Origin of the sequence: Pseudomonas zanjanensis (genome assembly GCF_014268745.2) — a bacterium.
Lineage (GTDB): Bacteria > Pseudomonadota > Gammaproteobacteria > Pseudomonadales > Pseudomonadaceae > Aquipseudomonas > Aquipseudomonas zanjanensis.
Map to the genome: position 1 here is coordinate 287,199 of NZ_JABWRB020000003.1, position 115,343 is coordinate 402,541.

Annotated in this window: 89 protein-coding genes, 3 tRNA genes and 4 rRNA genes (1 of these 96 only partly in view); 56 read left to right on the forward strand and 40 right to left on the reverse strand. The window is 60.9% G+C overall.

The window, feature by feature from the left end:
• The 3 genes from HU715_RS21065 to HU715_RS21075 form a co-directional block, all read left to right on the forward strand.
• Positions 1-338 carry the 3' portion of a 5-(carboxyamino)imidazole ribonucleotide synthase gene (locus HU715_RS21065; protein ID WP_186708248.1) on the forward strand. 748 nt of this gene lie to the left of the window's left edge, so the window shows 338 of its 1,086 coding nt (coding positions 749-1,086); its start codon lies off the left edge, out of view; it ends in the stop codon at positions 336-338.
• 102 nt (positions 339-440) lie between these two features.
• Positions 441-686 (forward strand): GlsB/YeaQ/YmgE family stress response membrane protein, encoded by a 246-nt coding sequence (locus HU715_RS21070; protein WP_003187057.1) that lies wholly within the window; start codon positions 441-443, stop codon positions 684-686.
• An 89-nt stretch (positions 687-775) separates the two neighbouring features.
• On the forward strand, positions 776-1,312 hold the full coding sequence (locus tag HU715_RS21075) for a DUF3299 domain-containing protein (protein WP_186708246.1): 537 nt from the start codon (positions 776-778) through the stop codon (positions 1,310-1,312).
• Between the two features lie 124 nt (positions 1,313-1,436).
• On the opposite strand, the gene HU715_RS21080 is transcribed toward HU715_RS21075, so the two are convergent.
• Positions 1,437-2,336 (reverse strand): D-hexose-6-phosphate mutarotase, encoded by a 900-nt coding sequence (locus HU715_RS21080; RefSeq protein WP_186708244.1) that lies wholly within the window; start codon positions 2,334-2,336, stop codon positions 1,437-1,439.
• Between the two features lie 57 nt (positions 2,337-2,393).
• A complete protein-coding gene (locus tag HU715_RS21085) occupies positions 2,394-2,798 on the reverse strand; it encodes an acyl-CoA thioesterase (protein ID WP_003177184.1) in 405 nt (134 codons plus the stop codon).
• A gap of 375 nt (positions 2,799-3,173) precedes the next feature.
• On the opposite strand from HU715_RS21085, the gene HU715_RS21090 reads away from it, so the two are divergent.
• The 8 genes from HU715_RS21090 to HU715_RS21125 all read left to right on the forward strand — a co-directional run bounded on the left by HU715_RS21090 (position 3,174) and on the right by HU715_RS21125 (position 13,970).
• Positions 3,174-4,472, forward strand: a complete 1,299-nt coding sequence (locus HU715_RS21090) for an MFS transporter (RefSeq protein WP_186708242.1) — start codon at positions 3,174-3,176, stop codon at positions 4,470-4,472.
• Between the two features lie 250 nt (positions 4,473-4,722).
• Positions 4,723-5,721, forward strand: coding sequence for a phosphate ABC transporter substrate-binding protein PstS (locus HU715_RS21095; RefSeq protein ID WP_186708240.1), 999 nt, complete (start codon positions 4,723-4,725; stop codon positions 5,719-5,721).
• A gap of 406 nt (positions 5,722-6,127) precedes the next feature.
• A complete protein-coding gene (locus tag HU715_RS21100; protein WP_186708292.1) occupies positions 6,128-8,161 on the forward strand; it encodes an ABC transporter permease subunit in 2,034 nt (677 codons plus the stop codon).
• 15 nt (positions 8,162-8,176) lie between these two features.
• Positions 8,177-9,847, forward strand: a complete 1,671-nt coding sequence (gene pstA / locus HU715_RS21105) for a phosphate ABC transporter permease PstA (RefSeq protein WP_186708238.1) — start codon at positions 8,177-8,179, stop codon at positions 9,845-9,847.
• 164 nt (positions 9,848-10,011) lie between these two features.
• On the forward strand, positions 10,012-10,845 hold the full coding sequence (pstB, locus tag HU715_RS21110) for a phosphate ABC transporter ATP-binding protein PstB (protein ID WP_053127038.1): 834 nt from the start codon (positions 10,012-10,014) through the stop codon (positions 10,843-10,845).
• A gap of 113 nt (positions 10,846-10,958) precedes the next feature.
• On the forward strand, positions 10,959-11,720 hold the full coding sequence (gene phoU / locus HU715_RS21115) for a phosphate signaling complex protein PhoU (protein ID WP_186708236.1): 762 nt from the start codon (positions 10,959-10,961) through the stop codon (positions 11,718-11,720).
• A 168-nt stretch (positions 11,721-11,888) separates the two neighbouring features.
• Entirely contained in the window at positions 11,889-12,836 is a 948-nt protein-coding gene (locus HU715_RS21120) for a response regulator (protein WP_186708234.1), read from the forward strand.
• Positions 12,837-13,073: 237 nt separating this feature from the next.
• Positions 13,074-13,970, forward strand: coding sequence for a peptidoglycan DD-metalloendopeptidase family protein (locus tag HU715_RS21125; protein ID WP_186708232.1), 897 nt, complete (start codon positions 13,074-13,076; stop codon positions 13,968-13,970).
• Positions 13,971-14,123: 153 nt separating this feature from the next.
• Here the strand turns inward: HU715_RS21125 and HU715_RS21130 are convergent, their stop codons facing one another.
• The 3 genes from HU715_RS21130 to phoB form a co-directional block, all read right to left on the reverse strand.
• Positions 14,124-15,464: a hemolysin family protein gene (locus tag HU715_RS21130; RefSeq protein WP_186708230.1), complete on the reverse strand. Its 1,341-nt coding sequence runs from the start codon at positions 15,462-15,464 to the stop codon at positions 14,124-14,126.
• Between the two features lie 113 nt (positions 15,465-15,577).
• A complete protein-coding gene (gene phoR, locus HU715_RS21135; protein WP_189656306.1) occupies positions 15,578-16,864 on the reverse strand; it encodes a phosphate regulon sensor histidine kinase PhoR in 1,287 nt (428 codons plus the stop codon).
• 136 nt (positions 16,865-17,000) lie between these two features.
• A complete protein-coding gene (gene phoB / locus HU715_RS21140; protein ID WP_003177195.1) occupies positions 17,001-17,690 on the reverse strand; it encodes a phosphate regulon transcriptional regulator PhoB in 690 nt (229 codons plus the stop codon).
• A gap of 152 nt (positions 17,691-17,842) precedes the next feature.
• Here phoB and HU715_RS21145 point away from each other — a divergent pair, with 152 nt between their 5' ends.
• The gene (locus HU715_RS21145) at positions 17,843-18,226 is read left to right on the forward strand and encodes a COG4315 family predicted lipoprotein (protein ID WP_186708226.1); all 384 of its coding nucleotides are present in this window, start codon (positions 17,843-17,845) and stop codon (positions 18,224-18,226) included.
• Between the two features lie 180 nt (positions 18,227-18,406).
• Here the strand turns inward: HU715_RS21145 and ubiA are convergent, their stop codons facing one another.
• Together ubiA and HU715_RS21155 are read right to left on the reverse strand one after the other, a co-directional pair.
• On the reverse strand, positions 18,407-19,297 hold the full coding sequence (gene ubiA, locus HU715_RS21150; RefSeq protein WP_186708224.1) for a 4-hydroxybenzoate octaprenyltransferase: 891 nt from the start codon (positions 19,295-19,297) through the stop codon (positions 18,407-18,409).
• Positions 19,297-19,860 (reverse strand): chorismate lyase, encoded by a 564-nt coding sequence (locus HU715_RS21155; RefSeq protein WP_186708222.1) that lies wholly within the window; start codon positions 19,858-19,860, stop codon positions 19,297-19,299. Before HU715_RS21155 ends, ubiA begins: the two co-directional genes overlap by 1 nt.
• Before the next feature lie 175 nt (positions 19,861-20,035).
• Between HU715_RS21155 and HU715_RS21160 the strand changes: the two genes are divergently transcribed.
• From HU715_RS21160 to HU715_RS21170, 3 genes are all read left to right on the forward strand, one after another.
• Positions 20,036-20,203, forward strand: coding sequence for a rubredoxin (locus HU715_RS21160; RefSeq protein ID WP_003177199.1), 168 nt, complete (start codon positions 20,036-20,038; stop codon positions 20,201-20,203).
• A gap of 25 nt (positions 20,204-20,228) precedes the next feature.
• Positions 20,229-21,377, forward strand: coding sequence for an NAD(P)/FAD-dependent oxidoreductase (locus HU715_RS21165; RefSeq protein ID WP_186708220.1), 1,149 nt, complete (start codon positions 20,229-20,231; stop codon positions 21,375-21,377).
• A 191-nt stretch (positions 21,378-21,568) separates the two neighbouring features.
• Positions 21,569-21,844 (forward strand): HU family DNA-binding protein, encoded by a 276-nt coding sequence (locus tag HU715_RS21170; protein ID WP_003177201.1) that lies wholly within the window; start codon positions 21,569-21,571, stop codon positions 21,842-21,844.
• A gap of 269 nt (positions 21,845-22,113) precedes the next feature.
• On the opposite strand, the gene HU715_RS21175 is transcribed toward HU715_RS21170, so the two are convergent.
• Positions 22,114-23,205, reverse strand: a complete 1,092-nt coding sequence (locus HU715_RS21175; protein WP_186708218.1) for an aminopeptidase — start codon at positions 23,203-23,205, stop codon at positions 22,114-22,116.
• 58 nt (positions 23,206-23,263) lie between these two features.
• Between HU715_RS21175 and HU715_RS21180 the strand changes: the two genes are divergently transcribed.
• Positions 23,264-23,677, forward strand: a complete 414-nt coding sequence (locus HU715_RS21180) for a PA0061/PA0062 family lipoprotein (protein ID WP_186708216.1) — start codon at positions 23,264-23,266, stop codon at positions 23,675-23,677.
• Between the two features lie 40 nt (positions 23,678-23,717).
• The gene (locus HU715_RS21185) at positions 23,718-24,143 is read left to right on the forward strand and encodes a PA0061/PA0062 family lipoprotein (RefSeq protein ID WP_186708214.1); all 426 of its coding nucleotides are present in this window, start codon (positions 23,718-23,720) and stop codon (positions 24,141-24,143) included.
• A 6-nt stretch (positions 24,144-24,149) separates the two neighbouring features.
• Here the strand turns inward: HU715_RS21185 and HU715_RS21190 are convergent, their stop codons facing one another.
• Together HU715_RS21190 and HU715_RS21195 are read right to left on the reverse strand one after the other, a co-directional pair.
• Positions 24,150-24,383 (reverse strand): DUF1161 domain-containing protein, encoded by a 234-nt coding sequence (locus HU715_RS21190; RefSeq protein ID WP_186708212.1) that lies wholly within the window; start codon positions 24,381-24,383, stop codon positions 24,150-24,152.
• Between the two features lie 149 nt (positions 24,384-24,532).
• A complete protein-coding gene (locus tag HU715_RS21195) occupies positions 24,533-24,964 on the reverse strand; it encodes an OsmC family protein (protein WP_186708210.1) in 432 nt (143 codons plus the stop codon).
• A gap of 239 nt (positions 24,965-25,203) precedes the next feature.
• On the opposite strand from HU715_RS21195, the gene HU715_RS21200 reads away from it, so the two are divergent.
• On the forward strand, positions 25,204-26,205 hold the full coding sequence (locus tag HU715_RS21200; protein ID WP_186708208.1) for an LLM class flavin-dependent oxidoreductase: 1,002 nt from the start codon (positions 25,204-25,206) through the stop codon (positions 26,203-26,205).
• 54 nt (positions 26,206-26,259) lie between these two features.
• Here HU715_RS21200 and HU715_RS21205 read toward each other — a convergent pair whose 3' ends face one another.
• On the reverse strand, positions 26,260-26,484 hold the full coding sequence (locus tag HU715_RS21205) for a DUF1161 domain-containing protein (protein ID WP_186708206.1): 225 nt from the start codon (positions 26,482-26,484) through the stop codon (positions 26,260-26,262).
• Between the two features lie 113 nt (positions 26,485-26,597).
• A complete protein-coding gene (locus HU715_RS21210; protein ID WP_003177209.1) occupies positions 26,598-26,813 on the reverse strand; it encodes a dodecin in 216 nt (71 codons plus the stop codon).
• Positions 26,814-26,966: 153 nt separating this feature from the next.
• On the opposite strand from HU715_RS21210, the gene HU715_RS21215 reads away from it, so the two are divergent.
• Complete coding sequence (locus HU715_RS21215; protein WP_053127069.1) at positions 26,967-27,293, forward strand: ElaB/YgaM/YqjD family protein; 327 nt, start codon at positions 26,967-26,969, stop codon at positions 27,291-27,293.
• On the opposite strand, the gene HU715_RS21220 is transcribed toward HU715_RS21215, so the two are convergent.
• Positions 27,266-28,183 carry a LysR family transcriptional regulator gene (locus tag HU715_RS21220; protein ID WP_186708204.1) on the reverse strand — a complete coding sequence of 306 codons (918 nt, stop codon included), beginning with the start codon at positions 28,181-28,183 and terminating at the stop codon, positions 27,266-27,268. The two genes, HU715_RS21215 and HU715_RS21220, sit on opposite strands and share 28 nt — an antisense overlap.
• 112 nt (positions 28,184-28,295) lie before the next feature.
• On the opposite strand from HU715_RS21220, the gene trpB reads away from it, so the two are divergent.
• Positions 28,296-29,528, forward strand: a complete 1,233-nt coding sequence (trpB, locus tag HU715_RS21225; RefSeq protein WP_072411224.1) for a tryptophan synthase subunit beta — start codon at positions 28,296-28,298, stop codon at positions 29,526-29,528.
• A complete protein-coding gene (trpA, locus tag HU715_RS21230) occupies positions 29,528-30,340 on the forward strand; it encodes a tryptophan synthase subunit alpha (RefSeq protein ID WP_186708202.1) in 813 nt (270 codons plus the stop codon). The genes trpB and trpA overlap by 1 nt, the downstream gene beginning before the upstream one ends.
• A 226-nt stretch (positions 30,341-30,566) precedes the next feature.
• On the opposite strand, the gene HU715_RS21235 is transcribed toward trpA, so the two are convergent.
• The 10 genes from HU715_RS21235 to HU715_RS21280 all read right to left on the reverse strand — a co-directional run bounded on the left by HU715_RS21235 (position 30,567) and on the right by HU715_RS21280 (position 40,402).
• Complete coding sequence (locus tag HU715_RS21235) at positions 30,567-32,507, reverse strand: DUF7844 domain-containing protein (RefSeq protein ID WP_189656304.1); 1,941 nt, start codon at positions 32,505-32,507, stop codon at positions 30,567-30,569.
• A gap of 17 nt (positions 32,508-32,524) precedes the next feature.
• The gene (locus tag HU715_RS21240; RefSeq protein ID WP_186708198.1) at positions 32,525-32,845 is read right to left on the reverse strand and encodes a DUF2388 domain-containing protein; all 321 of its coding nucleotides are present in this window, start codon (positions 32,843-32,845) and stop codon (positions 32,525-32,527) included.
• A gap of 27 nt (positions 32,846-32,872) precedes the next feature.
• Positions 32,873-33,181 (reverse strand): DUF2388 domain-containing protein, encoded by a 309-nt coding sequence (locus HU715_RS21245; RefSeq protein ID WP_186708196.1) that lies wholly within the window; start codon positions 33,179-33,181, stop codon positions 32,873-32,875.
• A 106-nt stretch (positions 33,182-33,287) separates the two neighbouring features.
• A complete protein-coding gene (locus HU715_RS21250; RefSeq protein WP_186708194.1) occupies positions 33,288-33,605 on the reverse strand; it encodes a DUF2388 domain-containing protein in 318 nt (105 codons plus the stop codon).
• Positions 33,606-33,944: 339 nt separating this feature from the next.
• On the reverse strand, positions 33,945-34,160 hold the full coding sequence (locus tag HU715_RS21255) for a DUF1127 domain-containing protein (protein WP_003187014.1): 216 nt from the start codon (positions 34,158-34,160) through the stop codon (positions 33,945-33,947).
• A 319-nt stretch (positions 34,161-34,479) separates the two neighbouring features.
• Positions 34,480-35,973: a succinyl-CoA:acetate CoA-transferase ScpC gene (gene scpC / locus HU715_RS21260; RefSeq protein WP_186708192.1), complete on the reverse strand. Its 1,494-nt coding sequence runs from the start codon at positions 35,971-35,973 to the stop codon at positions 34,480-34,482.
• A gap of 201 nt (positions 35,974-36,174) precedes the next feature.
• Positions 36,175-37,611, reverse strand: coding sequence for an NAD(P)(+) transhydrogenase (Re/Si-specific) subunit beta (locus HU715_RS21265; protein WP_186708190.1), 1,437 nt, complete (start codon positions 37,609-37,611; stop codon positions 36,175-36,177).
• Positions 37,611-37,934 (reverse strand): NAD(P) transhydrogenase subunit alpha part 2, encoded by a 324-nt coding sequence (locus tag HU715_RS21270; protein WP_003187010.1) that lies wholly within the window; start codon positions 37,932-37,934, stop codon positions 37,611-37,613. Before HU715_RS21270 ends, HU715_RS21265 begins: the two co-directional genes overlap by 1 nt.
• Before the next feature lie 15 nt (positions 37,935-37,949).
• Positions 37,950-39,071 (reverse strand): Re/Si-specific NAD(P)(+) transhydrogenase subunit alpha, encoded by a 1,122-nt coding sequence (locus HU715_RS21275; RefSeq protein ID WP_186708188.1) that lies wholly within the window; start codon positions 39,069-39,071, stop codon positions 37,950-37,952.
• 434 nt (positions 39,072-39,505) lie between these two features.
• Positions 39,506-40,402, reverse strand: coding sequence for a LysR family transcriptional regulator (locus HU715_RS21280; protein ID WP_186708186.1), 897 nt, complete (start codon positions 40,400-40,402; stop codon positions 39,506-39,508).
• 156 nt (positions 40,403-40,558) lie between these two features.
• Here HU715_RS21280 and HU715_RS21285 point away from each other — a divergent pair, with 156 nt between their 5' ends.
• From HU715_RS21285 to pgaD, 14 genes are all read left to right on the forward strand, one after another.
• On the forward strand, positions 40,559-41,740 hold the full coding sequence (locus tag HU715_RS21285) for an acyl-CoA dehydrogenase (RefSeq protein WP_014335919.1): 1,182 nt from the start codon (positions 40,559-40,561) through the stop codon (positions 41,738-41,740).
• A 13-nt stretch (positions 41,741-41,753) separates the two neighbouring features.
• The gene (locus HU715_RS21290; protein WP_186708184.1) at positions 41,754-42,974 is read left to right on the forward strand and encodes a CaiB/BaiF CoA transferase family protein; all 1,221 of its coding nucleotides are present in this window, start codon (positions 41,754-41,756) and stop codon (positions 42,972-42,974) included.
• A gap of 628 nt (positions 42,975-43,602) precedes the next feature.
• A 16S ribosomal RNA gene (locus tag HU715_RS21295) occupies positions 43,603-45,139 on the forward strand.
• A 160-nt stretch (positions 45,140-45,299) separates the two neighbouring features.
• Positions 45,300-45,376: transfer RNA gene (locus HU715_RS21300), tRNA-Ile, on the forward strand.
• A gap of 30 nt (positions 45,377-45,406) precedes the next feature.
• Positions 45,407-45,482 (forward strand) — tRNA-Ala (locus HU715_RS21305).
• 246 nt (positions 45,483-45,728) lie between these two features.
• Positions 45,729-48,620 (forward strand): 23S ribosomal RNA (locus HU715_RS21310).
• A gap of 156 nt (positions 48,621-48,776) precedes the next feature.
• Positions 48,777-48,892: ribosomal RNA gene (rrf, locus tag HU715_RS21315) — 5S ribosomal RNA — on the forward strand.
• Between the two features lie 106 nt (positions 48,893-48,998).
• Positions 48,999-49,114 (forward strand): 5S ribosomal RNA (gene rrf, locus HU715_RS21320).
• Together the 16S, 23S and 5S rRNA genes with 2 tRNA genes alongside form the textbook arrangement of a ribosomal RNA operon.
• A 177-nt stretch (positions 49,115-49,291) precedes the next feature.
• Positions 49,292-49,927, forward strand: a complete 636-nt coding sequence (locus tag HU715_RS21325; RefSeq protein ID WP_186710838.1) for an NADH:ubiquinone oxidoreductase subunit N — start codon at positions 49,292-49,294, stop codon at positions 49,925-49,927.
• 157 nt (positions 49,928-50,084) lie between these two features.
• Positions 50,085-51,593, forward strand: coding sequence for a YdgA family protein (locus HU715_RS21330; RefSeq protein WP_186710840.1), 1,509 nt, complete (start codon positions 50,085-50,087; stop codon positions 51,591-51,593).
• Positions 51,594-51,838: 245 nt separating this feature from the next.
• The gene (pgaA, locus tag HU715_RS21335; RefSeq protein ID WP_186710843.1) at positions 51,839-54,319 is read left to right on the forward strand and encodes a poly-beta-1,6 N-acetyl-D-glucosamine export porin PgaA; all 2,481 of its coding nucleotides are present in this window, start codon (positions 51,839-51,841) and stop codon (positions 54,317-54,319) included.
• 12 nt (positions 54,320-54,331) lie between these two features.
• The gene (gene pgaB, locus HU715_RS21340; RefSeq protein WP_186710845.1) at positions 54,332-56,329 is read left to right on the forward strand and encodes a poly-beta-1,6-N-acetyl-D-glucosamine N-deacetylase PgaB; all 1,998 of its coding nucleotides are present in this window, start codon (positions 54,332-54,334) and stop codon (positions 56,327-56,329) included.
• Position 56,330: 1 nt separating this feature from the next.
• Positions 56,331-57,686 (forward strand): poly-beta-1,6-N-acetyl-D-glucosamine synthase, encoded by a 1,356-nt coding sequence (gene pgaC, locus HU715_RS21345; protein ID WP_122566756.1) that lies wholly within the window; start codon positions 56,331-56,333, stop codon positions 57,684-57,686.
• Positions 57,683-58,189, forward strand: a complete 507-nt coding sequence (pgaD, locus tag HU715_RS21350; RefSeq protein ID WP_186710847.1) for a poly-beta-1,6-N-acetyl-D-glucosamine biosynthesis protein PgaD — start codon at positions 57,683-57,685, stop codon at positions 58,187-58,189. The genes pgaC and pgaD overlap by 4 nt, the downstream gene beginning before the upstream one ends.
• Positions 58,190-58,380: 191 nt before the next feature.
• Here pgaD and HU715_RS21355 read toward each other — a convergent pair whose 3' ends face one another.
• Positions 58,381-59,913, reverse strand: a complete 1,533-nt coding sequence (locus HU715_RS21355; RefSeq protein ID WP_186709967.1) for an FAD-dependent oxidoreductase — start codon at positions 59,911-59,913, stop codon at positions 58,381-58,383.
• Positions 59,914-60,052: 139 nt separating this feature from the next.
• Here HU715_RS21355 and HU715_RS21360 point away from each other — a divergent pair, with 139 nt between their 5' ends.
• The 7 genes from HU715_RS21360 to HU715_RS21390 all read left to right on the forward strand — a co-directional run bounded on the left by HU715_RS21360 (position 60,053) and on the right by HU715_RS21390 (position 66,166).
• The gene (locus tag HU715_RS21360) at positions 60,053-60,613 is read left to right on the forward strand and encodes a YbhB/YbcL family Raf kinase inhibitor-like protein (protein ID WP_186709968.1); all 561 of its coding nucleotides are present in this window, start codon (positions 60,053-60,055) and stop codon (positions 60,611-60,613) included.
• Between the two features lie 143 nt (positions 60,614-60,756).
• Positions 60,757-60,930 (forward strand): hypothetical protein, encoded by a 174-nt coding sequence (locus HU715_RS21365; RefSeq protein ID WP_186709969.1) that lies wholly within the window; start codon positions 60,757-60,759, stop codon positions 60,928-60,930.
• Positions 60,931-60,968: 38 nt separating this feature from the next.
• A complete protein-coding gene (locus HU715_RS21370) occupies positions 60,969-62,282 on the forward strand; it encodes an MFS transporter (protein WP_186709970.1) in 1,314 nt (437 codons plus the stop codon).
• A 114-nt stretch (positions 62,283-62,396) separates the two neighbouring features.
• Positions 62,397-62,978, forward strand: coding sequence for a hypothetical protein (locus tag HU715_RS21375; protein ID WP_186709972.1), 582 nt, complete (start codon positions 62,397-62,399; stop codon positions 62,976-62,978).
• Positions 62,979-63,133: 155 nt separating this feature from the next.
• Entirely contained in the window at positions 63,134-64,810 is a 1,677-nt protein-coding gene (locus HU715_RS21380) for a vWA domain-containing protein (protein WP_186709974.1), read from the forward strand.
• Between the two features lie 169 nt (positions 64,811-64,979).
• Positions 64,980-65,552, forward strand: coding sequence for an RNA polymerase sigma factor (locus HU715_RS21385; RefSeq protein WP_186709975.1), 573 nt, complete (start codon positions 64,980-64,982; stop codon positions 65,550-65,552).
• The gene (locus tag HU715_RS21390; RefSeq protein WP_186709976.1) at positions 65,549-66,166 is read left to right on the forward strand and encodes a hypothetical protein; all 618 of its coding nucleotides are present in this window, start codon (positions 65,549-65,551) and stop codon (positions 66,164-66,166) included. The genes HU715_RS21385 and HU715_RS21390 overlap by 4 nt, the downstream gene beginning before the upstream one ends.
• A 230-nt stretch (positions 66,167-66,396) precedes the next feature.
• Here the strand turns inward: HU715_RS21390 and HU715_RS21395 are convergent.
• Positions 66,397-66,473 (reverse strand) — tRNA-Arg (locus HU715_RS21395).
• A gap of 349 nt (positions 66,474-66,822) precedes the next feature.
• Between HU715_RS21395 and gabD the strand changes: the two genes are divergently transcribed.
• The 3 genes from gabD to HU715_RS21410 all read left to right on the forward strand — a co-directional run bounded on the left by gabD (position 66,823) and on the right by HU715_RS21410 (position 71,062).
• On the forward strand, positions 66,823-68,265 hold the full coding sequence (gene gabD, locus HU715_RS21400) for an NADP-dependent succinate-semialdehyde dehydrogenase (protein WP_186709977.1): 1,443 nt from the start codon (positions 66,823-66,825) through the stop codon (positions 68,263-68,265).
• Positions 68,266-68,436: 171 nt separating this feature from the next.
• Positions 68,437-69,714: a 4-aminobutyrate--2-oxoglutarate transaminase gene (gabT, locus tag HU715_RS21405; RefSeq protein WP_092204970.1), complete on the forward strand. Its 1,278-nt coding sequence runs from the start codon at positions 68,437-68,439 to the stop codon at positions 69,712-69,714.
• Between the two features lie 133 nt (positions 69,715-69,847).
• Positions 69,848-71,062: an HDOD domain-containing protein gene (locus HU715_RS21410; RefSeq protein ID WP_186709978.1), complete on the forward strand. Its 1,215-nt coding sequence runs from the start codon at positions 69,848-69,850 to the stop codon at positions 71,060-71,062.
• Positions 71,063-71,293: 231 nt separating this feature from the next.
• Here HU715_RS21410 and HU715_RS21415 read toward each other — a convergent pair whose 3' ends face one another.
• Together HU715_RS21415 and desA are read right to left on the reverse strand one after the other, a co-directional pair.
• Complete coding sequence (locus HU715_RS21415) at positions 71,294-72,283, reverse strand: GGDEF domain-containing protein (RefSeq protein ID WP_186709979.1); 990 nt, start codon at positions 72,281-72,283, stop codon at positions 71,294-71,296.
• A gap of 327 nt (positions 72,284-72,610) precedes the next feature.
• Positions 72,611-73,795, reverse strand: a complete 1,185-nt coding sequence (gene desA / locus HU715_RS21420) for a delta-9 fatty acid desaturase DesA (protein WP_186709980.1) — start codon at positions 73,793-73,795, stop codon at positions 72,611-72,613.
• Between the two features lie 145 nt (positions 73,796-73,940).
• Here desA and dibA point away from each other — a divergent pair, with 145 nt between their 5' ends.
• Positions 73,941-75,848 (forward strand): phosphodiesterase DibA, encoded by a 1,908-nt coding sequence (gene dibA / locus HU715_RS21425; protein ID WP_186709982.1) that lies wholly within the window; start codon positions 73,941-73,943, stop codon positions 75,846-75,848.
• Positions 75,849-76,142: 294 nt separating this feature from the next.
• On the opposite strand, the gene HU715_RS21430 is transcribed toward dibA, so the two are convergent.
• Positions 76,143-76,526 (reverse strand): DUF6124 family protein, encoded by a 384-nt coding sequence (locus HU715_RS21430; protein WP_186730671.1) that lies wholly within the window; start codon positions 76,524-76,526, stop codon positions 76,143-76,145.
• A gap of 488 nt (positions 76,527-77,014) precedes the next feature.
• Here HU715_RS21430 and oscA point away from each other — a divergent pair, with 488 nt between their 5' ends.
• The 5 genes from oscA to HU715_RS21455 all read left to right on the forward strand — a co-directional run bounded on the left by oscA (position 77,015) and on the right by HU715_RS21455 (position 81,214).
• Positions 77,015-77,197, forward strand: a complete 183-nt coding sequence (oscA, locus tag HU715_RS21435) for a sulfur starvation response protein OscA (RefSeq protein ID WP_003186967.1) — start codon at positions 77,015-77,017, stop codon at positions 77,195-77,197.
• A 136-nt stretch (positions 77,198-77,333) separates the two neighbouring features.
• Positions 77,334-78,347, forward strand: a complete 1,014-nt coding sequence (locus HU715_RS21440) for a sulfate ABC transporter substrate-binding protein (RefSeq protein WP_186709986.1) — start codon at positions 77,334-77,336, stop codon at positions 78,345-78,347.
• 172 nt (positions 78,348-78,519) lie between these two features.
• Entirely contained in the window at positions 78,520-79,338 is an 819-nt protein-coding gene (gene cysT, locus HU715_RS21445; RefSeq protein ID WP_013692011.1) for a sulfate ABC transporter permease subunit CysT, read from the forward strand.
• 13 nt (positions 79,339-79,351) lie between these two features.
• A complete protein-coding gene (gene cysW / locus HU715_RS21450; protein WP_024618577.1) occupies positions 79,352-80,221 on the forward strand; it encodes a sulfate ABC transporter permease subunit CysW in 870 nt (289 codons plus the stop codon).
• 3 nt (positions 80,222-80,224) lie between these two features.
• Positions 80,225-81,214 (forward strand): sulfate/molybdate ABC transporter ATP-binding protein, encoded by a 990-nt coding sequence (locus tag HU715_RS21455; protein WP_047700099.1) that lies wholly within the window; start codon positions 80,225-80,227, stop codon positions 81,212-81,214.
• 290 nt (positions 81,215-81,504) lie between these two features.
• Here HU715_RS21455 and HU715_RS21460 read toward each other — a convergent pair whose 3' ends face one another.
• Positions 81,505-82,029: an Mpo1 family 2-hydroxy fatty acid dioxygenase gene (locus tag HU715_RS21460; RefSeq protein WP_186709988.1), complete on the reverse strand. Its 525-nt coding sequence runs from the start codon at positions 82,027-82,029 to the stop codon at positions 81,505-81,507.
• An 87-nt stretch (positions 82,030-82,116) separates the two neighbouring features.
• Between HU715_RS21460 and HU715_RS21465 the strand changes: the two genes are divergently transcribed.
• Positions 82,117-82,803, forward strand: coding sequence for a Crp/Fnr family transcriptional regulator (locus HU715_RS21465; RefSeq protein WP_186709990.1), 687 nt, complete (start codon positions 82,117-82,119; stop codon positions 82,801-82,803).
• A 283-nt stretch (positions 82,804-83,086) separates the two neighbouring features.
• On the opposite strand, the gene HU715_RS21470 is transcribed toward HU715_RS21465, so the two are convergent.
• The gene (locus HU715_RS21470) at positions 83,087-84,091 is read right to left on the reverse strand and encodes an AraC family transcriptional regulator (protein WP_186709992.1); all 1,005 of its coding nucleotides are present in this window, start codon (positions 84,089-84,091) and stop codon (positions 83,087-83,089) included.
• A gap of 99 nt (positions 84,092-84,190) precedes the next feature.
• Between HU715_RS21470 and HU715_RS21475 the strand changes: the two genes are divergently transcribed.
• Positions 84,191-85,264 carry a fatty acid desaturase gene (locus HU715_RS21475; RefSeq protein WP_186709994.1) on the forward strand — a complete coding sequence of 358 codons (1,074 nt, stop codon included), beginning with the start codon at positions 84,191-84,193 and terminating at the stop codon, positions 85,262-85,264.
• A gap of 138 nt (positions 85,265-85,402) precedes the next feature.
• Here HU715_RS21475 and HU715_RS21480 read toward each other — a convergent pair whose 3' ends face one another.
• The 3 genes from HU715_RS21480 to HU715_RS21490 all read right to left on the reverse strand — a co-directional run bounded on the left by HU715_RS21480 (position 85,403) and on the right by HU715_RS21490 (position 89,483).
• Positions 85,403-87,907 carry a TonB-dependent siderophore receptor gene (locus HU715_RS21480; RefSeq protein ID WP_186709996.1) on the reverse strand — a complete coding sequence of 835 codons (2,505 nt, stop codon included), beginning with the start codon at positions 87,905-87,907 and terminating at the stop codon, positions 85,403-85,405.
• A gap of 84 nt (positions 87,908-87,991) precedes the next feature.
• A complete protein-coding gene (locus tag HU715_RS21485; RefSeq protein WP_186709997.1) occupies positions 87,992-88,993 on the reverse strand; it encodes a FecR domain-containing protein in 1,002 nt (333 codons plus the stop codon).
• Positions 88,983-89,483: a sigma-70 family RNA polymerase sigma factor gene (locus HU715_RS21490; RefSeq protein WP_186710005.1), complete on the reverse strand. Its 501-nt coding sequence runs from the start codon at positions 89,481-89,483 to the stop codon at positions 88,983-88,985. Before HU715_RS21490 ends, HU715_RS21485 begins: the two co-directional genes overlap by 11 nt.
• Positions 89,484-89,737: 254 nt before the next feature.
• Here HU715_RS21490 and HU715_RS21495 point away from each other — a divergent pair, with 254 nt between their 5' ends.
• Complete coding sequence (locus tag HU715_RS21495) at positions 89,738-91,618, forward strand: methyl-accepting chemotaxis protein (RefSeq protein ID WP_186709998.1); 1,881 nt, start codon at positions 89,738-89,740, stop codon at positions 91,616-91,618.
• A 530-nt stretch (positions 91,619-92,148) separates the two neighbouring features.
• On the opposite strand, the gene HU715_RS21500 is transcribed toward HU715_RS21495, so the two are convergent.
• The 5 genes from HU715_RS21500 to HU715_RS21520 form a co-directional block, all read right to left on the reverse strand.
• Entirely contained in the window at positions 92,149-92,613 is a 465-nt protein-coding gene (locus tag HU715_RS21500; protein ID WP_186709999.1) for an SRPBCC family protein, read from the reverse strand.
• Positions 92,614-92,645: 32 nt separating this feature from the next.
• Positions 92,646-96,215, reverse strand: coding sequence for a non-ribosomal peptide synthetase (locus HU715_RS21505; protein ID WP_186710000.1), 3,570 nt, complete (start codon positions 96,213-96,215; stop codon positions 92,646-92,648).
• Between the two features lie 10 nt (positions 96,216-96,225).
• Positions 96,226-97,158 (reverse strand): diiron oxygenase, encoded by a 933-nt coding sequence (locus HU715_RS21510; protein WP_186710001.1) that lies wholly within the window; start codon positions 97,156-97,158, stop codon positions 96,226-96,228.
• Positions 97,155-97,931, reverse strand: coding sequence for a DUF3050 domain-containing protein (locus tag HU715_RS21515; protein ID WP_158457536.1), 777 nt, complete (start codon positions 97,929-97,931; stop codon positions 97,155-97,157). Before HU715_RS21515 ends, HU715_RS21510 begins: the two co-directional genes overlap by 4 nt.
• 683 nt (positions 97,932-98,614) lie before the next feature.
• Positions 98,615-99,307: a GntR family transcriptional regulator gene (locus tag HU715_RS21520; RefSeq protein ID WP_186710002.1), complete on the reverse strand. Its 693-nt coding sequence runs from the start codon at positions 99,305-99,307 to the stop codon at positions 98,615-98,617.
• A gap of 202 nt (positions 99,308-99,509) precedes the next feature.
• Between HU715_RS21520 and lapG the strand changes: the two genes are divergently transcribed.
• A complete protein-coding gene (gene lapG, locus HU715_RS21525) occupies positions 99,510-100,202 on the forward strand; it encodes a cysteine protease LapG (protein ID WP_186710003.1) in 693 nt (230 codons plus the stop codon).
• A gap of 14 nt (positions 100,203-100,216) precedes the next feature.
• Positions 100,217-102,163, forward strand: coding sequence for a cyclic di-GMP receptor LapD (gene lapD / locus HU715_RS21530; RefSeq protein WP_186710004.1), 1,947 nt, complete (start codon positions 100,217-100,219; stop codon positions 102,161-102,163).
• Positions 102,164-103,034: 871 nt separating this feature from the next.
• Here the strand turns inward: lapD and HU715_RS21535 are convergent.
• Positions 103,035-103,373 (reverse strand): hypothetical protein, encoded by a 339-nt coding sequence (locus tag HU715_RS21535; protein ID WP_014335964.1) that lies wholly within the window; start codon positions 103,371-103,373, stop codon positions 103,035-103,037.
• 181 nt (positions 103,374-103,554) lie between these two features.
• Entirely contained in the window at positions 103,555-115,266 is an 11,712-nt protein-coding gene (locus HU715_RS21540) for a retention module-containing protein (protein ID WP_217884351.1), read from the reverse strand.
• Positions 115,267-115,343 lie beyond the last annotated feature (77 nt).

Consider the following 115,343-nt stretch of genomic DNA (forward strand, 5'->3'; position numbering starts at 1 on the left):
GCGGCCTCAAGGCCAACGAAATCGCACCGCGGGTCCACAACTCCGGGCATTGGACTACGGAAGGCGCCGAGTGCAGCCAGTTCGAAAACCACCTGCGGGCGGTGGCCGGACTGCCGCTGGGGTCGACCGCCAAGATCGGCGAAAGCGCGATGCTCAACTTTATCGGCAAGGTGCCGGACACCGAGAAAGTCCTGTCGATCGCCGACTGCCATCTGCATCACTATGGCAAGGCGTTCAAGGTCGGGCGCAAGGTCGGCCACGCCAACCTGCGCTGCGCTGATCGGGCCACGCTGGCCCAGCAGATCATCAAGGTCGAGACGCTGATCGCCGAGCAATAATCTGTCATACCGTTGGAACCATTCGTCGGCTAACCTCTCTCATGGCTAAGTGCCAAAACCTGATCGGGCTTTGGCTTAGCGACTCAATGAGAGGGGAATGCCATGGGAATCATCGGAACCATTTTTATCGGCTTGATCGTTGGCCTGCTGGCACGCTTCCTGAAACCGGGCGATGACAGCATGGGCTGGATCATGACCATCCTGCTCGGTATCGGCGGTTCGTTGGCAGCCACTTACGGCGGCCAGGCCCTGGGCATCTACCAGGCCGGCCAAGGCGCGGGTTTCATCGGGGCCCTGGTGGGCGCGATCGTGCTGCTGGTGATCTACGGCCTGATCAAAAGAAACTGACCCAAATGCATCAAGGCCCCCTCTGCGTCGCGAGCTGAGGGGGCTAGAATGCTCGGCGTTTCACTTTTCATTCATTGCCGAGCCCTTTCATGCGCCGTCTAGTATTGACCCTTCTTCTGCTGGGCAGCGGCCTGGCCCATGCCGCCGAGCTGCCGGAAACCGACTGGCTCGAACTGATGCCCAAGTCGGACCAGAAAGCCCTCGAGGCCATGCCCGACATCGACCACAACTCCCCGGAAGCCAACGGCACCTTCACCGAAAAAGGTGGCCTGAAGCAAAGCAAGGGCTTGCCGGCGGTGATGTATTCGACCAAGACCGTGGCGGCGATGAACGACAAGCACATCCGCATCGGCGGTTACCCGGTGCCGCTGGAAACCGACGCCAAGGGCCACAGCACGCTGTTCTTCCTGGTGCCCTACCCTGGCGCCTGCATCCACGTCCCGCCACCGCCGCCTAACCAACTGGTGCTGGTGCGTTACCCCAAGGGCCTGAAGCTGGATGACATCTACACGCCGCTCTGGGTGACGGGCACGCTGAAGATCGAAAAGGTCGATAACGACCTGGCGAGCGCGGCGTATGCGTTGGAGGCGGAGAAGGTGAGGGTGGTGCAGGAGGCGGATCTATAAGCTTGGCGCGGACCCTTGTGGGAGCGGGCTTGCTCGCGAAGGCGGTGTGTCAGTCGATATGTATGTTGGCTGACACACCGCCTTCGCGAGCAAGCCCGCTCCCACAGGTTTCTTGTGGTGTGGCTTAGAGCGGCTTGCTGCAAATGCTCACACCCAGGGTATGGCTGGCGTCCGGCAACAACGTCACCACATCCTCCATCACATTCGCCGTCTCGATGCACAGCATGCGCTGCCAGCCATCGTCGGCCATGTCGCTGAAGGCCTTGGCGCGTTCGATCCAGGGGTTCCAGATCACCGCCGAGCGCGAACCGCTGCTGGTCAGCTCGATCCGTCGTTGCCACTGCGGATCAACGATGCTCAGCGTCGGCGGGGTGTCGAGGTAGATACGGTCGGTCTCGCCGGTGAAATGCAGGTCGCCGGCCTGGGTGTGGGTGTTCCAGTCGTCGAGGGTCTCGATGTAGTTCAAGCCATCGACGCCTTCGACCTGCACGTTGCGCACGTCGCTCACGGCGAAGTAGCTGTGCAGCGCCTGGCTGAGGCTGACGGTTTCGCTGCCACGGTTATGGCTGGTGAGGCGGATGTGCAGTTGCGCGTCCATCACGATGGCCAGCGTCAGGTCGACCTGATGAGGCCAGCCCGCAAGGCCGTTTTCGGGATAAGGCAGCATGAATTCGATTTTCAGGCTTTCGCCTTCGGCCTCGATGCCCTTCAGTTCCCAATCCATCGCCCGCACCAGGCCGTGGGCGGTGGCCGGGTCATTGCTCACGCGCATGGCCTGCACGCTGTCGGGGTTGCGCGTCAGGTTGCCGAACCACGGCCAGCACACCGGCACGCCCGCGCGGATGCTCTTGCCGGCCTTGAATGTGGCCTGGTCGTTGAGCCAGATCAGTGGCGGCTGGCCGTCCACTTGATAACTGAGGATGTGCGCGCCTTGCTGGGCCACCAGCAACTCGGCCTGACCGTGGCGGATGCGCCAGGCGTTCAGTTCATCCAGTTTGACCGCGTCGACGTTGGGCGTAGGCATGTTGCAAATCTCGTTCGGTGACAGGGACTGCAATGGACCGCAAAACGGTCGCCGTGTTTAACGGGCGCGCGGCGGAACCGAGCGGGTACGACCGCTGCCGTCGATGGCGACGAAGACGAATACCGCCTCGGTCACCTTGCGCCATTCACTGGACAGCGGGTCATCGCTCCAGACCTCGACCATCATCTGGATCGAGCTGCGGCCGATTTCCAGCGCCTGGGTATAGAAGGACAACTGCGCGCCCACCGCCACCGGCACCAGGAACGCCATGCGATCGATCGCCACGGTGGCCACGCGTCCGCCGGCCACTTTGCTGGCCATGGCGGTGCCGGCCAAGTCCATCTGGGACACCAGCCAGCCGCCGAAAATATCGCCGAAGCCGTTGGTCTCCCGTGGGAGCGCGGTGATTTGCAGGGCCAGGTCGCCTTGCGGGATGGGATCTTCTTGTTCGAGCTCTATCATGCCGGGGGTGCCTCTGACCCGTAACGCTGTCTGGTACTTCAGGTGAATAGCCGTCTTCGTAAAAAACGATTCAGCCCGAACATACTGCGTTCGTCACGTTTTTCGTAAAGGCGTGCCAAAGGGAAACTCTGCGAAACCGGCTGATCTTGTACTACATCACCAACGACGTTTTCGCACAGCAACCCCTTACAGAGTACTGCAAAGTTGCGAGTATATCGGGCGATAGACGTCGAGACGACCACTCGGTTCTGATTTCGACTGTCAAATACGCGCCTCTATGTGCTTTTTCGAACAATTTGCTATCGTGCCGAACCTGCCCAGGCCCCAACCCGAGTTGCCAGGGTTGCAGAACCGACTATAAGAGAAGCCCTTGCCATGACCACTGCACCTTCGAGCACGGCGACGCCCGCACAACCGGCACGTCCATTGACCCGCAACGATTACAAGACCCTGTCGCTTTCAGCTCTGGGCGGTGCGCTGGAGTTCTACGATTTCATCATTTTCGTGTTCTTTGCCACCGTGGTCGGCAAATTGTTTTTCCCGGCCGAAATGCCCGAGTGGCTGCGCCTGATGCAGACGTTCGGCATTTTTGCCGCCGGTTACCTGGCCCGGCCGCTGGGCGGGATCATCATGGCCCACTTCGGCGACCTGCTGGGGCGCAAGAAAATGTTCACCCTGAGCATCTTCATGATGGCCGTTCCGACCCTGATCATGGGGCTGTTGCCGACTTATGCACAGATCGGCATGTGGGCACCGATCCTGTTGTTGCTGATGCGGGTGATCCAAGGCGCGGCCATCGGCGGGGAAGTGCCGGGCGCCTGGGTCTTCGTTTCCGAACACGTTCCGGCGCGCCACATCGGCTATGCCTGTGGCACGCTGACCTGCGGCCTGACGGCGGGGATCCTGTTGGGGTCGCTGGTGGCAACGGCGATCAACAGCATTTATACACCGGTGGAAGTGGCCGATTACGCCTGGCGGATCCCGTTCCTGCTGGGTGGCGTGTTCGGGCTGTTTTCGGTGTACTTGCGCCGCTGGCTGCACGAAACCCCGGTGTTCGCCGAACTGCAACTGCGCAAGGCCCTGGCCGAGGAAGTGCCGCTGCGGGCCGTGCTGCGTGATCATCGCGGCGCCATCGCCATTTCCATGCTGCTGACCTGGCTGCTGTCGGCGGGCGTCATCGTGGTTATCCTGATGACACCGACCGTGCTGCAGACGGTGTACCACTTCAGCCCGACCGTCGCGCTGCAGGCCAACAGCCTGGCGATCGTGTTCCTGAGCTTGGGTTGCATTGGTGCGGGTGTGCTGGCCGACCGTTTTGGTGCCGGCCGGGTGTTTGTCTTCGGCAGTGGTTTGCTGTTGATCACCTTCTGGACGTTCTATCACTGCTTGTTCGACCACCCCGAGTGGCTGTTCCCGCTGTATGCCCTGAGTGGCTTGCTGGTAGGCACCATCGGCGCGGTGCCTTATGTCATGGTCAACGCCTTCCCGGCCGTGGTGCGCTTCAGCGGCCTGTCGTTTTCCTACAACTTGGCCTACGCGATTTTTGGCGGGTTGACGCCGATGATCGTGACCCTGTTGCTGAAAGAGAGCTCGATGGGGCCGGCATATTATGTGGCGGCCATCTGTGGGATCGGGATTGTGGTGGGCGGGTATCTCTGGAAGCAGGGGCGCTAGGCGGCGCTGCCCACCTAAGGCGGGTGTGTTCATTGTGGCGAGGGAGCTTGCTCCCGCTGGATTGCGCAGCGACACCCCGTTTTTGTGAGTGCTGCGCACTCAAGCGGGAGCAAGCTCCCTCGCCACAAGAATCATCCTGCAAAACTCAATGCTGGCCTTTCATCCAATTGTCATATTTCAGCCATAGAGTGTTCATACGGCTTACCGATACTTTGCCGACTTAACACACCCTATCTGCTAGGAGTAAGGCATGAAACTGAAGCGTTTGATGGCGGCAATGACGTTTGTCGCTGCTGGCGTTGCGACTGCCAACGCGGTTGCCGCTGTTGACCCTGCGATCCCGAGCTACACCAAGACCACTGGTGTATCGGGCAACCTCTCCAGCGTCGGCTCCGATACCCTGGCCAACCTGATGACCTTGTGGGCCGAGAACTACAAGAAAGAATATCCGAACGTAAACATCCAGATTCAGGCCGCCGGTTCCTCCACCGCGCCACCCGCACTCACCGAAGGCACCGCCAACCTGGGCCCGATGAGCCGCAAGATGAAGGACAACGAGCTGCAGGCCTTCGAAACCAAATACGGCTACAAGCCAACCGCTATCCCGGTAGCCGTGGACGCCCTGGCCGTATTCGTGCACAAGGACAACCCGATCAAGCACCTGACCATGGCTCAGGTCGATGCGATCTTCTCCTCGACTCGCCTGTGCGGCGCCAAGGCTGACGTCAAGACCTGGGGCGACCTGGGCGTGACCGGCGACCTGGCCAACAAGCCAGTGCAACTGTTCGGTCGTAACTCGGTATCCGGCACCTACGGCTACTTCAAGGAAGAAGCCCTGTGCAAAGGCGACTACAAGCCAAACGTCAACGAACAGCCTGGTTCGGCTTCGGTTGTGCAGTCGATCAGCAGCTCGCTTAACGGCGTCGGCTACTCGGGTATCGGCTACAAGACCGCCAGCGTGAAAACCGTTGCCCTGGCCAAGAAAGAAGGCGGCGAGTTCGTCGAGGACACCGAAGAAAACGCCCTGAACGGCAAGTACCCGCTGTCGCGTTTCCTCTACGTGTACGTCAACAAGGCGCCGAACAAGCCTCTGGCCCCGCTGGAAGCCGAGTTCGTGAAGCTGATCCTGTCCAAGCAAGGCCAGGAAGTCGTAGTCAAGGACGGCTACATCCCACTGCCAGCCAAAGTAGCCGCCAAGGCACTGGCTGACCTGGGTCTGTCGGAAGGCGGCAGCGTCGCCAAGAAGTAATACCTGAGTCCGGGCCAACGCCCGGGCTGCGGTGGGAGTGGACACCACTGCCACCGCCCAATTTTCCCATCCGCTGCCGCTTCTAGCTGGCGGCGGATTTGTTGCGTCACTTCACTGTCATCTTTCTGTCATACAGGATCGCTAGGGTGTGCGCATGAATGATCTGGCCAACTCCACAATGACTACGACTTCCCCTCCCAAGCGCATTGACTTCAATACGCCTGAGCTGCAACGCAAGCGGCGCATCCGCGCGCTCAAGGATCGCCTGACGCGCTGGTATGTGCTGGTCGGCGGTCTCGCCGTCCTGGCAGCCATCACGCTGATTTTCTTTTTCCTGGCCTACGTGGTGCTGCCCCTGTTCCAGGGCGCGGACCTGACCGCCAAGGATTCGATCACCCCGGCCTGGATGCAAGACGCCGGCAAACCGCTGATGATCGCCATCGAAGAACAGAACCAAGTGGCCATGCGCGTTTCCGACAAGGGCCAGGCACTGTTCTACGAACTCGACAGCGGCGCCGAACTGCGCCGTGTCGACCTGCCGGTTCCTGCCGGCGCCACTGTGGTCTCCATCGCGGAAGACCAACCCGGCAGCCCACTGGTGGCGATCGGCCTGTCCAACGGCCAGGCCCTGGTGTTCCGCCACACCTATAAAGTCAGCTATCCCGACGGCAAGAAAACCATTTCGCCCGCCATCGAATACCCTTACGGCGAGGCGCCGATAGCGTTGAACGAGCAGGGCGCGCCTTTGGAGCACGTCAGCCTCAACGCCACCGATTCGACCCTGTTGCTGGCCGGCTCCAGCGGCGCCCAGCTGTATGTACTGTCGCTCACCAGCGAAGAAAACATGATGACCGGTGAAGTCACCAGCGAGCAGACGCGTATCGATCTGCCGCAGATGACCGAGCCAGTGAAGAATATTTTCGTCGACCCGCGCCAGCAATGGTTGTACGTGGTCAACGGTCGCGCCCAGGCCGATGTGTTCAGCCTGCGGGACAAGAGCCTCAACGGTCGCTATAAACTGCTGGAGAACGGCGAGGCCCAAGTCACCGCCGCCGCCCAGTTGGTCGGCGGGATCTCGCTGATCATCGGCGACTCCAAGGGCGGCCTGGCCCAGTGGTTCATGGCTCGCGACCCGGACGGCGAGCTGCGCTTCAAACAGATTCGTACCTTCCAGATGGGCAGCGCGCCCATCGTCGAGATCAGCGCCGAAGAACGTCGCAAGGGGTTTGTGGCGCTCGACGCCGCCGGCAAGCTGGGCGTGTTCCACAGCACCGCCCACCGCACTCTGCTGGTGGACCAAGTGGTCGACGGCCAAGGCTTGTTCGGCCTGTCGCCACGGGCCAACCGCCTGATCGTCGAACAGGGTGGCAAGCTGCAACCGTTGACGCTGGAAAACCCGCACCCGGAAGTGTCGTGGAGCGCGTTGTGGAGCAAGGTCTGGTACGAAAACTACGACGAACCTAAATACGTCTGGCAATCGACCGCCGCCAACACCGACTTCGAACCCAAGCTGAGCCTTTCGCCGCTGACCTTCGGTACCCTGAAAGCGGCGTTCTACGCGATGCTCCTGGCCGCGCCGCTGGCGGTGGCCGCGGCGATCTACACCGCCTACTTCATGGCCCCGGGCATGCGTCGCAAGGTCAAGCCGGTGATCGAGCTGATGGAAGCGATGCCGACGGTGATCCTCGGTTTCTTCGCCGGCCTGTTCCTGGCGCCGTACGTCGAAGGGCACCTGCCGGGCATCTTCAGTCTGCTGATGTTGCTGCCCATCGGCATCCTGGTCGCCGGTTTCACCTTCAGTCGCCTGCCGGAATCCATTCGCTTGCGAGTGCCGGACGGTTGGGAAAGCGCCCTCTTGATCCCGGTGATCCTGTTCGTGGGCTGGCTCTCGCTGTACATGAGCCCGTACATGGAAACCTGGTTCTTCGGCGGCGACATGCGCATGTGGATCTCCCATGACCTGGGCATCACCTACGACCAGCGCAACGCTTTGGTGGTCGGCCTGGCGATGGGCTTCGCGGTGATCCCGAACATCTACTCCATCGCCGAAGACGCCGTGTTCAGCGTGCCGCGCGGCCTGACCCTGGGCTCCCTGGCCCTCGGTGCCACGCCATGGCAGACCATGACTCGCGTGGTGATCCTCACCGCCAGCCCGGGCATTTTCTCGGCGTTGATGATCGGCATGGGCCGTGCAGTGGGCGAGACCATGATCGTGTTGATGGCCACCGGTAACACGCCGGTCATGGAAATGAACCTGTTCGAAGGCCTGCGCACCTTGGCGGCCAACGTGGCGGTGGAGATGCCGGAATCCGAAGTCGGCGGCAGCCATTACCGCGTGCTGTTCCTGTCGGCCCTGGTGCTGCTGTTGTTCACCTTCGTCATGAACACCCTCGCCGAGCTGATCCGTCAGCGTCTGCGCAAGAAATATTCGTCGCTTTAAGAAAGGTAGAAGTCTGTGAAACAGAACTCCCTGAAAGGATGGTTCAAGAGCGGCGCCCCCGGCGTCTGGATCAGCGGTGGCGCAGTGTCCATCGCGGTCATCATGACCATTGGCCTGCTGGCGGTGATCGCCGTGCGCGGCCTGGGCCACTTCTGGCCGGCGGACCTGATCCACGCCAGCTACAACGTACCGGGCTTGCCTGCGCACCTGGTGGTCGGCGAAGTCGTACAGAAAGAAGAAGTGCCTCGTGAGCGCCTGAAAAGCGCCGGCCTGCCGGTGCCGGACGAAGGCCCCGAGTTCATGACCCGCGAACTGATCAAGGTCGGCAACCGCGACCTGAACGGCACCGACTTCACCTGGATCGTCGGCGATTGGCTGACCAACCAGACGACGCCGCCGGAACTGATGGCCATCGAGCGTCGTGAGTGGGGCAATTTCTACGGCTACCTGGTCAACGTCAAGGAAGGCGGCAAGGTCATCGCCGAAGGCGAGGCCGCCTGGCCGCAACTGCAGGCTCGGGTACAGCGCGTCAACCAGTTGGCCGCCGAGCTCAAGACCCTGGAAAAAGTCGACATCGGCGCCATCAACGCCGGCCTGGAGCGTATCCGCCTGCACGGTCGTAAATTGGAACTGGACGGCAAGCTCGACGCCGCCGCCCAGGCCGACCTGGAAAGCGAACGCGCCGAACTCAACGCCCGCTACAAGGACATCGAAGCGCGCCTGGCCGACCTGCATGCGCAGTTCAACCGCGACAGCCTGACGGCCCGCGATGCCAACGGCAAGGAAGTGGAAATCGAAATCGGCAAAGTGGTGCACGCCTACCAGCCAAACGGCATGGGCACGTTCACCAAGATGGGTTTCTATTTCAGCAAGGTCTGGGAATTCCTCAGCGACGACCCGCGTGAAGCCAACACCGAAGGTGGCATCTTCCCGGCGATTTTCGGCACCGTGATGATGACCCTGATCATGGCGATGATCGTCACGCCGTTCGGCGTGCTGGCAGCTGTCTACCTGCGTGAATATGCCCGCCAAGGCACGATGACCCGCTTGATCCGCATCGCGGTGAACAACCTCGCCGGCGTTCCGGCCATTGTCTACGGTGTGTTCGGCCTGGGTTTCTTCGTCTATGTGCTGGGCGGTTCGGTCGACCGTTTGTTCTTCCCCGAAGCCTTGCCGGCGCCGACCTTCGGCACCCCGGGCCTGCTCTGGGCGTCCCTGACCCTGGCGCTGCTGGCGGTGCCGGTGGTGATCGTGGCCACTGAAGAAGGCCTGGCGCGGATCCCGCGCACCGTGCGCGAAGGCTCCCTGGCCCTCGGCGCGACCAAGGCCGAGACCTTGTGGAAAATCGTCCTGCCGATGGCGAGCCCGGCGATGATGACCGGGATGATCCTTGCCGTGGCCCGTGCCGCCGGTGAAGTGGCACCGTTGATGCTGGTGGGCGTGGTGAAGCTGGCCCCGTCGCTGCCGCTGGACGGTAACTACCCGTACCTGCACCTGGACCAGAAGATCATGCACCTGGGCTTCCATATCTATGACGTCGGCTTCCAGAGCCCGAACGTCGAGGCAGCGCGGCCGTTGGTCTACGCCACGGCACTGCTGCTGGTGCTGGTGATCGCCACCCTCAACCTGTCGGCGGTGTGGATCCGTAACCACCTGCGCGAAAAATACAAAGCACTGGATAGTTGATTTTCATGTGGGAGCGGGCTTGCTCGCGAAGACGGCGGCACATCCAATAGAGATGCAAGCTGAGACACCGCTTTCGCGAGCAAGCCCGCTCCCACAAATACACAGATTGGCGTGGCCACTCGGGTGGCCAACCAAACCGAATTTGTTAGCACAGGGAGCCTCCCATGCAACACGAAGCACATACACACGGCATCAACATGTCGGCCCTGGGCCGCGACAAGCAGAGCCTGGACCTGGCCCAGGAAACCGTCGCCATCGAAGTGCCCGGCCTGAACCTGTTCTACGGCGAGAAACAGGCACTGTACGACGTCAGCCTGAATATCCCGAAACAGCGCGTCACCGCGTTCATCGGCCCGTCGGGTTGCGGCAAGTCGACCTTGCTGCGCACCTTCAACCGCATGAACGATCTGGTGGACGGCTGCCGCGTCGAAGGTGAAATCAACCTCTACGGCAACAACATCTACCGCAAGGGCGAAGACGTGGCCGAGCTGCGTCGTCGCGTCGGCATGGTGTTCCAGAAGCCTAACCCGTTTCCGAAAACCATCTACGAGAACGTGGTCTACGGCCTGCGCATCCAGGGCATCAACAAAAAGCGCGTCCTCGACGAAGCCGTGGAATGGGCCCTCAAGGGCGCGGCACTGTGGGATGAGGTCAAGGACCGTCTGCATGAGTCGGCCCTGGGCCTGTCCGGTGGTCAGCAGCAGCGCCTGGTGATCGCCCGTACCATCGCCGTGGAGCCGGAAGTGCTGCTGCTCGACGAACCCTGCTCGGCCCTGGACCCGATCTCGACGCTGAAAGTCGAAGAGCTGATCTACGAGCTCAAGTCCAAGTTCACCATCGTCATCGTGACCCACAACATGCAGCAGGCGGCGCGGGTGTCCGACTACACCGCGTTCATGTACATGGGCAAACTGGTGGAATTTGGCGATACCGATACGCTGTTCACCAATCCGGCCAAGAAACAGACCGAAGACTACATCACGGGTCGCTACGGCTAGCCGTAGAGCCGCCAGCGTCAAGCTGCGAGCGGCAAGTAAAAGCGAACCGAGTAACGACACACATCAGCTTGCAGCTTGTAGCTTGCAGCTCACAGCTTTTGCGGAGCAAAACCATGATTTCGAAGGAAGGCCTTACTCACCACATTTCCGCACAGTTCAATGCCGAGCTTGAGGAAGTGCGCAGTCACTTGCTGGCCATGGGCGGGCTGGTGGAAAAGCAGGTCAACGACGCGGTGACCGCGCTGATCGAGGCCGACTCCGGCCTGGCCCAGCAGGTGCGCGAAATCGATGACCAGATCAACCAGATGGAACGCAACATCGACGAAGAGTGCCTGCGTATCCTGGCCCGTCGCCAGCCGGCTGCGTCCGACCTGCGGCTGATCATCAGCATCTCCAAGTCGGTCATCGACCTTGAGCGGATCGGCGACGAAGCCACCAAGATCGCTCGTCGCGCCATCCAGTTGTGCGAAGAAGGCGAAGCGCCGCGTGGTTACGTCGAGGTTCGCCACATTGGCGACCAGGTGCGCAACATGGTTCGCGACGCGCTGGATGCCTTTGCCCGCTTCGACGCCGACCTGGCGTTGTCGGTGGCCCAGTACGACAAGATCATCGATCGCGAATACAAGACCGCCCTGCGCGAGCTGGCGACCTACATGATGGAAGACCCGCGTTCCATCTCCCGGGTGTTGAGCATTATCTGGGTGCTGCGTTCCTTGGAGCGTATCGGCGATCATGCGCGCAACATCTCGGAACTTGTCATCTACCTGGTGCGCGGCACCGATGTGCGCCATATGGGGCTCAAGCGCATGAAGGAAGAAGTTGAGGGCACCCTGTCCGAAACCGCTAATGTTCCGGGCGCAACTGACGATAAGTAAGATTGCCAAGAAAAGCGCCCGGCCTTCTGGTCGGGCTTTTTTTTGGATTTTTTTTCATCGAAAGCAGCACCCCGCGAACGAAAAGTCCCGGCGTGACTGAAGGTTTTTTGGCAATGTGCCATCAGTAAAAGCGGTATGCTTGCCGGGATTTTTTAGAGGTGTATCTGGATGAGTAAGGTCAGTGTGTTGGTCGTGGACGATGCTTCGTTCATTCGTGACCTGGTGAAGAAGTGCCTGCGCAACTACTTCCCGGGCGTGCGTATCGAAGACGCGGTGAACGGCAAGAAAGCCCAGGCCCTGCTGGCTCGCGAGGCGTTCGACCTGGTGCTGTGCGATTGGGAAATGCCGGAAATGTCCGGCCTGGAACTGCTGACCTGGTGCCGCCAGCAGGACAATCTCAAGGGCATGCCGTTCGTGATGGTGACCAGCCGCGGCGACAAGGAAAACGTGGTACAGGCGATCCAGGCCGGCGTTTCCGGCTATGTCAGCAAGCCGTTCACCAACGAGCAGTTGCTGACCAAGGTCAAGCAGGCCCTGCACAAGGTCGGCAAGCTCGACACGCTGATGAACAGCGCTCCGACCAAGATGAACTCGGCGTTCGGCAATGACTCCCTCAGCGCCCTGACGGGCGGCAAGGCTCCGGTGGCGGCGGTTGCGTCGGCGCCAGCGGTAAATCCGTTTGCCAAACCGGCTGCCGCTCCCGCCGCTGCTGCTGCTCCGGCTCGTGGTTTGCTCAACAGCCCACCGGTTAAGGCACCGGTGGCCGCCGCTTCGACGGCCAATCGCGGCCAAGGCCAGTTGCGCCTGTCCAGTGGCACCCAGCAATGCGTGATCAAGGCCCTGAGCCTCAAGGAAGCGCTGCTGGTGGTCAAACGCTCCGACACCCTGCCGCAAGTACTCGAAGGCGCGGTGCTGGACATGGAACAGGGCGACAACGCCGAAACCGCGCGTCTCAACGGCTATTTGCACGCCATCGTCGCCCATGAGCAGACGCCCGACAGCGAATGGCTGCAACTGACGTTCCGCTTCGTCGACAAAGACCCGCAGAAGCTCGACTACATCTCCCGCCTGATCGCCCGCGGCACGGCGCAGAAGCACTTCGTACCGGGCGCCTGATTCGGCGGCGCCCTTCAGGCCGCTATCGCGAGCAGGCTCGCTCCCACAGTGATCTCAGTTGTTCACAAAATTTGTGTCCACAGCAGATCCCCCTGTGGGAGCGAGCCTGCTCGCGATGGGGCCATCAGCTTTAACAGCAATCACTGATCCAATTTTGAAACATCCGTCGACTACGCTGGTCCATCCCAGCTGCTAGGCTGCTGTACAGGCCTTCATTTATCGACAGAATTCTTGCCCATGCTCGTGCCGTTGCTGTTCGCCTGTGGTCTCGTCCTGGCCGCCACCCCGGCCATGGCCATGACCATCTACAAATCCACCGATGCCAATGGCGTGGTGTCCTATAGCGACCGTCCCAGCAGGGGCGCCCAGGTGTTCGTGTTCCGCGACCGCATGGTCGAACGCCTGGAGCGCCAGGTGTTTCTCGATATCAAGAAGCAGAATGGCGCGGACGCGGTGTTCGTGCGCAACGATTTGTACGCGCCGGTGGAGATCGAGTTGAGTTTCGCCGGGCTGCGCAATGTCAGCGGGGCACCGAGCCGGCCGATTCGTCGGGTGCTGCCGGCACGCAGCAACCTGCGCCTGGCGCTGTTGACGGCTACCCGGCCCGGCCGGCCGCTGGTGTATACCCCAAGGTTCGAATATTCCCTGGGCGACCCTGCAGGCGACGCCGAGGCCTATCGATACCCGCTGCCTTGGCGCGGCGGGCCATTCCGGCTGAGCCAAGGCGCCAACGGCCAATATAGCCATTACGGCCCGAAGAACCGCTACGCCATGGACATCGCCATGCCCGTCGGCACGCCGATCATCGCCGCGCGGGGAGGCGTGGTGATCAAGACCGAAAACGAACAGACCGGCCGCGGGGACGACCCAGCGGGCAACTTCGTGCGGGTGCTGCACGACGACGGCACCATGGGCGTCTACCTGCACCTGCAGAAAGGTTCGGTGAGCGTACGGGAAGGGCAGCGGGTCGCGGTGGGCACGCCGTTGGCGTTGTCGGGCAATACCGGCAACAGTTCAGGCCCGCACCTGCATTTCGTGGTGCAGCGCAATACCGGGTTGGGGCTGGTGTCGATCCCCTACCAGTTCAATCAACCGGTGGGCGACTTGCCCAACTTTGCGTTGGGCAAGCAGTAGCGCTATAGATTCGGGAGGCTTTTTGTGGCGAGGGAGCTTGCTCCCGCTCGGCTGCGAAGCAGTCGTCGCTTTTGGGGGCCGCTTCGCGACCCAGCGGGAGCAAGCTCCCTCGCCACAGCGGGTTATGCCTTCAACTTGCGGGAAGTTTGATGCTCAATCGAGCATCAACACCTTCGCCAGGATGATCTTCGGCCCTTTCATCTTCTTGATGATGATCCGCAGGCCTTCGACTTCCAGCACCTCTTCCTCTTCCGGCACGCGCTTGAGGGTTTCATAGACCAGCCCGGCCAGGGTTTCGGCTTCGATGTGGTCCAGGTCGATCCCCAGCAGGCGCTCGACCTTGAACAGCGGCGTGTCGCCACGTACCAGCAGCTTGCCCGGCTGGTAGGCCAGGATCCCGCGTTCGGCCTTGCGGTGTTCGTCCTGGATGTCACCTACCAGCACTTCCAACACGTCTTCCATGGTCAGGTAGCCGATGATGTTGCCGTCGGCTTCCTCGACCACGGCGAAGTGCGAGCCGCCCTTGCGGAACTGCTCCAGCAACTGCGACAGCGGCATGTGCCGCGACACGCGCTCCAGCGGCCGGGTCAGTTCGGCCAGGTTGAACGATTCGGGAATGTGGTCCAGGGCCGCCAGTTCCAGCAGCAGGTCCTTGATGTGCAGCAGGCCGACGAACTCCTGGCGCTCGCTGTCGTACACCGGATAACGGCTGAACTTGTGGCGACGGAACATCGCCAGGATTTCCTTGAGGGGCGCGTTGAACTCCAGCGTCACCAGGTCTTCCCGGGAATTGGCCCAGTCCACCACTTCCAGCTCGCCCATTTCCACGGCCGAGGCCAGCACGCGCATGCCTTGGTCGCTCGGGTCCTGGCCCCGGCTGGAGTGCAGGATCAGCTTCAGTTCTTCGCGGCTGTAATGGTGTTCGTGATGGGGCCCGGGCTCGCCTTGGCCGGCGATGCGCAAGATGGCGTTGGCGCTGGCGTTGAGCAGGTAGATCGCCGGATACATGGCCCAGTAGAACAGGTACAGCGGCACGGCGGTCCACAACGACAGCAGCTCGGGTTTGCGGATGGCCCAGGATTTGGGCGCCAGTTCACCGACCACGATGTGCAGGTACGAAATGATGAAGAACGCGGTGAAGAACGACACGCCTTTGATCACTTCCGGCGACTGCACGCCAATCGCGCCCAGCAACGGCTCGAGGATGTGGGCAAACGCTGGCTCACCGACCCAGCCCAGGCCCAGGGATGCCAGGGTGATACCCAGCTGGCATGCCGACAGGTAAGCGTCGAGCTGGCTGTGGACGGTGCGCAGGATATGCCCGCGCCAGCCGTTCTGCTCGGCGATGGCCTCGACCCGGGTCGAACGCAGCTTGACCATGGCGAATTCGGCCGCAACGAAAAATCCGTTGAGCAGAACCAGGATCAGAGCAAAAAGAATCATGCCGAATTCGGCGAAGAGTGTGACGAGGGACAAGCCAGGGGAAGGGTCCATGATGGGGTTTTGCGGGTTCCGAATAGTCGTAGGAATTGAAAATGAGCGCCTGAAAAGGCAGGCGCAAGTCAGTCAATGTAGCGGCTGACTCGGCGATTGCCTAGGGGGCGCTTTCAATCAGCGGGGCGAGCGAGGTGTGTGCGAACCACTTGGGCCGGGGCGAAATGGCAGGTAAACGTGCTGCCATGGCCGGGCACGCTGCTGATCTCCATGCGGGCGCGATGGCGCAGCAGGACGTGTTTGACAATGGCCAGGCCCAGCCCGGTGCCACCGGTATTGGAGTTGCGGCTGGAGTCGACGCGGTAGAAACGTTCGGTCAGGCGCGGCAGGTGCTTGCTGTCGATGCCGATGCCCGAATCGCGTACGCTCAGGTGCGCGCCTTGCTCGTCGCCCCACCAGCGCACATGGATGCGGCCCTGCTCCGGCGTGTACTTGACCGCGTTGAACACCAGGTTGGAAAACGCGCTGCGCAGTTCCGCCTCGCTGCCTTTGAGCTGCACGGCCGGGTCGGCTTCCAGGGTGATGGTCTGCTGCTTGGAACCGGACAGCTCCTGGGCATCTTCGACAATGATTTGCAGCAGGTCGTCGATCGGCACCGGCTGGTTGTCGGACGGGTAATCGGTGGCTTCCAGCTTCGCCAGCAACAACAAGTCGTTGAGCAGGGTCTGCATGCGCCCGCTTTGCTGGTGCATCTGCTGCAAGGCCCGGCTCCAGCGCGGATTTACCTCCTCGACGTTGTCGAGCAGGGTCTCCAGGTAGCCGCAGATCACCGTCAACGGCGTGCGCAATTCGTGGGAAACGTTGGCGATGAAATCCTTGCGCATCTGTTCCAACTGATGGATACGCGTGACGTCGCGCACCAGCATCAAGTGCTCGTTGTTGCCGTAGCGGGTGATGTACAGCTGGATACGCAACCGGTCATTGGTGGGCGAAGGGATCTCCAGCGGCTCGGCGTAATTGGCTTGCTCGAAATATTCCTTGAAGCGCGGATGGCGCACCAGGTTGGTCACCGGTTGGCCGCTGTCCTGGGGTGTCTTGAGGCCCAACAGGGTCTCGGCAGCGCGGTTCCACCATTCCAGGTTGCCTTCGCTGTCGAGCATGATCACCGCGTCTTTCAGCGCGGCGGTGGATTCCTGGACCCGGTCGATTACCGCCTGCAGGCGCCCGCGAACGCGCTGGTCACGCCGTTGCAGGTGGTAGATGCTGTCGAACACCTCACCCCATAAGCCATAGCCGTCGGGCGGGGCTTCGTCGGGTTGATGCAGGCGCAGCCATTCATGCAGGCGCAGCAATTGCTTGAGTGTCCAGGCCAGGTAAAGCCCCAGGCCCGCGGCCAGGCTCCAGCCGTAATAACCGCTGATCAGGCCGATCAGCAAACAGCCAGTCACCAGCAACAACATGTGGCGAATCAGGGTGCCATGCCAGTTTTGATTCACGGAAAATCCTTGGGAGAAAAGCAGCTCCAAGCTTCAAGCGGCAAGCGAAGAGCTACGCGGCTTTGACTTGCCGCTAGTAGCTGAACGCTTGCAGCTGCTCTCAAGCCTTTGTCGAAAAACGATAACCGGTGCCGCGCACGGTTTGTACCAGATTTTCATAGGCATCGCCGAGGGCCTTGCGCAGGCGTCGGATATGCACGTCCACGGTGCGTTCCTCGACGTAGACGTTACCGCCCCAGACCTGGTCCAACAGTTGGCCGCGGGTGTAGGCACGTTCCTGGTGAGTCATGAAGAATTGCAGCAGACGGTATTCGGTCGGGCCCATCTCGGCGGGTTTGCCGTCGATGGTCACGCGGTGGCTGATCGGGTCGAGCAGCAGGCCACCGACTTCAATCGGCGCTTCGCCATCGGTCGGCCCGGCGCGTCGCAGCACGGCCTTCAGGCGCGCCACCAGCTCCCGTGGGGAGAACGGCTTGGTGATGTAGTCGTCGGCGCCGACTTCCAGGCCTTGGATCTTGTTGTCCTCTTCGCCCTTGGCGGTGAGCATGATGATCGGAATATCACCGGTCAGCTCGTCGCGCTTGAGCCGTCGCGCCAGTTCGATGCCTGACGTGCCGGGCAGCATCCAGTCCAGCAGGATCAGGTCGGGCTTGCGGTCGACGATGATGGCATGGGCCTGTTGAGAGTTTTCTGCTTCCATGCAGTCATAGCCGGCCATCTCCAACGCAACGGCGATCATCTCGCGGATGGGCGCCTCGTCGTCGACGATCAGAATGCTCCTGCCAACCATGGGGTAATCCTCTTGTCATTTAACTGTCTTGCGCCGCATTAGATAACGGAATTATTGCAGTCGTGTGACAGTTATTTCGTCCTGCGGCAAGGGAGGGGATCCTGGACTACGCTTTTCAGTCCGAATCCTGACAACTACAAAGGAAGGTTTCCATGAAACAAATGACTGTTTCTTTCAAAGCCCTGCTGATGGCAGCTGCTCTGGCCCTGCCTGGGGTTGCGATGGCTGCCGATCCTGCAATGGAGAAGGATGGCATGTTCACCGACCATAAGGGCATGACCCTTTACACCTTCGCCAAAGACTCGGCTGGTAAGTCGGCATGCAATGACAAGTGTGCGGCTAACTGGCCACCGCTGATGGCTGAGGCGGGTGATGAATCCAAGGACGACTGGACCGTAATCAAGCGCGATGATGGCTCAATGCAGTGGGCCTATCAGGGCATGCCGCTGTACACCTTCGTGATGGACAAGAAGGCCGGAGACATGACCGGCGACGGCAAAATGGACGGCGCCTGGAAAGTGGCCAAGGCTAAATAACGCGTCCCGCTGAGACGCTTTTTTGTGGCGAGGGAGCTTGCTCCCGCTCGGTTGCGCAGCGACCGCAAAAATCTTGGGCCGCTCCGCAGCCCAGCGGGAGCAAGCTCCCTCGCCACAAAGGCTTTCATAAGCCAAGGTTCAATGCTGGCATGAGCCAAAGTTTAGTGCAGGGGCTCGGTTTCAGCGCAACGCGTAATCCAACACAATCCCCACGAAAATCGCCAAGCCGGCCCAATGGTTGTGCAAGAAAGCCTGGAAGCAGCGCATCCGGTCCCTGCCTCGGGTGTACCAGAATTCCCAGGCGAAGCACGCGGCCGCGGCCACCAGCCCCAGGTGGAACCAGCCACCCAGTTGGAATTTCGACCCGGCCAACAGCAGGCAACCCAAGGCCAGGCCTTGCAGCGTCAGGATGATCACCCGGTCGGCATCGCCAAACAGAATCGCCGTGGACTTCACGCCGATGCGCAGGTCGTCGTCCCGGTCGGTCATGGCGTAATAGGTGTCGTAGCCCACTGTCCACAGCAAATTGGCGATGTACAGCAACCAGGCGGCCGCCGGCAGATGCCCGGTTTCGGCGGTGAACGCCATCGGCATGCCCCAGGAGAACGCCGCCCCCAGCACCACTTGCGGGTAGTAGGTATAACGCTTCATGAACGGGTAACTGAATGCCAGGGCCAGGCCGCCGAGGGACAGCAGGATGGTCGGTGCATTGGTGCACAACACCAGCAGGAAACTCACGCTCATCAGCACGGCGAAGAACACCAGCGCCTCTTTCGAACTGATCTTGCCGCTCACCAGCGGGCGTTGTTCGGTGCGTTTGACGTGGCCGTCCACCTTGCGGTCGGCCCAGTCGTTGATCACGCAGCCGCCAGCACGGGTCAGCACCACACCGAGGATGAAAATCACCACGTTGGCGATGGACGGCGAGCCTTCACCGGCAATCCACAGTGCCCACAACGTCGGCCACAGCAGCAGGTAGATGCCGATGGGCTTGTCCATGCGGGTCAGTTGCACGAAGTCCCATGCCCGTGGGTTCAGGCGATTCAAGGATTTGAGCAGTTGCACATACATCAGCAATTCTCCGAATAGGCGCGGGCGACGGTCCACAAGCGGGGCAGGAAGATTTCCGCCACCAGCACGCTCAACGCACCGCGGTCGAAACGCGAACGGCGACCCCACAGGCCACTGGCGCGTACGTCTTCCGGCAAGCCGGCCTCGGGGTAATGGCAAACCTCGATGGCCCGGCGCTGGAACGCCTGGTCGCAAAACAGCAATTCGCCCAGGGAGCGGCTGCCCAACTCGTCCATCTGCAACCCGTCACCCTGCAAGGCGCTGCGCGCCGCCACGCTGCGGGCGAACACCCAAGGCTGGTCGCGACCGCGTAGATACACCTCGCGTACCCAACCTTCGCTGCCCTCGGTCAGGTCCAGCGCGGCACATTCGTCGGCGCGCAATGGCTGCCAGCCTTCGAACAATGGGGTCACGCTGAAATGGCCGTCCGACAGGCGCGTGAGGCGCCGAGTCAGGGAGCCTTCGTCGAACAACCAATCGAGTACACCGGCATCGGGGCGGGGCGACAGCAGGTGCTGGGGCAGCCATTGGAGTGTAGGAAAAATCGAATTTGTATGCGGCACAGAGGTCTTGAATGGCAGCAAATGAGGCCGCGAGCTTACCATGTCGGTCACGGGTTTTGACCGGCCCGGCCTGCTGCCTGCCGATCGTGCTTGCATCTGGCGCGACCGATCAGTACAAAACGGCCCTGAGCCGGAAAATACCGGCCAAGGCCTGACATCTCGAGGAAGTATTGGAATGAAGAAGTGGCAATGTATCGTCTGCGGCCTGATCTACAACGAAGCTGACGGCTGGCCTGACGATGGCATCGCGCCCGGCACTCGCTGGGAAGATGTACCGGCGGACTGGCTGTGCCCGGACTGCGGTGTCGGCAAAATGGATTTCGAAATGATCGAAATCAACTGATCGTTTCATTTAAATGGAGAGCAACATGAGTGCACCTGTCGTCATCGTCGGTACTGGGCTGGCCGGTTATAACCTGGCCCGGGAGTTTCGCAAGCTCGACAGCGAAACCCCGCTGCTGCTGATCACCGCGGACGACGGTCGTTCATACTCCAAGCCGATGCTCTCCACGGGCTTTGGCAAGAACAAAGATGCCGACGGTTTGAGCATGGCTGAACCGGGGGCCATGGCCGAACAACTCAAGGCCGAGGTGCGCACCCACACCCGCATCAGCGGTATCGATCCGGGCCACAAACGGCTGTGGATCGGCGAGGAGGCGGTGAATTACCGCGACCTGATCCTGGCCTGGGGCGCCGAAACCGTGCGCGTGCCGGTACAGGGCGACGCGGCGGACCTGATCTTTCCCATCAACGACCTGGAAGACTACGCGCGCTTCAGGGCTGCGGCCGTCGGCAAGCGCCGGGTGTTGTTGTTGGGTGCCGGTCTGATTGGCTGCGAGTTCGCCAACGACCTGAGCCTGGGGGGCTACGAAGTCGAGTTGGTGGCGCCGTGCGAGCAAGTCATGCCGACGCTGCTGCATCCGGCCGCTGCGGCAGCGGTCCAGGCCGGGCTGGAAAGCCTCGGTGCGCGCTTCCACTTGGGCCCTGTGCTCAACCGCTTGCAGAAGGTCGCCGATGGGCTGGAGGCGCACCTGTCCGACGGCCAGGTGATCGCCTGCGACCTGGTGGTCTCGGCCATCGGCCTGCGTCCACGCATCGACCTGGCGGCGGCCGCCGGGCTGGTGGTCAACCGCGGCGTCGTGGTCGATCGTCACCTGAAAACCTCCCACGCCAATATCTACGCCCTGGGCGATTGCGCCGAGGTCGACGGCTTGAACCTGCTGTATGTCATGCCGCTGATGAGCTGCGCCCGAGCCTTGGCCCAAACCCTGGCCGGCAACCCGACTGCCGTCAGTTACGGTGCCATGCCGATTACCGTAAAAACCCCGGTGTGCCCATTGGTCGTGTCGCCGCCACCACGAGGCAGCGAAGGCGTGTGGAGCGTCGAAGGGCAGGGCGCGGACATCAAGGCACTGTGCCGAGACGCTCAAGGCAATCTGTTGGGCTACGCGCTGACGGGCACGGCAGTGATGGAGAAACTGGCGCTGAACAAGGAGCTTCCAGCCCTGCTGGCGTAAATACTGGTCGTTCTGTCGCAAAAACCCTACTTTTGGTCCCACAAAGGTCTTCCGGACACTGGCGCGGTTTTCGGCACCGTGCCATCCTCACTCCCGTCTGCCGCAGAGTAGAGCCTGCGGCGCCTTAGGGGCTGTTCCAAAGAGAACAGCACGGACATAACAACAAAAAAACCGTCAAAGGGGCTTCATTCATGCGTAAACCAGAACTCGCCGCCGCCATCGCGGAAAAAGCAGACCTCACCAAAGAACAAGCCAACCGCGTCCTCAACGCCGTTCTCGAAGAAATCACCGGCGCCCTGCACCGCAAGGACAGCGTTACCCTGGTGGGCTTCGGCACTTTCCTGCAACGCCACCGCGGCGCCCGCACTGGCAAGAACCCACAAACCGGTGAGCCAGTGAAGATCAAGGCCAGCAACACCGTTGCCTTCAAACCAGGCAAGTTCTTGAAAGACAGCGTTAACCCATAATTGCGACGAGTACCTCGGCCAGGGGGAAGAAAGCAGCAATCGAAAGGGCATACCGATGAATCGGCATGCCCTTTTTTGTGTGGCTTGCAAGCAGTTTGAGACAGCGATGGCTTGGTGCCCGTTATCCGTGGCGAGGGAGCTTGCTCCCGCTGGGTCGCGAAGCGGCCCCAAAAAAGCGACGACTGCTGCGCAGCCGAGCGGGAGCAAGCTCCCTCGCCACAGGTTGGAGATGCCTAAGTGGGACCGAGCTTGCTCGCGATGGCGCCGGCCTAGTCCGCGGAAGTCTTCGGCTGCGCCAACACCTTCAAGGCCGCCTTGCGCTCGTCGATCGGCAATTTGCCCAGCTGTTCCACCGCCGCGTAAAACCCAACCCAGTCCCCATCCTTCTGCTTGAACAGCGCCACAAACGCCGGCACCCACTGGTCATACAGCCCGAACGGCAGCAATCGTGCATTGTTCAAGGGCGCATAGACCCAGGCGTCGTAGCGTTTGTCGCCTGCCCATTGGGTATCGCGCAGTTGCTCATAGTCGGTGCGCAGGCGTTCGAACTCCGCCGCTTTGCGTTGGCGCATTCCCTCGGCCGGCAAGGGTTGGGCGTAGAGCTTTTCCAGGCGCTGGCGGGTATCGAGGATCAGTTGGATGAACTGGTCGCGCTGGCGCACCTGCTTGCCATTGTCTGGCGTCAGCTCACGACTGGCGCGCCATTGCCGGGTGCCTTCCTGTTCGACGAAGGTGGCGAAGGACTCATTGAATTCAGTGTCGTCCTGTACATAAAACCGTTGGTGCGCCAGTTCATGAAAGATCAGCGTCGCCAGGCGTTCGTCGCCCCAATGCATCATCGAACTCAGGATCGGATCGTCGAACCAGCCCAGCGTCGAATAGGCTTCTACCCCACCAATCGTGACGTCCATGCCCTGCAAGCGCTGCAACGCGGCCTCGCCACGGGCGGCGCCCTGGCTGTAATAGCCGCGATAAGCCACGCAACCGGCAATGGGAAAACAATGGTTGTGCGGTGCCAGGGAAAACTCTGGCGTGGCGAAGACGTTCCAGACTACGAACGGCCGGCCAATATCCGCATACAGGCGATAGCTTCGATTGTCCGGTAGATGCAGGTGATTACTGGCGAACGTCCGTGCCTCACGCGCCTGGGCCAAGTGCGCTTTGAGCTGGGCATCGCGGGCGGGGTCGGCAATGACCTGGTCGATAGGCTCGCGGGCCTGCAACAACCGCAGCTGCCCGCCGACGAGTTGGCTGTAGTAACCGGCGCTAGCGCAACCGTTCAGTAACAAAAGCAGGAGGCCTGGAAACAAAATCTGGAAAACACGGTCGAGTAACCGATGGCTTGAACGCGGCCTGATCAATTGGAATCACCCTGGGAAGTCTGCCCACAAGACTATCTCGCTTGCCTGGAGCTTCGCTATGCGCGTGTTGATGCTGACGAGTGGCCTGTTGTTGCTCACCGGTTGTGCCGGCTTGCCTGACCCCGATCCATCCCAAGCGTGGATCGATCTGGGCAATCAGCAGGACACCGCGCTACAGGCGCTGGAAGTCGATGACAAGATGTCCGTCGACAGACGTTATTTCGAAGTGCAACCCGGCAGCCATGAGTTGACGGTGCGTTACCAGTTTGCCGTCGAACCCGGCAACATCGGCCCGGACGCGGAGCCGCTGTGGCGCGATTGCCGGTTGAACCTGAAATTCAAGGATTTCAACGCAGGCCAACGTTACCAGCTGCAGGCCGGCAGCATTGGTTTCCGGCCATGGGCCAAGCTTTACGATCAGCAGCGCAAGGTGGTGGGGCAAGGTACGCCGGCGGGCTGCCAACAAACGTGATTGGCGCTATGCTCAGGGCCTGGTTTTAAGGAAACTCATCATGCGCTTATCCTTGCTGTTACTGGCCCTGGTCTCTATGAGCGGTTGCGCAACGAGCCCGCTGCCCCAGGTCGACCCGAACATGGCGTGGGTTGATTTTGCTACGCCCATGCCGGGCGGCAAAATGCTGATGGCTGAAAGCCTGGACGGCCAGCGCTTGCGCGACGGACGGTTCTTCCAGGTTTCGCCGGGCAGCCACGAACTGAAAGTGCGCTTCGACTTCGAAGTATTCAGTGGGGGTGGGTTGGGCATGCAGGCCGAACCCCAAGAGCGGATGTGCTACATGCTCGTGCGTTACGACCATTTCGAGGCCGGCCAGCGCTATCGTCTGGAGGCTCGCAACCTGGCATTCACGCCGAGCGCCCGGCTCTATGACGACAAGCGTCAAATCGTCGCCGAGGAACGGCAGATCAATTGCGTTCCGTAGGAATCCCTAGCGGTCGTTCTTCTGGTAGATGATTTTCTTCGTGCCGTTATCGCAACTGCCCACCACCATGTTCTGGTCGTGAACTTCGTCATTGGTGACGATTTCCAGCGTGTAGGACGACACGTTGTTCGCCTGGATCTTCGCTTCGATTTCCCCTTTCAGCTCTTCACAGGATTTGGGAGCCGCAAGGGCTGATGCAGCGAATGCGCAGCCGATGACCACCAGGGCTGATCGTTTCATGTTCGAATTCCTCATGGCAGCACGCACTGCCTGTGCGCTGAAACTGCGGGCTTCATTCGATCATAATTGCGCCAGGGTAAACAGCTCGACCGTGTTCAAGAAATCGCAGCCTTCGACAATGCCTGCGAAGGCTGCGACCCTTTCATGGGTCAGTTCACCAACGTCGCATCCAGGGTAATCTGGGCGTTCAGCACCTTGGAAACCGGGCACCCTTCCTTGGCCTTCTTGCTCAATTCGTCGAATTGCGCCTGGCTCGCGCCGGGGATTTTCGCCTTGAGTATCAGCTTGACCGCCGTGATCGCGAAACCGCCTTCGACCTGATCCAAGGTCACTTCAGCGCTGGTGTCGATGCTGTCGGCCTTGAGGCCGGCGTCGCCGAGGATCATCGAAAAGGCCATGGAAAAGCAGCCAGCGTGGGCCGCGCCGATCAATTCCTCGGGGTTGGTGCCCTTGCCGCCTTCAAACCGCGCCTTGAAGCCATAGGGCGCCTCGCGCAACACGCCGGTTTCCGTGGAAATCGAGCCGATTCCGGTTTTCAGGTCACCTTCCCAATGAGCCGATGCTTTCTTGATGATAGCCATGTCTGCCTCCTGAAGATCCGGCGCGAACGCCGCGCCTGGGTGTTTTTTAACTGTCTGGGTTGTGAGGATAGACCGCCTGGAAAAGTTCACCTTGTCGATTAGCCGACGAATTTAGTAGGAAATTTCGTCGTAACTATTGAAACTCGGGTATATGCCCACATTGCAATGGCACACACCTTTAGAAACGGCAGGCTTTTACCCGTAGGAAAAGCCCGGAACGCCGTTGGAGATCCCGGCCCATGAAACAGCTGTCCGACGTGAAACTCTCAACCCTCGACTTGGTGCCTGTGCGCGCCGATGGCAATGCCGCTCAATCCTTGCACAACTCGCTGGACTTGGCGCAGCACGTGGAAAAATACGGCTACACCCGCTTCTGGGTGGCCGAACACCACAATATGGACGGTATCGCCAGTTCGGCAACTGCGGTGCTGCTGGGTTATCTGGCGGGGGGCACTTCGACCATTCGCGTCGGCTCCGGTGGCGTCATGCTGCCCAATCACGCACCGTTGATCATCGCCGAACAGTTCGGCACGCTGGAAAGCCTCTATCCGGGTCGAATCGATCTGGGGCTGGGGCGCGCGCCAGGTTCCGACCAGATGACCGCCCGGGCGCTGCGTCGCGAGCGCTCCGGCAGCGCGGACGATTTTCCCGAGGATGTGGCCGAGCTGATGCGCTACCTGGGCCCGCGTACCCCGGATCAACGCATCATCGCCATGCCCGGCACCGGCACCAACGTGCCGGTCTGGCTGCTGGGTTCGAGCCTGTTCAGTGCGCAATTGGCCGGTGAACGCGGTTTGCCCTACGCATTCGCCTCCCATTTCGCACCGCGATATATGCACGAGGCGATTCGCATCTACCGCAACCACTTCAAGCCGTCGGCGGTGCTCGACAAGCCCTATGTGATGCTCGGCGTGCCGCTGGTGGCTGCGGATACCGATGAGCAGGCCGATTACCTGGCGACGTCGGTGTACCAGCGGATCCTGGCGTTGATGCGCGGCCAGAGCCTGGTGCAGCGTCCGCCTGTCGAATCCATGAACGGTCTTTGGTTGCCCCATGAGAAGGAGGCGGTCGGCGATTTCCTGGGGCTGGCCATGGTCGGCGGTCCGCAGAAAATTCGCGCCAAGCTGCAAGTGCTGATCGAGCAGACCCAGGCCGATGAGCTGATTTTCACCAGCGACCTGTATGAGCACTCCGATCGCTTGCACTCCTACGAGTTGCTGGCGCAGGTCATGAAGGGCTGAATCGCGGTCAATAAAAAGCCGACGCTGTGCGTCGGCTTTGAACTGAACGCGCTATCAGCCGCGTTTGTAGACGATTTCTTTCGTACCGCCCTCACAGCTGCCAACGATTTTTCCGTCAGTCGCTGTGCCTTTATCGACAATTTCCAGCGAATAACCTGACACGCCCTTGGCGTCCAGCTTCGCTGCGATTTCGCTTTTCAGCTCTTCGCAGGGTTTGCCGGCCGCAAACGCACCACCGGCAAGGCTCAGCAAACCCAGGGCCACCATCAACTTGTTCATCGCTCGCACTCCTTGGTCGGATCAAATAGGGCAGGATTGGAAAACGTAATGCGCAGACCATAGCGCATCGCCACTCCCTATGGCACTCCGCCAGCGTGCAAGTTCAAAGAACCTCAGCTATTGGCAATCCGAAAGCCGACCTTGATCGTCACTTGAAAGTGCGCGGCCCGGCCATTTTCGATGTGGCCGCGGGTTTCCGTGACTTCGAACCATTCCAAGTGCTTGAGGCTTTTGCTGGCTTCGGCCAGGGCGTTGTTGATGGCGTCTTCAATGCTGGTGGGAGAGGAACCGACCAGTTCGACCTTTTTGTACGTATGGTGATCACTCATAACGTTCTCCTTGGTTGTCTTTAACAGCCTAGCAGCGATTTTTCGCCTTACATGTGTGGCCGCTCAAGCGGTGAAAGTTCAGATTTACTGCACTTTCCCAAACCGTCGGAGTCCCAATTCACACACGAACTCAACCACTGCAGGAGAGCCACCATGGCCAGCACTTCGTTACGCAAAGCCTCGTTGCAAAGCATGGAAGCGGAGATCGAAAGTCTGCTCAAGTCGTTGGAAAGTCTGAAGGATGACGCTTCGGACGAGTCGCGCAAAACCCTCAAGTCGCTCAAGGCCAATGCCGAAAACGCGCTGAAACATTCTCGCCATCTGCTCAGCGACGCCTATGAAGAGGTCAAGGTGAAAACCCGTGAAACCGGGATCGCCACGCGAGATTACGCGCAGGAACACCCATGGACCACGGCCGGTGTCGCGGTCGGTGCGCTGGGTTTGCTGGCTGCTTACCTGCTGTGCAAACGCGGTGACTGAACCGGTTGGCCCAGCTCATGCCTGAGCCATTGGGCCAATTGCCGAGCGCGCCCGTCCGCGGCGCGCTTGGGTAGCCACAACGCCAGTCGCGCCGCGGTTTCATCAAAGCCCCACGGCGCGACCAGGCGACCGGCGCGCACGTCCTCGGCCACCAGCGGTTCGGGCGCGATCGCCACGCCTAACCCCGCCACGGCGGCTTCCAGTAAATAATATAAATGCTCGAATCCTTGCCCGAACTTCAATGCCTGGGGTTCAAGGTCGTTTTGCCGTGCCCAGGCCGGCCAAGCCTGTGGACGCGAGGTGGTGTGCAGCAATGGTTCATCGAGCAGCCCGCTGGCTGGTGCACCCTGCAACCGAGCGAATCCGGCGTAGTGCGGGCTCATCACGGGACCGATCCGTTCGCTCACCAGTTCGTACACCTGCATGTCGGCCGGCCAGGGTGGCTCGGCGAATACCAACAAAGCGTCTAATCCCGGTCGCCTGGGGTCCAGGTCGCCTTCGCCGGCGGACAGGTGCAAGCGCAAATCCGGCAGGTCAGCATTGAGCCTGCCCAGGCGAGGAATAAACCAACGCGCCAGCAGGCTTCCCGAACAGCCCAGTACAAACGGGGCGTCCGCCGTCCTTTGTGTCAGCTCCGCGCAAACACCGCGTAAACGCTCGAACGCATCGGTGCTGGCGTCCCGCAGGCGCACGCCGGCATCTGTGAGTTTCAGGCCGCGCCCGTCCTTGATGAACAAGCTGACGCCCAGATGCTCTTCCAACACCTTCAACTGTCGGCTCACGGCCCCATGGGTAACGTGCAGCTGTTCGGCCGCCTGGCTTACGCTGCTCAGGCGGGCGGCGGCCTCAAAGGCGCGCAAGGCGTTGAGGGGGGGCAGGTCGTGGCTCATTTTATTTGTGAGTTTTCCTGACAGGTTGCGGCGATCTTATCGGTTTTCACTGAAGGATGTCAGGGGTAGAGTGAACCTCATTGTCTTTCAACGCATTTGCCTGGAGCGCCCGATGACCCAGCCTACGACCTCTTTCAACCTGCGCAGCGGCCCTGATGCCAACGGCCTGTTCGGCGCATTCGGCGGCCGTTATGTGGCCGAGACCTTGATGCCGCTGATCCTTGATCTGGCCCGTGAGTACGAAGTGGCGAAGGAAGATCCGGCCTTCATCGAGGAATTGGCCTACTTCCAGCGTGACTATGTCGGTCGTCCGAGCCCGCTCTACTTCGCCGAGCGCCTGACCGAATACTGCGGTGGCGCCAAGATCTACCTCAAGCGTGAAGAGCTGAACCACACCGGCGCGCACAAGATCAACAACTGCATCGGCCAGATCCTGCTGGCGCGGCGCATGGGCAAGAAACGCATCATCGCCGAGACCGGCGCGGGTATGCACGGCGTGGCCACCGCCACCGTGGCCGCGCGTTTCGGCCTGGATTGCGTTATCTACATGGGCACCACCGACATCGAGCGCCAGCAGGCCAACGTGTTCCGCATGAAGCTGCTCGGGGCGGAAGTCATCCCGGTGGTCGCCGGCACGGGCACCCTGAAAGACGCCATGAACGAGGCCCTGCGCGACTGGGTCACCAACGTCGATAGCACGTTCTACCTGATCGGCACCGTGGCGGGCCCGCATCCTTATCCTGCGATGGTGCGTGACTTCCAAGCGGTGATCGGCAAGGAAACCCGCGATCAGCTGCAAGCCCAGGAAGGTCGTCTGCCGGATAGCCTGGTGGCATGCATCGGTGGCGGCTCCAACGCCATGGGCCTGTTCCACCCGTTCCTGGACGACAAGAGTGTCGAGATCATCGGCGTCGAAGCCGCAGGCTATGGCATCGAGACCGGTAAGCACGCGGCGAGCCTGAACGGCGGCGTCCCCGGCGTACTGCACGGCAACCGCACCTTCCTGTTGCAGGACGACGACGGCCAGATCATCGACGCCCATTCGATTTCCGCGGGGCTCGACTACCCCGGTATCGGCCCGGAACATGCCTGGTTGCACGACATTGGCCGCGTCCAGTACACCTCGGTCACTGACGCCGAAGCCCTCGAAGCCTTTCACAAATGCTGTCGCCTGGAAGGGATCATTCCTGCACTGGAAAGCGCCCATGCCCTGGCCGAAGTGTTCAAACGCGCACCCAACCTGCCGAAAGATCACCTGATGGTGGTCAACCTGTCTGGTCGTGGCGACAAAGACATGCAAACCGTGATGCACCACATGGAACAGTCCCAGCAGGAGAAACACTGATGAGCCGCCTGCAAACCCGTTTTGCTGAACTCAAGGAACAGAACCGCGCCGCCCTGGTGACTTTCGTCACGGCGGGCGACCCGGACTACGACACGTCGCTGGCGATCCTCAAGGGCCTGCCGGCGGCGGGTGCCGACGTGATCGAGTTGGGCATGCCGTTCACCGACCCGATGGCTGACGGCCCGGCGATCCAGTTGGCGAACATTCGCGCCCTGGGGGCCCAGCAGAATCTTGCGAAAACCCTGCAGATGGTTCGTGAGTTCCGCAAAGACAACACTGAGACACCGCTGGTGTTGATGGGCTACTTCAACCCGATCCACCGTTATGGCGTGCAGCGTTTCATTGGCGAGGCGCTGGACGCTGGCGTGGATGGCCTGATCGTCGTGGACATGCCGCCCGAGCACAACAGCGAACTGTGCGAACCGGCCCAGGCTGCTGGCCTGGATTTCATCCGCCTGACCACGCCGACCACTGACGATGTGCGTTTGCCGACGGTACTCAACGGCAGTTCGGGATTTGTGTACTACGTGTCGGTCGCGGGCGTGACCGGTGCTGGCGCCGCGACGCTGGAGCATGTGGAAGAAGCCGTGGCGCGCCTGCGCCGCCATACCGATCTGCCCATCAGCATTGGTTTTGGTATTCGTACACCGGAGCAGGCGGCGGCCATCGCACGGCTGGCCGACGGGGTGGTGGTCGGCTCGGCGCTGATCGACCATATCGCCAGCGCCGACACATCGGAACAGGCGATCGATGGCGTGTTGAGCTTGTGCGCGGCCCTGGCTGATGGTGTACGCAAGGCGCGTCTGGGCTGATTCCTGGTTCGGCGCTGAGCTAAAAAAAGGGGTTCAGAACTTGGTTCTGAACCCCTTTTTTTGCACCAGGACTGCCCTTGTGGCGAGGGAGCTTGCTCCCGCTGGGTCGCGAAGCGGCCCCAAACAGGTTCATGCAATTTTTTCAGAGAGGGCGCATTGGCTGGTTTACGATTGCTTCGCAGCCGAGCGGGAGCAAGCTCCCTCGCCACAATGACGACCCTGTTCGTCAGGGCAACTCCAACCCGCCCCCGGCCTTGTGCAGCTCGCGCAAATGCTCGCCGATCTCCTTCACGTTGGCCTCGCTTGCAGCAATTTCAGCCGCGCGGCTCGGTTCGAGCAAGGCCCGGACTTCCTTGTCCAGATCGCCTGTCAGCGTTTGCAGTTGCTTTTGCCGCAAACTGCTTTCCGATTCCAGGCGTTGCCACTCGCTGGGTTGCGGCAAGCCGTAGCCGCTGCTGCCCAGCAGTTCGGCCGGGCGGCTGAGGAAACCGCTATTGGCGAGGATCTGCTGCAGCGTCGCGTTAGCCCTTTCCATACCACCGTTCTGCAACTCACGGGCTCCGAGGTAGCGCTGTTTGACTTCATCCTGCGCCAACAACAACTGCCGACGATAACTCGCCTGCTCCAGCAGCAACAACGCCGCGCTGGTGCGCAGGTCCGCCTGGTCGAACCAGACGCGGCGTTCGGGGGCGTCCAGGGCCAGCCAGTCTTCCACCGTCTGTTGCTTGATCGGCAGATACTTCTTCAGCACATCGAACATGGCCTGGTACCGCTCGCGGAATGAGTCGAAGTGGTAGCCCAGGCGCAAGGCTTCCTTGGGGTCATCCAACACGCTGGTATCTGCCAGGCCCCGACCCTTGAGCACTTCCAGCAGGCCGTTGGGCATGATGCTATCCAGGCCGTTGAGCTGCTTGTTGTTGCTGCCGCTGCGCAGCAGTTTCAGGCTCTCCACGGCGCAGTTATTGGACAGGAAGTAATAGTTGCCGTCATAGCTCCAGTGCATTTCGGCGGCGTGCTCGACCGTTTCCTCGATTTCGGTGCGCGACAGGTTCAGCGGCACCGATGCCAGGCTGCGTAGCTCGGTCTTGGTGTATTCATCGATCACCTGGGCCAACGGCAATATGAACAGGCGCGAGGGGTATTTGCCGACCAGCCCGTCCCAACTCGACAATTGCACATCGCCCACGAAGGCGCGGTAGGACAGCACCAAGTGTTGGTCCAGATCCAGCCGGCAGTCTGGACCGCGTGGCCGGCCCGGTGCGCAGATCACCAGCCGGAGCATGCTGTGGCCCCAACGGCTTACCCAGTTCTGATTGGCCTCGGCCAGCAGGTAATCAATGGCATAGACCCGCTCTGGATCGACCTTGCCCAGGGGCGTCTTGGCGAAGTCGTTCCCGGCGTTGAGGAAGGCGAACGATTGGGCGCAGGTATCCTTGGCGGCAGGCGCCCAGCCGAAGTGTTCCCGATAATAGCGATACAGGGCCGGGCGTCGGCAGGCGTAGCTCGGGTCGAGGAGAAAGTACTCCATGTTGACCGCGACGAACTCCTTGGGGCTGCTCGTTTCATAGAGGTCCGGGCTGCGGGCGACCTGGCGGTTGTGCTGTTCCCGCGCGCCGCGACGGCCGACGTATTGCGGCCAGCCGGCGAGGTCCAGCAAGCGCGGATCATCGCTGAGGGTGAAGCGGCGGTCGTTCTGGCCCCGGCATTCATCGGGGAGGCCGATCAGCCCGGCGCTGCCGTTGCGTCGAGTGCAACGCTGGATCAGCGTGCGTTCGGCGTCTGGCCATAGACGCGAGCGGTCGTAGATGTGGGTCAGTTCATGCAAGACCGTGGCGAGCATTTCCCGGCGGACGGTGCCGTGGGGGCGCTGGGTCTTTTGCGTCGCGGCGCTGCCGTCGACAAGGCTGTCGAGCAGGTTGCTGTTGAGGTCCAGTTGCGACACCAACGAGGCCTGGCCGTAGGCATTGGTGGGCATCTGGTCGGTCCAGCCGACATTGATGCGTCGGTCCAGTCGCTCGATGAAGCGCGGCGGCAGGGCCTGCATGGCTTCATCGAGCAGCGCCTGGCTGGCCTGCTGTTGCGCCGGGCTCAGTCCTTCGACGTTGAGGTGCAGTTGCAGGCCGGCCTGGGCCATGCTGGCGGTGAGCAGCAAGACCCCGGCCGCCATCCAGGCGGCGAACCGCCTCACAATGCGAGGATGGCTTCGGCGAGAACCTGGTCACTGGCATCCCGGGCTTCCGGCACGCGGGTGCGCAAGGTGTCGAAGGCGGCCTCGAGATGAGCACCACGAATTTCACCATTGCTGGCGACAAAACTGGCCGCATCGTCATGGGCTTCGCGGACGATTTTCGAATCACGGATGGACGTGGTGGTGTCGGAGGTGAAATCGATCGTGCGCTGGGAGGCGCGAACGATGATGTTACTGGTGGCTACCAGGGTTTGTGCCTGGGCCACATCGGCCAAAACCAACAGGCCGAGGGCGGCAGCAATCAGCGGGCTACGCATGGAACGACTCCGGAAAAATAAGGATAACTATTGGACGAGAATTGCTTGTGCCAGTTCAAGGTCGCTGGCATGAAGTTTTGGCTGGGTCCGGCGCAGGTAGTCCAGGGCCGATTCCAGTTGTGCACCTCGCAACTGCCCGTCGCTGGCAATGAAGGCCGCAGCGTCATCACGAGCGGCGACGATCAGTTTATGGTCGAAGGGCGCGGAGGTCACCATGCTCGTGGCATAGCCGCTGACCACCACTTGCTGGGTAGACACATCGAAGGCATGGGCCGGCACGGACCAGCAAGAAACGACGAAGAAAGACGCGATGAACAGATCTGAGTAAAAACGCATGGGACTCGACGGTTGATGGCGAGCCTGAAGGCTAGCGCAAACCTGCGGGCCAGAGCCAGTGCTGAAACATCGGAACACCAATTGGCGCCCGATGTTTCATGTTGCATCAGATCACCAGGATGGCCTGGGCCAGCTGCGCATCGGTGGCGTTGAGTTGCGGTGCCTGTTGGCGGATGTAATCCAGGGCACTTTCCAGTTTCACACCACGGATGGCGCCTTCGCTGGCTACGAAGCTGGCAGCGTCGTCACGGGCGGCTTGAACGATTTTGTTGTCACGCAATGACGAGGTTGCATCGGAAGTCACGTCGGACGTGGCTTTGAGCGCTCCGACGAGGGAGTCAGTGGTCACAATGAAGCTGCTGGCGTTGGAATGGGCGGCTACGGCCAGGAGAGCAGCTGCGCTGAGCAGGCGAAGACGGATCATGATGAAACTCCTTGAATGAGGGTGATGCCGGTGCGTGTAGCTGGAAGAGGAGACGCATGTTCGACTCGCTTCGCCACGTTCGCCTCGATATTAGGACAGGAACGCGTTGGCTGACAGCCCTTGCGAGTCACTGTAGGACGCTTGCATGGAGTTGTTACGGTTCAAGCATAACTGTACTGGTATGTTTTTGTTTTTATTGGAACTGTTACTTTCCTCCGGGCATCCCTAAAAATCGGGGCCCGGAAACGACAAGACCCGTCGCGGTTACCCGCGACGGGTCTTGTTTGTTCAATTCGGTGCTGGCAGTGGACCCGGTGGGTCAGGGCCAGCGACGCTGAGTTAGCGCCAGAACGGCTTGCTCAGCTCTTCGTAGCGTTGTGCTTCGCTGATACCGGCATCAGCCAGCAGGCGCGAATCCAGACGAGCCAGTTGGTGACGGCTGGCGATGCGGCGCTGCCACAACATCAGGTTGGCGATAACGCGAAGAGGCAGGGAAGCCTGGTTTTTTTCAGCTTTGTCTTCGAAAAACAGCTCGGAACTGAGTGTACGTTCCATGGTTGACATCCTTCCGCTTGTGGCGGGATTAGGTAGTGGTTTAACTGGTGCCCATGATCCTCTCGTTTGGCCAGTCTCTCTAGATACAGTTCACCTGTATTGTGAGAGACCAGTTAACTGTTAAAGAGCGGTGTACTGGTCGATATTGAGGCAACTGTACCTGTCTGCACGTTATTGGTGCAATTTTGTGCATTGCTGGCGGTTTTGAGAGAAAAGACTGTAAGAAAACACCGGTACAGCAGTACAGTTTTTGTCACGAACGAAGCGAATGGCAGGCCGCAACCAAAACTGTATTTGCGATAACGGTGATCCAGCTGTATCAGACGGCCAACATGCGCCCGGTTTCTTCCAGGTTCAGGTGCCAACTCAGTGCATCGCGCAGGATATGCGGGGTATGCCCGCCCAAGGCGCACGCGGCGTCGAAATAGTCATTCAAGGCCTGGCGATAGGAAGGGTGCACGCAATTGTCGATGATCACGCGTGCCCGCTCCCTCGGCGCCAGGCCCCGCAGGTCGGCCAGGCCGATCTCGGTCACCAGGATGTCAACGTCATGTTCGGTATGGTCTACATGGCTGACCATTGGCACGACACTGGAAATGGCGCCGCCCTTGGCAATCGACTTGGTAACGAAGATCGCCAGGTGGGCGTTACGGGCGAAGTCCCCCGAACCGCCGATGCCGTTCATCATCCGCGTGCCGCAGACATGGGTGGAGTTGACGTTGCCGTACAGGTCGAACTCCAGCGCGGTGTTGATACCAATGATGCCCAGGCGGCGCACCACTTCGGGATGGTTGGAAATTTCCTGGGGGCGCAGGACCAGTCTGTCCTTGTACTTCTCCAGGTTCCCGAAGACGTCGGCATTGCGTCGACCCGACAGGGTGATCGAGCTGCCGGAGGCGAAACTCAGCTTGCCGGCGTCGATCAAGTCAAATGTCGAATCCTGCAGGACCTCGGAATACATGGTCAGGTCTTCGAACGGGGAATCGATCAGTCCGCACATCACGGCGTTGGCGATGTTGCCAATTCCGGCCTGCAACGGCCCGAGCTTATTGGTCATGCGTCCAGCCGCGACTTCCTGCTTGAAGAAGTCGATCAGATGATCGGCAATGGCCTGGGTGTCGCTGTCGGGTGGCGCGACGGTCGAAGGCGAGTCCCCCTGGTTGGTAATGACAATGGCAGCAATTTTTTCCGGCGGGATCGGGATCGCGGGACTGCCAATGCGGTCGTCGACTTTCACCAGGGGAATCGGCGTGCGGGTAGGGCGATAGGTCGGGATATAAATGTCGTGCAGCCCTTCCAGGTTCGGGTTGTGGGCCAGGTTGATCTCGATGATCACTTGCCGGGCGAAGATGGCAAAACTGGCCGAGTTACCCACCGACGTGGTCGGTACGATATGCCCTTGCTCGGTGATGGCTACTGCTTCGATCACGGCAATATCGGGCAGCTTGAGCTGGCCGTTGCGCAGTTGTTCGACGGTTTCCGAGAGATGCTGGTCGATGAACATCACCTCGCCCGCGTTGATCGCCTTGCGCAGCGTGCTGTCGACCTGGAACGGCATGCGTCGTGCAAGTACACCGGCTTCGGTGAGCTCCTTGTCGAGGTCGTTGCCCAGGCTTGCGCCGGTCATCAGGCTGATTTTCAACGGCGTGACCTTGGCGCGCTCAGCCAGGGCGTGGGGCACTGCTTTCGCTTCTCCAGCGCGGGTAAAACCGCTCATGCCGACAGTCATGCCGTCCTGAATCAACAAGGCAGCTTCGGCAGCGCTCATCACTTTGTTCAATAACGAAGGCAGGCGGATGCGATCACGGTACATAGGGGTTATCTCGGGCTGGAAGGCAAGATGCGCAGTCTAGTGAATTAGCGCTGTGCCCGACCCGCTACAAAGGTCGCATTTTAGGCGTCTATTACGGGCGTTTCAGGCAAAACATCATTACCGGATCGGTAATATTTTGCCTTGATACAAATCAAAACGCCCCGACAAGTCGGGGCGTTTTTGAGTGAAACAGCGATGGGGTTATTCCACGGCTTTGACCATATCCTCGATGACCTTCTTGGCGTCACCGAACACCATCATGGTCTTGTCGAGGTAGAACAGCTCGTTGTCCAGGCCGGCATAGCCGCTGGCCATGGAGCGCTTGTTGACAATGATGGTCTTCGCCTTGAAGGCTTCGAGGATCGGCATGCCGGCAATCGGCGATTTCGGATCGTTCTTCGCCGCCGGGTTGACCACGTCGTTGGCGCCCAGTACCAGCACCACGTCGGCCTGGCCGAACTCGGAGTTGATATCCTCCATCTCGAACACCTGGTCGTAAGGCACTTCGGCCTCGGCCAGCAGGACGTTCATGTGCCCTGGCATGCGACCGGCCACCGGGTGGATCGCGTATTTCACGGTCACGCCGTGGTGGGTCAGCTTCTCGGTCAGCTCTTTCAACGCGTGCTGCGCCCGAGCCACCGCCAAGCCGTAGCCTGGAACGATAATCACCGTGTCGGCGTTGGTCAGCAGGAAGGTTGCATCGTCAGCCGAGCCGGATTTCACTGGACGGGCCTCCTTCGAGCCTGCCGGGCCAGCAGCATCCGCGGTGTTGCCGAAACCGCCGAGCAGCACGTTGAAGAACGAACGGTTCATCGCCTTGCACATGATGTACGAGAGAATCGCACCGCTCGAACCCACCAGCGAACCGGCAATGATCAGCATCGAGTTGTTCAGCGAGAAGCCGATACCGGCGGCGGCCCAACCGGAATAGCTGTTGAGCATCGAGACCACCACCGGCATGTCCGCGCCGCCGATCGGGATGATGATCAGCACGCCCAGGACAAACGCCAGGGCCAGCATCAGGGCGAACGCGCCGAGGTTGCCGGTAAACATGAAGGTCAGGCCCAGGCCCAGCGTTGCCAGGCCCAGGATCAGGTTGAGCTTGTGCTGGCCACCAAACTGTACCGGTGCGCCCTGGAACAGGCGGAACTTGTACTTGCCCGAGAGCTTGCCGAACGCGATCACCGAACCGGAGAAGGTGATTGCACCGATGGCGGCGCCGAGGAACAGCTCCAGACGGTTACCCGCCGGAATCGAATCCCCCAACTGCTTGACGATGCCCAGCGATTGCGGCTCGACGACCGCCGCGATGGCAATGAACACCGCCGCCAGGCCGATCATGCTGTGCATGAATGCCACCAGCTCCGGCATCTTGGTCATCTCGACGCGCTTGGCCATGATCGAGCCAGCAGTACCGCCGACCAACAGGCCGACGATGACGTAGCCAATGCCGGCGGTTGCCAACTCGGCACCTAGTTTATAGATGAGGCCCACGGTAGTGAGCACCGCCAACGCCATCCCGAGCATGCCGAACAGGTTGCCGCGGCGGGAGGTGGTGGGGTGCGACAGGCCTTTGAGGGCCTGGATGAAGCAGATGGACGCGATCAGGTAGAGCGTCGTTACCAGGTTCATGCTCATTACTTGGGCGCCTCTTCTTTTACGGCTTTCGGGGCTTTTTTCTTGAACATCTCAAGCATGCGGCGCGTCACCAGGAAGCCACCGAACACGTTCACCGCGGCCAGGGCCACGGCGAGGGTGCCCATGGTCTTGCCCAGAGGTGTTACGGTCAGCGCTGCAGCGAGCATGGCGCCGACGATCACGATCGCCGAAATGGCGTTGGTCACCGCCATCAATGGCGTGTGCAGCGCGGGCGTTACGTTCCAGACCACGTGATAACCGACATAAATTGCCAGCACAAAGATGATCAGGTTGTAGATACCGGGGGAGATAAGCTCTTCCATTGTCTGAATCCCTGCTTAGGCGTTTTTGCGGATGACTTGGCCGTCGCGGCACATCAGGCACGCGGCGACAATGTCGTCTTCCAGGTTCACGTCGAACTGACCTTCCTTGGTGAAGACCAGCTTCAGGAAGTCCAGCAGGTTACGGGCGTACAGCGCCGAAGCATCGGCCGCGACTTCACCGGCCAGGTTGGTCGGGCCGGCGATGGTGACGCCGTTCTCGATCACCACCTGATCAGCCACGGTCAGCGGACAGTTGCCACCCTGGGCTGCCGCGAGGTCGATGACCACCGAGCCGGGTTTCATCTGCGCGACGGTTTCAGCACTCAGCAAGGTCGGTGCCTTGCGGCCCGGAATCAATGCGGTGGTGATGACGATGTCGGCCTGCTTGGCGCGCTCATGCACCGCCTGGGCCTGGCGTTGCATCCAGCTGGCCGGCATGGGCCGGGCATAACCGCCGACGCCGACCGCGCATTCACGCTCTTCGTCGGTCTCGTAAGGCACGTCGACGAACTTGGCGCCGAGGGATTCGATTTGCTCCTTCACCGCCGGGCGCACATCCGAAGCCTCGATCACGGCGCCCAGGCGCTTGGCCGTGGCAATCGCCTGCAACCCGGCCACGCCGGCACCGAGAATCAGTACCCGCGCCGCTTTTACGGTGCCCGCTGCCGTCATCAGCATCGGCATGAAGCGCGGATAGTAATGAGCGGCCAGCAGCACCGCTTTGTAGCCGGCAATGTTCGCTTGAGACGACAGCACATCCAGGCTCTGGGCGCGGGACGTACGTGGCGCGGCCTCAAGGGCGAAAGCGGTAATGCCGCGTTCGGCCAGCTTGGCGATGGTTTCGTTGTTGAACGGATTGAGCATGCCCACCAGAACGGTGCCGCTCTTGATCAGCGTCAGTTCGCTGTCGCTGGGAGCGACCACCTTGAGGATCAGCTCGGCCCCGAATGCATCACTGGCGCTGCCAATGGTTGCGCCCGCTGCCTCATAGGCACTGTCGATAACGCTGGCCTTGATACCGGCGCCGCTTTGGACAGTGACTTTATGGCCTTGGCCGATCAACTTCTTGATGGTTTCCGGGGTAGCAGCAACCCGTGTTTCACCCGTTTGGGTTTCGAGGGGAACACCAATGTGCACGTCAAATCTCCTGCGTGATCTTATTGAGTAAACCCAGGCACTTCGGATGGTGCGGCTGGGGCGGCCGATCAGCACGATCCCGCCAAACCAGGCGGGGCGCGGCATTTTGCAGGCGAAAATTCAGCCCTTCAAGGGATTATGACGGGTGACGGAAAATTAACTACAAGTCACCCTGTGACCGAATGTCGCAATTATCGATCGGCAGCCCTTGTGGGCCGTGCTTTCCAAGGATTTAGGTTCAAATTGACAATTTTTCCCATCGGCCAGATGAATAAGCGCTGATGCGCTGCGCGATATGGCTCTAAGCCATGTATTTAGACGCTTTGGAGACTACTGCACGAGTTTCATAACAGATTGACTGAATGCGACATAAACTTATATCTGTAGCGACTTTTGTTAGTTGACTACCTAAGTAGGACTTTTACTTTTCCTTATTAATCAAGCTGATAGCTCGTAGCTTGTTTCACCAGCCAATCACGAAAAGCTCGAAGAGAGGCGGATTCGACCTTTCGCTCTGGAATCATCAGGTAGTAGGCCTTGATGCTCGACAGCGCGTTACGGTTGGCCACGACCAAACGTTGCTCTGCAAGCTCGCGCTGAATCAAAAAGGGCGGAATCAGCGCAACGCCCATGTCGTGCATGGCCGCTTGGGCGAGCATGGAGAATAGTTCATAACGAGGGCCTGTCAGGTCTCGTGCGATGTTCAGGTTCTGAGCGTTGAACCACTGGCGCCACGCATACGGGCGAGTGGTCTGCTGGAGCAAGGGCAAATCGGCAATGGCCTCCGGTGTCAGGCTCTTCCGGTCACCCAGTAAGGCAGGGCTGCATACCGGCATCGGATTTTCGCCCATCAGCTTGTGGGATTCGGTACCGGACCAGTCCGCGTCGCCAAAGTAGATGGCGGCGTCAAACTCTGTGTCCGCAAAGAGAAAGGGGCGTGTGCGGTTGGTCAGGTTGACGGTGACTTCCGGATGCTGCTGCTGGAAGTCCTTGAGACGTGGCAGCAGCCATTGGGTGCCGAAGGTCGGAACCACGGCCAGTTCAATCACGTTCGCGCCGGTGTGCCCCATCACGGAAAGAGTGTCGCGCTCGACGGCATCCAGTTGGGTGGCAACCCGGCGGCTGTAGGAAAGACCCGCTTCGGTCAGTTTGACCCCACGGCGCGAGCGTCGGAAAAGCTCGACGCTGAGGAAATCCTCCAGGCTGGCGATCTGTCGGCAGATAGCGCCTTGCGTGAGGGAAAGCTCCTGTGCCGCCTTGGTGAAGCTTTCATGGCGTGCGGCAGCCTCGAAACTGACCAGGGCGGCGGTACTGGGGATTTTGCGGCGCATGTACGTAAGCCTCACTCAATAACTGCTTAAACAGGGTTTATGGCGTTTACGGAGTGAGAAATTAGCACAGCATAGTGCGTAATCCTCGTTTGCCCTTGTAGGAAACCGCGCCTAGGATCAATCCACGATTTTCATTTAATTGGCGAGGACTCTTTCATGGCCGGCAAAGCGAGCTTCAACTGGATCGATCCATTGTTGCTGGATCAGCAGCTCACCGAAGAAGAACGCATGATTCGCGACACTGCCGAGCAGTTCGCCCAGCAGAAACTGGCACCGCGAGTGCTGGAGGCGTTCCGCCATGAGAAAACCGACCCGGCGATTTTTCGCGAGATGGGTGAAGTGGGCCTGCTGGGGGCAACCATTCCTGAGCAGTACGGCGGCAGCGGGCTGAACTACGTCAGCTACGGCCTGATCGCACGTGAAGTGGAGCGCGTCGATTCCGGCTATCGCTCGATGATGAGCGTGCAGTCCTCGCTGGTCATGGTGCCGATCAATGAATTCGGGACTGAGGCACAAAAGCAGAAGTATTTGCCGAAGCTGGCGTCTGGCGAGTGGATCGGCTGCTTTGGTCTGACCGAGCCGAACCATGGTTCCGACCCAGGCGCGATGATTACTCGTGCGCGCAAAGTGGAAGGTGGCTACAGCCTGACGGGCAGCAAGATGTGGATCACCAACAGTCCGATCGCTGATGTCTTTGTCGTCTGGGGCAAGGACGATGCTGGCGATATCCGCGGTTTCGTTCTTGAAAAAGGCTGGAAGGGGCTGAGCGCACCGGCTATCCATGGCAAAGTCGGGCTGCGCGCTTCAATCACCGGCGAAATCGTCATGGACAATGTATTCGTCCCGGAAGAGAACATTTTCCCCGATGTCCGTGGCCTGAAGGGCCCGTTTACTTGTCTGAACTCCGCGCGCTACGGGATCTCCTGGGGCGCTTTGGGAGCCGCTGAATTCTGCTGGCACACCGCTCGCCAATACACGCTGGATCGCCAGCAGTTCGGTCGTCCGCTCGCGGCCAATCAGTTGATCCAAAAGAAACTGGCCGACATGCAAACTGAAATCACGCTTGCGCTGCAGGGGTGCCTGCGTTTGGGGCGTATGAAAGATGAGGGCACGGCGGCAGTCGAGATTACCTCGATCATGAAGCGCAACTCCTGCGGCAAGTCGTTGGATATTGCTCGGATGGCGCGGGACATGCTGGGCGGCAACGGTATTTCCGATGAATTTGGTATTGCTCGTCATCTCGTAAACCTGGAAGTCGTGAATACCTACGAAGGCACGCACGACGTTCATGCGCTGATCCTGGGGCGTGCGCAAACCGGTATCCAGGCGTTCTATTAATAGGAGAACGGTCATGGGCGCGCTTTCGCATCTGCGGGTATTGGATTTATCGAGGGTCTTGGCCGGGCCTTGGGCTGGGCAGATCCTGGCGGACCTGGGGGCTGACGTCATCAAGGTCGAGCGTCCCGGCAATGGTGACGATACGCGCGCCTGGGGGCCGCCCTTCCTGAAGGATGCCAGAGGTGAGAACACGACCGAAGCTGCCTATTATCTGTCGGCCAATCGCAACAAGCAGTCGGTGACCATCGATTTTACGCGGCCAGAGGGTCAGCGGCTGGTGCGGGAGCTGGCTGCCAAGTCCGATATCCTGATCGAGAATTTCAAGGTGGGCGGCCTGGCCGCGTATGGCCTGGACTATGACTCGCTGAAGGCGATCAATCCGCAATTGATCTACTGCTCGATCACCGGGTTCGGACAGACCGGCCCTTATGCCAAGCGCGCCGGGTATGACTTCATGATCCAGGGGCTGGGGGGCTTGATGAGCCTGACCGGCCGCCCAGAGGGGGATGAGGGCGCGGGGCCGGTGAAGGTGGGGGTTGCGCTGACGGATATCCTCACGGGGTTGTACTCGACGGCTGCCATTTTGGCGGCGCTGGCTCATCGGGATCATGCCGGCGCAGGGCAGTACATCGACATGGCCTTGCTGGATGTCCAAGTGGCTTGCCTGGCTAACCAGGCGATGAACTACCTGACTACAGGCAATGCGCCGAAGCGGCTGGGCAATGCTCATCCGAACATCGTGCCTTATCAGGATTTTCCTACGGCTGACGGCGACTTCATCCTTACTGTGGGTAATGACGGCCAGTTCCGCAAGTTCGCTGAGGTGGCCGGGCAGCCGCAGTGGGCTGATGATCCGCGTTTTGCCACGAACAAGCTGCGGGTCGCAAACCGTGCGGTGTTGATTCCGTTGATCCGCCAGGCCACGGTGTTCAAGACCACCGCTGAGTGGGTGGTCCAGTTGGAGCAGGCAGGTGTACCGTGCGGGCCAATCAACGATCTTGCCCAAGTGTTTGCCGACCCTCAGGTGCAAGCGCGTGGATTGGCAATGGAATTGCCTCATCTATTGGCCGGTAGCGTGCCGCAGGTGGCCAGCCCGATTCGACTGTCCGAGACGCCGGTGGAGTATCGCAATGCGCCCCCTTTATTAGGGGAGCATACGCTGGAGGTATTGCAGCGAGTGTTGGGGTTGGATGAAGCGGCAGTGGCGGCATTCAGGGAGGCTGGGGTTCTTTGAGCGTTCTCTTCTATATAGAGGGGTTTTTAAAGGGCGATTTCCGGTGCTGCGCAACTTATTGATAGAAAAGCGAAATTAAGGGTTGACGGCAGATTCTGGAAGTCTATAATTCGCCCCACTTCCGGCGCAGTCGAAACGGAAAACTCCTTGATACTCAATGAGTTAAGTAGGTTTCGAGGGTGTAGGGCTTCAGTTCATCGAAGCTTGGAAGGAGCAGGTAGAGCGGTGATGTTTGGCTCTATCGGCGGTTCGATCTTCTCGGTCGAAAGCGGTGAAAAAGAGGTGTTGACAGCAGCGAGTAACGCTGTAGAATTCGCCTCCCGCTAACGAGAGATCGGAAGCGCAAGTGGTTGAAGTTGTTGATGTTTCCGAAGCGAAACTTTGAAAGCTTCTTAAAATAACCGCTTGACAGATACACGGGGCGCTGTAGAATGCGCGCCTCGGTTGAGACGAAAGACTCAGCCAGCCGCTCTTTAACAACTGAATCAAGCAATTCGTGTGGGTGCTTGTGGAGTCAGACTGCTAGTCAACAGATTATCAGCATCACAAGTTACTCCGCGAGAAATCAAAGATGTAACCAACGATTGCTGAGCCAAGTTTAGGGTTTTCTCAAAACCCAAAGATGTTTGAACTGAAGAGTTTGATCATGGCTCAGATTGAACGCTGGCGGCAGGCCTAACACATGCAAGTCGAGCGGTAGAGAGGTGCTTGCACCTCTTGAGAGCGGCGGACGGGTGAGTAATGCCTAGGAATCTGCCTGGTAGTGGGGGATAACGCTCGGAAACGGACGCTAATACCGCATACGTCCTACGGGAGAAAGCAGGGGACCTTCGGGCCTTGCGCTATCAGATGAGCCTAGGTCGGATTAGCTAGTTGGTGGGGTAATGGCTCACCAAGGCGACGATCCGTAACTGGTCTGAGAGGATGATCAGTCACACTGGAACTGAGACACGGTCCAGACTCCTACGGGAGGCAGCAGTGGGGAATATTGGACAATGGGCGAAAGCCTGATCCAGCCATGCCGCGTGTGTGAAGAAGGTCTTCGGATTGTAAAGCACTTTAAGTTGGGAGGAAGGGCATTAACCTAATACGTTAGTGTTTTGACGTTACCGACAGAATAAGCACCGGCTAACTCTGTGCCAGCAGCCGCGGTAATACAGAGGGTGCAAGCGTTAATCGGAATTACTGGGCGTAAAGCGCGCGTAGGTGGTTCGTTAAGTTGGATGTGAAAGCCCCGGGCTCAACCTGGGAACTGCATTCAAAACTGTCGAGCTAGAGTATGGTAGAGGGTGGTGGAATTTCCTGTGTAGCGGTGAAATGCGTAGATATAGGAAGGAACACCAGTGGCGAAGGCGACCACCTGGACTGATACTGACACTGAGGTGCGAAAGCGTGGGGAGCAAACAGGATTAGATACCCTGGTAGTCCACGCCGTAAACGATGTCAACTAGCCGTTGGGAGCCTTGAGCTCTTAGTGGCGCAGCTAACGCATTAAGTTGACCGCCTGGGGAGTACGGCCGCAAGGTTAAAACTCAAATGAATTGACGGGGGCCCGCACAAGCGGTGGAGCATGTGGTTTAATTCGAAGCAACGCGAAGAACCTTACCAGGCCTTGACATCCAATGAACTTTCCAGAGATGGATTGGTGCCTTCGGGAACATTGAGACAGGTGCTGCATGGCTGTCGTCAGCTCGTGTCGTGAGATGTTGGGTTAAGTCCCGTAACGAGCGCAACCCTTGTCCTTAGTTACCAGCACGTTATGGTGGGCACTCTAAGGAGACTGCCGGTGACAAACCGGAGGAAGGTGGGGATGACGTCAAGTCATCATGGCCCTTACGGCCTGGGCTACACACGTGCTACAATGGTCGGTACAGAGGGTTGCCAAGCCGCGAGGTGGAGCTAATCCCACAAAACCGATCGTAGTCCGGATCGCAGTCTGCAACTCGACTGCGTGAAGTCGGAATCGCTAGTAATCGCGAATCAGAATGTCGCGGTGAATACGTTCCCGGGCCTTGTACACACCGCCCGTCACACCATGGGAGTGGGTTGCACCAGAAGTAGCTAGTCTAACCTTCGGGAGGACGGTTACCACGGTGTGATTCATGACTGGGGTGAAGTCGTAACAAGGTAGCCGTAGGGGAACCTGCGGCTGGATCACCTCCTTAATCGACGACCGCAGCTGCTCCATGAGCTCCCACACGAATTGCTTGATTCATTGAAGAAGACGAAAGAAGCAGCCAAAAGGGTTGTAGCTTGGTTGGTTAGAGCGCACCCCATGCTCTGTGGTAAAGAGCAGGGTGAGGTCGGCCTTAGTAGCTCGAAATTGGGTCTGTAGCTCAGTTGGTTAGAGCGCACCCCTGATAAGGGTGAGGTCGGCAGTTCGAATCTGCCCAGACCCACCAATTTTGTGTGGGAAACGCCTGTAGAAATACGGGGCCATAGCTCAGCTGGGAGAGCGCCTGCCTTGCACGCAGGAGGTCAGCGGTTCGATCCCGCTTGGCTCCACCACTACTGCTTCGATTGTATAAAGCTTAGAAATGAGCATTCCATCGGTTCGATGGTGAATGTTGATTTCTAGTCTTTGACTAGTTCGTTCTTTAAAAATTTGGGTATGTGATAGAAAGATAGACTGAACGTTACTTTCACTGGTAACGGATCAGGCTAAGGTAAAATTTGTGAGTTCTCTTAGTTGAGAAATTCGAATTTTCGGCGAATGTCGTCTTCACAGTATAACCAGATTGCTTGGGGTTATATGGTCAAGTGAAGAAGCGCATACGGTGGATGCCTTGGCAGTCAGAGGCGATGAAAGACGTGGTAGCCTGCGAAAAGCTTCGGGGAGTCGGCAAACAGACTTTGATCCGGAGATGTCTGAATGGGGGAACCCAGCCATCATAAGATGGTTATCTTGTACTGAATACATAGGTGCAAGAGGCGAACCAGGGGAACTGAAACATCTAAGTACCCTGAGGAAAAGAAATCAACCGAGATTCCCTTAGTAGTGGCGAGCGAACGGGGACTAGCCCTTAAGCTTCTTTGATTTTAGCGGAACGCTCTGGAAAGTGCGGCCATAGTGGGTGATAGCCCTGTACGCGAAAGGATCTTAGAAGTGAAATCGAGTAGGACGGAGCACGAGAAACTTTGTCTGAATATGGGGGGACCATCCTCCAAGGCTAAATACTACTGACTGACCGATAGTGAACTAGTACCGTGAGGGAAAGGCGAAAAGAACCCCGGAGAGGGGAGTGAAATAGATCCTGAAACCGTATGCGTACAAGCAGTGGGAGCCCACTTTGTTGGGTGACTGCGTACCTTTTGTATAATGGGTCAGCGACTTATTTTCAGTGGCGAGCTTAACCGAATAGGGGAGGCGTAGCGAAAGCGAGTCTTAATAGGGCGTCTAGTCGCTGGGAATAGACCCGAAACCGGGCGATCTATCCATGGGCAGGTTGAAGGTTGGGTAACACTAACTGGAGGACCGAACCGACTACCGTTGAAAAGTTAGCGGATGACCTGTGGATCGGAGTGAAAGGCTAATCAAGCTCGGAGATAGCTGGTTCTCCTCGAAAGCTATTTAGGTAGCGCCTCATGTATCACTGTAGGGGGTAGAGCACTGTTTCGGCTAGGGGGTCATCCCGACTTACCAAACCGATGCAAACTCCGAATACCTACAAGTGCCGAGCATGGGAGACACACGGCGGGTGCTAACGTCCGTCGTGAAAAGGGAAACAACCCAGACCGTCAGCTAAGGTCCCAAAGTTATGGTTAAGTGGGAAACGATGTGGGAAGGCTTAGACAGCTAGGAGGTTGGCTTAGAAGCAGCCACCCTTTAAAGAAAGCGTAATAGCTCACTAGTCGAGTCGGCCTGCGCGGAAGATGTAACGGGGCTCAAACCATACACCGAAGCTACGGGTATCACGTAAGTGATGCGGTAGAGGAGCGTTCTGTAAGCCTGTGAAGGTGAGTTGAGAAGCTTGCTGGAGGTATCAGAAGTGCGAATGCTGACATGAGTAACGACAATGGGTGTGAAAAACACCCACGCCGAAAGACCAAGGTTTCCTGCGCAACGTTAATCGACGCAGGGTTAGTCGGTCCCTAAGGCGAGGCTGAAAAGCGTAGTCGATGGAAAACAGGTTAATATTCCTGTACTTCTGGTTATTGCGATGGAGGGACGGAGAAGGCTAGGCCAGCTTGGCGTTGGTTGTCCAAGTTTAAGGTGGTAGGCTGGAATCTTAGGTAAATCCGGGATTCCAAGGCCGAGAGCTGATGACGAGTTACCCTTTGGGTGACGAAGTGGTTGATGCCATGCTTCCAAGAAAAGCTTCTAAGCTTCAGGTAACCAGGAACCGTACCCCAAACCGACACAGGTGGTTGGGTAGAGAATACCAAGGCGCTTGAGAGAACTCGGGTGAAGGAACTAGGCAAAATGGCACCGTAACTTCGGGAGAAGGTGCGCCGGTGAGGGTGAAGCACTTGCTGCGTAAGCCCACGCCGGTCGAAGATACCAGGCCGCTGCGACTGTTTATTAAAAACACAGCACTCTGCAAACACGAAAGTGGACGTATAGGGTGTGACGCCTGCCCGGTGCCGGAAGGTTAATTGATGGGGTTAGCTAACGCGAAGCTCTTGATCGAAGCCCCGGTAAACGGCGGCCGTAACTATAACGGTCCTAAGGTAGCGAAATTCCTTGTCGGGTAAGTTCCGACCTGCACGAATGGCGTAACGATGGCGGCGCTGTCTCCACCCGAGACTCAGTGAAATTGAAATCGCTGTGAAGATGCAGTGTATCCGCGGCTAGACGGAAAGACCCCGTGAACCTTTACTATAGCTTTGCACTGGACTTTGAATTTGCTTGTGTAGGATAGGTGGGAGGCTTTGAAGCGTGGACGCCAGTCTGCGTGGAGCCATCCTTGAAATACCACCCTGGCAACTTTGAGGTTCTAACTCAGGTCCGTTATCCGGATCGAGGACAGTGTATGGTGGGTAGTTTGACTGGGGCGGTCTCCTCCTAAAGAGTAACGGAGGAGTACGAAGGTGCGCTCAGACCGGTCGGAAATCGGTCGTAGAGTATAAAGGCAAAAGCGCGCTTGACTGCGAGACAGACACGTCGAGCAGGTACGAAAGTAGGTCTTAGTGATCCGGTGGTTCTGTATGGAAGGGCCATCGCTCAACGGATAAAAGGTACTCCGGGGATAACAGGCTGATACCGCCCAAGAGTTCATATCGACGGCGGTGTTTGGCACCTCGATGTCGGCTCATCACATCCTGGGGCTGAAGCCGGTCCCAAGGGTATGGCTGTTCGCCATTTAAAGTGGTACGCGAGCTGGGTTTAGAACGTCGTGAGACAGTTCGGTCCCTATCTGCCGTGGACGTTTGAGATTTGAGAGGGGCTGCTCCTAGTACGAGAGGACCGGAGTGGACGAACCTCTGGTGTTCCGGTTGTCACGCCAGTGGCATTGCCGGGTAGCTATGTTCGGGAAAGATAACCGCTGAAAGCATCTAAGCGGGAAACTTGCCTCAAGATGAGATCTCACTGGGACCTTGAGTCCCCTGAAGGGCCGTCGAAGACTACGACGTTGATAGGCAGGGTGTGTAAGCGCTGTGAGGCGTTGAGCTAACCTGTACTAATTGCCCGTGAGGCTTGACCATATAACACCCAAGCAATTTGCTGACTCGAAAGAGCACCAGATTGCGGTGTGTGAAGACGAAACGAACCGAAAGTTCGAATCTCACAAAACACCAACGCTATCACATACCCAATTTGCTGAAGCGAGGCCATCAGACCACGACTCAGTACCCGAATTTCTTGACGACCATAGAGCATTGGAACCACCTGATCCCATCCCGAACTCAGCAGTGAAACGATGCATCGCCGATGGTAGTGTGGGGTTTCCCCATGTGAGAGTAGGTCATCGTCAAGATTAAATTCCGAAACCCCTATCTGCTGATGCAGGTAGGGGTTTTGTTTTAGTAAGAGTCATCGATTTTACCGACACGTTGCTGTTGAACGGGTTGGACACCGAATTTCTTGACGACCATAGAGCATTGGAACCACCTGATCCCATCCCGAACTCAGCAGTGAAACGATGCATCGCCGATGGTAGTGTGGGGTTTCCCCATGTGAGAGTAGGTCATCGTCAAGATTGAATTCCCAGGCCCCCTGTCTGCTGATGCAGACAGGGGTTTTGTCGTTTTTGGGCCGGTAATCGGATCGAGCCTCTGATGCCCCGGCAAACCCCCAATGCCGTTGCTATGCTGTTGTAGTCGGGCTTTGGCGACCCAAAAGCCCGCGACGGTCACTGGTCATGGGGATTCCAATAATGAAAAACCCTTATGCTCCCGGCTTTTGGTGTGCGACTGCGGCATTGCTGCTGCTCTCAGCCACTTATTTCTATGGCGTCATGCTCACTCACCAGATCGACAAGGCGCTCTTGTTCCTCGATAGCGCTGCGGCGTTGATTGGCGTGATATCCATTGCAATCGTGGCCTGGGCATCGCTTCAGGGCCAACGCATCAAGAAAAAACACCTCGAGCAAGGCAAGACCCTGGTGCTGATTTGGGACACCAAAGTGGCGCTGCGCCGTGTCGAAACGGTGTTTGACCGTTATTTCTGGGGCAGCTATTGGCAGCCAGGCCGCACCTTCCAGGAAGTCATGGGCGAGCTCACCGGCACCCCGCTGGAGAAAAGCCTGGAGGCTCTGAAAACCCAATGCGCAGCCTTGGACAAGCAAGTCACCCAAGAAGGCTGGCACTGGCTCAACAACGCCCGTGAATTGTGTGACGTGGCTAACGCCATGGCCCGGGAGCGCTATCAACTGGACTTTTGCGATTCACGCGCAGAGTCATCGGGGGCGGCGGTGATCAATCGCGATTTTGAAGTGCTGGTGTACACCTGGACGGCCCGACTCAAGACTTTCGATCATCAGCTCGACGAAATCGAAGTCCAATATTCGTAGACCACCTCTCAAGAAAACGTTTTTACCCCTATAAACATTGGGCCCGCAAGGGTGCCTGATGGTAATCTCCCCTCCTCTTTACGGCGTCGAGCCACACCCTTCGCGGGTCAGGGAAGACGACGGCTTTCTTCAACCATGGATATCGATCGGGTCACTCATGAATAAATCAGCAAGCGTACTTCTGGGAATCGTTGTGGCTGTCGGAGCTATCAGCGCGGGTGGCGCCTGGTACACCGGAACCAAACTCGAAGGCGTGTTGAAAAATGCTATTGCCGATAGCAATAAGCAGATGCAGACAGCCTTGTCCGGATCCAACAGCACTGCCGCCCTGGAGCTGGTTTCCATGGACCGTGGCACATTCAGCAGCACCGCCCACTACCGCCTCAAAGGCGAAGGCGAGATATTCGGCGGCGAGTCGGTCGAGCTGCTCTTCGTCGACCGGATCGAGCACGGCCCACTACCATTCTCGCGTTTGATTACGCTCAAGTGGCTGCCGGTCATGGCCACCAGTCACACCGCTCTCGAGCGCAATCCACTGACAGACAAGTGGTTCGCTGCCACCAAGGACCAGTCCCCGCTCAAAGGTGTGGTCAACCTGGGTTACGACGAGTCCATCAACGGCACCTATGAGCTGCTGCCATTGGAGACGAAGCTGGATGAGCAGTCCCAACTCACCTTCTCCGGCCTGAAGATCGACGTGGCCGCCAGCGCCCAGGGACAGAAAGTCAAGGCTGACGGCTACATGGACAGCTTCAAGTTGACCACCGTCGCCGAAGACCAGACACCAGTGCAGGTCGAGCTGAACGGCCTGACATTGGCCAGTAACCTGAGCAAAAGCACCTACGGTTACTACATGGGTGACAACACCCTGCTGATGAGCAGCACCAAGGCCACCTTTGGCGAGCCGAAGTCAGTGCTGGGCCTGAAGAACTTCGAAATGAAGAACAGCAGCAGCGAGAACGGCACCAGCGCTTCGGGGCGTGCCGATTACAAGATCGGTGAGTTGTCGTTCAACGACAAGACCATTGGTTCGGCGCAGATGGCGGTCAGCCTGAAGAACCTGGACATCCCGGCCACCATGTCGCTGATGCAGATTTACCAGACCAAGCTGCAACCCTATGAAAAAGCCGCTGCCGAGGCTGCTGCGGCCGGTGAGCCAGCGCCAGAGTTGAGCCTGACCGAAGCCGAGGAAGCCCAGGTCAAGGCCGACCTGGAAAAACTCCTGGCCGGTGCTCCGCAAGTGGCCTTGGAAAACCTGTCGTTCAACACCGCCAACGGTGAAAGCCGTGCCAGCCTGATCGTTGATCTGGCCAAGCCGCAGTCCATGGACTTGCCACCAGATGAATTGGGCCGTCAATTGCTCGCCCTGCTGGATTTCAATCTCAAGGTTTCCAAGCCGATGCTGGTGGACCTGATGACCGTGCAGGCACAGATGGAAGGCCAGACGGATGCCAAGCTGATCGCCGATCAAGCCACCGCCACCAGCGACATGTTCAGTGCGATGGCAGTGGGTACTCAGCTGGCGACCCTTGAAGGCAACGATGTGGTCACCAAGCTGCACTATGCCAACAATCAGGTCGACTTCAACGGCCAGAAAATGACCGTTGAGCAATTCACGGCATTTGTGATGAGCAAGCTGGGTGGTGGTGGCGTCGCCGTCCAGTAACGCGTTCGAGCAGTACCCCAAGCCCGGCCCGTGCATGATGCATGGGCCGGGTTTTTTTATGCCCACCGATCTGCCCTGCGCCGAAATCTGTATCGATTCTGAAGAATTGTGGCGTTCCTGAATATGCCCCGTCCGAGGGTGCAAGACTAGGCCCATTAGAGCTTGGCTGGATTCCTTGATCCGGCTTCCTGTTTGATGGGCAAGGGGGCACTGCGACCCGGCTGGCCATGTAAGGATGCTGACGAATGCCGCGTACTGTGGGTCCTTTTATTCATCGTGGTTTGCGCCCGTTGTTTCGCGTCGCGCTGTGCAGCCAATTGTGCTGGCCGATGCTGGTGCTTGCCGATACCGCCTATGACCAAATGGTGCTCGATGCCCGTGCGGGCCATTACACGCCTGCGCTGACCGCGCTGCGCCAGGTGCCGGCCGACCGGGCCAGCGCCGCGCAGATCAGTGACCACCTGCAAATCGCCAGTTGGGCCGGTCTCGACGCCGAGGTGGTGAACGTCTATGAGGCCCAGGGCCGTTATCGAACGCTGCCCGTCCAGGCGTTGACTGCAACGGCCCGTGCCTATCGCAACCTCAAGCGCTGGGATTCGGCGGCCGAGCTGTACCGCCAGGCCTTGGTGATCGACCCTCAGAATCCTGATTTGCAACTCGGCTTGGCCTTGACCCAGGCCGATGCAGGCCGGCCCGACGAAGCTGTCACGCGCGCCAAGGCCCTGGTGGCTACCAAGCCGACAGATCCGATGCGTCGACTGGCCCTGGGTTATGCCTTGACCCGCGCCGACAGCCCCCACGAAGCGCTGTTTGAATACGACCAAGCCTTCACCCGCGCCGGCAACAGCCCAGAGGTAGCACGCGAATACATCTACGCCCTGCAACGCGCGCGGCTGCCGGAGCCGGCGCTGCGCTTGGCGCGTCTACAGCCGGGGTTGATCGACCGTGGCGTGCAGCGGCGCCTGGAGGGTGACGTCGCGGCCGAACGGGTGCGCCTGGCGGACATGGCCAGCCGCAGCGAACAGGAGCGCTTCGTCATTGCCGACCGCGCCCTGGCCGACTACGACAAGTTGCTCGCCACCTGGACTCCGGTAGCCGAAGCCAAAGACGACGTGCTCCGTTGGCGCATCGATCGCATGGGCGCCCTCAATGCCCGTGCCCGTCGGGCCGAAGTGATTGCCGAATATCAGAAGTTGCTCGCCGAGGCTGTGAGTATTCCTACCTATGCCCTTCGCTGGGTGGCTTCTTCCTATCTGGAGCAGCGGGAGCCGGAGATCGCCGTCGACCTGTACCGCCGGGTCCTGATCGCGCCGGATGCCGATCCTGCGGAGCGCTTTGAAGACAGCACCGCGCTCTACTACGCGCTGTTGGAAAGTGAAAAATCCGAAGAGGCCCGTGCCCTGGCCGAAGACATGGCGAAAGCCCAGCGTCCACGCGTCGAACTCAAGGGCCTGCCGATCGGTAACCCCAACGATGAATGGATGGACGCCCAGCAACTCGCTGCCCAGGCCGGCACCTACGGCGCCGACCTGCCTTCTGCCGAAGCACGCCTGGAAACCTTGGTCAATCAAGGTCCCGGGAACACGGGTATGCGCCTGGCCCAGGCCGATCTGTACCAGGCCCGTGACTGGCCGCGCCGTTCGGAAAGCCTGCTCAAGGAAGTCGAGGCGACGATCCCGCGCAACCGTGATCTGGAAGTCGCCCAGGCGCGTGCTGCCATGGATTTGCAGGAATGGCGGCAGATGGATGCGCTGACCGACGACGTGGTCGCCCGCTACCCGGAAAATGCCCACGTCAAACGCCTGCAACGCCAGCGTGAGGTCCACGACATGGCCGAGCTGCGCATCGAGGCCTATACCGGCAAGAGCTATGGCGGTGGTAGCGGTGACGCCGGTGCAGTCACTGGCAGCCGGGACTTTGGCATCGAAACGCTGCTCTACAGCCCACCCATCGATGAAGACTGGCGGTTGTTCGGCGGTGCCGGCTACGCCACTGGTGATTTCGAGGAAGGCACCGGCCATCACCGTTGGCAGCGCCTGGGTGTGGAGCGTCGCACCCGCGACATGACGCTGGAGGCCGAGGTGTCCAATCACTCTTATGGTTCCGGTGACAAGCAGGGCGCGCGCGTGGCGGTGGCTCGGGACATCGACGATCACTGGCAGTACGGCGGCAGTTTGGATTATCTCTCGGCCAATACCCCGCTGCGGGCCCTCAACAGCGGGATTCGCGCCAATGGCGGTAGCGGCTTCGTCCGGTGGCGTGCCCATGAAAGCCGCGAGTGGCGACTGGCTGTCAGCCCGTCCCATTTCAGCGACGGCAACAACCGCCTCGAAGCCCTGCTGACGGGTCGCGAGGGCATCTACAGCGCGCCGCGCCTGCAAGTGGAACTGGGCCTGGAAGTGGGCGCAAGCCGCAACAGCGGCTCCAACGAAGTGCCTTATTTCAATCCGGAATCGGATTTCAGCGTCATGCCGACCGTGAGCGCCAACCACGTGTTGTACCGCCGCTACGAAACCACGTGGAGCCAGCAATTCCAGGCCGGCGCGGGTACCTACAGCCAGCGCGACTACGGCACTGGGGCCATGGGATTGCTCAGCTACGGTCAGCGTTTCATCTGGAACGACGTACTGGAGGCCGGTGCCGCGCTGAGCTGGCTCAACCGCCCCTACGACGGCGATCGTGAAAGCGATCTGCGCCTGCTTGTCGACCTCACCTATCGCTTCTAGAAGAGTTTGAAGATGCCTGTCATTTCGCGATTCATCCTTCTGCTGGGGGCCTTGCTGATCAGCGCTTGTGCCCAGCAAGCCCCGGCCTTCGCGCCACCTTCGCAGCGTCCGCTGGCGGCCAATGACGCCCCGTGGCCGAAGAACCATGTGCTCGGCATCGCCTACCACGATGTCGACGACCGAGACCCGGACCAGGCACTGGTGGCCGTGCGCACCGAACGCTTGATCGAACAGCTGGCGTGGCTGCGAGAAAACAACTACCAGCCGGTCACGGTGGACCAGATCATCACCGCCCGCAATGGTGGCCCGGAATTGCCGCCGCGTGCGGTGCTGCTCAGCTTCGACGACGGCTACTCGAGCTTCTATACCCGCGTCATGCCCATCCTGCGCGCCTATAACTGGCCGGCGATCCTCGCCCCGGTCGGCAGTTGGGTGGATACGCCGCTGAACCAAACGGTGGATTTCGCCGGGGTGCCGCGCAAGCGTTCCGAGTTCCTGACCTGGGAGCAGATTCGCGAGGTGTCCAAATCGGGCCTGGTGGAAATCGCCGCCCATACCGACGCCAATCACAAGGGCATCCTCGCCAACCCGCAAGGTAACCAGCAACCCGCCGCGACCACCCGGCGCTACGACCCCGCCACCGGTCGTTATGAGACCGAGGCCGATTTCCAGGCCCGCCTGCGCAAGGACGTGGCGGCCATATCCGAGAAGATCCGCAAGGTCGCCGGCTACAGCCCGCGCGTCTGGGTCTGGCCTTACGGTGAAGCCGACGGCACGGCGTTGCAGGTGATTGGCAGCGAGGGTTATCAAATGGCCCTGACCTTGGAAGACGGCCTCGACAGCCTGGATAACCTGATGAGCGGCCCACGCTTCCTGGTGGCGTCCGATCCCGATGGCGCTCATTTCGCCGAAAGCATCGTGTCCGTGCAGACGATGGATCCGATGCGCGTGGTGCATGTCGACCTGGATTACGTCTATGACGCGGACCCGGTGCAGCAGGAAGCCAACGTCGGCAAGCTCGTCCAGCGCATTTCCGACCTGGGCGCCAATACCGTATTTCTCCAAGCCTTCGCCGATCCGAAAGGCGACGGCCTCGTGCATTCGTTGTACTTCCCCAACCGTCACCTGCCGGTACGCGCTGACCTGTTTGACCGGGTTGCCTGGCAGTTGCGTACCCGGGCCAATGCCAACGTTTATGCCTGGATGCCGGTGCTCAGTTTCGCCCTGGACGCGAAACTGCCACGGGTCCAGCGCTGGGACCCGGAAACCGGCAAGATCGGCGTCGCCCCGGACCAATACGTGCGCCTGTCGCCATTTGATCCGAAGGTGCGCCAGATCATCGGCGAAATCTACCAGGACCTGGCGCGGATGAGTTCGTTGGATGGCGTTCTGTACCATGACGACGCGGTGTTCTCCGATTTCGAGGATGCCAGCCCCGCGGCCCTGAAAGTCTATGCCGCCCACGGCTTGCCGACGTCCATCGCCGCCCTGCGGGACGATCCTGCGGCGATGCAGCGCTGGACCCGCTTCAAGAGCCGCTACCTGATCGACTTCACCCATGAGCTGACCGCCAAGGTGCGGGCGATTCGCGGCCCGCAGATCCTGACGGCGCGCAACATCTTTGCCGAACCGATGCTCAATCCGGAAAGCGAAGCCTGGTTCGCCCAAAACCTCGACGACTTCCTCGGCGCCTACGACTGGACGGCACCGATGGCCATGCCACTGATGGAAAAGCAGACCCCCGAACAATCCGGCCCCTGGCTCGAGCGCCTGGTGGACACCGTCAAGGCTCGTCCCGGCGCGCTCAAGCGCACGGTGTTCGAATTGCAGGCCCGTGACTGGCATAGCAAGCCGGCCAGCGACATCGACGGCAAACAACTGGCCGACTGGATGGGACGTCTCAAGCGCAAAGGCGTGACCAGTTTCGGCTACTACCCGGACAACTTCATCGAAGACCAGCCGGCGGTGAAAACCGTGCGGCCGGCGCTCTCCAACAAGTGGAATCCTTGACATGCTCGACAGACTGCTCGCCCTGCTGGTGCTGGCGATCGTCCTTGGGGTGCCCCTGGGCCTGATCTTCCTGGTCACCGGGCAATTCCTGATGGACTTCGTGTTCTTTTACCCGCTGTTCATGTCCGGGCTGTGGATCGCCGGCGGCCTGTATTTCTGGCTGCACTGGGAGCGCCACTGGCCTTGGAAGGACGACACCTTGCCACCGGCCCTGGCAGGCGAGCCGCTGATCAGCATCCTGATCCCGTGCTTCAACGAAGGCGACAACGTCGCCGACACCATTCACGCGGCGCTGGGCCAGCATTATCCGAACATCGAAGTCATCGCCATCAACGACGGCTCCAAAGACAACACCGCCCAGATGCTCGATCAATTGGCGGCCGAAGACCCGCGCCTGCGCGTCCTGCACCTGGCGGAAAACCAGGGCAAGGCCGTGGCCCTGCGCATGGGGGCCATCGCGGCGCGCAGCGAATACCTGGTGTGCATCGACGGTGATGCGCTGCTGGCGCCGAACACCTGTGCCTACCTGGTGGCGCCGATGCTGGACAACGCCCGCCTCGGCGCTGTGACGGGCAACCCGCGCATCCGTACCCGTTCAACGTTGATCGGTCGGGTCCAGGTCGGTGAGTTTTCCTCGATCATCGGCCTGATCAAGCGCACCCAGCGGGTCTTTGGGCGAATCTTCACCGTGTCCGGCGTGATCGTCGCGTTCCGTCGCACGGCCCTGCACCGGGTGGGCTACTGGAGCCCGGACATGATCACCGAAGACATCGACATCAGTTGGAAGCTGCAGTTGGATCACTGGAGCATCTTCTACGAGCCCCGTGCGCTGTGCTGGATTCTCATGCCTGAAACCCTGCGCGGCCTTTGGCGGCAACGGCTGCGCTGGGCCCAGGGCGGCGCCGAGGTGCTGTTCAAGAACATCCGTGGCATCTGGCAATACCGCCACCGCTACCTGTGGCCGTTGCTGTTCGAATACTGCCTGTCCACCGGTTGGGCGTTCACCTTCCTGCTGTCGGTGATCTTCTGGGGCGCCGGTAAATTCGTCGAGATGCCAGCCGCCATTGCCGTGGATCACCTGATGCCGCCGGCGTTCACCGGCCTGTTGCTGGCGGTGGTGTGCCTGCTGCAATTCGCGGTGAGCATCCTGATCGACCGGCGCTACGAAAAAGGCCTGTGGCACATCATGTTCTGGGTGGTCTGGTACCCGTTGGTGTTCTGGCTGATCAGCCTGTTCACCACCCTGGTGAGCTTTCCCAAAGTGCTGTTCGGGCAGCATCAGAAGCGTGCGCGCTGGATCAGTCCGGATCGCGGCATCAAACCGTTCGACGATCAGGAAGAGGAAGTGATCCGATGAAAATTATCAGGACCCGGCAACGGCCTTTTCTGGTGGTCATCGATGCGTTTTTCACCGTGCTGGCGTGGGTGGGGCTTTTGTATTTGCTGGTCAATGGGCTATGGCCGCTGCTCGACAGCCAGGCAGGTCCGCGCCTGGGCGGGTCGCTGTTCGACACCCTGGCTACCTTGCAGGTCTATGGTTGGATTGCGTTGGTCAACGCGGTGCTGTTGATTACCTGGGCCCGTTATCAACAGCGCAAAAGCCGCAGCTTCGCCCAGCGTCGACTGCCGGTGCCGGCGGTGGATGACCAAGGCTTGAGCGCCAGTTTCAAGTTGACCGACGAGCGTCTGGACACCTTGCGCCAGCCTGGCTCGAAGATCATCCACAACAACCAGGAAGGCGACATCAGCCACGTCGTGCCGCATTTCCATCTGCTCAGTCCGGAGTTGCAACCTCCGCCCCTGGCGCCGTTGGAGCGGCCACGGGTGATTCACTTACCGGCGGATCAGTCCGTGCATTGATGCAAGCTGTGCCGACGCTTTCGCGAGCAGGCTCGCTCCCACAGGGGCTTGGGGTTGTGGCGGATAGTTCGGTCCACACAGAACAAAACTGTGGGAGCGGGCTTGCTCGCGAATGCTGCGTGTCAGTCAATATTGATGCGGGCTGACACACCGCTTTCGCGAGCAAGCCCGCTCCCACAGGGGATTTGGAGCTAGGACGAAAAATCCCGGATCAGCCGCCACGCCTCGTCCACCGGCAACGGTTGTTTCATGCGCTGGGCCAGCGCCGCCATCGCCCGGCCTTCATCGCAGGCCACGGCGGCGGCGACTAGGCCGTTCTTGCCCAGCAAGGCGATAAAGGGCGGATGCTCGGGCGTACCCTTGAATTCCACTTCGTCCCAATGCTCGGCGTGACCGAGGTAGTCGTAGCGTTTGCCAAAGTGATACGTCCAGAAAAACGGCACGTCCAGATAGTGCTCGTCGCCCCCGAGCATATTTGCGGCGGCGATGCGCGCCTGTTGCTGGGCCAGGCGCCAATGTTCGATGCGCACAGGCGCGCCGTTCAGGGGGAAGGTCGCGATATCACCCACGGCCCATACGCCATCCGCCACACGCATGCCCGCGTCAACCGACAGCGACTCGTCCTGTTCCCGTGGCAGCTGTGCAAACGGCTCGGTGGCCGGGCGCACGCCGACGCCGATGACCACCAGGTCCGCGGCAAAACGCTGGCCGTTATCCAGCACCACGGCTTCGACCTTGTGCGAGCCCTCGATCCGCGCCGCTTCGCCGTCGGTGTGGTACACCACGCCGTTGGCCCGATGCCGGGCAAGGATGGCCTGGCCGACGCTTTCCCCCAACTGCGCGGCGAACGGCACCGGGTGCCGGGCCAGGACAGTGACGCTCAGCTCGCGCTTGCGCAGGGACGAAGCGACTTCCAGGGCAATGAAACTGTCGCCGATGACCACCGTCCGTTGCCCTGGCCGGACCGCGTCGAGAATCTGGCGGGCGTGGGCGATGGAACGCAGCACGAAGACTTGCGGCAAATCGATGCCAGGCAACGCTAGCGTCTTCGGCTCCCCGCCCGTGGCGATGAGCGCGGCGTCGTAGTCCAGGCGCCGGCCATCGGCGAGGTGGATTTGCCGGGCACCAGGGTCCAAATGGGTGGCCTCGCCATGGAGCCTTTCGATGCGTTGCTGGGTGAAGTAAGTTTCATCGCGCAGCGGCGCCGTCTCGTTGACCGCCATGTCGCCGGCCAACACATATTTGCTCAGCACCGTGCGGTCGTAGCCGGCTTCGGCTTCGCGGTCGATCATCAGGATGCGTCCGCCAAAGCCCCTCTCCCGCAACGCCGCCGCGCAAGCCGTGCCGGCCGCACCGGCACCGATAATGACGAACGTGCGCGCGTCATCGGCCGGCGGGACTTTATCGGCCGGCAGTGGCTGGTCATCGACCCAGACGTCACCGTCCCGCACCTCGACGTGATAGCGCGTCAGGCTGTCGAGGGCCGGCGGCTCGCACAGGGCGCCGTCTTCAGCCCGGAACGCCGCCTTGTGCCATGGGCATATCAGCCGTCCATGACACACCGCGCCCTTCGCCAGAGGGGCGCCGGCATGGGGGCATTTGCCTTGGAAGGCGCGCACCTGATCGCCTGCACGCAGCAGCAGGATAGGGGTGTCGTTGATCTTGACTTCGAGGCCGCGGTCTTCGCGAACGTCGGCAAAACGGGCGACTTGATGCAGAGACATGATCGTTCTCCGGCTGGCGTTTCCCGTTGGAGTCGCAGGGCCGGAACGAGGTTCAGCGCAATTGTCACTGCACCCTTGGCGAAGCTGCGGCTATAGTTCGCAAGCCGTCCATGGCCTGACACGCACAAGGTGCCCCGGTATGACCCGATTGAAGATTCTCACCCCTTGGCTGGCGGCCGTCGCCCTGGTGCTGTGCGCACAAGGGGCTGCCCAGGCCGAGGAGCGTTTTACCCTCAGTATTCCCGGCGTGTCGGACGACCGTCTCTTCACTGCCGCGCAGGCCAGTGACGCCAACACCTGCGGTGGCAAGAACATTTCCCCGGCGCTGAGCTGGAACGCCGGCCCGCCAGGCACCCTCAGCTACGCCATCGTCATGTTGGACCCGGACGGCCAACGGGGCCAGGGTGTCGACCACTGGGTCCACTACGGCATCAAGGCCTCCACGCGGCAGATTCCGACGGGCGCCGGAACCAAGTCCTCGTTGGAAGGCATGAGCGGTATCAACAGCAAGAACACCCACGGCTACATCGGCCCATGCCCGCCTATCGGCGACAGCGCTCACCATTACCTGATCCAGCTCTTCGCCCTCGACCTGCCGCCGGAAGCCTTGCCCGCCGGCCTCACACGGGCCCAACTGATGGAAAAAATCAAAGGTCACGTCTTGCGCAACAGCAGCGTCGTGCGCCGCTACCACCGCTAGACAACGCAACTCCCCGTGGCGAGGGAGCTTGCTCCCGCTGGGCTTCAAAGCAGCCCCATGACGCTGGCCCAGACACAACATTGGCATCACGCGCCAAAAGCGAGCACTATCGAGCCCCTGTTCACTCATGCCGGAGGATGGCGATGACGCAGAAACCCGACGGCATCGCCCGCCTCTTGAACTGCCCCACCAAGGGCGACGAAATACGCCGGGCCATTGCCCAGAGCCGCAAGGATTTCCTGCCTGTCGACGAGGCCGAAGACGCCGAGCCAGGCCAGCCACCGGTTGAACCGGTGGACAATGATCGCGACGACTGAGCCGTCGCCTCTTTCAACCGACTTGTTCAAATCTGCCTATGACTGCTGCCACTGTTCTAACCGGTGATCGATTCAGCCGCTCCGATTACAAAACCCTGGGCCTGGCCGCCTTGGGCGGCGCGCTGGAAATCTACGATTTCATCATCTTCGTCTTTTTCGCCCTGACCCTCAGCCAGTTGTTCTTCCCGCCGGAAATGCCCGATTGGCTGCGCTTGCTGCAAAGCTTCGGGATTTTCGCCACCGGTTACCTGGCCCGGCCCCTGGGCGGCATCCTCATGGCGCACTTTGCCGATCGCCTGGGGCGCAAACGCGTGTTCAGCCTCAGCATCCTGATGATGGCCTTGCCGTGCCTGCTCATCGGGGTGATGCCGACCTACGCGCAAATCGGTTATTTCGCTCCGTTGCTGTTGCTGGCGCTGCGTATTTTGCAGGGCGCGGCGGTGGGCGGCGAGGTGCCCAGCGCCTGGGTGTTCGTGGCCGAACATGCGCCGTTGCATCATCGCGGCTATGCCCTGGGTTTCCTCCAGGCCGGCCTGACCTTCGGCTACTTGCTGGGTGCCTTGACCGCAACGGCGCTGGCGCGGATCTACACGCCGGCGGAGATTCTCGATTACGCCTGGCGTCTTCCGTTCCTGCTGGGGGGCGTCTTCGGGGTGATCGGCGTCTGGTTGCGCCGTTGGTTGAGCGAAACGCCGATCTTCGTGGCCCTGCAAGCCAATCGCGAAGGCGCTGCGGAACTGCCGTTGCGCACGGTCCTGCGCGACCACCGCCAGGCCTTGCTGCCCGCCGCCATCCTGACCTGCGTGCTGACCTCGGCCGTGGTGGTGTTCGTGGTCATCACCCCGACCGTGATGCAAAAAAGCTTCGGCATGACCCCCAGCCACACCTTCGCCCTGAGCAGCCTGGGCATCGTCTTCCTGAACATCGGCTGCGTCCTCGCCGGCCTGATCGTCGACCGCATCGGCGCCTGGCGCACCGTCATGCTCTACAGCCTGCTGCTGCCCCTGGGCATCGCCGTGCTCTACGCCAGCCTGATCAGCGGCAGCGCCTGGCTGGGCCTGGCCTACGCCGTGGCCGGCCTGGGCTGTGGCGTGGTCGGCGCGGTGCCATCGGTGATGGTCAGCCTGTTTCCGCCGAAGATCCGCGTGTCCGGCATCTCGCTCACGTACAACATCGCCTATGCCCTGTGGGCGAGCATGACCCCGTTGATGCTGATCGCCCTGGTGCCGTGGAGCCCGTGGGTGTGCGTGGGGTATTGCGTGGTGATGGGCGCGGTGGGCGTGGCTGCGGCGGCGTATTTTCCCGGGCGGCATGGCAAGGCAGCGCAGCAGTCATTGGCGTGCGAAGCCTAATCGGGATTTTCAATCGGACCGCACTCTGCAAGACCAGACAACTTGAGCGCGCGTTCAAACCCCGTAGAATGCAGCCGCCATTCACGCCGCTACCCCTCAAGGACGAATTCAAACATGCGAGTATTTAGCCTCTTCCTGGCCCTCTGCCTTATGGCAGGCTGCGCTTCCAAGCCCGATTACTACATTTCCCCTGCGCCGGTGGCGATCCCCGAGACCGCCACCTATTGGATCGACACGTTCAACGTTGAAGTCGTCGGCAAAAACGAACGCTTCCTGCCTGACGAAAAAGTTCGCGACAAGTTGCACACCGACCTGATCGTCCGCCTGCTCGACGGCAATCGTTATGCCTCCAGCAAGGAAACCGCGGACTATCTGTTGGATATCAATGCCGTCTATGCGCGCCGTATTCAAGATACCCAAGGTGGCTTCATGAGCAATATCGTTGCCGACGGTACGTATCTGGCCAGTGTCGATTTCAATTATCAGGTCAAGGTGAAGAAGGCCGGTGTCGAGGTGTTGCACTTTGCCCAGGCCCGCCAGGGGCTGATGCCGGGAGGGGCGGTCGGCCAACTTGAGGCCATGAGAGGCATTGCGGGCGCCCTGACGAACAGGGGCAACTCCGATGTCGAAGACTATTACACCGGTCATTTGAGCGGATTCATCGACGACGACCTGCGGGGCATTCCGTCCCGCTAGCAATGCCTGCGTAGCGGGCACCGGGCTGGCCACGTTCAAGGTGGCCAGCCCCGTCTTTGCAGCGCTGGAAAAAATATTTCTTGGTCGTTAACCCGAACCGCGTGTGCCCTGCGTCTGACGCTGTGAACGGATCATTCATTCACGAGGTTCAGCCCATGTCCCGTCCACTTCTTTTTATGCGTCCTGCTGCCCAAGGTTTCGCCGTGACTTTGCTGGTGGCGTTGGCCGGTTGTGGGTTGTCTTCCTCCCGGGAGACGGCCATTCCATCCGAGCCGGTGTCCGTGGCGCCCAGCGTCGTACCGCAAGGCGAGATCGCCGAAGTGCGTCAGTCGACGGTCAAGCGCATGCTCATGAAGCCGGCAGCGATGCCCGCCCCCAGCGTAGCGAGCGATGCCATCGCTGCGGGTTATCGCGCCGAGCCGCGTGAACAGTACGAAAAGCTCCCGGACAACCCGATTCACAGCGTGGCCGAAACACCGGTCTCGACCTTTAGCGTGGATGTCGATACCGGCAGCTATGCCAATGTGCGACGTCTGCTCAACCAAGGCAGCCTGCCACCCGAAGGGGCGGTGCGGCTGGAGGAAATGGTCAATTATTTTCCGTATAGCTACGCCCTGCCCACCGACGGTTCACCCTTTGGCGTGACCACCGAAGTGGCCCCGTCACCGTGGAACCCCCACACCCGCTTGCTGCGCATCGGCATCAAGGCCAGCGACCGCGCCGTGGCGGACCTGGCGCCGGCCAACCTGGTCTTCCTGGTGGACGTTTCCGGCTCCATGGACCGTCGCGAAGGCCTGCCGCTGGTCAAGAGCACGCTGAAACTGCTGGTGGACCAATTGCGTGACCAGGACCGAGTGTCGCTGGTGGTTTATGCCGGTGAATCCCGGGTGGTGCTCAAGCCCACGTCGGGTCGCGACAAGGCGACAATCCGCAACGCCATCGATCAACTCGACGCCGGTGGTTCCACGGCGGGCGCTTCGGGTATCGAGCTGGCCTATCAGATGGCGCGGGAGAGCTTCATCGACAAAGGCATCAACCGCATCCTGCTGGCCACCGATGGCGACTTCAACGTCGGGGTCAGTGATTTCGACAGCCTCAAGCAGATGGCGGTGGACCAGCGCAAAAGCGGGGTATCCCTGACGACGCTGGGCTTCGGTGTGGATAACTACAACGAACACCTGATGGAACAATTGGCCGACGCCGGTGACGGTAACTACGCCTACATCGACAACCTGCTCGAAGCGCGCAAGGTCCTGGTGGACCAACTCAGTTCCACCCTGGCGGTGGTGGCGCGGGACGTGAAGTTGCAGGTGGAATTCAACCCCGCCCAGGTCAGCGAATATCGCCTGTTGGGCTATGAGAATCGCGCATTGAAGCGTGAGGACTTCAACAATGACAAGGTCGACGCGGGCGAGATCGGCGCCGGGCATACGGTGACGGCCTTGTATGAAATCGTTCCGAAGGGTGCGCCGGGCTGGTTGGAGCCGCTGCGCTATGGCAGTACCCCTAAGTCGGAGGGCACCTCGGGTGAATTGGCCATGTTGCGCGTACGCTACAAGCCGGCGGAGGGCGGCAGCAGCCGATTGATCGAGCATCCCATCGCCAGCGTACAGAACGACCGCAAGCCCAGCGATGACCTGCGCTTCTCCGCCGCCGTGGCGGCCTTCGCCCAACAGCTCAAGGGCGATGGGCGCTACACTGGGACGATGACCTTGAAGGACACCGCGCAATTGGCGCGCTCGGCCCGCGGTGACGATCCGTTCGGGCTGCGTGGCGAGTTTGTGCAGTTGGTGGAGCTGGCCCAGAGCCTTGAGCCTGCGGCCAAGCGCTGATCCCGAGCGCAACGCGGATCAAATGTGGGAGCTGGCTTGCCTGCGAAGGCGGGGTGTCAGGCACAGAAGTTTCGCCTGGCGCGCCGCCTTCGCGGGCAAGCCCGGCTCCCACAAGGTCCTCTGCAATTGGCAAGACCGTGTTCTACATCGAAAGGAGTTCGCCCCCCACATGCCCGCTGCGCTTGATCCTCCCAGCGACGAATCGCTGCTGGCCCGCTACCGCAATGGCGACGGGGCTTCTTTCGAAGCGTTGTACGCCCGCCATCGACAAGGGCTTTACCGCTTTCTCGTGTCCTTGAGCAACAAAGCCGAACTGGCCGAGGAAGTGTTCCAGGACACCTGGCTCAGCCTGATCCGCAGCACCACCCAGCCACAAGGCCGGGCGAGTTTTCGCACATGGCTGTTCCAGATCGCCCGCAACCGCTTGATCGACCACTGGCGCAAACACGGCGTCCATAACCCGTTGCACGACAGCTACGACGAGCAACTGCACGTCCAGCCCGACGACACCAGCGGCCCCGAGCAACAGCTGAGCCTGAGTCGCGACCAGGCGCGTCTCGATGCCGCGTTGCAGGCCTTGCCCGAGGACCAGCGCGAAGTCTTCCTGCTGCGCCTGCACGGCGACCTGGAGCTGCCACAGATTGCCGCCCTGACCGGTGCCCCGCTGGAAACGGTCAAGAGCCGCTTGCGTTACGCCCAGCAGAAACTGCAGCGACTGCTGGCCGAGGAGGTACCCGCATGATCGACCCCAAACACACCCCGGACCTCGACGACGAAAGGCTTGTTGAGCATTACCGCCAACACGCCAGCGGCGAGCCGCCGGCCTCCCTGGACGCCTTCATTCTCGCCACCGCCCGTCGCGAAGCCCCCGCGCCTGCGCCCAGCCTGTGGCAACGCTGGCTGCAGATGTGCCAACAGCCGCGCTGGCAGATGGCATTCGCCACGGTCGCCGGCGTGGCGCTGATGATCGGCCTGGTGGTGCGCACCCCAGTGCCCCACGACGAGCTGGCGGCACCCGCGTCGATGGAGTTTTCCGCCGATCGGCAAGCGCCCGCCGTTGCCGCTGCACCGCCGCCGGCCATGCCCGCCCCCGCACCGATCACGCGCATGGCGCCCCAGGGCGAACTGGCCCGGGCGCCGATAAGCCCCGTGCAATCGTTGGCGGAAAAGCCCGCGGCGAAGATGAGCAAATCCGCGCCGGCTGCATTGCCGTCGCTGGAGCAAGGCTTGATGGAAATCCTGCGTTTGCGGCAGGCGGGGGATACCAAGGCCGCAGATGAAAAACTGCTGGCGCTGCACAAGCGTTTTCCCAAGGAAGACTTGCCGGCGCGGTTGGAGGCGTTGCAAAAGCGTTGAAGTTGGCAGCGTCCGTGGCGAGGGAGCTTGCTCCCGCTGGGCTGCGCAGCAGCTCCAGAACCATTCAACAGGGGAGCATCAGGAAACGGCTGTCAGGTTTTTACGACTGCTGCGCAGCCGAGCGGGAGCAAGCTCCCTCGCCACAAGGCAGCAAAAACAAGAAAACCCGCACAAGGCGGGTTTTTGGAGAGACTCGTAGACTGTCCGGGACAGGTCTAGCTTTTTCGATATGGTGCACCAGGCGGGATTCGAACCCACGACCCCTGCCTTCGGAGGGCAGTACTCTATCCAGCTGAGCTACTGGTGCAGCGCGGGCGCCATGATACTCATATGCGTGGCGGGCGTCCATGCTACTGAATCGCCTGCGTTTTCGTGCGGCTCGGCGGCTGTTGGCTACGCTGATCAGAAAAAACGGGCAAATGAGGCTTTTTCGTTCTTTTTTTCGAACAGGCTATTGTCCTTCACCCCTATCGGCCCTAGGATTCGTTTGAGATTTCAAACGCTCTTGTCTGGGTGCTGAACCGCACGTCTGTGCTTATGTGCGTTATTTCTGTGCTTCAGCCCGGTGAATGATTTCCCTGACGGCAGCCCCCGAGGCGCCTTTCTACAACTCTAATTCGCTCCGCGTGCGCGCGGTGCTGTTAAGGAAAGCCGACATGCAGCTTAAAGACACCCAGTTGTTCCGCCAGCAAGCCTTTATCGATGGCGCTTGGGTCGATGCGGACAATGGTCAGACGATCAAGGTCACCAACCCGGCGACGGGCGAAGTACTGGGCACTGTGCCGAAGATGGGCGCCGCCGAAACCCGTCGTGCGATCGAAGCCGCCGACAAGGCGCTGCCGGCCTGGCGTGCGCTGACTGCCAAGGAGCGCGCCAACAAGCTGCGCCGCTGGTATGAATTGCTGATTGAAAACCAGGACGACCTCGGTCGCCTGATGACCCTCGAACAAGGCAAGCCGCTGGCCGAAGCCAAGGGCGAAATCGTCTACGCCGCCTCGTTCATCGAATGGTTCGCCGAGGAAGCCAAGCGCATCTACGGTGACGTGATTCCCGGCCACCAGCCCGACAAGCGCCTGATCGTGATCAAGCAGCCAATCGGCGTGACCGCGGCCATTACCCCGTGGAACTTCCCGGCCGCGATGATCACCCGCAAGGCCGGCCCGGCCCTGGCTGCCGGTTGCACCATGGTCATCAAGCCGGCTTCGCAAACGCCGTTCTCGGCCCTGGCCCTGGTGGAACTGGCGCACCGTGCCGGCATTCCGCAAGGCGTGCTGAGCGTGGTCACCGGCAGCGCCGGCGACATCGGTGGCGAGCTGACCAGCAACCCGATCGTGCGCAAGCTGTCCTTCACCGGCTCGACCGAGATCGGTCGCCAACTGATGGCCGAATGTGCCAAGGACATCAAGAAAGTTTCCCTGGAACTGGGCGGCAACGCGCCGTTCATCGTGTTCGACGACGCGGACCTGGATAAGGCCGTCGAAGGCGCGATCATTTCCAAATACCGCAACAACGGCCAGACCTGCGTTTGCGCCAACCGCCTGTACATCCAGGATTCGGTGTACGACGCGTTCGCTGAAAAACTCAAGGTGGCGGTGGCCAAGCTCAAGATCGGCAACGGCCTGGACGATGGCACCACCACCGGTCCGTTGATTGATGGCAAAGCGGTCGCCAAGGTGCAGGAACACATCGCCGATGCCGTCAGCAAAGGCGCGACCGTGCTGTCGGGCGGTAAGGCGATGGAAGGCAACTTCTTCGAGCCGACCATCCTGACCAACGTACCGAAAAACGCCGCCGTGGCGAAGGAAGAAACCTTCGGCCCGCTGGCGCCGTTGTTCCGCTTCACAGACGAAGCCGAAGTGATCGCGATGTCCAACGACACCGAGTTCGGCCTGGCCTCGTACTTCTATGCCCGCGACCTGGGCCGTGTGTTCCGTGTGGCCGAGGCCCTGGAATATGGCATGGTCGGCGTCAATACTGGGTTGATTTCCAACGAAGTCGCGCCGTTTGGCGGCATCAAGGCTTCGGGTCTGGGCCGTGAAGGCTCCAAATACGGCATCGAGGATTACCTGGAAATCAAATACCTCTGCCTGGGTATCTGATCTGCTTCAAGCGCAAGGGGCACGAGAGCGCTGTCCCCTTGCGCGTTTCACCCGTTCTGTTTCTTGTGGCCGGAACGTTGCGGCAGTCGATCATCGCATGCTGTCGCAGTCGCCTCCCCGCCATGTACGCCTTGAGCTACGCCGACCGATGAGCGGCGAATGAGGACTGTAATGAGCAAGACTAACGCTGACTTGATGGCCCGCCGTACCGCCGCTGTTCCCCGTGGCGTCGGCCAGATTCACCCGATCTTTGCCGAATCGGCGAAGAACGCCACGGTGACCGACGTTGAAGGTCGTGAGTTCATCGACTTCGCCGGCGGCATCGCCGTGCTGAACACCGGCCACGTACACCCGAAAATCATCGCCGCCGTGACCGCACAGCTGAACAAGCTGACCCACACCTGCTTCCAGGTCCTGGCCTATGAGCCGTACGTGGAACTGTGCGAAAAAATCAACGCCAAGGTCCCAGGTGATTTCGCCAAGAAAACCCTGCTCGTGACTACCGGTTCGGAAGCGGTGGAAAACGCCGTGAAAATCGCCCGTGCCGCCACTGGCCGTGCCGGTGTGATCGCGTTCACCGGCGCGTACCACGGTCGTACCATGATGACCCTGGGCCTGACCGGTAAAGTCGTGCCGTACTCGGCCGGCATGGGCCTGATGCCCGGTGGCATCTTCCGCGCCCTGTACCCGAACGAACTGCACGGCGTGAGCATCGACGATTCCATCGCCAGCATCGAGCGCATCTTCAAGAACGACGCCGAGCCCCGTGACATCGCCGCCATCATCATCGAGCCGGTCCAGGGCGAGGGTGGTTTCTATGTGGCGCCGAAAGCATTCATGCAGCGCCTGCGCGCCTTGTGCGACCAGCACGGCATCCTGCTGATCGCTGACGAAGTGCAGACCGGTGCCGGCCGTACCGGCACGTTCTTCGCCATGGAACAGATGGGCGTTGCCGCCGACCTGACCACCTTCGCCAAATCCATCGCCGGCGGCTTCCCGTTGGCCGGTGTGTGCGGCAAGGCCGAGTACATGGACGCCATCGCACCGGGTGGCCTGGGCGGCACCTATGCCGGTAGCCCGATCGCCTGTGCGGCGGCGCTGGCGGTAATGGACGTGTTCGAAGAAGAACACCTGCTGGATCGTTGCAAGGCCGTGGGCGAGCGCCTGGTGACTGGCCTCAAGGCGATCCAGAAGAAGTACCCGGTCATCGGTGAAGTGCGTGCCCTGGGCGCGATGATCGCCGTGGAACTGTTCGAAAACGGCGACACCCACAAACCGAACGCCGCGGCTGTGGCCCAGGTGGTGGCCAAGGCCCGTGACAAGGGCCTGATCCTGCTGTCCTGCGGCACCTACGGCAACGTCCTGCGGGTGCTGGTGCCGCTGACCTCGCCGGACGAGCAATTGGACAAGGGCCTGGCGATTATCGAAGAGTGCTTCTCCGAACTCTGAGTTTGTGCGCTGACCCACAAAAAACCCGCTTCGGCGGGTTTTTTCATATCCGGCATCCGCTCCCTGGCGTTTCGAGCTGTCTGGAACGGCGGTTATTGTCTAAGGTGCATGTATTGCAAGGGAGCGATGCGGCATGACTGCTGTGGATTTACCCGCTGTACCGCGTGTGCTGATCGCCGAGGCCGATCCGGCGTCCAGGGAGTTGCTTGAACAGGTGTTGTCAGGTGTGCGCTGTGATGCCCGGATAGACACGTGCGGCGAAGGGCGGCAGGCCCTTGAGCTGTTGGCCCATAATCCTTACGACCTGGTGATCGCCGATTGGGAGCTGCCAGGTGTCGATGGCCTGAGCATTCTGCGTGGCTTGCGCCAACAGCATCGTACGCCGGCGTTGCCGTTCATCCTTGTGAGCCAGCGTAACGACAGCGCCAGCGTGCGCGAGGTCTTGCCGCTGGCGCCGACGGCCTATCTGACCAAGCCCTTGAACCGGGAGAGCCTGGCCCAACGTTTGCTGGGGCTGCTTCTGAGTGGTGAAGACACTTCCAACGCCGCGCCGATTCCAGGGCCGGGACTGACTTTGCCCACCTTTCTGGAGCGTCGGCGTGACCTGTCCGAAGGCGCGCCCTTGATGACCGATGTGCAAGTGGCGATCAAGCGCAGCCTCAACCCCGGCGGCCTGGATCTGAAACTGCTCGAAGAAGAACTGCGCACCGACCCGCAGATCACCGCGGTGCTGATCGCTGCGGCCAACAGCGCTGCCCAGCATCAGGGCGGCGGTCCGGTGCAGACCGTGGCCCAGGCGCTGCACCAGCTCGGCACCGGGCAAAGCATGAACCTGATCCTCGGCCTGACCCTCAAGCGTTGCGCCCGGCTCAGCGTTCCGTGCCTGGCGGACTATGCCGAGCGTTACTGGGAGCTGTCGCTGCACACCGCCGAGTACGCCCGGACGATGGCCCGCTTGCTGGACCTGGAGCAGGAGCGCTGTTACTGCGCCGGGTTATTGCATCGCCTGGGTGACCTGGCGTTATTGCGCTGCCTGGAGGAATGGAAGCAGGCCGGTGGCGAGCTGGATGAGCCGGAGGAAGTCGGCGACTCGCTGGAAAAATTCGGCGCCAGTTTCGGCTCGGCATTGCGTGCCCGCTGGCGTTTGCCGCTGGAGCTCAGAGAGCTGATCGCGGCGGTCTACGGCCTGGGTGGCGGGGTATATTCCCGTGAAGCCTTGGTGATGAACATGGCGGCGCAGATGGCGCATCTGCCCGCCCATGAAGGCCTTGAAGAACTGGCCCGTGGCCGCACGGCGCGGTTGCTGAAGATCGGCTTGCCGGAATTGATGCGGTTGCGCCGCAAGTAGCCCCACCACCTGACCCTGTGGGAGCGAGCCTGCTCGCGATGGCGCCAGTCCAGACAACCCAGAACCCGTGGCGAGGGAGCTTGCTCCCGCTGGCCTGCGCAGCAGGCCCCCAGCATGCTGACAGGCAGAACGCGTTGTTCGATTTTACGACTGCTGCGCAGCCGAGCGGGAGCAAGCTCCCTCGCCACAGGGTCTGTGGCATGGCTGGATTCAATTGAGCTGCGATTGGCGTCAAGCCGCGATGATGCGGTTCTTCCCCTTGCGCTTGGCCTCGTACATGGCCGCGTCGGCGCGGGCGAACAGGCTGTCGAGGGACTGGTCCTCGGGAGTAATGGCGGTGAGCCCCTGGCTGACGGTAATGCCGAAGGTCTGCTCGCCGCAGCGGAACATCAGCCGCTGGATTTCCCGTTGCAAGCGCTCGGCTACTTGCAAGGCCATGTCGGGGGGGCAGCCGGGGAACACTGCCGCGAACTCTTCGCCACCGATGCGCCCGAACAGGTCACCGCGCCGCAGCACGGATCGGCCGCTTTCGGCGATCTTCTGCAACACGGTATCGCCTTCCTGATGGCCGTAGGTGTCGTTGATTACCTTGAAGTCATCGATGTCCAGCAACAGGAACGCCATGGGCGTCCCTTGTAGCCGCGCCTGCTCGAATTCACGGTTGGCGCATTCGAAGAAATGCCGGCGATTGCTGCTCTGGGTCAGCACATCGGTGGTCGCCAGTCGCTGCAGTTCACTTTCCAGCAGCTTCTTTTCAGTGATGTCTTCGGCGATGCCGACCACGATCACGGGTTGCCCGGGCTCGGCCTGACGGTTGATGAAGCACTTGTCGCTCAGCCAGCGCACCTGGCCGTCGCCGGCGATGATGCGGTATTCACGGTCTTCGACGGCGCCCTTGACCAGCACCTCGGCCAGGCTGCGTTCGGCGTACTCCAGGTCGTCGGGGTAAATTGCGTCGCGCCATTCGTTGTAGTCCGCCAGGACCAGGCCGGCGGGACGGCCGAAGATGCGCTCGTAGGCGGGGCTGACATACAGCACTTGCCGGGTTTCCCAGTTGAACGCCCAAAGCACGGCATTGACGCTGACCAGCAGCGAGCTGAACAGCTGCTCGCGCTCGCTCAGTCGCGCCACTTCACCCTGGGCATGCATCAGCGCCATGAGCGTCTGGGCCGCCTCGGGCCAATGAGGTAGGGAGTAATCCTGCAGGTTCTTGTCGACCATCGGCACAAATCTCAAAGAGCGTGCACTGCTGTGGGTTCGCACGCACTTTTCTCCAAAGCCCGCCTGGATGGCGAAGTGCTCTTTGAGATAGGGGATTTGGGACGAAGTTCCTTTTCAGGCGACGAAGGGCGGGGGATTTAGCGAGTCAGATACCACGTGTTGAACCTGTGGCGAGGGAGCTTGCTCCCGCTGGGCTGCGGAGCAGCCCCAAGACGGTCAATTCAATTGATCTGATGCACCGAGCCAGCGGGTTTCAGGGCTGCTGCGCAGCCCAGCGGGAGCAAGCTCCCTCGCCACAAGAAGCCCTTTCCACATGGCGTTGTCGGGTCAGGCCGTGGCAGGCCGTAGCGAGTAGGTCTTGAGCTGATCGGCAAAGTCGCGCAGGGACTGGATGCCGCTGGCCTCGGCTTCACTGACCCATTCCTTGATGGCAGCGAGCATGTCGTGGCCGTTGCTGCTGGTCTTGACCCAGATCTGCTGCAAGGCCAGGCGTTTCTCGTAGATCACCTTCAGCGCCTGGCTGTGTTCGAGCATGTTCTGGATGCGCACATGGTGACGGTCGTCCAGCAGGCTGGTCTCCCGCGACAGCAGGCGTTTGGCGCGGTGGAACTGATGACGCACCGAGTGATCGACCTTCTCCAGTTCCTGCTTGACCAGCGGCGCAATGACCAGCCGGCGGTACTGCGCCATGATCTGGAAGCGGTTGTTGAGAATCGCCATGGCCGTGTCCATGTCCAGGTGGCCCTTGCCTTCGACCCGGTGGGCGATCGGCGCAACGCGCTGGACCTTGGCCAGGCGCAGGAAACTGAACACCTTGATCCAGGCCCAGCCCAAATCGAATTCCCACTTGCGCACCGACAGCTTGGCCGAGTTGGGGTAGGTGTGGTGGTTGTTGTGCAGTTCTTCACCGCCAATCAGGATGCCCCAGGGCACCAGGTTGGTCGCCGCGTCGCGGCATTCGAAGTTGCGATAGCCCACGGCATGGCCCAGGCCATTGACCACGCCGGCGGCCCAGACGGGGATCCACATCATCTGGATGGCCCAGATGGTGATACCGATGGTGCCGAACAGCAGCAGGTCGATGACGCCCATGATCGCCACGCCCAACAGCGGGAAGCGGCTGTAGAGGTTGCGCTCGATCCAGTCGTCGGGGCAGTTCTTGCCGTAGATGCGCAGGGTTTCGGGATTTTCCGCCTCGGCGCGGTACAGCTCGGCGCCTTTGCGCAACACCGTGGACAAGCCCTTGATGACCGGGCTGTGGGGGTCATCCTCGGTTTCGCATTTGGCGTGGTGCTTGCGGTGGATGGCGGTCCACTCGCGGGTGTTCTGCGCCGTGGTCAACCACAGCCAGAAGCGGAAGAAATGTTTGAGACCGGCGTTGAGCTCCAGGGAGCGATGCGCCGAATAACGGTGCAGGTAGACCGTGACGGCAATGATTGTGACGTGGGTCATCAGCAGGGTGACTGCCACCAGTGACCAGGCCGACAAGCCAAGAAAACCTTCGTACCACATAGGCTGTAGGGCCCTCGATAAAGATAGAAACCGCCGTTGCATTATCACCAGCCCCACAGATAAAACCAGTCGGCCTTTCAGATAAGAGTGGCTGAATGTTTCTTCCTCTATAATCCCATCACTTTGTAGGGACATGGATGGCCGAATGCCTGCCTATCAACGCAGTGCCATGCGCGTAGCGCTGCTTTACCTCGTGCTGTCAGTCACCTGGCTGCAGCTGATTGGTTATTTATTGAGCAGTTTCTTCGATCAATTCGTCGATAGGCAGCGCTGGCTGCTGATCAACGGTTATGCCTGGGTGCTGCTCAGCGCCGGGCTGATCTTCCTGGCCCGGGCGCGAATCTCGCGGTTTTTCGCCAAGGGTGAGCACGGCATCGATCGCGAGCGCCTGCGCCAGGCCGCCGCCGTCTTCGATTGCACCCGCGAAGGGGTGTTGGTGACGGACCGCAATGGCTTGATCGTGCACGTGAACCGGGCGTTCATGGCGATCACCGGTTATGCCCGGGACGAAGTACTGGGGCAGCGCCCCAATCTGTTCAAGTCCGGACGCCATGGGCCGGAGTTCTATCGCGACATGTTTACCACCCTGGCCAGCCAGGGCGAGTGGAGCGGTGAGATCTGGAACCGACGTAAAAGTGGTGAGATCTATCCGCAATGGCAGACGATTCGTGTCATTCACGATGATAACGACCAGGTCAGTCATTACGTCGCGGTGTTTTCGGACATCAGCGCCATCAAGGATTCGGAGCATGAGCTGGCGCACCTGGCCCATCACGACCCGCTGACAGGCTTGCCCAACCGGCTGCTGTTTTCCGATCGCGCGGAGCAAGCCGTGGCGTCGGCGCAGCTTCACAAGCGCGGATGTGCGCTTCTGCTGCTGGATCTGGATCATTTCAAGAACATCAACGACAGCCTTGGGCACAACGTCGGTGACGAGTTGCTCAAAGGCGTGGCCGAGCGTTTTCTCGGGCTGTTTGCGCCGGGTATAACCCTGGCGCGACTAGGCGGTGACGAGTTCGCGGTGCTCGCGGAAAACTGCTCGCAGCCAGGTCAGGCGGCGGCCTTGGCCCGGCGTATCCTCGATGCGCTGAAAGAGCCGGTGCAGCTCGGCGACCAGTCCTTGTTTATCAACGCCAGTATCGGCATCAGCCTGTTCCCCGGTGATGCCCTCAGCGCCGGGCAATTGCTGCGCAACGCCGACTCGGCGCTGTTCAAGGCCAAGAGCGCCGGGCGCGACGGCTACGCCCTGTACACCGAAGAGCTCACCGCCCACGCCCAGCAACGGGTCGAAATTGCCTTCGAACTGCGTCGTGCGCTGCAACAGCAAGAGTTGCGTGTTCATTACCAGCCGGTACACGACCTGGCGAGCAGCCGTTTGATCGGTGTCGAGGCGCTGGTGCGTTGGGAGCATCCGACGCGGGGGCTGGTGTCGCCGGCCGAGTTCATTCCCATCGCCGAGCGTACCGGGCTGATTGCCCAGATCGACGCCTGGGTCATGGACCAGGCCTGTCGGCAGATGTGCCGGTGGCAACAGGCGGGTGTGGCGCTGTCGTTCGTCGCCGTCAACGTATCGAGTCGGTTGTTTGCCCGTCGTGAGTTGTATGACCAGGTCGCCCAGGTGTTGCACGACACGGGCCTGGATCCGGCGTGTCTGGAGCTGGAAGTGACGGAAAGCGCGGTGATGGAAGACCCGGAGGTGGCGCTGGAGCAGATGCATCGCCTGCGGGAGTTGGGCGTGCGGCTGGCCATCGACGATTTTGGCACGGGGTATTCGTCGCTGCTGCGGCTCAAGCGTTTGCCGGTACAGAAGCTCAAGATTGATCAGGGTTTTGTCGCGGGGTTGCCGTGGGATGAGGATGACGCCGCGATCGTCCGGGTGATCATTGCCTTGGCCCATAGCATGGGGATGCAAGTGCACGCCGAAGGAATCGAGCAGCGCGAGCAAGCGGCGTTCTTGCTTGGACTGGCGTGTGAGCTGGGGCAGGGCTACTGGTTTGGCCGGCCCGTCGCGGCGGCGCAGTTGGATTGGGAGCGGGCGCCGGCTATTGCTTGAGCGTCAGTGGTATTGATGTTGGTTGACCCACCGCCATCGCGAGCAAGCTTTGCTCCCACAGTTGTTTTTGGGGTGATCGAAATATCCGCAACACCCCCAATCCCCTGTGGGAGCGGGCTTGCTCGCGAAGGCGTCTGTTCAGTCTGTATCCATGTCGCCTGATACTCCGCTTTCGCGAGCAAGCCCGCTCCCACAATGGTTTTGTGTTGAACTTGAGATTCGGTCCGACACGGAACCCTGTGGGAGCGAGCTTGCTCGCGATGGCGTCGGCTCAGCTTGCATCAGAGCAAAGCGCTACCCCTTGGCCCCAGGTGCCGCCATCTCCTTGGTTTCCAAATGATCCAACGCCCGCTCAACCAGCAACTGAACCCCATCGGCCATGCGACTGATCGCCAGGGCGACGCAGCGGCGTGAGTCATCCACGTCATCAGCCAGGTCGGCGGCGATGGTGCTGATGGAGAGCAGGTCTTCGGAGGCGTTGGCGAGCAGGGTTTCGGTGTCTATGTGGGGGGACACGATGAAGAGTTGGTTTTTGTCGGGTTCGGGCGGTGAGGCGGGCTTGGGCTTGAGGTAGTAGTCGAGGGCGCGGGTGGCGGCGTCATCGAGCTTTTTTTCTTCCTGCGCTTGGACGCGGGATTTGTGGCCGCTTTGCGGCGGGTTCGGCGTAGGTTTGAACATGGGTAGGTTTCCTATAGAGAACCGCCCTGGATCGCTTGCACGCAATGAAGGGTGGCAGCTGTGTGCGAGTGTGCAAGACCGAGCAACCATACCCAAAACTCGGCAGATCCGAAGATCTCCCTAACACAGCCGCCATAAAACACGGGCGCGAACGCGCCACGAATGGCTAGAAGCATTAAGGGTTGGTGTTTTACCCGGACTTGCACGTCCGTGTCACCGTTTTTTGCGATGACGAACAGAGGTTAGCGGCACTCGGAAACGCTGCCTAGTTCATGCACAGCCCTACGTCTTGAAGGAAATCTCCGAGGATTGGGCCGGGAAAAAGTCCCCAATCACTCCTGCCGTAGGACGCCGGCTACTTTCTGTGATTTTGGTTATATAAAAATTCTTAAATAGTCTTTTTAAGAATATCTGCACTTATCTAGTATTGCTCCCACGCCGCAAGCAGTGCCGCCCACTGCCAGGCATTCATTCAAAGGAGCAGCAGCATGAGCGCATCTCTACGTAGCGTTGACGGCCAGGACGAAGCAACCATCTTGCGCGAGATCCAGAGCGCGTTGCGCGACCTGCGTTTTGGGGCAGTGGAAATCACCGTGCACAACGCCCAGGTGGTGCAGATCGAGCGCAAGGAAAAATTCCGCTTGCAGCAACCCAGTCATAAGCCGTCTTGAAAGCCAAAAGATCGCAGCCTTCGGCAGCTCCTACGGGGGGCTTGGCGTAGGAGCTGCCGAAGGCTGCGATCTCTTTCTAAAAGCCAAACGAATTTCCAGAAGCCATAAGAAAATCAGAATTCCAGGAGCTTTCACCATGTCGTCCATTCGTCGTTATGCCCTGGCCGCGCTGGCCAGTGCTGTTTTTGCAGGTTCCGCCGTCGCCAAGGATTACGAGTTGCTCAACGTGTCCTACGACCCGACGCGCGAGCTGTACCAGGATTACAACGCCGAATTCGTCAATTTCTGGAAGAAGGCGCACCCGGACGACAGCGTGAAGATCCAGCAATCCCATGGTGGCTCGGGTAAACAAGGCCGGGCGGTGATCGATGGTCTGCGCGCCGACGTGGTGACCCTGGCCCTGGCCGGTGACATCGATGAAATCGCCAAGCTGGGCAAGTCCCTGCCGGCGGACTGGCAAACACGCCTGCCGGACGCCAGCACGCCCTACACCTCGACCATCGTGTTCCTGGTGCGCAAGGGCAACCCCAAGGGCATCAAGGATTGGGATGACCTGATCAAGAACGACGTGTCGGTCATCACCCCGAACCCGAAAACCTCCGGCGGCGCTCGCTGGAATTTCCTCGCCGCCTGGGCCTATGGCCTAAAGGCCAATGGGGGTGACGAAGCCAAGGCCAAGGAATACGTGCAGGCGCTGTTCAAGCACGTGCCGATCCTCGACACCGGCGCTCGTGGCTCGACCATTACTTTCGTCAACAACGGTCAGGGCGACGTGTTGCTGGCCTGGGAAAACGAAGCCTTCCTGGCGCTGAAAGAAGACGGTGGCGCCGACAAGTTCGACATCGTCGTGCCGTCGCTGTCGATCCTCGCCGAACCGCCGGTGGCGGTGGTGGACAAGAACGCCGAGAAGAAGGGCAATGCCGAGATCGCCGAAGCGTACCTCAAGCATCTCTATAGCCCGGCCGGCCAGGAAATCGCCGCGAAAAACTACTATCGCCCGCGTGACAAGGATGTGGCCGCCAAGTACGCCCGGCAATTTCCAAAGGTGGAGCTGGTGACCATCGACAAGGACTTCGGCGGCTGGAAAACTGCCCAGCCGAAATTCTTCAACGATGGCGGCGTGTTCGACCAGATCTATCAGGCGCAGTAAGCTGGGCTAGTCGGATTCAGGCCGTAATTCATTGTGGCGAGGGAGCTTGCTCCCGCTGGACCGGGCTGGCGCTCCAGTGCGAAGCGCTCCCAGAGTTTTCTGGGGCTACTTCGTAGCCCAGCGGGAGCAAGCTCCCTCGCCACGGTAAGCGCGTTCTCAACCAAGGACCTTTATGTCGCGTCGCATATCCCCCGTCATACCCGGCTTCGGGCTGACGCTGGGCTACACCCTGGTGTACCTCAGCCTGATTGTGCTCATCCCCCTGGCGGCGATGTTCGTGCATGCCGCTCAACTCACCTGGGAACAATTCTGGGCGATCATCTCAGCGCCGCGGGTGCTGGCGGCCTTGAAACTCAGTTTCGGCACCGCCCTGTACGCCGCGATCATCAACGGCGTGATCGGTACGCTGCTGGCCTGGGTGCTGGTGCGCTACACCTTCCCCGGCCGCAAGATCATCGACGCAATGATCGACCTGCCGTTCGCCCTGCCCACCGCCGTGGCCGGTATCGCGCTGACGGCGTTGTACGCGCCGACCGGCCTGGTGGGCCAATTCGCCACTGACCTGGGCTTCAAGATCGCCTACACCCCGCTGGGCATCACCCTGGCGCTGACCTTCGTGACGCTGCCGTTCGTGGTGCGCACGGTGCAGCCGGTGTTGGCCGATATTCCCCGTGAAGTCGAAGAAGCCGCCGCCTGCCTCGGTGCCAAGCCGTGGCAGGTGTTCCGCCACATCCTCGTGCCGGCGCTGTTGCCGGCCTGGCTGACCGGTTTCGCCCTGGCCTTTGCCCGTGGCGTGGGCGAGTACGGTTCGGTGATTTTCATCGCCGGCAACATGCCGATGAAAACCGAGATCCTGCCGTTGCTGATCATGGTCAAGCTCGACCAATACGACTACACCGGCGCCACTTCCATCGGCGTGCTGATGCTGGTGGTTTCCTTCGTCCTGTTGCTGCTGATCAACCTGCTGCAGCGGCGCATCGAAACCCCATAAGGAGGCGCGAATCATGTCCCAATCGTCTATTTCCGCAGCCTCTACCAACGCTGCCCGTCGGGGCAGTGCGACGTCGCGGCGCGTACTGATCGGCCTCGGCTGGCTGATTTTTGCGCTGTTCTTGCTGTTGCCACTGTTCATCGTCGTGTCCCAAGGGCTGAAGCTCGGACTGGGGGCGTTCTTCACCGCGATCTTCGAACCCGACGCGCTGTCGGCGCTGAAGCTCACGGTGATTGCGGTGCTGATCTCAGTGCCGCTGAACCTGGTGTTTGGCGTCAGTGCCGCGTGGTGCGTGAGCAAATATTCGTTCCGCGGCAAGAGCATGCTGGTGACGCTGATCGACCTGCCGTTCTCGGTGTCGCCAGTGATCGCCGGTCTTGTCTACGTGCTGATGTTCGGCGCCCAGGGCCTGTTCGGGCCGTGGCTGTCGGATCACGACATCCAGATCGTGTTTGCGCTGCCGGGCATTGTGCTGGCGACGATCTTCGTTACCGTGCCGTTCGTGGCCCGTGAGCTGATCCCGCTGATGCAGGAACAAGGCACCCAGGAAGAAGAGGCCGCGCGCCTGCTAGGCGCCAATGGCTGGCAGATGTTCTGGCATGTCACCGTGCCGAACATCAAGTGGGGCCTGATCTATGGCGTGGTGCTGTGTACCGCCCGGGCCATGGGTGAGTTCGGCGCGGTGTCGGTGGTCTCCGGGCACATTCGCGGGGTGACCAACACCCTGCCGCTGCACGTCGAGATCCTCTACAACGAATACAACCACGTGGCCGCGTTCGCCGTGGCGAGCCTGTTGCTGATCCTGGCGCTCTTCATCCTGCTGCTCAAGCAGTGGAGCGAAAACCGAATCAACCGCCTGCGCGCCAGCGCCGCGGAGGAATAAGTCATGTCGATCGAAGTCCGTAACGTCAGCAAGAATTTCAACGCCTTCCGGGCCCTGGACGACATCAGCCTGGACATCCAGAGCGGTGAGCTGGTAGCGCTGCTCGGGCCATCCGGTTGCGGCAAGACCACCTTGCTGCGGATCATCGCCGGCCTCGAGACCCCGGACCAAGGCAACATTGTGTTCCACGGCGAGGATGTCTCCGGCCACGACGTGCGTGATCGCAACGTCGGTTTCGTGTTCCAGCACTACGCCTTGTTCCGCCACATGACGGTGTTCGACAACGTTGCTTTCGGCCTGCGCATGAAGCCCAAGGGCCAGCGTCCGAACGAAAGCCAGATCGCGACCAAGGTCCATGAACTGCTGAACATGGTGCAATTGGACTGGCTCGCCGACCGTTACCCGGAGCAGTTGTCCGGCGGCCAGCGCCAGCGTATCGCCCTGGCCCGCGCCTTGGCGGTGGAGCCCAAGGTGCTGTTGCTGGACGAACCGTTTGGCGCCCTCGACGCGAAGGTCCGCAAGGAACTGCGCCGCTGGCTGGCGCGGTTGCACGAGGACATCAACCTGACGTCGGTGTTTGTGACCCACGACCAGGAAGAAGCCATGGAAGTCGCCGACCGCATTGTGGTGATGAACAAGGGCGTGATCGAGCAGATCGGCTCGCCGGGGGATGTCTACGAAAACCCGGCCAGCGACTTTGTGTATCACTTCCTTGGCGACTCGAACCGCCTGCATTTGGGTGAGGACCGGCATGTGCTGTTCCGCCCGCACGAAGTCTCGCTGTCGCGCTCGGAGCTGGAAGACCACCACGCCGCCGAAGTGCGCGACATCCGCCCGCTCGGCGCTACCACTCGGGTGACCCTGAAGGTGGAAGGCCAGAGCGAGCTGATCGAGGCGGAAGTGGTGAAGGACCATGACAGCCTGGTGGGGCTGGCGAAGGGCGAGACGCTGTTCTTCAAGCCGAAGGTCTGGCAGAAAGTCGCCAACCTTTAAAGGCATCCCGAGCCGGGATTTGTGAACGGCGCAGACCTATCGTGGGAGCGGGCTTGCTCGCGAAAGCGGTGGGCCAATTGACGACGATATTGGTTGTGCCGCCGTCTTCGCGAGCAAGCCCGCTCCCACAAGGAGATTTGTGTACGACGCAGATCCATTGTGGGAGCAAGGCTTGCCCGCGATGCAAACACCTCGGTGTAGCTGATAGACCGAGGCGATGCCATCGCGGGCAAGCCTTGCTCCCACAGGTTCGCGCTCCACAAGGGTGGCAGGCTGGTATGGCAGTGTTGTCAGGCCGCCGAACGCTGGTTGCGCAACGCCACCGGCCCGGCGCGCTCTTCGATGGCGCGCTTCAGTTCGCCGCGAAGCCCCAGCAGGAAGCCGGCTTCCACCACCACAAACAGCGGCCCGACAATCAGCCCGGTGAGGTCGTCGACGAACGCCGGCTTGCGGCCTTCGTAATAGTGGCCGACGAATTGGATCACCCAGCCCACCACGAACATGCCCAGGCCACTGCCCAGCCACACCGAGGTGCTTTGCGCGGCAAGTACCTGGCCCAGCCAGACGGCGAGACCCAGCAGCACCGTCATCAGCACGCCTAGGCGTAATTCCAGGCGCAGATAGAACCAGGCGCTGGCCACCGCCACCAGCAGCGCCGGCGACACCAGCACCGGGCCCACTGGCCATCCCGGCCGTGACAGCAGCACGGCGACGGCGACGAAAATCAGCGGGATCCCGATGAAGTGGCTGGCGATGTTGCGCGGGTCGCGATGATACGCGGCGTATTGACTGAGATGATCGACGAGGCTTTTCATTGTTGTTCCTCCTGAGGTGATGCCTGCATGATGCACGGGTATCACCAGGCGTTCTGTCAGTTAGCCGACACTTGTCCCGGAGTTTTCATGAATTCCCATCCCTGGCACGCACACCTGATGGCGGGCCACTGGTACAGCCACCTGACTGCTGAGTTACAGAATAGTCTGCTGGGCATGGCGCGGGTGCGCCATTTGCCGCCGGGCCACCGGCTGTTCCAGCGCGGCGATCCACCCTGCGGGCTGTATGCCGTGCTGGAAGGCGCGGTGCGCGTCGGCGCGGTGAACGAACAGGGCAAGGAGGCGTTGCTGAGCGTCGTGGAAGCGCCTCACTGGTTCGGTGAAATCTGCCTGTTCGATGGCCAGCCACGGACCCATGATGCGGTCGTGGTGGGCCAAGGCGTGCTGCTGCACGTGCCCCAGGCGCCGTTGTTGGCTTTCCTGCAGGAGCAACCGATCCACTGGCGCCATCTTGCCTTGTTGATGAGCCACAAACTGCGCCTGACCTTCATCAACCTCGAACACTTGAGCCTGATGCCCGCCCCGGCCCGCCTGGCCCACCGTCTGCTGATGATCGCCGAAGGCTACGGCGAAACCGAACCGGCCCGACGGATCCTGCAACTGCCTCAGGAACAACTGGCGCTGATGCTCTCGCTGTCACGCCAGACCACCAACCAGATCCTCAAGGACCTGCAGGCCCAGGGCATTCTTCACTTGGGCTACGGCGAGATCGAAATCGTCGACATTGAACGGTTGCGAGCCCTGACCACAATCTAAAAGCCGACGCGGCACCCGTGGCGAGGGAGCTTGCTCCCGCTGGCCTGCGCAGCAGGCCCCAGTAACCTACAGGCGGATCGCATAGGCCGGTTTTGCGGCTGCTGCGCAGCCGAGCGGGAGCAAGCTCCCTCGCCACGGGCTTGGGTTGTCTGGGCGAAAGCCATCGCGAGCAAGCTCGCTCCCACAGGGGTTAGGTGTTGTCGCAGCTATTGCGGTCACACCGCCCCTTCCAATGTGGGAGCGAGCCTGCTCGCGATAGGGCCAGTGCAACCAACCCAAATCCCTACCGCAACCCATCCCGGAACTGCCCCGGCGTCATGCCGGTCCAGCGTTTGAAGGCGCGGCTGAAGCTGCTGGCGTCGGCAAAGCCCAGCAGATAACTGACTTCGCTCAGCGAGCATTGCGGATCGCGCAGGTGCAGCAATGCGAGGTTTTCCCGGCACTCGTTGAGCAGTGCGTCGAAGCGGCAGCCTTCGTCGGCCAGGTGCCGTTGCAGGCTGCGCAGGCTCAGGTGCATGGCCTGGGCGATGCGTTCGGCGCTGGGCTCGCCTTCGGGCAGTTGCGCCTCGATGGCCGCGCGAACCTTGCGCTCCCAGGTCAGTGGCTGGAGCTGGGCGAGGGTGCGTTCGAGCACCGTTTCGTTGTGTTCGGCCAGTTCCGGGTTGGCGTCGTCCAGGTGGCTGTCGAAGTCGCTGAGGTTGAATTCCAGGCAATCCTGGGCGGCGCCAAAATGCACTGGCGAGCGGAACACCTTGTGCCACGGGCTCGGGTCCGTCGGTTCCGGACGCCGCAGGTACACCGCCAGCGGCGCGTAGTCTCGGCCGAGGCGGTTGCGGCAGGTGCGCACGTAAATCGCCGCGAACGCATCGATGGCTTCAAACGCCGGCGCCGGCCGGCCCGGGGGCACATCGAGGCTGAAGCGGTAGCGGTCTTCGCCACGGTTCAATTGCAGGGCCAGGGCATCGCTGACCACCGGGTGATAACGCACGATCCGCTCGAACACTTCCCGCAGGCTGCCACTGGCCACCAGCGCATAACCCAATGCGTGGAAGGTGGTGGGGCTGACGAAGCGCGACACCCGCAGGCCGATGGCCGGGTCGCCGCTGGCCTGCACCGCCAATGCCCACAGGCGCGTGGTGGCCGAGAGCGGGTAGCGGGCGTTCGGGTCGTCCATCCATTGCGGGTCGAGGCCGGCCTCGACGCACAAGGCATGGCTGTCCAGGCCCAGCGCATCGAGCTGTTTGCGCAGGGCGCGGGTCCAGCTGGCGAGGGAAGTCGGTTCCGTCATGACGATTGGCGCTTGCGGTCAACAGGTTGGCGTTTACGGCTACCACCCCGTGGGACAACGCCCGGCAGGATGAGCACATCTCTACAAAGGATGTAAGCCATGCACGGCACTTGCGCAAGCCCCGAGCGATTGAATGCACAACAACGAGCGGCCCATATTCGCCAGGTGGTCCTGGCCCGGGGTGAGGAATTGCGTCAGCGCTACCCGATCCTGCGTCATCAGGATGCGCTGGGTGCGGGCATCCTGGCGTTCGCCCTGGCGGGGATGATCGGTTCGGCGCTGCTCTACCTCAACGGTGACCTGGCCGGCTGGGCGTGCCTGTTGCTCAACGCGTTTTTCGCGACGCTGACTCACGAGCTGGAACACGACCTGATCCACAGCATGTATTTTCGCAAGCAGCGCCTGCCCCACAACTTGATGATGGGCCTGGTGTGGCTGGCGCGGCCGAGCACCATCAACCCGTGGATCCGCCGCCACCTGCACCTCAACCATCACAAGGTGTCCGGCAGCGAGGCTGACATGGAAGAGCGGGCCATCACCAACGGCGAACCTTGGGGGTTGGCGCGGTTGCTGATGGTCGGCGACAACGTGATGTCGGCCTTCATCCGCCTGCTGCGGGCCAAGACCTGGGCGCACAAGCGCAGCATCCTCAAGCGTACGTTGAAGGTTTATTTTCCGCTGGCGCTGCTGCACTGGGGCGCTTGGTATGTGTTCCTCGGTTTCCACGGGGTCAACGGCGTCGCGAGCTTGATGGGAACTTCAATTGACTGGTCGGCAAGCACGCTGGCAACGATGCAGGTGATCGACATCGCGGTGGTGGTGATCATCGGACCGAACGTATTGCGCACCTTTTGCCTGCATTTCGTCAGCTCGAACATGCATTACTACGGCGACATCGAGCCGGGCAATGTCATCCAGCAAACCCAGGTGCTCAACCCGTGGTGGTTGTGGCCGTTGCAGGCGTTCTGCTTCAACTTCGGCAGCAGCCATGGCATTCATCATTTCGTGGTGAAGGAGCCGTTCTACATTCGCCAACTGACGGTGCCGGTGGCCCATAAGGTGATGCGCGAGATGGGCGTGCGGTTCAATGACTTTGGTACGTTCGGGCGGGCGAATCGGTTTGTGCGGGAGGAGGGTGTGGTGCGGGAGGAAGGGGATATGGCCCAGGCCTAAGGACAGGGGCAAGCCTTTGTGGCGAGGGAGCTTGCTCCCGCTGGGCTGCGCAGCAGCCCCAAAATACAAGGGCCGCTACGCGACCCAGCGGCAGCAAGCTCCCTCGCCACAATGGTATGCGTCAAGACCGGGAACAGGTCAGAACTGGTAACTCACGGTCGCCGCCACATTGCGCTCTTCGCCCATGTAGCAATAGCTCAGGCTGGCGCACGAAGCGACGTAGGTTTCGTTCGTCAGGTTGTTCGCGTTCAGGCGCACATCCACGCCTTTCAAACCGACCTTGCCCAGGTCATACCCCACCGAGGCATCGAACAGCGTGTAGGACGGCACCTTCATGGTGTTCTCCGCATCGGCCCAGCTGTAGCCGACATAGCGCACGCCGCCGCCCAGGCGCAGGCCATCGAGAGCGCCGCTGTCGAACTTGTAGTCAGCCCAGAGCGAGGCCATGTGGCGCGGAGCCTGGGTCGGCGAGTTGCCTTTGTTTTCGATGATATTGGTGGGCGTGCTGAGGGTACTGACCATCGATTTCGAGTATTCGATGTCGGTGAAGGTGTAGCTGCCCAGCACCTTGAATTGTTCGGTCAACTGCACGTGCGCTTCCAGTTCCAGGCCTTGGGAGCGTACGGCGCCGACGGCGCGGTAGAAGTTTTCCTGGGGCAGTTTGGTCGCAAGGTTTTCCTGGTCGATGCGGAACAGCGAAGCGGTGTAGAGATCATCGGTACCGGGTGGTTGGTACTTCAGGCCCAGTTCCCATTGTTTGCCATCGGTGGGCGCCAGTGGATTGCCGGCGCTGTCGGCATAGGAGTTCGGGTTGAACGACTCGGAATAGCTGATGTACGGCGCCAGGCCGTTGTCGAACAGGTACAGCGCGCCGACCCGGCCAGTGAGCTTGGTGCGTTTGTCGTTGATCTCGGTGCCTGCCGGGCGACCGAGCTCGGCGATGCGGTTCTCATCCGAGGTTTGGACCCAGTCCTGGCGCAGGCCCAGGGAGAAGCGCCATTTGTCCATTTCGATCAGGTCTTGCAGGTACACGCCGGTCTGCTCCAAGCGCCGCAGGTAGCTGGTGTCATAGCGACCGGTGATGGCCGAGTTGCCATAGACCGGGTCGAAGGCGTTGATCGGCGCGAGGCTGCCGCTGGTCCAGTCGACCACGGTTTTGCGCCGCTGGTAGTCGGCGCCCATCAGCACGGTGTGCTTGGTCGCGCCGGTAAAGAATTCGGCCTGCAGCATGTTGTCGATGATGAAGGCGTGGAGCTTTTCTTCGGCGCCCGTGTAATAGCGGTTCAGCTCGTTGCTGGTGGGGGTGGTCCAGTCGTAGGCATAGACCTGATCGTTGGTGACGTCAGAGTCCAGGTACCGGAAGTTCTGCCGGGCGGTGAAGACGTCGTTGAAGCGATGTTCGAATTGATAGCCGAACGACTGTTGGTCGCGTTCGTAACCGTCGACGCCCGGCTCGCCTTCGAAGAAGTTTTCGGAGATCCGCCGGCCGTTGCGCTGATGCAAGGTGCCATCGGCCGGCATGCCACCGTGGTAGCCGCCGTCGGGGTCATGCTGCAGGTAGGCCTGGAGCGTCAGCGAGGTGTCTTCGCTGAAGTCGATGTTCACCGTGGGCGCGAGGGCGAAGCGCTTTTCCGTGTTGTGGTCGAACTGGGTATCGGACGTGTCCGCCAGGCCGACCAGGCGATAGGTGATGCGTTTGTCGTCATCCACCGGGCCGCTGAAATCGAAGCCCATGCCCCGTTGGCCCTGGGTGCCGACCGTGGCCTGGATCTGGTGATAGGCCTCGTACAGGGGCTTTTTACTGGTCAGCGCCACCAGGCCGCCGGGTGAACTGCGGCCATAGAGCACCGACGACGGCCCCTTGAGGATATCGACTCGCTCGAGGAAATACGGATCGACCTGGATGGAGCTGTAGGTGCCGCTGTCGCCCATGGACTTGAGGCCGTCGAGGTAGATGTTATCCACCGAGCCGTCGTTGAAGCCGCGCATCGCCACGTAGTCGTAGCGATGGGTGGCGCCGTAGGGGTTGGTCAGCACGCCGGGGGTGTAGCGCATGGCCTGGGACACGGTTTGCGCGCCCTGGTCGTCCATTTGCTCGCGGGTCACCACGGAGACGCTCTGGGAAGTTTCGCGCAGGGCGGTACTGGTCTTGGTGGCGACCTGGCTGTGGGTGGCGTTGTAGCCTTCCATGCTGCCCAGCGCATTACCCAGGGCGAAGCCCTTGATGTCGGTGCTCGGCAGTTCCAGGGTGCTGCCAGCGGTCTCGGTTTGCAGCACGTAGCTGCTGCCATCCTGGCTGACGGCAACCAGTCCCGAGCCACTGAGCAACTGGCTCAGGGCCTGGTCGGGCGAGTATTCGCCCTTGAGCCCCGGTGACTGGACGCCGCCGGTTTGCGCCGGGGTGCTGGCCAGGGTGATCCCGGCTTGGCGGGCGAACTGGTTCAGTACATCGCTCAGCGGGCCGGGGGCAATGTTGTAGCTCTGGCGGCTGGCGGTCACGCCGTCTTGTGCGGCCACCGCGAGCATCGGCACCACGCTGACCCCCAGCGCCGTGGAGAATAGCGCGGCATGAATGGCCTGGCGCAACAGGCCCGGTTGCGAAGAGAAGCCGAAGGGGTTCTTGAGAAGTACGCGCTCAGTCATTGTAGGTTCCGTTGGAGTCGCTGAAGGCCGATAAGGGTTGCTTACTGTCCTAGCCGGACGCCGGCCTGAAACCCGCCAAAAAAATCAGGCCAGGCGTTCCACCGTGATCCACCAACGGGTTCGATAGCGGATCTGCACCGGGAGCGTGCGTGGCAGGACGGCGAGCAATTTGTCGGTGTCCTCCAAGCGGAAAACGCCTGACAAGCGCAGGTCGGCAATCGACGCTGCGCAGTTCAAATAGCCTGGGCGGTAGCGGCCTACTTCGTTGAGAAAATCTGCCAGGCGCATGTTGCGCGTGACGATCAACCCGTCTGCCCAAGCCCCTGCGTCCATGTCCAGCGGTGGCGCCAGGGTCGCTGTGGCTGCGGTGATCAAGTAGCTTTGCCCGGCTTCCACCTGGATGGGCGAGCCATCGCTGTTTGGGTGCGAACGGATAACCACCCGCCCGCTGGTGACGCTCAGCCGTGTGCAGTCGCTGTCCTGGCGCACGACGAAACGCCCTTCCAGTCCTTCGAACAGTCCATGGCGGCTTTTCACCAGCAGTGGGCGCCCGGGGTCGCGGCCACAAGTGACCATGATTTCGCCGCGGGCCAGGGTGATCAGGCGCTGCTGGGCGGTGAAATCCAGGTCGGCGGCGCTGTGGGTATTGAGTTCCAGTCGCGTGCCATCTGGCAATTGGTACCCTCGGCGTTCACCGGTGACAGTGGCGAAATCGGCATTCCACGACTGCCAGCCCAGGTCCTTGCCCAGCCACGCCGCGCCGCCCATCAGGGCGACGCCCGACAGCAACTTCAGGGCCTGGCGACGACTGAGGCGCTGGGCGCTGTTTTCCAGGGTGTCCAGGGCGATGTGGGCACCGGGCACGGCCCGCAGGTTCGAGGTTATTTCGCTGTGCAGCGATTGCACCCGTTGCCAGGCCAGCTCGTGTTCAGGGTGGGCGGCACGCCAGGTGTCGCACTGTTGGCGCAGGCTGGGGTGAGTGGCGTGGTTGCGCAGGCGCAGCAGCCAGTTGATCGCCTGCCTCACGACCTGTTGCGACGGGCCGTTGCGGCGGCTCTGCAAGTGATCCGCCGGCTCAGCTTTCATAGCGCAACACGTAGCAGTGGTACAGCGCATCGGCGACGTAGCGCTCCACCGAGCGCAACGAAACGCCCATCTGTTCGGCAATCTGCTTGTACGTCAGGCCTTCGCACTGGGCCAACAGAAAGGCCTTGCGGACTTTCGGCTTGAGGCCTTCGAGCATCCTGGCAATGGCTTCGAGCAATTCCAGGATCAAGGCCTGGGCTTCGGCGCCGGGGGTTTCGGCTTCCGGCAGGTGCGCTATGGTTTGGAGGTAGGCGCGTTCGATTTCTTCCCGCCGCCAATGGTCAATCACCAGGCCTTGGGCGATGGTGCGTAAAAAGGCGCGTGGGGCCCGAAGCTCCGGGCGTTCGCTACGCTGCAACAGGCGTACGAAGGTGTCCTGGGCCAGGTCGGCCGCATCGGCGGCATTGCCCAAGCGGGTGCGCAGCCATGTGTTGAGCCAGCCGTGATGCTGGCTGTAGAGCGCCTGTACTGCAAACTCGGGAGATGACATGGACGCGACGGCCTGGATGTTACGAATGATAACGTGTCGCATTGTCATCAGCCGCCGGCGAATTTGCAACCACCGTTCAACCCGGCGAGCCTCCTGTCGACTATTTGTACAAATGCCTAATTATTTGTACAAGCTTGCCGACAGAGTGAGTATGCGTGCACCAAAGTGGAGCAAGTGACAAGACTGCCCGCGCTGTTACATGGAACGTTGCAACCTGGAATGCACCCCCACTCCTTGCATAAGAAGCCCCATCGATGAATCTAAAGTTCAGCCACAAAATCCTTCTTGCCGCCTCTGGTGTGGTGGTTCTGGCTTTTGCCCTGTTCACGCTCTACAACGATTATTTGCAGCGCAACACCATTGGCAGCAGCCTGGAGTCGTCCATCGAGCAGTCCGGCGACCTGACGGCCAGCAGCATCCAGAACTGGATGAGTGGGCGGATCCTGGTATTGGAAAACCTGGCGCAAAACATCGCGCATCAGGGCACTGCTGCAGATCTGCCGGGGCTGGTGGATCAGCCGGCGCTGACGTCGAACTTCCAATTTACTTATGTGGGCCAGGCCAACGGTGTCTTCACCCAACGCCCGGACGCCAAAATGCCTGACGGCTACGACCCGCGTCAGCGCCCTTGGTACAAACAGGCAGTGAGCGCCGATAAAACCATGTTGACCCCGCCTTACCTGGCGGCGGTGGGTGGCCTGGTGGTGACCGTGGCCCTGCCGGTGAAGCACAACGGCGAATTGCTTGGCGTAGTGGGCGGCGACCTGAGCCTGGAAACCCTGGTGAAAATCATCAACTCCGTGGACTTCGGTGGCATTGGCCATGCGTTCCTGGTCAGTGGCGACGGTCAGGTGATCGTCAGCCCCGACAAGGACCACGTGATGAAAAACCTCAAGGACATCTACCCAGGTACGCCGGTGCGCATCGGCAAGGGTATCCAGGAGGTCGAGCTGAACGGCCAGAACCGTATCCTTTCGTTCACCCCGGTGACCGGCCTGCCGAACGCCGAGTGGTACATCGGCCTGTCGATCGATGAGGCCAAGGCCTACGCGCCGTTGAGCCAGTTCCGTACGTCGGCGCTGATCGCGATGTTTGTCGCGGTGGCGGCCATTGCCTTGCTGCTGAGCCTGTTAATCCAGGTGCTGATGCGCCCGTTGACCACCATGGGCCGAGCCATGCAGGACATCGCCCAGGGCGAAGGCGACTTGACCCGGCGCCTGGTGGTGCAGGGCAAGGATGAGTTCGCGGTGTTGGGGGGGTCGTTCAACCAGTTCGTGGAGCGGATTCACGCCTCGATCGCGGAAGTGTCTTCCGCCACGCGCCAGGTGCATGACCTGTCGCAGCGAGTGATGACCTCGTCCAACGCTTCGCTCGTCGGCTCGGATGAGCAGAGCGCCCGCACCAACAGTGTGGCAGCGGCCATCAACCAGTTGGGCGCCGCCACCCAGGAAATCGCCCGCAATGCCGCCGATGCCTCGCAACAGGCCAGCGGTGCCAGCGAACAGGCCGATGACGGTCGCCAGGTGGTGGAAAAAACCATCCAGGCCATGACCGAGCTGTCGCAGAAGATCAGCCTCTCGTGCACCCAGATCGAAACCCTGAACGCCAGCACCGACAACATCGGGCACATCCTGGACGTGATCAAGGGCATCTCCCAGCAAACCAACCTGCTGGCGCTGAACGCGGCCATTGAAGCGGCTCGTGCCGGTGAAGCCGGACGCGGGTTTGCGGTGGTGGCCGATGAAGTGCGCAACCTGGCGCACCGCACCCAGGAGTCGGCGGAAGAAATCCACAAGATGATCACCTCGCTTCAGGTCGGTTCCCGTGAAGCGGTGACCACGATGAACGCCAGCCAGACCTCCAGCGAAGAAAGCGTGGAAGTGGCCAACCAGGCCGGCCTGCGACTGGTCAGCGTGACACAGCGCATCGGCGAGATCGACGGCATGAACCAGTCGGTTGCAGCCGCGACCGAAGAGCAGACCGCTGTGGTTGAAACCCTCAACATGGACGTCAGCCACATCAATCTGCTGAACCAGCAAAGCGTGGCCAACCTCAATGAAACCCTGAAGGACTGCGATGCCTTGTCCCAACAGGCCAATCGCCTGAAGCAACTGGTGGACAGCTTCAAGATCTGACCTCAGTCGCAAGCCGACCCAATCCCCTGTGGCGAGAGAGCTTGCTCCCTCGCCACGGGTACGGGTTGCCTGGGCTGGCGCCATCGCGAGCAAGCTCAGCTCCCACAGGGGATTGGCGGTGAGCCTGGATCTTGCGTCCACCCCAGAACCAAAACTGTGGGAGCGGGCTTGCTCGCGAAGACGGCAGCCCAGCCAACTGCTTCATTGACTGACCCACCGCTATCGCGAGCAGGCTCGCTCCCACAGGGGATTGGCGGTGAGCCTGGATCTTGCGTCCATCCCAGAACCAAAACTGTGGGAGCGAGCCTGCTCGCGATGACGGCAGTACAGCCAACTTCTCACTGACTGACCCACCGCTTTCGCGAGCAGGCTCGCTCCCACAGGGGATTTGCGGTGAGCCTGGATCTTGCGTCCACCCCAGAACCAAATTGTGGGAGCGGGCTTGCTCGCGAAGACGGCAGCCCAACCAACTGCTTCATTGACTGACCCACCGCTTTCGCGAGCAAGCCCGCTCTCACAAGGGATGGGCGCTACTTGAACATCCCCTGCACATTCCCCATCGCCTCATCGGCAAAGCCCTGGAGGAAATCCCGGAAGCCTGACGGTGTATGGGCGTCGGTGTGGTCGGCGATGATGGTCCAGGTGGCGCGGCAGCGGTTGCCGGCCAAGGGTTCGACGCGCATGGCCGCCCACAGGTTGTCGATGCCCAGGGTGTTGTAGATCAGCGTCCAGGTCATGTGCATGGCCTGGTCGTCACGGCTGTTGAGCTGCTCCACCACCAGGTTCTGCTCATCGACGAAGAACTTCTTGCGCAGGGATCTCACGCCTTCGCCGGTCATTTCGATGTGCTCCAGTGCCGGGATGAACCGGTCGAAGCCGCCAAAATCACCCACCACGTCCCAGACGCGCGCCGCATCGGCCGCGACCTCCACCGAGGTTTCGACCTGGCAGGCTTGTGGGTTTTTGATCAGGGTGTCGGGTTGAAATGCACTCATGGTCTTGCTCCTTGCTTTGGATTAAGGGTGTTTCAGATGAAGTCGATGGCCTTGAGGTAATCGGCGCCGCGGCGCAGCAGGGCCGGGGATTTTTCCGGGTAGCTGGCACCCATCTGCCGCACGCCGGCGCGGGCGTTGTCGTGGCTGATCAGTGAGATGTCGCCGATGTCTTCCTCGAAGCCGTTGAGGTAGAAACCCAGTACGCCAAACAACGCGTTGTCGGCATCGACCCGAGCCAATTGCCGTTGCCACTCGGCGATGCTCACCAGGGAAAATTCCCGGCCGCTGTCACGGAACGACGCCACATAAGCGTCCCAGCTCAACGGTTGCGGGTTATGCAGGTTGAACACCGCTTGGCTGGGCTGGTAGCGGCTGGCGTGGAAGGCGATGAAGCGGGCCAGGAAGTCCACCGGCATCAGGTCGAAATTGAGCGACAGGTCCGGCACCTGGCCGAGCTGGATCGAGCCCTTGAGCATCAGCATCAAGCGATTCTTGTGGGGTTGGCAGACCCCGGTCAGGCTGTTGAAGCTGATGTTGCCGGGGCGGAACAGATTGACCCACACGCCGCGGTCCCGGGCCCGTTGCAGGATCCGTTCGCCGACCCATTTGGACAGGTTGTAGCCGTTCTTGATGTAGATCGGCGGCGTCTCGGCGGCCGGCTGTTCCAGTACCTGACCGTCAGCATCCAGGGCACTGGAGGCAGACAGCGTGGAGACGAAATTGAAGATTTTCTTGCTGCGCCCTTCGCACAGGCGCAGGCACTCGAAAATCGGTTCCACGTTGTCCCGTGCCAACGACTCGTAGTCGAGCACATGGTTGACGTGGGCCGCGTTGTGCACCAGCGCGCCGAAGGTGGCATCGATGCGGGCATAGACGTCGTCCGGCAAACCCAATTGCGGTTGCGTGATGTCGGCGGCGTAGACGCTGACGCGGTCCAGGTCCAGATGGGTCAGGTGATTGTCCCGCAGGGCCTGGGAGAAACGCTCGGCCGCGCTCTGTTCAGCGCTGGCGCGCACCAGGCAGGCGACTTCGGTGGCACCCCAGGCCAGCAGCGCTTCGACGATGTGCACGCCAAGGAAACTGTTGGCGCCAGTCACTACCACCTTGTGCACATCGCCGCATTGGCTGATGGGCAGCGGGTCAAGGTTGAGCTCGGCCTCGGCATCGATGAAGGCCTGGGGGCTGAGGCTCGACGCACTGCCTTGCTCCGGATCGTCCAGCAACTTCGCCAAGGTCATCAGCGTCGGCGCTTCGATGAAGCGGTTGATCGACAGGCTGCGGCCGAATGCCTGGCGAATGCTCAGCAGCAATCGTGACAGCAGGATCGAATGCCCGCCGAGGTTGAAGAAGCTTTCATCGGTGGCGATGTCGTCGACCGGCAGCTCCAGCAGCTCGGCCCACAGGTGCTGCAGTTGTGTCTCCAAGGCGTTCTGCGGCTGCCGGCGTTGGCCGTCGACGTGCACCTGCACCGCCATGGCGAGCAATGCCCGGCGATCGACCTTGCCGTTACTGGTGTAGGGCAGGCTGGGCAATTCGACGTAGGCGGCCGGGTGCATGTAGCTGGGCAAGCTGTTCTGTACATGCTCACGCAAGGCCTGGAGAGCGGCGCCGGGGCGCTCTTGTTCGGGATGAACCAGGAACGCCAGGATCCGCCGCCGTTCATCGACCCCCACCGCCACCTGGCGAAACAACTGGCTTGCCCGCAGGCAGTGTTCGATTTCCTCGGGTTCGACCCGAAAACCACGGATCTTCACTTGGTTATCGCGACGGCCACACAGTTCGATGCCGTTGTCGGTCCACTGGCCGATGTCGCCGGTGCGATAGACCCGCAACGCTTGTCCGGTGGGCAGCGTCAGGTTGAGGTAACGCGCCGCGGTCAGCGCCGGATCATTCAGATAGCCGAGGCCGACGCCCGGGCCGGCGATGTACAGCTCGCCCATAACACCCTGGGGAACCGGTTGCAGTTGTTCGTCCAGGATCAGCACCCGACCGTTGGCGATGGGCACGCCGAGGTTGCGGTTGTTGTCGCCGACGCTGAAGCGCCGGGTGGTCGCCAGCACCGTGGTTTCGGTCGGGCCGTAGATGTTGTGGAACCGGCATTGTGGTGCGAGCTGTTCGATCACGAACGGCTCGCAGACATCGCCACCGGTGATCAGGTGCGCCAGGCCCAACGGCGCCTCCAGGGGCATGACACTCAGCAACGCAGGCGGCAGGAAGGCGTGGCTGACCCGCTGTTGCTGTATCAACGCGACCAATTGTTGCGGATCGCGGCGCTGGTCTTCGCTGGGCACCACCAGCAGGGCGCCGTGGATGAAGGTCGGCAGGATATCCAGCAGCGACGCGTCAAAGTTGATGGTGGAAAACTGCAACGCCCGACTGTCGCGCTGCAACCCGACGTAGTCGCCGTACCAGGCACAGAAATGGCTGAGGTTGCAGTGGCTGAGCAACACGCCTTTGGGCTGGCCAGTGGTGCCGGAGGTGTAGATCGCCACGGCCGGGTCGTCGCCATCCACGGTGCGGCGGATCAACGAGGCCGGAATGCCTGGCTTGGGCGCTGGCAGCTGATGGATGTTCAGCGTTGGCAGCATCAGGTCGCCCAAGTCGCTGTCGCCGTCGTGTAGCAGCAGGTCCGCCTGGGCATTTTCCAGGATAAAGCGCCGACGTTGCGCTGGATGCTGCGGGTCCAGCGGCAGGTACACCGCCCCACAGCCGAGCACTGCCAGGATCGCCGCGTACAGGTGCGCGGATTTGGGCAGGCACACGCCGATTACTTTGTGGGAGCAAGTCCCGTGGGAAGAAGTCCTGTGGGAGGAAGGCTTGCCCCCGATGAACGATGATGCGGTTTGCTTGAGAGCATCGGTGTCTTCATCGCGGGCAAGCCTTGCTCCCACAGGTTCTGCTTTTCTTGCCCCCACAGATTCTCCAACAGCTCCTTCCTCATGTTCTGCTCGGTGCAGTATTTCCAACATCGGCTGCTGCAACCTCAGCGCCAGGCGGCGCAAGGATTTGTAGTCGATCAATTGCCCATCGACCCACAGGGCCGGTTGCGTCGCGTCATCGAGCAGGCGCTGTTCGATGCTGTGCATCACCGGCACGTCGGCGGCGGCCAGCAGCCAGGGCACCGGCGGTCGATTGAGGCCGTGCTCGAAGGCCAGCGGCTCCAGCGCATCGAGCCCGAGCAGGGGTTGGTCAACGGCGTCAGCGTGTACCGTCGGCCAATCATCGAAGCAGGTCTCATCCCGGGACAACTGGCTGACCAGTCGGGCGCCGGTTTCGACCAGCGTCGCCAGCGTACGCAGGCGCAAGGATTGACCATTGCCATCTCGTTGCGGCGCGATCACTTCCTGGCACAACAGCCGCTGCGCCCCGTCGCAAAAGAGGAGCACCGGTTGCGGCAATGCTTCGCCTGCCAGCGTGCGCAGTGCCACGCGGATCTGAAGGCATGAGCGGGCTTCAATGGCGCGCGGTGTCGTACCGTCGTCGATCAACAGGTCGACCGGCGATTGCAGGTCCACCACCGCGTGACCGTGCTGCTCCAATTCCCGGGCCAGTTCGGCCATGGCCTGGCTGGTGCCAGGCACTGCAATGTCGAGGCGTCTCATAGAAAGGTCCTCATGGGGTCAGATAATCAGCGAGGGCATCGCGCACGCAGGGGGACGCGAGCATCGAGCTGCCGCGAAAAAAACGCGTGATGTTGCCCACCAAGGGGTGAAAACGATTGATGGGATACGCCAGCGCACTGGCGTCTTCGCGCAGCGACTGGCGCACCGATTCGTCGACGGGCAGGTGCGCTATCAGCTCGAAGTCGAATGCTTGCTGCAGGTCGCTCGCCAGGTACTGGGCGATGAAACCGGGCATCAGGCGCGCGATCGCCGTGCGGTCCTCTTCGGGGGCGGTGCGCCAGTAGATCTGCACCAGTCGCGTCCAGAAACCGGAGTGCCGGCCCTCGTCGAGCAAGTGATCGGCCATCAGCCCCTTGATCGAGGCCTTGACCGAGTCGTCCCGGGCGAAGGCCGCCACTTCGTTGGTCACGGTGTTCTCGGCAATGGCGATGCAGATCAGCTCCACGGCACTGAGCAGATGCTCTGGCGCCTCGGCCAGGGTCGCCGGTATGGCGCGGCTGAGTTCGATCTGCCCAGGCAACGGGATCGGTTCGATGCCGGTCATGTCGATGGTCTGCTGCATGAAGTCCATCGCCACCAGCGCGTGGTAATCCTCATCCACCACCACGGTCATCGCGTCGTAGCGGCAGGCGAACGGGAACTCGATGCCGAAGCGGTTCTTGGCGATGCGCCGGGCGGTGTGGTCCACCAGTTCGGTCTCGAAAATCACCACGTCATTGATGAATTTGTAGAGGCTCTGCACCAGCACGAAGTCGCGCAATTGCGCACAGTGGCTAAGGAAGGTCTGGCTGTGCACCAGCGGCTGGCGGCTCATGGGGAAGATCAGCTTGTCGTCGTCTTCGACCCGGCGCCGTGGCCGGGTACGGATCGTGGCGCGGCTTTCCCAGGCGTCGGCGAAGGATTGGTATTCGACGGCGTTCATGGCATCACCTGTGCAACCGGCTGGGCCATGCTCTGGCGCAGGCCGTCCCACAAGGCCGCGCGACTGTGAACGGCGGCGAGCGCGGCGGCCAGCACCTCGGTTTCGCGCTGCGGGTCGCCATCGATCAGCCGCGCCAAGAGTTTCTCTGCCGCCGGCCCGTGGTCCTCGGAGTCGACCTCGATGTGCCGTTGCAGGTAGTAGCGAAAGGTCGGAGCCTGATCCAGGCCAATGCCCCAGGCGTCCAACATGCGTTGGAACATCTGTGGGATGACGCTCTCGCGGCCATGCACGAACGCGGCGGCCACGCTGTGGGCCGGGGCGTGCAGGGCGGTGTGCAAGGTCTGGCGGACGAACCGCGCCGCCGCCGGTTCGACCTCGACGCTGTCCAGCGCGGTCTCGGGGCTGACGCCTTCCTGCTGCAGGGTGATGAACTGCTCGATTGCACGGGTATCGGCGCCGATTTCCCGCATGGCGTCCAGGTACAGTTCGAAATGGCTGCAGTAGCCTGCGCCGGGGCGGTCATCCGACTCTTCCCCCAGCACGATTTCATTGATCAAGCGGGCCGCGTGAGGGTCGGCCGGCGGCAGCCAAGGCAGGTGGACACAGGTGAGCTCGCGTTGCAGCCGCTTGGTCAGCGACATGAAGTCCCAGACGGCAAAGACATGGCTTTCCATGAAGCGGCGTAACAGATCGATTGATGTAATCTCGGAAAAAACCGGGTGTTGTCCAAGTTCATGCTTTTTCAGAGATAGTTGTTCTTTGGATGGCTGCATTGGAACGTCCTCATCAATGATGTTATGTCCGGAAGGCGGCTCGTTAGTTAATGAAGACGAGCGGGCGCCTGAACCGGAATCCATGAATTACCCAAGGGGGTGAAGTATTCTCTTTTAATCGTTGTTTCAGCTTTCGATGCCAGTGTTTGCTGGGGTATTGGCGCATCGAAAGGGCCGCTGGTAACGCGGTGAATAAAAAATTAATACATGTAACAAGTAAGCGGCAAGTGTTTTTTTAATTATTTGAAGTTGTAGTTTTACTGGGCGCAAAGAGGCCTTTTAAAACTTTTAATATAAGTTTTATTGGGGCGAAGAAGCTCCTTCCGATTTAGCGAGATCAGAATCGAATAGTTCGAGTGAATGCCTCACTCGGAGCACTTCAGGAATCGGGGAGTAAGAAGTTTTTTGTTAGGGGCAGGACATCGGTCGGACTTCCGATCATCCCGCCGGTTGGACGTCGCTCCTTGCGTATTGGCTTCGATTCGTCTGGCCTCAGCCAGGCGTTGACTTCTTCAGGTCTGTTTTGAATCGACAAGCGCAAGAGTGAGCCCAAATCGATGGCAGTGCCATTGGACTGATGGGGCGACGAAGCGCGGCCACGGTCAGGCCGCGCCGCGCTGGCGACAAGTGAGTCGGAAGGATATGTAAGAAATTTTTACGCCGGACGAAGCGCCGGCGTGGGATCAAGCCTTCGACGGCTGTTCCAGGTACCGGCGCATGGTGATGGAGGCTTTTTCCAGATGCTGCTCCAACAAGGCGACCGCTTTATCGATATCTCTGGCTATCGCGGCCGCGAGGATGGCGCGGTGGTCGTCCTGGGTCAGCTTGCCCAACCCCATGGACGAAAGATGAAAACGCAAAAAGCGTTCTTCTTCATTGAGCTCGTGTTCGATCAGGTCCAGCAGTTTGCCGTTGGGTGCCTTGTGGTAAAGCGACATATGGAACAGCCGATTGAGCTTGGCGATTTCAGCGTGTTGGGTTTGTACCTCCAACTGTTCGATGTACTGGGCTGCCAGCGCAAAATCATCGTCATCGAGCAGGGGGATGGACAAGCGCAAGGCGAAAGCTTCCAGGACCGCGCGCAAGGCGTAGGTCTCGACCGCATTGTTGGTAATCAGCGGGGCCACCACGGCGCCTTTGTGCTGGACGACATTGAGCAACGACTGTGCTTCGAGCTGACGCAACGCCTCACGTACCGGCATGCGGCTCACGCCGAACAGGTCGGCCAGCTCTTGCTGGCGCAGGGCGGTGCCGCTGGGCAGGCGCCCGTCGAGGATGGCCTCGCGCAGGGAACTTTCGATGATCGACCGCGCCTGATCGGCGGGGACGGGACCGTTGACCTGGATAGTGCTGAGCGGTTTGGGCTTCTTTGTCACGACAACACCTGAACGGGTAGTAACGAAAATTGGATCCATGCCAACGTTAGTTACAGATTGCCAAGCCGTCAAAATCTCGCGGCCCCGGTTCCTGAACTAAAGTTTAGTCTGCTTGCGGTGATTGCAACCTGCCATTGTCTTTTGCCCGGCCAGGCTTCACCATCCAACGAATTTCCAACGGCCCTTTTAGGACGTATTTCCCTTGGCTGCACCTTTCCCAGTCCTCAGGTCCTTGCGTTGGCTGTGTTCGGCACTATTGCTGGCCGGCCTGATGCTGGGCGGCCTGCAAGCCGACTGGGACTTTGCGCAGATCAGCCGGCGGGCGCAAGCGTTATATGGGCCACTGGGCGAAGGGCAGCAGCGGATCGACGCGTGGCAGCAACTGCTGGCGACTCAGAAACAGATCCCCGAACTGGAACAGCTCAAGGTGGTGAACCTGTTTTTCAACAAACAGGTGCGCTACGTGGAAGACATCGACCTGTGGCGTGAAGTCGACTATTGGGAGACGCCGATCCAGGCCTTGTGGAAGGGCGCTGGCGACTGTGAAGACTACGCCATCGCCAAGTATTTCAGCCTGCGTCGTCTCGGGGTGTCCAGTGACAAGCTGCGCATCACCTACGTCAAGGCGTTGCGACAGAACCGTGCGCACATGGTGCTCACCTATTACGCCACGCCCGAGGCGATGCCGTTGGTCCTCGACAGCTTGATCGACGGTATCCAGCCGGCCAGCCAGCGAACCGACTTGCTCCCGGTCTACTCTTTCAATGCCGAAGGGCTGTGGCTGCCGGGCGCCAAGGGCAACAAGAAAGTGGGTGACACCAAGCGCCTGTCCCGGTGGCAGGACGTGTTGAAAAAAATGCAGGCCGAAGGTTTTCCGGTCGAGACGACTAACTAGGAGCGCGCGCTCAGATGTCCTTGTTCAAACAGCTGTTGATCGCTATCTGTCTGTTCCTGGTGGTTGCCTTCAGCGGCAGCTTCATGGTCAGCCTGGAAAGCTCGCGGGCCCAATATGTCAACCAGTTGCGCTCCCACGCCCAGGACGCGGCCACGGCGCTGGCGCTGTCGTTGACGCCGAACATCGACGACCCGGCGATGGTGGAATTGATGGTCAGCTCGATCTTCGACAGCGGCTACTACGCCAGCATCCGCGTGGTCGACGTGGCCACCGACAAGACCCTGGTCGAGCGCACCGGTACACCGGACGCCGGCAGCGTGCCGCAATGGTTCGTCAAGCTGATCGGCCTGGAACCGGCCGGTGGCGATGCCATCGTCAGCCGCGGCTGGGAGCAGGCAGCGCGGGTCGAAGTGGTCAGCCACCCGATGTTCGCCCTCGCCAAGCTGTGGCAGAGCGCGTTGGGCAGCCTGGGCTGGCTGTTGCTGTGCGGCGCCGTGAGCGCGGTGCTGGGGGCCTTGCTGCTGCGTCGCCAGCTCAAGCCGCTGGACTACATGGTGCATCAGTCCCACGCCATTGCCCGTCGTGAATTCCTGAGCCTGCCGGAGCTGCCGCGCACGCCTGAACTGCGTCGGGTAGTGCAGGCGATGAACCAGATGGTCGAGAAGCTCAAGGCGCTGTTCCAGGAACAGGCCGAGCGCAGCGAGAAACTGCGGGTCGAGTCCTACCAGGACAACCTCACGGGCCTGGCCAACCGGCGTTATTTCGAAATGCAGCTCAATGCCCGGGTGAGCAACCCGGAGCAGGCCAGTTCCGGTTACCTGCTGCTGTTGCGGGTCAAGGACCTGGCCGGTTTGAACCAGCGGCTGGGCGGCCAGCGTACCGATCAGTTGCTCAAGGCCGTGGGCGAGCAATTGCAGCGTGAGTGCGCCCGCTACCCGGAAACCCACAACCTGGTCACGCGTATTCGCGGCGGCGAGTTCGCGGTGCTGGCCCCGGGGCTGGTGCGTGAGGAAGCGCTGCAATTGGCGCAGAACCTCGAGGCCGCGTTGGCGAGCTTGCACGCCACCGGCGCGACTGACGTGGCCTCGGTGGCCTCCATCGGGCTGGCGCCGTTCGTCCATGGCGACTCGCCGCAAGCGGTGCTGCAGCTCGGCGACCAGGCCCTGGCCCAGGCCGAAAGCCAGGGCGAACCGGGTTGGGCCTGCCTGGATCACAGTGCCTCGGCCAGTGTCGGCGATGATCACCACGCCTGGCACACGCTGCTCGACCAGGCCTTGAGTCATCAGCGCTTCGAGTTGTACTTCCAGCCGGTGGTGGCGGCCCAGGACACTCAGGTAGTGCTGCATTACAAGGTGTTGTCGCGGCTGTTGGACGAGCAGGGCCAGACGATCCCCGCCGGGCGTTTCCTGCCGTGGTTGGAGCGCTTCGGCTGGACTGCGCGGCTGGACCGCTTGATGCTTGAACAGGTGCTCAAGCAGATGGCTGGGCATGAGCAGTCCTTGGCGTTGAACCTGTCCTCCGCCACGCTTGCCGATCCGCAGGCGTTGAACAAGGTCTTTGAAATCCTGCGGGCGCATTCCAACCTTGGGTCGCGCCTGACCCTGGAGATTGGTGAAGAGCAACTGCCGGAGCAAGCGGTGCTGGAGCAATTGACCCGGCAGTTGCGCGAGCTTGGTTTCTCCTTGAGCCTGCAGCGTTTTGGTGGGCGGTTCAGCATGATTGGCAACTTGTCGCGGTTGGGGTTGGCTTATCTGAAGATTGATGGCAGCTACATTCGCGCGATTGATCAGGAAAGTGACAAGCGCCTGTTTATCGAAGCGATACAGCGTGCTGCTCACAGTATCGACTTGCCGTTGATTGCTGAGCGGGTTGAGACGGAGGGGGAGTTGGCGGTGATTCGGGAGATGGGGTTGTTTGGGGTTCAGGGGCAGTTAGTGGGTGAGCCTAAGCGTTGGGGGTGAGGCGGGTTGTGTCCTTTTGACCGCGTATATCCATTCCTGCGATAACGACCACATAGGGTTCCGGGTATGACTCACCCACATGGGTTACATATCAGTTCACGCACATAGGTAACAGTTTTTAACTGGCAGGGCCAGTTTGCGGTGATGTTGGATACCCACACGATATTGGGAACCGCACGGTCCTGTGGCGAGAGAGCTTGCTCCCGCTGGGTCGCGCAGCGGCCCCAAAAAAGCGATGAGCGCTACGCACTCAAGCGGGAGCAAGCTCCCTCGCCACAAAAGCTTTCCCAGCCATCACGGCACAGATTGATCCACGGTAAACACTGTGGGAACGAGCTTGCTCACGCATTAGTGCAAGCAGACCCACCGCCATCGCGAGCAAGCTCGGCTCCCACAGGATCGGCGGTGGACATTGATCTTATAAATGACCAAAACCTGTGTGGGAGCGAGCCTGCTCGCGATGGCGGAGGGTCAGTTTGCGGTGATGTTGGATACCCACACGATATTGGGAACCGCACGGTCCTGTGGCGAGGGAGCTTGCTCCCGCTGGGTCGCGCAGCGGCCCCAAAAAAAACGATGAGCGCTGCGCACTCAAGCGGGAGCAAGCTCCCTCGCCACAAAAGCTTTCCCAGCCATCACGGTACAGATTGATCCACGGTAAACACGGTGGGAACGAGCTTGCTCACGCATTAGTGCAAGCAGACCTACCGCCATCGCGAGCAAGCTCGGCTCCCACAGGATCGGCGGTGGACATTGATCTTATAAATGACCAAAACCTGTGTGGGAGCGAGCCTGCTCGCGATGGCGTCCGCCCAGACAACCCAAAACCCTCGCCACAGGTGCTGTGTACTGCCTGGAACGACGTGGCAGGTTAGATCAACCCCTTCTCATCATCATCGATCAACCGACTCAACCCGCCCAAGGCTTCACGGGCCTGGTTGCGATCCATCAACTTGGCCTGGGCCGCCGGTGGCAGATCGGTGACGCGGATGACGCCCTTGCTGGTCAGCACCTGGATCAAGTCATCGAGCACCCGAATCATTTCCAGGTCGCTTTGCTTGAGTTGCTTGAGGCTGTTTTCCACCGCCTGGTTGGCGAACCAGTCCTGGATCTCGTGGTTGTCGGCCGGCAAGGTCTCGGTGGCCTCGGCGTAGGCGGTGGCTTCTACGCGCACCAGCAGGCCTTGTGCATCGCGTTGCACATAAAACATCGGGCATCCCTCATGTATGAAGCGGCGTCATGCTGGGCAGCATAGGCCAACTTGGGGGGGAGTATGAACACTTATCCCGTGGCGAGGGAGCTTGCTCCCGCTTGAGTGCGCAGCAGCCCTAAAAAAACAGGGGCGCTCCGCGCCCCAGCGGGAGCAAGCTCCCTCGCCACGGGTGTCAGCTTCAGCTGTTGTTGTGATCGATCTTGATGGTCGGGTCGCTGCCGGCGATCAGCGTGTTCAGGTTCATGTTCGACCAGTTGTTGCCCTCAAGCTTGATCGTCACGTCCGGCGTCGCCGCACCGTTGGCCGCATTGAACTGGCCGGTGGTGCTGACTTGCAGGGATGACACGCCATCGACCGTGCTGATTTTCAGGAAGTGGTCGATGGTGCTGCCGGTTTCGCCCTGCAACAGGTCCCGCAGGTCAATCCGGTCACCGTCGGCGACCTTGAAGTCCTTGATCACATCATTGCCGGTGTCGCCGGACTTCCAGACAAAGGTATCGCCCCCCAGGCCACCGATCAGGGTGTCATTGCCCTGGCCGCCGATCAGAGTGTCGTTACCCGTGCCACCCAACAGGATGTCGTTGCCCTTGCCACCGTTGAGCGTGTCGTTGCCGCCCTGGCCGAAGATGATGTCGTTGCCGGCGCCGCCCAGCAGGGTGTCGTTGCCATCGTGGGCACCGGACACATCGAACGCGGTGTAGTGCTCGGTGATGTACTGGTGCACATTGCTGGTGCTGACCTTGCTGGCGTCCACGCCGCTCTGTTTGGCGACGAAGGCCTGGATGGCCTGGTAGCCCTCACCCGCAACACCATTGAAGCTCACCAGGTCGCCGAACAGGATGTCGTTGCCTTCGCCTCCGTTGACCGTATCGGCGCCCGGCAGGGTCGCTTCGGTGTGGCCGATGATGGAGTTGGCCAGGTTGCTCGGGTCGATGTTGGTTTGCGGCTTGCCATCCGAGTCGTAGGGGGCGAGATCGGACAGGGTGACGCCGTTGTTCAGGCCGATGGCTTCAACGCTACTCAGACCTTTGAGCAGCGTGAAGCTGGCCGTTGAGCCGTCTGCTGCCGAGGAGTCGCCCCACCAGCCGCCGGCCTGGTTGGAGAACTCGAACGTGCCATTACCCTCGGCATGCACCGTGCCGACGTAATTTTCGTTCCAATTCTTGCCGTTCTTGATGGACAGGTACATGTCCCCATTTTCTTCGATGATGAATTTGTGTGTGCTGTCGATCGTCTGGGTGTAGTACTTGCCGACGGTGTAGTTGGCCGCGCTCAGGACGTCGTCGAGCTTGACGGTGCCGTACAACACTGGGTTCGGCTGTTCGCCGGACTGGTAGCGCGTTGGCTCACCGTCGGTGATGAAATACGTCAGGTTCTTCGCCCCGGTATTGCTCAGGGCCTGGGTGCTGTTGAAGAAGTTTGCGGTGGTCTTGAACACGTCTTCATAGTTGGTATTGCCGCCGGACACCATCGAGTCGAGCACGTTCTTGAGCAGTGTCAGCGCGTTCGGATCGTTGAGGTTGACCGCAACGTTTTTGTTGACCTGGTTATCGAAGTCCGCCAGGAAAATGTTCACAGTCCCTGAGTTGCTGCCCAGGCTCTGCTTGAGAGTGTTGAACACTTGGGTCAACGAGTTCTTCGCGGCGGCGACGGACGAGTCGCTCATGCTGCCGGAGCTGTCGACCATGAAGGCGATGTTGTAGTTGACCCCTGGCACGACGGTCAGCCCACCGATGTCGGCGACCACGATGTCGTTGCCGTCGGTGCCGGTGACGTTGTCGCTGCCGGACGTGGCGGTGACCGCGTTGTAGGTGGCCGGGTACACGGTGACAGGAATCTGCGCCGTGCTGACCGCCGAGCCGCCAAGGGCTTCGGTGGACGTCGAGGTTACGGTCAGGTTGAACTGGCCGTGGTAGTAGGTCGGTGGGGTCAGGGTGAGGCTGCCCAGGTTCCAGCCGGTGACCGAGGCTTCGCCGTTGCTGCCCACGGTCGCGGTATGGCCGGCGCCGTCGGTCAGTACGCTGCCTTCCGGAATGCCACCGATCTTCACGCTCAGGCTTTCGGAACCGTCGGTGTCGGTCAGGGCGGTGGTGATCTTCGACAGGTGCACGCTGGTGCCTTCGGCGCCTTCGTTGAGCTTGAAGCCGTCGTAGTAGCCTTCGCCGTTGGTGCCGTGCAGGTCGGAGACGGTCACGCCCGCGTTCGCCAGGTCGGTCACACCGGTGTAGAGCGGCACGCCGGCATTGCTCAGGTCCACTGGCGTGCTGCCGTTGACCGACAGGTTCACGTCGTAGCTGCCCGGGCCGGTCTGGTTGTGGTGGTAGATGTCCAGGGTGTAGTAGCCGCTGGTGGTCGGCGTGAACGAACCGTTCAACTGACCGCCCGCACCCCACGTGGTTGCCGCGGCGGTCTTGCCACCGATGGTCACCAGCAGGCTGTCATCGCCCGTGCCGCTGAAGGTGTAGGTCTTGCCGGCCTCGAGGAAAATCAGCCCTGAAGTTTTCGACGCGGTGCCCGGATTGACGTTGCCGTCGTTCTGAACGTTGCTCACATTGGTGCTGCTGTTCGGCGTGCTGGCGGCATCGATCACCGACTTGAGCGTGCCGGACGGCGCGCCGCTGCCATCGGTGCCCAGGCCCGACAGGCCGGTCCAGACTTCCTTGATCAAACCGGTGGAGGTCACGTTGTTGCCGGCCACGTTGAGGCTCGGTGCGTCGGCGACCGGCGTGATGTCGATCTTCACGGTGCCGGTATTGCCCAGCGTCTGGCCGTCGGTTGGCTGGAAGCTGATTTGCGCGTAGTCGGCCTTTTGATTGCCCACGCCGGCCGGGTTGCCGTTGGCACCGGATTCGTTGGCATCGGGGGTGAAGCGCAGCTTGCCAGCGTCGATGTCCGCCTTGGTGAAGGTCTGGTTGTTGGCCACGTCCTTCCAGGTTGCGCCGTCCAGGTACTGCAACTTGCCGTCACCCGGCAGCCCGGTGATTTTCACACCTTGGCTGGCGGCGGCGCTGTCCACGTCGCTGATGCCGAACGTCGACCAGCCGAGGACCAGTGAAGTGTCTTCGGTACCGGTCACCGCGCCACCGGTGGCTACGGGTGCGTCGTTGACCCCGACCACGTTCACGGTGGTGGTCGCCGTGTTGGAATAACTCGTGCCGTCGGTCACCGTCACAGTGATGACGCGCGGTACGGTGCTCGGATCTTCGCTGTTGTTGATGAAGCTGATGTTCTTGATCTGCTGCATGTAGTCGGCCAGCGTTGCATTGCCTGTCAGCGTCAGGACAACTTTGCCGTCGGTGCTGTTGGCGTTGATGCTGATGCCGTTGACGCTATTGCCCAGGTTCAGATGATCGCCAGGCTGACGGTTGGTCAGCACGATGGTGGCGCCGGTCAGCATGGTGCTGTCCGGGTCGGTGATCTTCAGGTCGGTGTCGCCAATCGACACGCCCGGGCCGGTGGTGCCTTCGGTAAAGGTCACCTGGTAATCGGCACCGGTCTTGCCGCTGGAGTTGTTGGCGTCCAGGTCGAGTACCGGCGGTGCATCGTTGTCGATGATCGAGGTGCTGACGCTGCCATTGGTGCCGCTGACCGCCAGGTGCTCGAAGTTGCCACCGGTGGCCGAGTCGATCCTGACCACGAAGTTTTCGGTGCCTTCGGTGATCTTGTCATCCAGCGTCGCCACGTTGAAGGTCGCGCTGGTGGCGTTGGCCGGGATCTTCACGGTGTAGACACCGGTGAAGTCCGTGCCGTCGGCGGCGGTGCCGCTGTAGACGATCTTGAGCGTCACTTCGGTTTGCGCCGGGTTCGTCAGGCTGACGGTGTATGTCGCTGCTTGGCCTTCGGTGACCGATGTGCTGCCGGTGATGCTGACGCTGGTGTTGTCGACAGTGTCGCCCACGGCCGTCGACGCGCCGGTCTTATCGACTGCGATGGCTTCGAGGTTGCCGCCGGAGGCCGATTTGATCGTCTCGGAGATGGACGGCGCGCCGGTGTAGACATCGTTGCCAACGGCTACGTCCAAGATGCCCGAGCTTGCGCCAGCGGCGATGGTGATGGTCTTGCCGCTGTCGAGCGTGACTGTCACCGGACCGTTCTGTGCGGTGACGGGTTTGCCGTCAGGGCCGGTCAGGGTGGCGGTGTAGGTGATCGTGCCGTTTTCATTGACAGTCGGTGTGGCGGTCAACGTCACGGTGGTGGTGTCGTTGACGTCGCTGACCACGGTGCTGACTGGCGCGGTGTTTGGAGCGATGGCTTCGAGGTTGCCGCCGGATGCATCTTTGATCGACTCGGTGACGGTGGTTGGGCCTTGGTACACATCGTTGCCGACCGCCACGTCCAAGATGCCCGAACTTGCGCCGGCTGCGATGGTGATGGTTTTGCCGCTTTCCAACGTCACGGTGACCGGACCGTTTTGCGCGTTGACGGGTTTGCCGTCGGCACCGGTCAGGGTGGCGGTGTAAGTGATGGTGCCGTTTTCGTTCACGGTTGGTGTGGCGGTCAACGTCACGGTGGTGGTGTCGTTGACATCGCTAACCACAGTGCTAACTGGCGTGGTGTTTGGAGCGATGGCTTCCAGGTTACCGCCCGATGCCGAGGCAATCGATTCGGTGACGGTGGTCGGACCTTGGTAAACGTCGTTACCCACAGCGACATCGAGCGTGCCCGAGCTTGCACCGGCGGCGATGGTGATGGTCTTGCCGCTTTCCAACGTCACGGTGACCGGACCGTTTTGCGCAGTAACAGGCTTGCCATCGGCACCGGTCAGGGTGGCGGTGTAGGTGATGGTGCCGTTTTCGTTCACGGTCGGCGTAGCGGTCAACGTCACGGTGGTGGTGTCGTTGACATCGCTAACCACAGTGCTAACTGGCGTGGTGTTTGGAGCGATGGCTTCCAGGTTACCGCCCGATGCCGAGTCAATCGATTCGGTGACGGTGGTCGGACCTTGGTAAACGTCGTTACCCACAGCGACATCGAGCGTGCCCGAGCTTGCACCGGCGGCGATGGTGATGGTCTTGCCGCTTTCCAACGTCACGGTGACCGGACCGTTTTGCGTGGTGACGGGTTTGCCATCGGCACCGGTCAGGGTGGCGGTGTAAGTGATGGTGCCGTTTTCGTTCACGGTCGGCGTGGCGGTCAACGTCACGGTGGTGGTGTCGTCAACATCGCTAACGACAGTGCTGACTGGCGCGGTGTTAGGCGCGATGGCTTCCAGGTTACCGCCCGATGCCGAGTCAATCGATTCGGTGACGGTGGTCGGACCTTGGTAAACGTCGTTACCCACAGCGACATCGAGCGTGCCCGAGCTTGCACCGGCGGCGATGGTGATGGTTTTGCCGCTTTCCAGCGTCACGGTGACCGGACCATTTTGCGCCGTGACGGGTTTGCCATCGGCGCCGGTCAGGGTCGCGGTGTAAGTGATGGTGCCGTTTTCGTTCACGGTTGGTGTGGCGGTCAACGTCACGGTGGTGGTGTCATCGACATCACTGACCACGGTGCTGACCGGAGTCGTGTTCGGAGCGATAGCTTCGAGGTTGCCGCCAGTGGCGGTACTGATGCTTTCGGTGACGGTGGTCGGACCTTGATAAACGTCGTTTCCGACAGCGACATCCAACGCACCCGAGCTAGCGCCGGCGGCGATGGTGATGGTCTTGCCGCTTTCCAACGTCACTGTGACCGGACCGTTTTGCGCGGTGACGGGTTTGCCGTCGGCACCGGTCAGGGTGGCGGTGTAAGTGATGGTGCCGTTTTCGTTCACGGTTGGTGTGGCGGTCAACGTCACGGTAGTGGTGTCGTTGACATCGCTGACCACAGTGCTAACTGGCGTGGTGTTTGGAGCGATGGCTTCCAGGTTACCGCCCGATGCCGAGTCAATCGATTCGGTGACGGTGGTTGGGCCTTGGTACACATCGTTGCCAACCGCGACATCCAACGCACCCGAGCTAGCGCCCGCTGCAATGGTGATGGTTTTGCCGCTTTCCAGCGTCACGGTGACCGGACCATTTTGCGCCGTGACGGGTTTGCCATCGGCGCCGGTCAGGGTCGCGGTGTAAGTGATGGTGCCGTTTTCGTTCACGGTTGGTGTGGCGGTCAACGTCACGGTGGTGGTGTCGTTGACATCGCTGACCACGGTGCTGACTGGCGCGGTGTTCGGGGCAATGGCTTCGAGGTTGCCACCGGATGCATCTTTGATTGACTCAGTGACGGTCGTCGGACCTTGGTACACGTCGTTGCCGACCGCCACGTCCAATTCGCCTGAGCTTGCGCCGGCGGCGATGGTGATGGTCTTGCCGCTTTCCAACGTCACTGTGACCGGACCGTTTTGCGCGGTGACGGGTTTGCCGTCGGCACCGGTCAGGGTGGCGGTATAGGTGATCGTGCCGTTTTCGTTCACGGTTGGTGTGGCGGTCAACGTCACGGTGGTGGTGTCGTTGACATCGCTGACCACGGTGCTAACCGGAGCGGTGTTAGGCGCGATGGCTTCGAGGTTGCCGCCGGATGCATCTTTGATCGACTCAGTGACGGTGGTTGGGCCTTGGTACACATCGTTGCCAACGGCTACATCCAACGCACCCGAGCTTGCGCCCGCTGCAATGGTGATGGTCTTGCCGCTTTCCAACGTCACGGTCACCGGACCGTTTTGCGCAGTAACAGGCTTGCCATCGGCGCCGGTCAGGGTCGCGGTGTAAGTGATGGTGCCGTTTTCGTTCACGGTTGGTGTGGCGGTCAACGTCACGGTGGTGGTGTCGTTGACATCGCTGACCACGGTGCTAACTGGCGTGGTGTTTGGAGCGATGGCTTCCAGGTTACCGCCTGATGCCGAGTCAATCGATTCGGTGACGGTCGTTGGACCTTGATAAACGTCGTTACCCACAGCGATATCGAGCGTACCCGAGCTAGCGCCGGCGGCGATGGTGATGGTCTTGCCGCTTTCCAACGTCACTGTGACCGGACCGTTTTGCGCGGTGACGGGTTTGCCGTCGGCACCGGTCAGGGTGGCGGTGTAAGTGATGGTGCCGTTTTCGTTCACGGTTGGTGTGGCGGTCAACGTCACGGTAGTGGTGTCGTTGACATCGCTGACCACAGTGCTAACTGGCGTGGTGTTTGGCGCGATGGCTTCCAGGTTACCGCCCGATGCCGAGTCAATCGATTCGGTGACGGTGGTTGGGCCTTGGTACACATCGTTGCCAACCGCGACATCCAACGCACCCGAGCTAGCGCCCGCTGCAATGGTGATGGTTTTGCCGCTTTCCAGCGTCACGGTGACCGGACCGTTTTGTGCGGTGACGGGTTTGCCATCGGCGCCGGTCAGGGTCGCGGTGTAAGTGATGGTGCCGTTTTCGTTCACGGTTGGTGTGGCGGTCAACGTCACGGTGGTGGTGTCGTTGACATCGCTGACCACGGTGCTGACTGGCGTGGTGTTTGGAGCGATGGCTTCCAGGTTACCGCCCGATGCCGAGTCAATCGATTCGGTGACGGTCGTTGGACCTTGATAAACGTCGTTACCCACAGCGACATCGAGCGTACCCGAACTTGCACCGGCGCCGATGGTGATGGTTTTACCGCTTTCCAACGTCACGGTGACCGGACCGTTTTGCGCGGTGACGGGTTTGCCGTCGGCACCGGTCAGGGTGGCGGTATAAGTGATGGTTCCGTTTTCATTCACGGTTGGTGTGGCGGTCAACGTCACGGTGGTGGTGTCGTTGACATCGCTGACCACGGTGCTGACTGGCGCGGTGTTCGGGGCAATGGCTTCGAGGTTGCCACCGGATGCATCTTTGATTGACTCAGTGACGGTCGTCGGACCTTGGTACACGTCGTTGCCGACCGCCACGTCCAATTCGCCCGAGCTTGCGCCGGCAACGATGGTGATGGTCTTGCCGCTTTCCAACGTCACGGTGACCGGACCGTTTTGTGCGGTGACGGGTTTGCCGTCTGCACCGGTCAGGGTGGCGGTGTAGGTGATGGTGCCGTTTTCGTTCACGGTCGGCGTAGCAGTCAACGTCACGGTGGTGGTGTCGTCAACATCGCTAACGACAGTGCTGACTGGCGCGGTGTTAGGCGCGATGGCTTCCAGGTTACCGCCCGATGCCGAGTCAATCGATTCGGTGACGGTGGTCGGACCTTGGTAAACGTCGTTACCCACAGCGACATCGAGCGTGCCCGAGCTTGCACCGGCGGCGATGGTGATGGTCTTGCCGCTTTCCAACGTCACTGTGACCGGACCGTTTTGCGCGGTGACGGGTTTGCCGTCGGCACCGGTCAGGGTGGCGGTATAGGTGATCGTGCCGTTTTCGTTCACGGTTGGTGTGGCGGTCAACGTCACGGTGGTGGTGTCGTTGACATCGCTGACCACGGTGCTAACCGGAGCGGTGTTAGGCGCGATGGCTTCGAGGTTGCCGCCGGATGCATCTTTGATCGACTCAGTGACGGTGGTTGGGCCTTGGTACACATCGTTGCCAACGGCTACATCCAACGCACCCGAGCTTGCGCCCGCTGCAATGGTGATGGTCTTGCCGCTTTCCAACGTCACGGTCACCGGACCGTTTTGTGCGGTAACGGGTTTGCCGTCGGCGCCGGTCAGGGTCGCGGTGTAAGTGATGGTGCCGTTTTCGTTCACGGTTGGTGTGGCGGTCAACGTCACGGTAGTGGTGTCGTTGACATCGCTGACCACAGTGCTGACTGGCGCGGTGTTTGGAGCAATGGCTTCGAGGTTACCGCCCGATGCCGAGGCAATCGATTCGGTGACGGTAGTTGGGCCTTGGTACACGTCGTTTCCGACCGCGACATCCAACGCCCCCGAACTTGCGCCGGCTGCAATAGTGATCGTCTTGCCGCTGTCGAGCGTGACCGTCACCGGACCGTTCTGCGCGGTGACCGGATTGCCATTGGCATCGGTCAGGGTCGCGGTGTAAGTGATGGTTCCGTTTTCATTCACGGTTGGTGTAGCAGTCAACGTCACGGTAGTAGTGTCTACCGAGTCGGTAATCGTAGTGACCGCAGGCACAGTGCTCGGCACAAGATTTTCGAAGTTGCCGCCGGTTGCGCCGGTGATGGTGGTGCTGACGGTACTGCCGTTGTTGTAGACGTCGTTGGCGGGTGTATCCACGGCGACGGTGCCGGTGGTCGCACCGGCAGCGATGTTGATCACCGCGCCGTTGCTCAAGGTCACGGTCACCGGGGTCTGGGCCGGGTTGCTCAGCGTCGCCGTGTAGGTGATCTGGCCGCCTTCGGTGATGGTTTCGCTGGCGCTCAGCGTCAGGCCGGTTGTATCGGCCGAATCGGTGATCGTAGTAACGGCAGGTGACGTGCTCGGCACCAGATTCTCGAAGTTACCGCCGGTTGCGCCGGTAATCGTGGTGCTGACCGTGCTGCCGTTGTTATAGACGTCATTAGCCGGTGTCTCGACGTTGACGGTCCCGGTCGTCTGGCCGGCAGCGATGTTGATCACCGCGCCGTTGCTCAAGGTCACGGTCACCGGCGTCTGGGCCGGGTTGGTCAGCGTCGCGGTGTAGGTGATCTGGCCGCCTTCGGTGATGGTGTTGCTGGCGGTCAAGGTCAGGCCAGTGGTATCCGCCGAATCAGTAATCGTGGTGACCGCAGGCGCCGTGCTCGGCACCAGGTTTTCAAAGTTGCCACCGGTCGCACCGGTAATCGTGGTGGTGACGGTGCTGCCGTTGTTGTAGACGTCATTGGCAGGCGTATCAACGTTGACGGTGCCGGTCGTCTGTCCAGCAGCAATGGTGATGACCGAGCCATTGCTCAAGGTCACGGTCACCGGCGTCTGGGCCGGGTTGGTCAAGGTGGCGGTGTAGGTGATCTGGCCACCTTCGGTGATGGTATTGCTGGCCGTCAGCGTCAGGCCCGTGGTGTCGGCCGAGTCAGTGATGGTGGTGACCGCAGGCGCCGTGCTCGGCACCAGGTTTTCAAAGTTGCCACCGGTCGCACCGGTAATGGTGGTGCTGACGGTGCTGCCGTTGTTGTAGACGTCATTGGCAGGCGTATCAACGTTGACAGTGCCGGTGGTTTGGCCAGCAGCAATGGTAATGACCGAGCCATTGCTCAAGGTCACGGTCACCGGAGTCTGGGCCGGGTTGGTCAGGGTGGCGGTGTAGGTAATCTGGCCGCCTTCGGTGATGGTGTTGCTGGCCGTCAGCGTCAGGCCAGTGGTGTCGGCCGAGTCAGTGATGGTGGTGACCGCAGGCGCAGTGCTCGGTACCAGGTTCTCGAAGTTACCGCCGGTTGCGCCGGTAATCGTGGTGCTGACCGTGCTGCCGTTGTTGTAGACGTCATTGGCTGGCGTCTCGACGTTAACGCTGCCGGTCGTCTGGCCAGCAGCAATGGTAATGACCGAGCCATTGCTCAAGGTCACGGTCACTGGGGTCTGGGCCGGGTTGGTCAGGGTGGCGGTGTAAACAATCGCACCGCCTTCGGTGATGGTGTTGCTGGCGGTCAAGGTCAGGCCGGTGGTGTCAACCGAATCGGTAATCGTCGTAACCGCTGGCGTGGTGCTCGGTACCAGGTTTTCGAAGTTGCCACCCGTCGCACCGGCAATGGTGGTGCTGACAGTGCTGCCGTTGCTGTAGACGTCGTTGGCCGGGGTATCCACGGCAACCGTGCCGGTCGTCTGTCCAGCAGCAATGGTGATGACCGAGCCATTGCTCAAGGTCACGGTCACCGGCGTCTGGGCCGGGTTGGTCAGGGTGGCGGTGTAGGTAATCTGGCCGCCTTCGGTGATGGTGTTGCTGGCGGTCAAGGTCAGGCCAGTGGTATCCGCCGAATCAGTAATCGTGGTGACCGCAGGCGCAGTGCTCGGCACCAGGTTCTCGAAGTTGCCACCGGTCGCGCCGGTGATGGTGGTGCTGACGGTACTGCCGTTGTTGTAGACGTCATTGGCTGGCGTATCAACGTTGACAGTGCCGGTGGTTTGGCCTGCAGCAATGGTAATGACCGAGCCATTACTCAAGGTCACGGTCACCGGAGTCTGGGCCGGGTTGGTCAGCGTCGCGGTGTAGGTAATCTGGCCGCCTTCGGTGACAGTATTGCCCGCGCTCAGGGTGACGGTGGTGGTGTCGACGGTGTCGGTGATCTGAGTCACGGCCGGCGTAGTGGGCACGGTCACGGCGATGCCGGTGCCGCCGGTGGTGCCGGTGACGGTCACGCTGATCTGGCTTGGGTCGTTGTAGACCGTGTCGTTCGGCGCCAGCGGTACGTTGACGCTGCCAGTCAGTTGGCCAGCCGGGATCACGATGACCGCGCCGTTGGACAAGGTCACGGTCAGGTTGGTCTGCGGGGCCTGGGTCACGGTCGCGGTGTACACCAGCACGCCGCCGGCCTCGGTCAGGGTCGGCGTGGCGCTCAGGGTCATGGTCGCATTGAGCACGGCGTTGGCGGTCGTATCGGCCGTGGTATCGCCACCCAGGATGTTGTCATCGGTGGCCGCCGCCGCAGCGAGGCCTTCGGTTGGGAAACCGACGGTAGGGTCGACGCTGCCGGCGGTGGCATCCAGCACCACAAAGCTGTGGCCGCCACCGGCGGCGCCCCCCGTACCCGCGGCAGTGGCGCCGGCGGCGGTGGCTTCCAGGGCAGTCGTCGGGTCGACGCCCGCGGCGATGGCTTGTTGCAGTTCTTCTACCGACGGCGCGGCCTGGGCGGTGGCTTGTGCCAGGTCAGTGGACGAGTCCGGAGCATTGGCGCTCCACTGGGTGTCGCGGCCCAGGTCCAGGGTGCGGCCATCGGCCAGCTCCAATGTGACGGCGCCGGCAGGGCCGGTGTCCAACTGGTCGCCTACGTTCAGGCGATCGCCTTCAATGAGTACGCGCCGAATGCCCTCTGGGGATACGACGAAAACCTGACCAACAATGCTTTTGACAACGGCAATAACACTGCTCATTGAAGACTCTCCGGGTGCCACGCTCAGTAGACTTCCATGGACCCGGCGGCTTTTAGGCAGCAGCGGTCTGGACGTTC

Excerpts from the sequence above, each read along its gene's own strand:
- HU715_RS21070 (WP_003187057.1), top strand. The coding sequence starts at position 441 with ATGGGAATCATCGGAACCATTTTTATCGGCTTGATCGTTGGCCTGCTG.
- HU715_RS21075 (WP_186708246.1), top strand. The coding sequence starts at position 776 with ATGCGCCGTCTAGTATTGACCCTTCTTCTGCTGGGCAGCGGCCTGGCC.
- HU715_RS21080 (WP_186708244.1), bottom strand. The coding sequence starts at position 2,336 with ATGCCTACGCCCAACGTCGACGCGGTCAAACTGGATGAACTGAACGCC.
- HU715_RS21085 (WP_003177184.1), bottom strand. The coding sequence starts at position 2,798 with ATGATAGAGCTCGAACAAGAAGATCCCATCCCGCAAGGCGACCTGGCC.
- HU715_RS21090 (WP_186708242.1), top strand. The coding sequence starts at position 3,174 with ATGACCACTGCACCTTCGAGCACGGCGACGCCCGCACAACCGGCACGT.
- HU715_RS21095 (WP_186708240.1), top strand. The coding sequence starts at position 4,723 with ATGAAACTGAAGCGTTTGATGGCGGCAATGACGTTTGTCGCTGCTGGC.
- HU715_RS21100 (WP_186708292.1), top strand. The coding sequence starts at position 6,128 with ATGCAAGACGCCGGCAAACCGCTGATGATCGCCATCGAAGAACAGAAC.
- pstB (WP_053127038.1), top strand. The coding sequence starts at position 10,012 with ATGCAACACGAAGCACATACACACGGCATCAACATGTCGGCCCTGGGC.
- phoU (WP_186708236.1), top strand. The coding sequence starts at position 10,959 with ATGATTTCGAAGGAAGGCCTTACTCACCACATTTCCGCACAGTTCAAT.
- HU715_RS21120 (WP_186708234.1), top strand. The coding sequence starts at position 11,889 with ATGAGTAAGGTCAGTGTGTTGGTCGTGGACGATGCTTCGTTCATTCGT.
- HU715_RS21125 (WP_186708232.1), top strand. The coding sequence starts at position 13,074 with ATGCTCGTGCCGTTGCTGTTCGCCTGTGGTCTCGTCCTGGCCGCCACC.
- HU715_RS21130 (WP_186708230.1), bottom strand. The coding sequence starts at position 15,464 with ATGGACCCTTCCCCTGGCTTGTCCCTCGTCACACTCTTCGCCGAATTC.
- phoR (WP_189656306.1), bottom strand. The coding sequence starts at position 16,864 with ATGTTGTTGCTGGTGACTGGCTGTTTGCTGATCGGCCTGATCAGCGGT.
- phoB (WP_003177195.1), bottom strand. The coding sequence starts at position 17,690 with ATGGTTGGCAGGAGCATTCTGATCGTCGACGACGAGGCGCCCATCCGC.
- HU715_RS21145 (WP_186708226.1), top strand. The coding sequence starts at position 17,843 with ATGAAACAAATGACTGTTTCTTTCAAAGCCCTGCTGATGGCAGCTGCT.
- ubiA (WP_186708224.1), bottom strand. The coding sequence starts at position 19,297 with ATGTATGTGCAACTGCTCAAATCCTTGAATCGCCTGAACCCACGGGCA.
- HU715_RS21160 (WP_003177199.1), top strand. The coding sequence starts at position 20,036 with ATGAAGAAGTGGCAATGTATCGTCTGCGGCCTGATCTACAACGAAGCT.
- HU715_RS21165 (WP_186708220.1), top strand. The coding sequence starts at position 20,229 with ATGAGTGCACCTGTCGTCATCGTCGGTACTGGGCTGGCCGGTTATAAC.
- HU715_RS21170 (WP_003177201.1), top strand. The coding sequence starts at position 21,569 with ATGCGTAAACCAGAACTCGCCGCCGCCATCGCGGAAAAAGCAGACCTC.
- HU715_RS21180 (WP_186708216.1), top strand. The coding sequence starts at position 23,264 with ATGCGCGTGTTGATGCTGACGAGTGGCCTGTTGTTGCTCACCGGTTGT.
- HU715_RS21185 (WP_186708214.1), top strand. The coding sequence starts at position 23,718 with ATGCGCTTATCCTTGCTGTTACTGGCCCTGGTCTCTATGAGCGGTTGC.
- HU715_RS21190 (WP_186708212.1), bottom strand. The coding sequence starts at position 24,383 with ATGAAACGATCAGCCCTGGTGGTCATCGGCTGCGCATTCGCTGCATCA.
- HU715_RS21195 (WP_186708210.1), bottom strand. The coding sequence starts at position 24,964 with ATGGCTATCATCAAGAAAGCATCGGCTCATTGGGAAGGTGACCTGAAA.
- HU715_RS21200 (WP_186708208.1), top strand. The coding sequence starts at position 25,204 with ATGAAACAGCTGTCCGACGTGAAACTCTCAACCCTCGACTTGGTGCCT.
- HU715_RS21205 (WP_186708206.1), bottom strand. The coding sequence starts at position 26,484 with ATGAACAAGTTGATGGTGGCCCTGGGTTTGCTGAGCCTTGCCGGTGGT.
- HU715_RS21210 (WP_003177209.1), bottom strand. The coding sequence starts at position 26,813 with ATGAGTGATCACCATACGTACAAAAAGGTCGAACTGGTCGGTTCCTCT.
- HU715_RS21215 (WP_053127069.1), top strand. The coding sequence starts at position 26,967 with ATGGCCAGCACTTCGTTACGCAAAGCCTCGTTGCAAAGCATGGAAGCG.
- HU715_RS21220 (WP_186708204.1), bottom strand. The coding sequence starts at position 28,183 with ATGAGCCACGACCTGCCCCCCCTCAACGCCTTGCGCGCCTTTGAGGCC.
- trpB (WP_072411224.1), top strand. The coding sequence starts at position 28,296 with ATGACCCAGCCTACGACCTCTTTCAACCTGCGCAGCGGCCCTGATGCC.
- trpA (WP_186708202.1), top strand. The coding sequence starts at position 29,528 with ATGAGCCGCCTGCAAACCCGTTTTGCTGAACTCAAGGAACAGAACCGC.
- HU715_RS21235 (WP_189656304.1), bottom strand. The coding sequence starts at position 32,507 with ATGGCGGCCGGGGTCTTGCTGCTCACCGCCAGCATGGCCCAGGCCGGC.
- HU715_RS21240 (WP_186708198.1), bottom strand. The coding sequence starts at position 32,845 with ATGCGTAGCCCGCTGATTGCTGCCGCCCTCGGCCTGTTGGTTTTGGCC.
- HU715_RS21245 (WP_186708196.1), bottom strand. The coding sequence starts at position 33,181 with ATGCGTTTTTACTCAGATCTGTTCATCGCGTCTTTCTTCGTCGTTTCT.
- HU715_RS21250 (WP_186708194.1), bottom strand. The coding sequence starts at position 33,605 with ATGATCCGTCTTCGCCTGCTCAGCGCAGCTGCTCTCCTGGCCGTAGCC.
- HU715_RS21255 (WP_003187014.1), bottom strand. The coding sequence starts at position 34,160 with ATGGAACGTACACTCAGTTCCGAGCTGTTTTTCGAAGACAAAGCTGAA.
- scpC (WP_186708192.1), bottom strand. The coding sequence starts at position 35,973 with ATGTACCGTGATCGCATCCGCCTGCCTTCGTTATTGAACAAAGTGATG.
- HU715_RS21265 (WP_186708190.1), bottom strand. The coding sequence starts at position 37,611 with ATGAGCATGAACCTGGTAACGACGCTCTACCTGATCGCGTCCATCTGC.
- HU715_RS21270 (WP_003187010.1), bottom strand. The coding sequence starts at position 37,934 with ATGGAAGAGCTTATCTCCCCCGGTATCTACAACCTGATCATCTTTGTG.
- HU715_RS21280 (WP_186708186.1), bottom strand. The coding sequence starts at position 40,402 with ATGCGCCGCAAAATCCCCAGTACCGCCGCCCTGGTCAGTTTCGAGGCT.
- HU715_RS21285 (WP_014335919.1), top strand. The coding sequence starts at position 40,559 with ATGGCCGGCAAAGCGAGCTTCAACTGGATCGATCCATTGTTGCTGGAT.
- HU715_RS21290 (WP_186708184.1), top strand. The coding sequence starts at position 41,754 with ATGGGCGCGCTTTCGCATCTGCGGGTATTGGATTTATCGAGGGTCTTG.
- HU715_RS21325 (WP_186710838.1), top strand. The coding sequence starts at position 49,292 with ATGAAAAACCCTTATGCTCCCGGCTTTTGGTGTGCGACTGCGGCATTG.
- HU715_RS21330 (WP_186710840.1), top strand. The coding sequence starts at position 50,085 with ATGAATAAATCAGCAAGCGTACTTCTGGGAATCGTTGTGGCTGTCGGA.
- pgaA (WP_186710843.1), top strand. The coding sequence starts at position 51,839 with ATGCCGCGTACTGTGGGTCCTTTTATTCATCGTGGTTTGCGCCCGTTG.
- pgaB (WP_186710845.1), top strand. The coding sequence starts at position 54,332 with ATGCCTGTCATTTCGCGATTCATCCTTCTGCTGGGGGCCTTGCTGATC.
- pgaC (WP_122566756.1), top strand. The coding sequence starts at position 56,331 with ATGCTCGACAGACTGCTCGCCCTGCTGGTGCTGGCGATCGTCCTTGGG.
- pgaD (WP_186710847.1), top strand. The coding sequence starts at position 57,683 with ATGAAAATTATCAGGACCCGGCAACGGCCTTTTCTGGTGGTCATCGAT.
- HU715_RS21355 (WP_186709967.1), bottom strand. The coding sequence starts at position 59,913 with ATGTCTCTGCATCAAGTCGCCCGTTTTGCCGACGTTCGCGAAGACCGC.
- HU715_RS21360 (WP_186709968.1), top strand. The coding sequence starts at position 60,053 with ATGACCCGATTGAAGATTCTCACCCCTTGGCTGGCGGCCGTCGCCCTG.
- HU715_RS21365 (WP_186709969.1), top strand. The coding sequence starts at position 60,757 with ATGACGCAGAAACCCGACGGCATCGCCCGCCTCTTGAACTGCCCCACC.
- HU715_RS21370 (WP_186709970.1), top strand. The coding sequence starts at position 60,969 with ATGACTGCTGCCACTGTTCTAACCGGTGATCGATTCAGCCGCTCCGAT.
- HU715_RS21375 (WP_186709972.1), top strand. The coding sequence starts at position 62,397 with ATGCGAGTATTTAGCCTCTTCCTGGCCCTCTGCCTTATGGCAGGCTGC.
- HU715_RS21380 (WP_186709974.1), top strand. The coding sequence starts at position 63,134 with ATGTCCCGTCCACTTCTTTTTATGCGTCCTGCTGCCCAAGGTTTCGCC.
- HU715_RS21385 (WP_186709975.1), top strand. The coding sequence starts at position 64,980 with ATGCCCGCTGCGCTTGATCCTCCCAGCGACGAATCGCTGCTGGCCCGC.
- HU715_RS21390 (WP_186709976.1), top strand. The coding sequence starts at position 65,549 with ATGATCGACCCCAAACACACCCCGGACCTCGACGACGAAAGGCTTGTT.
- gabD (WP_186709977.1), top strand. The coding sequence starts at position 66,823 with ATGCAGCTTAAAGACACCCAGTTGTTCCGCCAGCAAGCCTTTATCGAT.
- gabT (WP_092204970.1), top strand. The coding sequence starts at position 68,437 with ATGAGCAAGACTAACGCTGACTTGATGGCCCGCCGTACCGCCGCTGTT.
- HU715_RS21410 (WP_186709978.1), top strand. The coding sequence starts at position 69,848 with ATGACTGCTGTGGATTTACCCGCTGTACCGCGTGTGCTGATCGCCGAG.
- HU715_RS21415 (WP_186709979.1), bottom strand. The coding sequence starts at position 72,283 with ATGGTCGACAAGAACCTGCAGGATTACTCCCTACCTCATTGGCCCGAG.
- desA (WP_186709980.1), bottom strand. The coding sequence starts at position 73,795 with ATGTGGTACGAAGGTTTTCTTGGCTTGTCGGCCTGGTCACTGGTGGCA.
- dibA (WP_186709982.1), top strand. The coding sequence starts at position 73,941 with ATGCCTGCCTATCAACGCAGTGCCATGCGCGTAGCGCTGCTTTACCTC.
- HU715_RS21430 (WP_186730671.1), bottom strand. The coding sequence starts at position 76,526 with ATGTTCAAACCTACGCCGAACCCGCCGCAAAGCGGCCACAAATCCCGC.
- oscA (WP_003186967.1), top strand. The coding sequence starts at position 77,015 with ATGAGCGCATCTCTACGTAGCGTTGACGGCCAGGACGAAGCAACCATC.
- HU715_RS21440 (WP_186709986.1), top strand. The coding sequence starts at position 77,334 with ATGTCGTCCATTCGTCGTTATGCCCTGGCCGCGCTGGCCAGTGCTGTT.
- cysT (WP_013692011.1), top strand. The coding sequence starts at position 78,520 with ATGTCGCGTCGCATATCCCCCGTCATACCCGGCTTCGGGCTGACGCTG.
- cysW (WP_024618577.1), top strand. The coding sequence starts at position 79,352 with ATGTCCCAATCGTCTATTTCCGCAGCCTCTACCAACGCTGCCCGTCGG.
- HU715_RS21455 (WP_047700099.1), top strand. The coding sequence starts at position 80,225 with ATGTCGATCGAAGTCCGTAACGTCAGCAAGAATTTCAACGCCTTCCGG.
- HU715_RS21460 (WP_186709988.1), bottom strand. The coding sequence starts at position 82,029 with ATGAAAAGCCTCGTCGATCATCTCAGTCAATACGCCGCGTATCATCGC.
- HU715_RS21465 (WP_186709990.1), top strand. The coding sequence starts at position 82,117 with ATGAATTCCCATCCCTGGCACGCACACCTGATGGCGGGCCACTGGTAC.
- HU715_RS21470 (WP_186709992.1), bottom strand. The coding sequence starts at position 84,091 with ATGACGGAACCGACTTCCCTCGCCAGCTGGACCCGCGCCCTGCGCAAA.
- HU715_RS21475 (WP_186709994.1), top strand. The coding sequence starts at position 84,191 with ATGCACGGCACTTGCGCAAGCCCCGAGCGATTGAATGCACAACAACGA.
- HU715_RS21480 (WP_186709996.1), bottom strand. The coding sequence starts at position 87,907 with ATGACTGAGCGCGTACTTCTCAAGAACCCCTTCGGCTTCTCTTCGCAA.
- HU715_RS21485 (WP_186709997.1), bottom strand. The coding sequence starts at position 88,993 with ATGAAAGCTGAGCCGGCGGATCACTTGCAGAGCCGCCGCAACGGCCCG.
- HU715_RS21490 (WP_186710005.1), bottom strand. The coding sequence starts at position 89,483 with ATGTCATCTCCCGAGTTTGCAGTACAGGCGCTCTACAGCCAGCATCAC.
- HU715_RS21495 (WP_186709998.1), top strand. The coding sequence starts at position 89,738 with ATGAATCTAAAGTTCAGCCACAAAATCCTTCTTGCCGCCTCTGGTGTG.
- HU715_RS21500 (WP_186709999.1), bottom strand. The coding sequence starts at position 92,613 with ATGAGTGCATTTCAACCCGACACCCTGATCAAAAACCCACAAGCCTGC.
- HU715_RS21505 (WP_186710000.1), bottom strand. The coding sequence starts at position 96,215 with ATGAGACGCCTCGACATTGCAGTGCCTGGCACCAGCCAGGCCATGGCC.
- HU715_RS21510 (WP_186710001.1), bottom strand. The coding sequence starts at position 97,158 with ATGAACGCCGTCGAATACCAATCCTTCGCCGACGCCTGGGAAAGCCGC.
- HU715_RS21515 (WP_158457536.1), bottom strand. The coding sequence starts at position 97,931 with ATGCAGCCATCCAAAGAACAACTATCTCTGAAAAAGCATGAACTTGGA.
- lapD (WP_186710004.1), top strand. The coding sequence starts at position 100,217 with ATGTCCTTGTTCAAACAGCTGTTGATCGCTATCTGTCTGTTCCTGGTG.
- HU715_RS21535 (WP_014335964.1), bottom strand. The coding sequence starts at position 103,373 with ATGTTTTATGTGCAACGCGATGCACAAGGCCTGCTGGTGCGCGTAGAA.
- HU715_RS21540 (WP_217884351.1), bottom strand. The coding sequence starts at position 115,266 with ATGAGCAGTGTTATTGCCGTTGTCAAAAGCATTGTTGGTCAGGTTTTC.